Annotated in this window: 111 protein-coding genes, 5 tRNA genes and 2 riboswitches (1 of these 118 running past the window's edge); of the genes, 43 read left to right on the top strand and 73 right to left on the bottom strand. The window is 52.0% G+C overall.

What is annotated here, in order from left to right; genetic code table 11:
• Window positions 1–346: the 5' portion of a YbhB/YbcL family Raf kinase inhibitor-like protein gene (locus tag NOU37_00580; GenBank protein ID MCQ4573734.1), read on the bottom strand. The gene continues 212 nt to the left of window position 1, outside the view; 346 of the gene's 558 nt are visible here — the first part of the coding sequence; the start codon lies at window positions 344–346; the stop codon falls past the left edge of the window.
• A gap of 223 nt (window positions 347–569) precedes the next feature.
• Here NOU37_00580 and NOU37_00575 point away from each other — a divergent pair, with 223 nt between their 5' ends.
• The 7 genes from NOU37_00575 (at window position 570) to NOU37_00545 (ending at window position 5,153) form a co-directional block, all read left to right on the top strand.
• Window positions 570–1,718, top strand: coding sequence for an MlaE family lipid ABC transporter permease subunit (locus tag NOU37_00575; protein ID MCQ4573733.1), 1,149 nt, complete (start codon window positions 570–572; stop codon window positions 1,716–1,718).
• 4 nt (window positions 1,719–1,722) lie between these two features.
• Entirely contained in the window at window positions 1,723–2,490 is a 768-nt protein-coding gene (locus tag NOU37_00570; protein ID MCQ4573732.1) for an ATP-binding cassette domain-containing protein, read from the top strand.
• Between the two features lie 62 nt (window positions 2,491–2,552).
• Complete coding sequence (locus tag NOU37_00565; protein ID MCQ4573731.1) at window positions 2,553–3,464, top strand: MlaD family protein; 912 nt, start codon at window positions 2,553–2,555, stop codon at window positions 3,462–3,464.
• Window positions 3,465–3,466: 2 nt separating this feature from the next.
• Window positions 3,467–4,168 carry a PqiC family protein gene (locus NOU37_00560; protein MCQ4573730.1) on the top strand — a complete coding sequence of 234 codons (702 nt, stop codon included), beginning with the start codon at window positions 3,467–3,469 and terminating at the stop codon, window positions 4,166–4,168.
• A 56-nt stretch (window positions 4,169–4,224) separates the two neighbouring features.
• Entirely contained in the window at window positions 4,225–4,629 is a 405-nt protein-coding gene (locus NOU37_00555; protein ID MCQ4573729.1) for a DUF3313 domain-containing protein, read from the top strand.
• A 215-nt stretch (window positions 4,630–4,844) separates the two neighbouring features.
• Window positions 4,845–4,921: transfer RNA gene (locus NOU37_00550), tRNA-Pro, on the top strand.
• Between the two features lie 49 nt (window positions 4,922–4,970).
• The gene (locus NOU37_00545; GenBank protein MCQ4573728.1) at window positions 4,971–5,153 is read left to right on the top strand and encodes a hypothetical protein; all 183 of its coding nucleotides are present in this window, start codon (window positions 4,971–4,973) and stop codon (window positions 5,151–5,153) included.
• A gap of 364 nt (window positions 5,154–5,517) precedes the next feature.
• Here the strand turns inward: NOU37_00545 and dhaL are convergent, their stop codons facing one another.
• Together dhaL and dhaK are read right to left on the bottom strand one after the other, a co-directional pair.
• Window positions 5,518–6,159: a dihydroxyacetone kinase subunit DhaL gene (gene dhaL, locus NOU37_00540; protein ID MCQ4573727.1), complete on the bottom strand. Its 642-nt coding sequence runs from the start codon at window positions 6,157–6,159 to the stop codon at window positions 5,518–5,520.
• 18 nt (window positions 6,160–6,177) lie between these two features.
• On the bottom strand, window positions 6,178–7,176 hold the full coding sequence (dhaK, locus tag NOU37_00535; GenBank protein MCQ4573726.1) for a dihydroxyacetone kinase subunit DhaK: 999 nt from the start codon (window positions 7,174–7,176) through the stop codon (window positions 6,178–6,180).
• A 236-nt stretch (window positions 7,177–7,412) separates the two neighbouring features.
• Between dhaK and NOU37_00530 the strand changes: the two genes are divergently transcribed.
• A complete protein-coding gene (locus NOU37_00530; GenBank protein ID MCQ4573725.1) occupies window positions 7,413–7,754 on the top strand; it encodes a hypothetical protein in 342 nt (113 codons plus the stop codon).
• On the opposite strand, the gene NOU37_00525 is transcribed toward NOU37_00530, so the two are convergent.
• The 13 genes from NOU37_00525 to NOU37_00465 all read right to left on the bottom strand — a co-directional run bounded on the left by NOU37_00525 (window position 7,751) and on the right by NOU37_00465 (window position 19,525).
• Complete coding sequence (locus NOU37_00525) at window positions 7,751–8,302, bottom strand: hypothetical protein (protein MCQ4573724.1); 552 nt, start codon at window positions 8,300–8,302, stop codon at window positions 7,751–7,753. The two genes, NOU37_00530 and NOU37_00525, sit on opposite strands and share 4 nt — an antisense overlap.
• Before the next feature lie 104 nt (window positions 8,303–8,406).
• Window positions 8,407–9,036 (bottom strand): cyclodeaminase/cyclohydrolase family protein, encoded by a 630-nt coding sequence (locus tag NOU37_00520; protein MCQ4573723.1) that lies wholly within the window; start codon window positions 9,034–9,036, stop codon window positions 8,407–8,409.
• A gap of 63 nt (window positions 9,037–9,099) precedes the next feature.
• Window positions 9,100–10,203, bottom strand: a complete 1,104-nt coding sequence (locus NOU37_00515) for a L,D-transpeptidase family protein (GenBank protein ID MCQ4573722.1) — start codon at window positions 10,201–10,203, stop codon at window positions 9,100–9,102.
• Window positions 10,204–10,436: 233 nt separating this feature from the next.
• The gene (locus tag NOU37_00510) at window positions 10,437–11,093 is read right to left on the bottom strand and encodes a metal-dependent transcriptional regulator (protein ID MCQ4573721.1); all 657 of its coding nucleotides are present in this window, start codon (window positions 11,091–11,093) and stop codon (window positions 10,437–10,439) included.
• Between the two features lie 17 nt (window positions 11,094–11,110).
• Entirely contained in the window at window positions 11,111–13,390 is a 2,280-nt protein-coding gene (locus NOU37_00505; GenBank protein MCQ4573720.1) for a ferrous iron transporter B, read from the bottom strand.
• Between the two features lie 542 nt (window positions 13,391–13,932).
• Window positions 13,933–14,967: a hypothetical protein gene (locus NOU37_00500; GenBank protein ID MCQ4573719.1), complete on the bottom strand. Its 1,035-nt coding sequence runs from the start codon at window positions 14,965–14,967 to the stop codon at window positions 13,933–13,935.
• Window positions 14,968–15,022: 55 nt separating this feature from the next.
• On the bottom strand, window positions 15,023–15,364 hold the full coding sequence (locus tag NOU37_00495; protein ID MCQ4573718.1) for a hypothetical protein: 342 nt from the start codon (window positions 15,362–15,364) through the stop codon (window positions 15,023–15,025).
• 761 nt (window positions 15,365–16,125) lie between these two features.
• Window positions 16,126–16,542, bottom strand: coding sequence for a YkgJ family cysteine cluster protein (locus NOU37_00490; protein ID MCQ4573717.1), 417 nt, complete (start codon window positions 16,540–16,542; stop codon window positions 16,126–16,128).
• A 126-nt stretch (window positions 16,543–16,668) separates the two neighbouring features.
• Window positions 16,669–17,190, bottom strand: coding sequence for a glycine zipper domain-containing protein (locus NOU37_00485; protein MCQ4573716.1), 522 nt, complete (start codon window positions 17,188–17,190; stop codon window positions 16,669–16,671).
• A 223-nt stretch (window positions 17,191–17,413) separates the two neighbouring features.
• Complete coding sequence (locus NOU37_00480) at window positions 17,414–17,920, bottom strand: glycine zipper domain-containing protein (GenBank protein MCQ4573715.1); 507 nt, start codon at window positions 17,918–17,920, stop codon at window positions 17,414–17,416.
• 250 nt (window positions 17,921–18,170) lie between these two features.
• A complete protein-coding gene (locus NOU37_00475; protein ID MCQ4573714.1) occupies window positions 18,171–18,662 on the bottom strand; it encodes a glycine zipper domain-containing protein in 492 nt (163 codons plus the stop codon).
• Between the two features lie 80 nt (window positions 18,663–18,742).
• Window positions 18,743–19,033: a glycine zipper domain-containing protein gene (locus tag NOU37_00470; protein MCQ4573713.1), complete on the bottom strand. Its 291-nt coding sequence runs from the start codon at window positions 19,031–19,033 to the stop codon at window positions 18,743–18,745.
• A 204-nt stretch (window positions 19,034–19,237) separates the two neighbouring features.
• Entirely contained in the window at window positions 19,238–19,525 is a 288-nt protein-coding gene (locus NOU37_00465) for a hypothetical protein (protein ID MCQ4573712.1), read from the bottom strand.
• Window positions 19,526–20,423: 898 nt separating this feature from the next.
• On the opposite strand from NOU37_00465, the gene NOU37_00460 reads away from it, so the two are divergent.
• Both NOU37_00460 and NOU37_00455 read left to right on the top strand, forming a co-directional pair.
• Window positions 20,424–21,725 (top strand): MFS transporter, encoded by a 1,302-nt coding sequence (locus NOU37_00460; GenBank protein MCQ4573711.1) that lies wholly within the window; start codon window positions 20,424–20,426, stop codon window positions 21,723–21,725.
• A gap of 30 nt (window positions 21,726–21,755) precedes the next feature.
• On the top strand, window positions 21,756–22,937 hold the full coding sequence (locus NOU37_00455) for an MFS transporter (GenBank protein ID MCQ4573710.1): 1,182 nt from the start codon (window positions 21,756–21,758) through the stop codon (window positions 22,935–22,937).
• A gap of 56 nt (window positions 22,938–22,993) precedes the next feature.
• Here the strand turns inward: NOU37_00455 and NOU37_00450 are convergent, their stop codons facing one another.
• Window positions 22,994–23,470, bottom strand: coding sequence for a hypothetical protein (locus NOU37_00450; protein MCQ4573709.1), 477 nt, complete (start codon window positions 23,468–23,470; stop codon window positions 22,994–22,996).
• 205 nt (window positions 23,471–23,675) lie between these two features.
• On the opposite strand from NOU37_00450, the gene NOU37_00445 reads away from it, so the two are divergent.
• The 3 genes from NOU37_00445 to lpxB are packed head-to-tail and all read left to right on the top strand — an operon-like array spanning window position 23,676 to window position 26,589.
• A complete protein-coding gene (locus tag NOU37_00445) occupies window positions 23,676–25,070 on the top strand; it encodes a hypothetical protein (protein MCQ4573708.1) in 1,395 nt (464 codons plus the stop codon).
• 5 nt (window positions 25,071–25,075) lie between these two features.
• A complete protein-coding gene (locus NOU37_00440) occupies window positions 25,076–25,426 on the top strand; it encodes a hypothetical protein (protein MCQ4573707.1) in 351 nt (116 codons plus the stop codon).
• Window positions 25,427–25,446: 20 nt separating this feature from the next.
• A complete protein-coding gene (gene lpxB, locus NOU37_00435) occupies window positions 25,447–26,589 on the top strand; it encodes a lipid-A-disaccharide synthase (GenBank protein MCQ4573706.1) in 1,143 nt (380 codons plus the stop codon).
• Between the two features lie 337 nt (window positions 26,590–26,926).
• Here the strand turns inward: lpxB and NOU37_00430 are convergent, their stop codons facing one another.
• Window positions 26,927–27,094, bottom strand: coding sequence for a hypothetical protein (locus tag NOU37_00430; GenBank protein MCQ4573705.1), 168 nt, complete (start codon window positions 27,092–27,094; stop codon window positions 26,927–26,929).
• Between the two features lie 246 nt (window positions 27,095–27,340).
• On the opposite strand from NOU37_00430, the gene hisS reads away from it, so the two are divergent.
• Entirely contained in the window at window positions 27,341–28,654 is a 1,314-nt protein-coding gene (gene hisS / locus NOU37_00425) for a histidine--tRNA ligase (GenBank protein MCQ4573704.1), read from the top strand.
• A gap of 193 nt (window positions 28,655–28,847) precedes the next feature.
• Here hisS and NOU37_00420 read toward each other — a convergent pair whose 3' ends face one another.
• The 4 genes from NOU37_00420 to NOU37_00405 all read right to left on the bottom strand — a co-directional run bounded on the left by NOU37_00420 (window position 28,848) and on the right by NOU37_00405 (window position 32,840).
• Complete coding sequence (locus NOU37_00420; protein MCQ4573703.1) at window positions 28,848–30,209, bottom strand: hypothetical protein; 1,362 nt, start codon at window positions 30,207–30,209, stop codon at window positions 28,848–28,850.
• A gap of 28 nt (window positions 30,210–30,237) precedes the next feature.
• Window positions 30,238–30,882: a flavodoxin family protein gene (locus NOU37_00415; GenBank protein MCQ4573702.1), complete on the bottom strand. Its 645-nt coding sequence runs from the start codon at window positions 30,880–30,882 to the stop codon at window positions 30,238–30,240.
• A 468-nt stretch (window positions 30,883–31,350) separates the two neighbouring features.
• Window positions 31,351–31,713, bottom strand: a complete 363-nt coding sequence (locus tag NOU37_00410) for an SCP2 sterol-binding domain-containing protein (GenBank protein ID MCQ4573701.1) — start codon at window positions 31,711–31,713, stop codon at window positions 31,351–31,353.
• Complete coding sequence (locus tag NOU37_00405) at window positions 31,713–32,840, bottom strand: SDR family oxidoreductase (GenBank protein MCQ4573700.1); 1,128 nt, start codon at window positions 32,838–32,840, stop codon at window positions 31,713–31,715. The genes NOU37_00410 and NOU37_00405 overlap by 1 nt, the downstream gene beginning before the upstream one ends.
• Before the next feature lie 295 nt (window positions 32,841–33,135).
• Between NOU37_00405 and NOU37_00400 the strand changes: the two genes are divergently transcribed.
• Window positions 33,136–33,209: transfer RNA gene (locus NOU37_00400), tRNA-Arg, on the top strand.
• Between the two features lie 867 nt (window positions 33,210–34,076).
• Entirely contained in the window at window positions 34,077–35,300 is a 1,224-nt protein-coding gene (locus tag NOU37_00395; GenBank protein MCQ4573699.1) for a response regulator, read from the top strand.
• Window positions 35,301–35,554: 254 nt separating this feature from the next.
• On the opposite strand, the gene NOU37_00390 is transcribed toward NOU37_00395, so the two are convergent.
• From NOU37_00390 to NOU37_00345, 10 genes are all read right to left on the bottom strand, one after another.
• The gene (locus NOU37_00390) at window positions 35,555–36,298 is read right to left on the bottom strand and encodes a hypothetical protein (GenBank protein ID MCQ4573698.1); all 744 of its coding nucleotides are present in this window, start codon (window positions 36,296–36,298) and stop codon (window positions 35,555–35,557) included.
• A complete protein-coding gene (locus NOU37_00385; GenBank protein MCQ4573697.1) occupies window positions 36,295–37,143 on the bottom strand; it encodes a hypothetical protein in 849 nt (282 codons plus the stop codon). The genes NOU37_00390 and NOU37_00385 overlap by 4 nt, the downstream gene beginning before the upstream one ends.
• Window positions 37,144–37,797, bottom strand: a complete 654-nt coding sequence (locus NOU37_00380) for a hypothetical protein (protein ID MCQ4573696.1) — start codon at window positions 37,795–37,797, stop codon at window positions 37,144–37,146.
• 24 nt (window positions 37,798–37,821) lie between these two features.
• Window positions 37,822–39,057 (bottom strand): hypothetical protein, encoded by a 1,236-nt coding sequence (locus NOU37_00375; GenBank protein MCQ4573695.1) that lies wholly within the window; start codon window positions 39,055–39,057, stop codon window positions 37,822–37,824.
• A 24-nt stretch (window positions 39,058–39,081) separates the two neighbouring features.
• Complete coding sequence (locus NOU37_00370; GenBank protein ID MCQ4573694.1) at window positions 39,082–40,218, bottom strand: hypothetical protein; 1,137 nt, start codon at window positions 40,216–40,218, stop codon at window positions 39,082–39,084.
• A 181-nt stretch (window positions 40,219–40,399) separates the two neighbouring features.
• The gene (locus NOU37_00365) at window positions 40,400–42,265 is read right to left on the bottom strand and encodes a glutamate mutase L (GenBank protein MCQ4573693.1); all 1,866 of its coding nucleotides are present in this window, start codon (window positions 42,263–42,265) and stop codon (window positions 40,400–40,402) included.
• Window positions 42,243–42,608 (bottom strand): hypothetical protein, encoded by a 366-nt coding sequence (locus tag NOU37_00360; protein ID MCQ4573692.1) that lies wholly within the window; start codon window positions 42,606–42,608, stop codon window positions 42,243–42,245. Before NOU37_00360 ends, NOU37_00365 begins: the two co-directional genes overlap by 23 nt.
• Window positions 42,609–42,710: 102 nt before the next feature.
• Window positions 42,711–44,207 (bottom strand): anthranilate synthase component I, encoded by a 1,497-nt coding sequence (gene trpE, locus NOU37_00355; GenBank protein MCQ4573691.1) that lies wholly within the window; start codon window positions 44,205–44,207, stop codon window positions 42,711–42,713.
• 196 nt (window positions 44,208–44,403) lie between these two features.
• Window positions 44,404–44,895: an adenylyltransferase/cytidyltransferase family protein gene (locus tag NOU37_00350; GenBank protein MCQ4573690.1), complete on the bottom strand. Its 492-nt coding sequence runs from the start codon at window positions 44,893–44,895 to the stop codon at window positions 44,404–44,406.
• A complete protein-coding gene (locus NOU37_00345; GenBank protein MCQ4573689.1) occupies window positions 44,888–45,904 on the bottom strand; it encodes a bifunctional ADP-heptose synthase in 1,017 nt (338 codons plus the stop codon). Before NOU37_00345 ends, NOU37_00350 begins: the two co-directional genes overlap by 8 nt.
• A gap of 135 nt (window positions 45,905–46,039) precedes the next feature.
• Here NOU37_00345 and NOU37_00340 point away from each other — a divergent pair, with 135 nt between their 5' ends.
• Both NOU37_00340 and NOU37_00335 read left to right on the top strand, forming a co-directional pair.
• A complete protein-coding gene (locus tag NOU37_00340) occupies window positions 46,040–47,641 on the top strand; it encodes an LptF/LptG family permease (protein ID MCQ4573688.1) in 1,602 nt (533 codons plus the stop codon).
• Between the two features lie 12 nt (window positions 47,642–47,653).
• On the top strand, window positions 47,654–49,273 hold the full coding sequence (locus tag NOU37_00335; GenBank protein ID MCQ4573687.1) for a lipopolysaccharide kinase InaA family protein: 1,620 nt from the start codon (window positions 47,654–47,656) through the stop codon (window positions 49,271–49,273).
• On the opposite strand, the gene NOU37_00330 is transcribed toward NOU37_00335, so the two are convergent.
• Both NOU37_00330 and NOU37_00325 read right to left on the bottom strand, forming a co-directional pair.
• A complete protein-coding gene (locus NOU37_00330; protein ID MCQ4573686.1) occupies window positions 49,209–50,225 on the bottom strand; it encodes a radical SAM protein in 1,017 nt (338 codons plus the stop codon). The genes NOU37_00335 and NOU37_00330 overlap by 65 nt on opposite strands.
• Window positions 50,226–50,354: 129 nt before the next feature.
• On the bottom strand, window positions 50,355–50,765 hold the full coding sequence (locus tag NOU37_00325; protein ID MCQ4573685.1) for a RidA family protein: 411 nt from the start codon (window positions 50,763–50,765) through the stop codon (window positions 50,355–50,357).
• A 316-nt stretch (window positions 50,766–51,081) separates the two neighbouring features.
• On the opposite strand from NOU37_00325, the gene NOU37_00320 reads away from it, so the two are divergent.
• The 3 genes from NOU37_00320 (at window position 51,082) to NOU37_00310 (ending at window position 54,553) form a co-directional block, all read left to right on the top strand.
• Window positions 51,082–52,050 (top strand): ABC transporter ATP-binding protein, encoded by a 969-nt coding sequence (locus NOU37_00320; GenBank protein ID MCQ4573684.1) that lies wholly within the window; start codon window positions 51,082–51,084, stop codon window positions 52,048–52,050.
• Entirely contained in the window at window positions 52,043–53,068 is a 1,026-nt protein-coding gene (locus NOU37_00315) for a dipeptide ABC transporter ATP-binding protein (GenBank protein ID MCQ4573683.1), read from the top strand. Before NOU37_00320 ends, NOU37_00315 begins: the two co-directional genes overlap by 8 nt.
• 267 nt (window positions 53,069–53,335) lie before the next feature.
• Window positions 53,336–54,553: a prolyl oligopeptidase family serine peptidase gene (locus tag NOU37_00310; GenBank protein ID MCQ4573682.1), complete on the top strand. Its 1,218-nt coding sequence runs from the start codon at window positions 53,336–53,338 to the stop codon at window positions 54,551–54,553.
• Between the two features lie 73 nt (window positions 54,554–54,626).
• Here the strand turns inward: NOU37_00310 and NOU37_00305 are convergent.
• Together NOU37_00305 and purD are read right to left on the bottom strand one after the other, a co-directional pair.
• A tRNA-Met gene (locus tag NOU37_00305) sits at window positions 54,627–54,702 on the bottom strand.
• Window positions 54,703–54,737: 35 nt separating this feature from the next.
• Window positions 54,738–56,021 carry a phosphoribosylamine--glycine ligase gene (gene purD / locus NOU37_00300; GenBank protein ID MCQ4573681.1) on the bottom strand — a complete coding sequence of 428 codons (1,284 nt, stop codon included), beginning with the start codon at window positions 56,019–56,021 and terminating at the stop codon, window positions 54,738–54,740.
• 389 nt (window positions 56,022–56,410) lie between these two features.
• Here purD and NOU37_00295 point away from each other — a divergent pair, with 389 nt between their 5' ends.
• The 6 genes from NOU37_00295 to NOU37_00270 all read left to right on the top strand — a co-directional run bounded on the left by NOU37_00295 (window position 56,411) and on the right by NOU37_00270 (window position 61,394).
• The gene (locus tag NOU37_00295; protein ID MCQ4573680.1) at window positions 56,411–57,007 is read left to right on the top strand and encodes a peptidoglycan recognition protein family protein; all 597 of its coding nucleotides are present in this window, start codon (window positions 56,411–56,413) and stop codon (window positions 57,005–57,007) included.
• A gap of 18 nt (window positions 57,008–57,025) precedes the next feature.
• Entirely contained in the window at window positions 57,026–57,733 is a 708-nt protein-coding gene (nfi, locus tag NOU37_00290; GenBank protein ID MCQ4573679.1) for a deoxyribonuclease V, read from the top strand.
• 28 nt (window positions 57,734–57,761) lie between these two features.
• The gene (locus tag NOU37_00285; protein ID MCQ4573678.1) at window positions 57,762–58,382 is read left to right on the top strand and encodes an archaemetzincin family Zn-dependent metalloprotease; all 621 of its coding nucleotides are present in this window, start codon (window positions 57,762–57,764) and stop codon (window positions 58,380–58,382) included.
• Window positions 58,372–58,827 carry a DUF192 domain-containing protein gene (locus NOU37_00280; GenBank protein MCQ4573677.1) on the top strand — a complete coding sequence of 152 codons (456 nt, stop codon included), beginning with the start codon at window positions 58,372–58,374 and terminating at the stop codon, window positions 58,825–58,827. The genes NOU37_00285 and NOU37_00280 overlap by 11 nt, the downstream gene beginning before the upstream one ends.
• A 120-nt stretch (window positions 58,828–58,947) precedes the next feature.
• Entirely contained in the window at window positions 58,948–60,666 is a 1,719-nt protein-coding gene (gene yvcK, locus NOU37_00275) for a uridine diphosphate-N-acetylglucosamine-binding protein YvcK (GenBank protein MCQ4573676.1), read from the top strand.
• Between the two features lie 5 nt (window positions 60,667–60,671).
• Window positions 60,672–61,394: an HAD hydrolase-like protein gene (locus NOU37_00270; GenBank protein ID MCQ4573675.1), complete on the top strand. Its 723-nt coding sequence runs from the start codon at window positions 60,672–60,674 to the stop codon at window positions 61,392–61,394.
• Here the strand turns inward: NOU37_00270 and NOU37_00265 are convergent.
• The 5 genes from NOU37_00265 to aroC all read right to left on the bottom strand — a co-directional run bounded on the left by NOU37_00265 (window position 61,375) and on the right by aroC (window position 67,563).
• Window positions 61,375–61,848, bottom strand: a complete 474-nt coding sequence (locus NOU37_00265; GenBank protein ID MCQ4573674.1) for a beta-hydroxyacyl-ACP dehydratase — start codon at window positions 61,846–61,848, stop codon at window positions 61,375–61,377. The genes NOU37_00270 and NOU37_00265 overlap by 20 nt on opposite strands.
• Window positions 61,849–61,892: 44 nt before the next feature.
• The gene (alaS, locus tag NOU37_00260) at window positions 61,893–64,547 is read right to left on the bottom strand and encodes an alanine--tRNA ligase (protein ID MCQ4573673.1); all 2,655 of its coding nucleotides are present in this window, start codon (window positions 64,545–64,547) and stop codon (window positions 61,893–61,895) included.
• A gap of 59 nt (window positions 64,548–64,606) precedes the next feature.
• Window positions 64,607–65,677, bottom strand: coding sequence for a recombinase RecA (gene recA / locus NOU37_00255; GenBank protein ID MCQ4573672.1), 1,071 nt, complete (start codon window positions 65,675–65,677; stop codon window positions 64,607–64,609).
• Between the two features lie 27 nt (window positions 65,678–65,704).
• Complete coding sequence (thpR, locus tag NOU37_00250; protein MCQ4573671.1) at window positions 65,705–66,274, bottom strand: RNA 2',3'-cyclic phosphodiesterase; 570 nt, start codon at window positions 66,272–66,274, stop codon at window positions 65,705–65,707.
• Window positions 66,275–66,411: 137 nt separating this feature from the next.
• Complete coding sequence (gene aroC / locus NOU37_00245; GenBank protein MCQ4573670.1) at window positions 66,412–67,563, bottom strand: chorismate synthase; 1,152 nt, start codon at window positions 67,561–67,563, stop codon at window positions 66,412–66,414.
• Between the two features lie 159 nt (window positions 67,564–67,722).
• Between aroC and NOU37_00240 the strand changes: the two genes are divergently transcribed.
• On the top strand, window positions 67,723–68,979 hold the full coding sequence (locus NOU37_00240; protein MCQ4573669.1) for an ABC transporter permease: 1,257 nt from the start codon (window positions 67,723–67,725) through the stop codon (window positions 68,977–68,979).
• A 134-nt stretch (window positions 68,980–69,113) separates the two neighbouring features.
• Window positions 69,114–70,010: a hypothetical protein gene (locus tag NOU37_00235; protein ID MCQ4573668.1), complete on the top strand. Its 897-nt coding sequence runs from the start codon at window positions 69,114–69,116 to the stop codon at window positions 70,008–70,010.
• 87 nt (window positions 70,011–70,097) lie between these two features.
• On the opposite strand, the gene NOU37_00230 is transcribed toward NOU37_00235, so the two are convergent.
• Complete coding sequence (locus NOU37_00230) at window positions 70,098–70,532, bottom strand: Hsp20/alpha crystallin family protein (protein ID MCQ4573667.1); 435 nt, start codon at window positions 70,530–70,532, stop codon at window positions 70,098–70,100.
• Between the two features lie 158 nt (window positions 70,533–70,690).
• Here NOU37_00230 and trpS point away from each other — a divergent pair, with 158 nt between their 5' ends.
• Together trpS and argS are read left to right on the top strand one after the other, a co-directional pair.
• A complete protein-coding gene (trpS, locus tag NOU37_00225; GenBank protein MCQ4573666.1) occupies window positions 70,691–71,698 on the top strand; it encodes a tryptophan--tRNA ligase in 1,008 nt (335 codons plus the stop codon).
• A gap of 15 nt (window positions 71,699–71,713) precedes the next feature.
• Window positions 71,714–73,441 (top strand): arginine--tRNA ligase, encoded by a 1,728-nt coding sequence (gene argS / locus NOU37_00220; GenBank protein MCQ4573665.1) that lies wholly within the window; start codon window positions 71,714–71,716, stop codon window positions 73,439–73,441.
• A gap of 40 nt (window positions 73,442–73,481) precedes the next feature.
• Here argS and NOU37_00215 read toward each other — a convergent pair whose 3' ends face one another.
• From NOU37_00215 to NOU37_00155, 13 genes are all read right to left on the bottom strand, one after another.
• The gene (locus tag NOU37_00215) at window positions 73,482–74,465 is read right to left on the bottom strand and encodes a polyprenyl synthetase family protein (GenBank protein ID MCQ4573664.1); all 984 of its coding nucleotides are present in this window, start codon (window positions 74,463–74,465) and stop codon (window positions 73,482–73,484) included.
• A gap of 117 nt (window positions 74,466–74,582) precedes the next feature.
• Complete coding sequence (efp, locus tag NOU37_00210) at window positions 74,583–75,140, bottom strand: elongation factor P (protein MCQ4573663.1); 558 nt, start codon at window positions 75,138–75,140, stop codon at window positions 74,583–74,585.
• 73 nt (window positions 75,141–75,213) lie between these two features.
• The gene (gene hemW / locus NOU37_00205) at window positions 75,214–76,374 is read right to left on the bottom strand and encodes a radical SAM family heme chaperone HemW (GenBank protein MCQ4573662.1); all 1,161 of its coding nucleotides are present in this window, start codon (window positions 76,372–76,374) and stop codon (window positions 75,214–75,216) included.
• A 43-nt stretch (window positions 76,375–76,417) separates the two neighbouring features.
• Window positions 76,418–76,762, bottom strand: a complete 345-nt coding sequence (locus NOU37_00200; protein ID MCQ4573661.1) for an MTH938/NDUFAF3 family protein — start codon at window positions 76,760–76,762, stop codon at window positions 76,418–76,420.
• A 69-nt stretch (window positions 76,763–76,831) separates the two neighbouring features.
• Entirely contained in the window at window positions 76,832–77,491 is a 660-nt protein-coding gene (locus tag NOU37_00195; protein ID MCQ4573660.1) for a protein-L-isoaspartate(D-aspartate) O-methyltransferase, read from the bottom strand.
• Window positions 77,492–77,495: 4 nt separating this feature from the next.
• Window positions 77,496–77,852 carry a DUF488 family protein gene (locus NOU37_00190; protein MCQ4573659.1) on the bottom strand — a complete coding sequence of 119 codons (357 nt, stop codon included), beginning with the start codon at window positions 77,850–77,852 and terminating at the stop codon, window positions 77,496–77,498.
• Between the two features lie 159 nt (window positions 77,853–78,011).
• Window positions 78,012–79,505 carry a phosphomannomutase/phosphoglucomutase gene (locus tag NOU37_00185; GenBank protein MCQ4573658.1) on the bottom strand — a complete coding sequence of 498 codons (1,494 nt, stop codon included), beginning with the start codon at window positions 79,503–79,505 and terminating at the stop codon, window positions 78,012–78,014.
• A 132-nt stretch (window positions 79,506–79,637) separates the two neighbouring features.
• A complete protein-coding gene (locus NOU37_00180) occupies window positions 79,638–80,453 on the bottom strand; it encodes a S41 family peptidase (protein MCQ4573657.1) in 816 nt (271 codons plus the stop codon).
• 157 nt (window positions 80,454–80,610) lie between these two features.
• Window positions 80,611–81,366 (bottom strand): carboxypeptidase regulatory-like domain-containing protein, encoded by a 756-nt coding sequence (locus NOU37_00175; GenBank protein ID MCQ4573656.1) that lies wholly within the window; start codon window positions 81,364–81,366, stop codon window positions 80,611–80,613.
• A gap of 147 nt (window positions 81,367–81,513) precedes the next feature.
• A complete protein-coding gene (locus NOU37_00170) occupies window positions 81,514–82,701 on the bottom strand; it encodes a hypothetical protein (protein ID MCQ4573655.1) in 1,188 nt (395 codons plus the stop codon).
• A gap of 28 nt (window positions 82,702–82,729) precedes the next feature.
• A complete protein-coding gene (locus NOU37_00165; GenBank protein ID MCQ4573654.1) occupies window positions 82,730–84,226 on the bottom strand; it encodes a carbohydrate porin in 1,497 nt (498 codons plus the stop codon).
• Window positions 84,227–84,253: 27 nt separating this feature from the next.
• Window positions 84,254–84,438, bottom strand: a riboswitch (cobalamin riboswitch).
• Between the two features lie 120 nt (window positions 84,439–84,558).
• Window positions 84,559–84,760: riboswitch (cobalamin riboswitch) on the bottom strand.
• A 90-nt stretch (window positions 84,761–84,850) separates the two neighbouring features.
• Window positions 84,851–85,432 carry a flavodoxin family protein gene (locus NOU37_00160; GenBank protein ID MCQ4573653.1) on the bottom strand — a complete coding sequence of 194 codons (582 nt, stop codon included), beginning with the start codon at window positions 85,430–85,432 and terminating at the stop codon, window positions 84,851–84,853.
• Window positions 85,433–85,511: 79 nt separating this feature from the next.
• On the bottom strand, window positions 85,512–86,462 hold the full coding sequence (locus NOU37_00155) for an SDR family oxidoreductase (GenBank protein MCQ4573652.1): 951 nt from the start codon (window positions 86,460–86,462) through the stop codon (window positions 85,512–85,514).
• Window positions 86,463–86,637: 175 nt separating this feature from the next.
• On the opposite strand from NOU37_00155, the gene dapF reads away from it, so the two are divergent.
• Window positions 86,638–87,498, top strand: a complete 861-nt coding sequence (dapF, locus tag NOU37_00150; protein MCQ4573651.1) for a diaminopimelate epimerase — start codon at window positions 86,638–86,640, stop codon at window positions 87,496–87,498.
• A gap of 6 nt (window positions 87,499–87,504) precedes the next feature.
• Here dapF and NOU37_00145 read toward each other — a convergent pair whose 3' ends face one another.
• Complete coding sequence (locus NOU37_00145) at window positions 87,505–88,962, bottom strand: AMP-binding protein (protein MCQ4573650.1); 1,458 nt, start codon at window positions 88,960–88,962, stop codon at window positions 87,505–87,507.
• 5 nt (window positions 88,963–88,967) lie between these two features.
• The gene (locus NOU37_00140; protein ID MCQ4573649.1) at window positions 88,968–89,465 is read right to left on the bottom strand and encodes a TraR/DksA C4-type zinc finger protein; all 498 of its coding nucleotides are present in this window, start codon (window positions 89,463–89,465) and stop codon (window positions 88,968–88,970) included.
• 192 nt (window positions 89,466–89,657) lie between these two features.
• Between NOU37_00140 and NOU37_00135 the strand changes: the two genes are divergently transcribed.
• Window positions 89,658–89,744 (top strand) — tRNA-Leu (locus tag NOU37_00135).
• A 70-nt stretch (window positions 89,745–89,814) separates the two neighbouring features.
• Here the strand turns inward: NOU37_00135 and NOU37_00130 are convergent.
• A complete protein-coding gene (locus NOU37_00130; protein MCQ4573648.1) occupies window positions 89,815–89,964 on the bottom strand; it encodes a hypothetical protein in 150 nt (49 codons plus the stop codon).
• A gap of 611 nt (window positions 89,965–90,575) precedes the next feature.
• Here NOU37_00130 and NOU37_00125 point away from each other — a divergent pair.
• The 6 genes from NOU37_00125 (at window position 90,576) to NOU37_00100 (ending at window position 97,273) form a co-directional block, all read left to right on the top strand.
• Window positions 90,576–91,931 carry a glutamine synthetase family protein gene (locus tag NOU37_00125; GenBank protein ID MCQ4573647.1) on the top strand — a complete coding sequence of 452 codons (1,356 nt, stop codon included), beginning with the start codon at window positions 90,576–90,578 and terminating at the stop codon, window positions 91,929–91,931.
• Window positions 91,932–91,996: 65 nt separating this feature from the next.
• Window positions 91,997–93,121 (top strand): KamA family radical SAM protein, encoded by a 1,125-nt coding sequence (locus NOU37_00120; GenBank protein MCQ4573646.1) that lies wholly within the window; start codon window positions 91,997–91,999, stop codon window positions 93,119–93,121.
• 62 nt (window positions 93,122–93,183) lie between these two features.
• Complete coding sequence (locus NOU37_00115; GenBank protein ID MCQ4573645.1) at window positions 93,184–94,233, top strand: C45 family autoproteolytic acyltransferase/hydrolase; 1,050 nt, start codon at window positions 93,184–93,186, stop codon at window positions 94,231–94,233.
• 284 nt (window positions 94,234–94,517) lie between these two features.
• Window positions 94,518–94,844, top strand: coding sequence for a SemiSWEET family transporter (locus tag NOU37_00110; protein MCQ4573644.1), 327 nt, complete (start codon window positions 94,518–94,520; stop codon window positions 94,842–94,844).
• Window positions 94,845–94,861: 17 nt separating this feature from the next.
• Entirely contained in the window at window positions 94,862–95,404 is a 543-nt protein-coding gene (gene hpt / locus NOU37_00105) for a hypoxanthine phosphoribosyltransferase (protein ID MCQ4573643.1), read from the top strand.
• A gap of 33 nt (window positions 95,405–95,437) precedes the next feature.
• Entirely contained in the window at window positions 95,438–97,273 is a 1,836-nt protein-coding gene (locus NOU37_00100; GenBank protein MCQ4573642.1) for a tetratricopeptide repeat protein, read from the top strand.
• A 293-nt stretch (window positions 97,274–97,566) separates the two neighbouring features.
• On the opposite strand, the gene NOU37_00095 is transcribed toward NOU37_00100, so the two are convergent.
• The 6 genes from NOU37_00095 to NOU37_00070 form a co-directional block, all read right to left on the bottom strand.
• The gene (locus tag NOU37_00095; GenBank protein ID MCQ4573641.1) at window positions 97,567–98,796 is read right to left on the bottom strand and encodes a glycosyltransferase; all 1,230 of its coding nucleotides are present in this window, start codon (window positions 98,794–98,796) and stop codon (window positions 97,567–97,569) included.
• Window positions 98,780–99,475 carry a DUF5752 family protein gene (locus NOU37_00090; protein MCQ4573640.1) on the bottom strand — a complete coding sequence of 232 codons (696 nt, stop codon included), beginning with the start codon at window positions 99,473–99,475 and terminating at the stop codon, window positions 98,780–98,782. The genes NOU37_00095 and NOU37_00090 overlap by 17 nt, the downstream gene beginning before the upstream one ends.
• Before the next feature lie 33 nt (window positions 99,476–99,508).
• Window positions 99,509–100,297 carry a trehalose-phosphatase gene (gene otsB, locus NOU37_00085; protein ID MCQ4573639.1) on the bottom strand — a complete coding sequence of 263 codons (789 nt, stop codon included), beginning with the start codon at window positions 100,295–100,297 and terminating at the stop codon, window positions 99,509–99,511.
• A 21-nt stretch (window positions 100,298–100,318) separates the two neighbouring features.
• Window positions 100,319–101,791 carry a trehalose-6-phosphate synthase gene (locus NOU37_00080; GenBank protein ID MCQ4573638.1) on the bottom strand — a complete coding sequence of 491 codons (1,473 nt, stop codon included), beginning with the start codon at window positions 101,789–101,791 and terminating at the stop codon, window positions 100,319–100,321.
• A gap of 61 nt (window positions 101,792–101,852) precedes the next feature.
• Entirely contained in the window at window positions 101,853–102,980 is a 1,128-nt protein-coding gene (locus NOU37_00075) for a tetratricopeptide repeat protein (GenBank protein ID MCQ4573637.1), read from the bottom strand.
• Window positions 102,981–103,191: 211 nt separating this feature from the next.
• Window positions 103,192–103,563 carry a hypothetical protein gene (locus NOU37_00070; protein ID MCQ4573636.1) on the bottom strand — a complete coding sequence of 124 codons (372 nt, stop codon included), beginning with the start codon at window positions 103,561–103,563 and terminating at the stop codon, window positions 103,192–103,194.
• A gap of 165 nt (window positions 103,564–103,728) precedes the next feature.
• On the opposite strand from NOU37_00070, the gene NOU37_00065 reads away from it, so the two are divergent.
• Together NOU37_00065 and NOU37_00060 are read left to right on the top strand one after the other, a co-directional pair.
• Window positions 103,729–105,870, top strand: a complete 2,142-nt coding sequence (locus NOU37_00065; protein MCQ4573635.1) for a hypothetical protein — start codon at window positions 103,729–103,731, stop codon at window positions 105,868–105,870.
• Window positions 105,871–105,886: 16 nt separating this feature from the next.
• A complete protein-coding gene (locus NOU37_00060) occupies window positions 105,887–106,609 on the top strand; it encodes a tetratricopeptide repeat protein (protein MCQ4573634.1) in 723 nt (240 codons plus the stop codon).
• 66 nt (window positions 106,610–106,675) lie between these two features.
• Here NOU37_00060 and NOU37_00055 read toward each other — a convergent pair whose 3' ends face one another.
• From NOU37_00055 to NOU37_00040, 4 genes are all read right to left on the bottom strand, one after another.
• Entirely contained in the window at window positions 106,676–108,250 is a 1,575-nt protein-coding gene (locus NOU37_00055) for a hydroxylamine oxidoreductase (GenBank protein MCQ4573633.1), read from the bottom strand.
• A 194-nt stretch (window positions 108,251–108,444) separates the two neighbouring features.
• Window positions 108,445–108,921, bottom strand: a complete 477-nt coding sequence (gene moaC / locus NOU37_00050; GenBank protein ID MCQ4573632.1) for a cyclic pyranopterin monophosphate synthase MoaC — start codon at window positions 108,919–108,921, stop codon at window positions 108,445–108,447.
• A gap of 121 nt (window positions 108,922–109,042) precedes the next feature.
• Window positions 109,043–109,570, bottom strand: coding sequence for a shikimate kinase (locus NOU37_00045; protein MCQ4573631.1), 528 nt, complete (start codon window positions 109,568–109,570; stop codon window positions 109,043–109,045).
• Window positions 109,571–109,752: 182 nt separating this feature from the next.
• A complete protein-coding gene (locus tag NOU37_00040) occupies window positions 109,753–110,181 on the bottom strand; it encodes an EamA family transporter (protein MCQ4573630.1) in 429 nt (142 codons plus the stop codon).
• Between the two features lie 372 nt (window positions 110,182–110,553).
• On the opposite strand from NOU37_00040, the gene sixA reads away from it, so the two are divergent.
• Both sixA and NOU37_00030 read left to right on the top strand, forming a co-directional pair.
• A complete protein-coding gene (gene sixA / locus NOU37_00035; protein ID MCQ4573629.1) occupies window positions 110,554–111,024 on the top strand; it encodes a phosphohistidine phosphatase SixA in 471 nt (156 codons plus the stop codon).
• A gap of 68 nt (window positions 111,025–111,092) precedes the next feature.
• A tRNA-Arg gene (locus NOU37_00030) sits at window positions 111,093–111,169 on the top strand.
• 663 nt (window positions 111,170–111,832) lie between these two features.
• Here the strand turns inward: NOU37_00030 and NOU37_00025 are convergent.
• The 5 genes from NOU37_00025 to NOU37_00005 all read right to left on the bottom strand — a co-directional run.
• Window positions 111,833–112,036: a cold-shock protein gene (locus NOU37_00025; GenBank protein ID MCQ4573628.1), complete on the bottom strand. Its 204-nt coding sequence runs from the start codon at window positions 112,034–112,036 to the stop codon at window positions 111,833–111,835.
• A 233-nt stretch (window positions 112,037–112,269) separates the two neighbouring features.
• Window positions 112,270–113,034 carry a carboxypeptidase regulatory-like domain-containing protein gene (locus NOU37_00020; GenBank protein ID MCQ4573627.1) on the bottom strand — a complete coding sequence of 255 codons (765 nt, stop codon included), beginning with the start codon at window positions 113,032–113,034 and terminating at the stop codon, window positions 112,270–112,272.
• 163 nt (window positions 113,035–113,197) lie between these two features.
• Window positions 113,198–113,731 (bottom strand): methylated-DNA--[protein]-cysteine S-methyltransferase, encoded by a 534-nt coding sequence (locus NOU37_00015; protein MCQ4573626.1) that lies wholly within the window; start codon window positions 113,729–113,731, stop codon window positions 113,198–113,200.
• A gap of 8 nt (window positions 113,732–113,739) precedes the next feature.
• Window positions 113,740–114,432, bottom strand: coding sequence for a hypothetical protein (locus NOU37_00010; GenBank protein ID MCQ4573625.1), 693 nt, complete (start codon window positions 114,430–114,432; stop codon window positions 113,740–113,742).
• A gap of 453 nt (window positions 114,433–114,885) precedes the next feature.
• A partial coding sequence (locus NOU37_00005) for a DUF72 domain-containing protein (GenBank protein MCQ4573624.1) occupies window positions 114,886–115,343 on the bottom strand: 458 nt, incomplete at its 5' end.

Genomic DNA, 115,343 nt, shown 5'->3' with positions numbered 1-115,343 from the left:
TCTTGAGTCTCCTCTCTTTAGGCACGTCCTCGGGAAGGCCCCTTGTGCCGGAAGGAATATCGTATATAACCCAATGCGCCCAGGTGCCGGCGGGTGCGTCCGGGTCGTCACAGATGAGACAGAAAGTCTTTGTTCCATCAGGTTGGCCACCCCAGTTTAAAGGCGGGGAGACGTCTTGTCCGTCACACGTATATCTCTTGGGGATTGACGACTCGTCCTTGAAGGCGGAACTGCTTAGCTCAAATACCTGGACAGTATCCCCTCTCGCGAAGCCTATCGCAAAAGCGATAATGAACCAGCATATTATTAAAAACACATAAAATAAATTGTTACCTTTCAGCTTCATCCCTGTTACTGAAAGTTACTTAAAATGAACTGTAATTTCAAGATAAATTATCCAGTTACTTTAGGGATGAACTTCCATCTGTTGCCGGAACGGTCTTTAATACCCCCTGTAAACAAGGTTATCTTTTTCTTGACATCTTCTTGTAAATATAGTTATTGTATGCGTTTGAGAGAAACTCCCGATACCGGTTATAATACTCCCGTTCAAAAACGGCTCTTGGTGAATGAAGAAGACCAAAACAGCTCCTGATTACAATATTACCGTTGTGGAAGAGGGGCCTGAACTCATGCACCTAAAGCTCAGCGGTAATCTGTATACAGCAAACTCATCCTCGTTCTTAAGCGACTTAAACGCACATCTTTCCGGGAGACTCGCCAGAGAGATAAAATTAGACTTCAGCGGGATTGACTATTTCGACAGCACGGCTGCCGCCGTCATCACTCAGACAAAAGCGAATCTGGCTCAAAGGGGTTGCCGTGTAGTGTTGTCTAATCTCAAACCTGAGATCCAGAAACTATTTAACATACTTAACCTGGACTCGTTACTGCGCGAACGGGCGCATCTAAAAGAAAAGCGCCCCGGACTTTTTCTGCGCGCGGGCACCACCAGCATAAGCTTTGCAAAAGACGTGGTCTTTACCTGTGGATACCTGGGGGACGTCACACTGGGGCTGTGTTATGCCGTCAGGTACCCCCATAAGATCAGGTGGGGCGAGGTGTTTTTCTACATAGAAAGGACGGGTATAGAGGCCATACCCATTGTACTGTTGATTAACTTTCTCGTAGGTTTTATAATGGGATTTCAGGCCGCCGTTCAGCTGAAGCAATTTGGTGCCAACATCTATGTCGCCAACCTGGTAGGGCTTTCCGTTGTAAGGGAGTTGGGACCGCTGATGACAGCAATTATAGTCGCCGGCAGGTCAGGGTCCGCATTCGCCGCAGAGATAGGTACGATGAAGGTCTCTGAGGAAATAGACGCTATTAAGTCCATGGGGCTTGACACCACGCGGTTTCTAATCGTCCCAAAAGTCATCGCCACCGTTGTCGCGTTGCCAATCCTGACCCTTATGGCCGATCTGGTCGGCATCTTCGGCGGGTTGGTGGTAGGGGTTTTGTTCCTGGACCTGACGATATGGACCTATATATTACAGACTGAAAGGGCCCTTGATGTATTTGATATATTCACCGGCGTTTTCAAGAGCTTCGTGTTCGCCCTGTTAATATCTGGTATCGGATGTATGAGGGGCCTGCAGGTTGAGGGTGGTGCGCAGGGTGTAGGCCGTTTGACCACTTCTGCCGTGGTTTCGGGTATTTTTCTTATAATCATGTCCGACACACTGTTTACTCTTCTGTTCAACTATGTTAAATGGTAATATTATGGAAAACAACCCTGTAATACAGGTAAAGGATTTGACCATCGGATACGAGAATGAGGTGGTTCTAAACAATATAAGCTTCGATGTCCACCAGGGAGAGATATTTATAATCCTGGGCGGAAGCGGCTGCGGTAAGAGCACCCTACTCAGACACATGATTGGCCTCCAGGAGCCTTATCGAGGTGAGGTCCTTATAGACGGAAGGGATTTAGTCACTGCCAACAGCAGGGAGCACCATCAGATTATACGTAAATTTGGCGTACTCTTTCAATCCAGCGCCCTGTTAAGTTCAATGACGCTGGCCGAGAACGTTGCGCTGCCACTGGAGGAATATACGCATCTTCCAAGGAAAATGGTCGATTTTCTCGTCCGTGCAAAGCTAGGCATGGTAGGACTTCTCGGGTACGAAGGCTATTTGCCGGACCAACTCAGCGGGGGGATGAGAAAGAGGGCGGGGATAGCACGCGCAATGGCACTTGACCCGGAAATCCTCTTCTTCGACGAACCGTCAGCCGGTCTGGACCCAATCACCTCCGCGAGTCTGGACGACCTTATTATGCAGTTAAACGCCAGTCTTGGAACTACCATGGTGATAGTAACACACGAATTGCCCAGTATTTACGCCATTGCAAACCGTGTAATAATGCTTGATAAAAGGACCAAGAAGATTATCGCCGAGGGCAATCCCGCAGACTTGAGGGACAGGAGTGCCGACCCCTTTGTCAGGGACTTCTTTAACCGTCAGGTTGGAGAGGGAGTGTACAGCTAGATTAAAATAGTAGACTTGTTTATCTACAAAACTTTCTGCAATAGTCGTGGGAGGTCTTAGCCGTGGCCAGTAACGCTCTCAAGGTTAGGGTTGGGATATTTGTTATCGTGGGCATATGTCTGGTTGTCGGGATCTTGATTGTACTATTCTCATTGCTGAGCACGACAGAGAAAACTATCTACGTAACCTACGTCTCTGAATCCACCTCCGGTTTAGACAAAGACGCCGCGGTAAAATACAAAGGGGTAAAGATAGGACGCGTTGCCAAGATACGTATCGCTCCGGACGGGCAACTTATAGAGATTGTAATGGAGGTCAATTCATCATTCCATATGAAAGAGCAGTTTATCTCGCGCGTGAAATATGCAGGTATAACGGGACTACGGTATGTTGAAATCGAACCCAGGGATAAAGACATGAAACTGGATGTGGATTGGGAAGTGGCAGAGAAAGAGTTTCACCCAAAATATGAAGTTGTCTCCTCAGCCTTTTCCGACCTTGAGCAACTTGGCGATACGATTCAAAAGACAGTCAATAATATCAACCAGCTTGACATCAAGAAGATCTCCGACAAGCTTACAACCTTGTTGGATAACCTGGATACACTTGTTGCAGAGCTTAAAGACTCTAATGTTGTCACTAACATAAATAAAGCCGTTGCACAACTCAATAACCCAAAGATCGGTGAGACCATTGGCCACATGGAAGCCACCGCCAAAAAGCTTCACACGCTTGTAAGCAGGCTTGAGGAGGATGGAGCCGCTGATAAGTTGAACGCCCTTTTGGACAACGTGTCAATGTTGGCGGGCAATTTGAACGCGGTGACGTTTGAACTGCAAAACATGACGGCATTAAATGGCACCTTGATGGCCGCTCAAGAAACCGTCCGGGAATTAAACCAGACACTAAGGGAAGGGGCCTCAACATTGATTTTCAGTGAGCCCCCCAAACCAAGAAAAATCTCAGGGGACTAACTATGAACTCGCGTCTTATACTGTGCGCCTCTCTCCTGTTACTCGTTACCGGGTGTCTGAACCTGAAACAACCGGCAGTAAAAATCAACTACTACCAGATCGAATATGAACCCATGAATGTCCCCACGCCGAAACCGCTCGATGTAGTGCTGGGTGTGCGCGATTTCGACATCGCCACCACCTACAACAGCAATCGATTGGTATACAAAAAGGGCGCCTTCGAACGAGATACTTATTTTTATAACCGCTGGATTGCAAATCCGGCCGCGATGATAACTACTGCGACGCTCAGTGACTTTATACACTCCGGAACCTACCTTGCCGTTGTGCCCATCCCGGGAGCTACAAAATGGAACTATGAGATTCAAGGTTACGTCCGCGACATCTACGAAAACGACCTGGGTAATAACTGGCACGGAGTCGTCGACCTGGAGATAACACTCATCAAGGGCATGCCAACGGATCTGAAAAGGAGAGTCCTTTTCCAGAATAGTTACCACTCCTCAGTCCCCTGCGCTGGTAAAAACCCAAAGGCCGTTATCGCCGCAATGAGCGAGGCGATGCAGGCAATCTCCATCGAGTTGCAGGGGGATGTATATAAGGCCATTAAAGACAACCTCAAAGACACAGAGGGTGTCACCGAAGAATCAAAAGATACTGGAAATGCGACACGCTATCTGGCAAGAAACCATGTTCGCAACTGATAATTATTGGAAAAGACCATACTGCGAAGGATACAAGAAAATTTAATCTACCATTTGTGGCTGTATTGGTCCTGAGCCTCTGTTTCCTCATCTCATGCGCGGCAAAGCCCCACAAGGAGACGGGCTTCCTGGGCGACCATCCGGAAATGAAACAGACCGCAAACTTCCACCGTATATACATCAAGCCCGACGTAGATTTTACGATCTACGAGAACGTGGTCATAAGGCCCGTCAACACCGAGCATCTCCCCGAATTCAAGTGGTACGACAACACGTACAGTGAAGAAGAACTGGAGGAAATCACCGAGTGTATAAATGACGAATTTGCCGAGGAATTGAGAGAACATTACCTTATCGTTAAGGAACGCCCCGATTACGCGAGGAAGACCCTGATTCTTGAACTGGCGCTGGTAAAGCTGGCACCGGTAGATAAATACAGCAATGTAATATCCAGCGCCTGATATACATACCCATCTCAAAAGGGGAGGTCGCCATAGAGGGGAAGCTGCTGGACGACATCATGCAGATGGGTCAGGCCGAGAGGGAGGGTCATTTTGGCGGGATCTTCGAGGTCAAACCATGGAAATAAGTGTCACTTGACGTTCAGGTTTGGTATTATTATGATTCACCTTTTGACGTAAGGACTCAACATATTGACCCCCCGGTGAGTCCATCTCGGGGCGTGGCTCAGCCTGGTAGAGCGCGGCGTTCGGGACGCCGAGGTCGCTGGTTCAAATCCAGTCGCCCCGACCACTTCCTTAATAAGCACTTAGTTTCTTAACTAGGATAAACGGAAAGTAATATGGTTGAGGGTGGATCTAAATTAGGGGGCAAGTATTTTGAGGAACCAACGCCGAAAGGAATAACTGAGATAGACTGTCCTGATTGTGGCAAGACTGTAGAGTTTATGAGTGACGAGAAGAGCAGAAAATGCAACTGCGGGAAAACCATCGAAAGGCCGCTGGAAACACAGGGAGAATCGTAATGGCATCTAAGAAATTTCCGGACAGTTGCTCAACTTCTACAGAAATTGCAGAAGCGCCACGAAGACAATAGTATGTTGAAGCACTTCTCTATAAAGGCCTTTACCCTGTCACGAAATAAATATACCCTAAAATTATTATGGCAATAATAATTACAATCGATTTCCGGTCTAGCACGACATTCCCCCTTTCTTTTAGCGCACCTTGGCAAAGAACCAAATTCTTCGAATAAGTATGCTTCTCAGGTGAGGAATCTACTACCAGCGGGAAGGATTGTCAAGTCCCTAAGTTTGGTGTCCAATAGGTGTCTATTACAACTCAAAACAACCAACATTTCCAACTCCAACTAAAACTATTCAACAGGCCCTACGTGTTGATGAGGTATCTTTGTACGCTCTCAAGCGCCAGCGCGAATGCCCTGGCGCCGGGGTCTATGTGTCCCATGCTGCGCCCGCCAAGATAAGAGGCCCTGCCCCTCTGTGCTATCATGCCCGTCGTGGCCTCGGCACCCTGCCGGGCGGACTTTACGGCCTCACTCAGCGCCTTGTCGGCGGATGCCCCGTTATTTATACTGTCGCTGAAGGCCGCCACTGCGGGGACCAGGGCGTCCAGGAAGGTCTTGTCGCCCGTCCGGGCCTTGCCGCGCGTCTGTATGGCCTCAATGGCAGCGTTGCCCATCCTTACTACGTCTGCCGCCTTCTTAAAACCGGAACCCCCGCCCGCCTCCTTACCCGCTGCGTGGATTCCCACACCAAACAGCAGCCCGATTGTCCCACCCGAGGAGGTAATGAGATGCATGCCTAACTGTTCAACCAAACTGACTGCGTCTTCCGGAGGTTTTGCCTTGAGCCTGTCCGACGCGGTCCTGAACGCCTTACGCAGGTTGGTCCCGCACTCGCCGTCTCCCACCTTCGAGTCAAGTTCATTCAGAAAAGATTCCTCTTCCTCAAATGTCCCGGCAAGTGACTCGACCAGACCGATAAGCACTTCCGGCGTTATATCCTTCATAATTGCTCACCTATTGTATTAAATTTGGATAAAGGCGGGTGTGCGGGCCGGGGCGAATAACAGGGGCTTCAGCTCGCTGTTAAGCCGCAGCAGGGTCAAAGAACAGCCACTCATCTCCAGAGAGGTCATAAACTCCCCCACGTAGCTTGCAGAGAGCCTAAACCCCTTCGCCTTGAGTATGGCCGCCGCGGCGCGATGAACGATATAAAGCTCCATAACGGGTGTTGAGCCGAGTCCGTTCGTCATCAGGGCCACCTCATCCCCTTCATCAAGAGGGAGGTCTTCCATAATGCCCTCTAGAAGTGTCTCGGCCAACTTGTCGGCACTCATTATCTTTGTGCGCCTGACGCCCGGCTCACCGTGGATTCCCATACCAATCTCCATCTCGTCGTCCGCCAGCGTGAAGCTGGGTTTGCCGGTCGCCGGTACGGTGCACGGGGAGAGGGCCATTCCCATAGAACGCAGGTTTTTGAGGGCCGTCTCCGCAGAAGCCTTTACGTCATGCAGCGTGCCACCGGCCTCTGCCCTGGCGCCTGCTATCTTGTGGATGAATATAGTCCCTGCAATCCCCCTCCGGCCTGCCGTGCGCCCGGTCTCCTCCACCGAGACGTCATCATTAACGGTTATCTTGTCTATGGAGATGCCTTCATTCGCAGCCAGTTCCATGGCCATCTCAAAGTTCAGCACGTCGCCCGTATAATTCTTGATTATCAGAAGTACGCCGGAGCCGCCGTCTACGTGTCTTATGGCCCCGAGAATCTGTTCCACGTTGGGCGAGGTAAATACGTCCCCCGCGCAGGCCGCATCCAGCATACCCGCGCCCACATACCCGGCGTGGGCCGGCTCGTGCCCGCTCCCGCCGCCCGACACCAGCGCCACCTTGCCCTTTACGGGAGAATCCTTCCTGACCACTACGTTCAGGTCTTCAAGCAGCCGTACATGCCCGTGGTGCGCGGTGGCAAACCCCTCCAGCATCTCCCGTACTACATTATTTGGATCGTTTATCAGTTTTTTCATGTCTAGTAATTATAATACCTTAACGGTTAATCTGACGGACAATATATTATGTGAATTCCGGCTATTGTAAAGAATAAATAAGGTACACAAGTGGAGTCTGGTAATCTGCAGGCATTTTCAAGAGACTGACAGGAAAGGCTTGGAACTGTGGGTTTAAAAGGGTATAATCTTTAGCTCGACATTTTGGTGCCGTGTTTTGTACACAAGAGGCTGAATGCATGATGGAGGCTTGAGAGATGGCTTTTAAGGCAAAAAACCCGGAGAAGGTGGTTAGCTGCTGCCCGGTTGGAATACGTAAATCGCAGTGTCCCAGTATCGGCGTGACAAGGATGCTCCGCAAAGAGATATTATGGCTGGCAAGGATGACTGACACGCCGCTTGAAAAACTCGACGAAATCAGGAAAAAACTCCGTGATAAAAAGAAGGCCGGCATAACGGCCGACTGTCCCACCTGTCCCCATAACACGGGTCAGGTGCGTAAGGCAGAACCCGTAAAACCGGTAAAGACAACAAAGACGGCAAAGACAGCGAAGAAAACAGAGAAGGCGGAACCAGCAGAACCGGCAGCCACGGCCTAGGCAGGGGCGGCGGGGTCCTTTGTCAGCTCGAATACGATGCTCTGGCCGGCCGTGGAGGGGTCAAAGAGTTTCATAATCTCGTCATTAAGCCTCATCACCTCTTCCTCACTGAGTTTGGGGGTGTGCATCTTAAAAAGTTTATCTTCCTCCACACTGTAGAGTTCCATAAACTCCCCCAGGTCGTCGCTACCCTGTTTTTCGAGTTTTAGCAGCTTTTTCCGCATGAGGAAGAGCGCCAGCACGTAACGCATGTTCTTTGCCCACGGCTCGTCGTGATACTTCTCGTTCTCCCCCAGCCTCAGAAAGAGGTTCAGCATGGCGGCGTTGTCTATCAACTTCTGCCTGGGAATATTTTTCTGTGGTACGTTAGTCTTCCAGAAGGAGAAGAAAGGGGCGTCTGAAGTGTTTTCCCAGCAGTTTTCACAAAAATCCGTCCTTGAGAAGGCGTTGGTCTCAAGAAGGAGGCAGGAATAGATTACTTCTTCTTCCTGAAGTGTTTTCCTGCACTTGCCGCATTCACCCGTATTCTTAACGATGTTCCATTCCATAAATCAACGCCGTCTTTATCTGAGCTTTGCTGTAATTTGTATAACGTTTCCTGTCATTCTTTGCTTCGCTCAGAATGACAGCCGTGCCGGGTTTTTTAGAGACCTTATTTAGTAAACGCACCTTCAACTTTAGTCATAACGTTATTAAAGAGGATTTCCGCCCTGTCAACCACCTGGGCCAACTCGGTACGAGTGGTTTTATTCAGCTCGTCGTCCTTGATGTACACCAGGTTGGCCAGCACGTTTATCTTCCCGCCCAGGAGTCCCGCCCGCGCAAGGATGGCGGAGACGGCGACGTCGCCTATCAGGTTGGGGTTGACCTTGTCTACTATCTCGGCCAGGTCTTCAAGCATGGCCAGTGAACACCTGAGGAGCCTGAGAGGGACGTCCATGGCCCCTTTCATGGCGCTCTGTATGGCGTCTGTCCGCCTCTTTTTTTCCTCCGTGCCTTCCTTCGGAAGTTTATAGGCGTCCATCACACCTTGATACGCCTCCATGTCCTTATGCATGAGGCCCAGGAGTTCCACCCTGGCGTCTTCAAATTTCTTACCTTTGTCCTTAAGCAGTTCCTCAACGGCCTGGAATTTAGGTCTTCCCACGGTCATGTTTATAGACATGTTGGCCATGGTCGTACCCAGTGCACCGGCCAGGGCGGATACGCTTCCGCCTCCGGGGGTGGACGTTCCCGCAGCGGCATCATTCAGGTATCTTTCCAGCGGCTCCTTGCAGTACATGTGCGTGCAATCCTCTTAAGCCAGCGGTTGAACGTTTCCTAGGAGCCGGTATGGCCTACGGCACTAACTCTTGATTGTTACCTTCGTGTTGGGGGTAACAAAATCATAGAGCTCTTCAACGTCCTCGTTCCGCATCCTTATGCAGCCGTTGGAGGACTCGGTACCAATGGTCTCGGGTTTCGTGGTGCCGTGGACACCGTAACCTACCGTGCCGGGTTTGTTCTTAAATCCAAGCCAGCGAGTCCCGAGGATGTTCTTTGGGTGTCCGTAGGGGTATACTCCCTCAGGTGAATACCAGACAGGGTTCTTGAGTCTGGATTCGACAAAAAAAGTCCCTTCGGGCGTACTGTCGTCTTTTCCCGTCCCGATAGGGAACTCCTTCACGTAGTAACCGTCAATAAGCAGTGTCAGGGTAAAGTTTTTCTTGTCCACCAGTACGCTGGTTGTGCCGGTCAGGACTTTCAGGGGCTCATTGACGCGGAGCCGGGTGTCTTTCTTCCTGTTTATCCTCATAAGGAGTCCCGGTGTGGTGTTAAACTTCTTTGCAATCTTTGTGAGGTTGTCTCCGGATTTTACCTCGTAGGTAACGGATCCGGGTCCTGTCTTGGGTGAAAAGACAAGTTCTTTGTTGAGCACCTCGAGATGCTTCTTTATTATCTCCCGTCTCTCCCTTGATGTCTCAATAAACAGGGCCTTTGAATAAAGATTGCGCGCCTCCTCCTTCTTACCCCTTAACAGATATTCGTACGCGTTATCGATGGTTTCCTGCAGGGACTCCCTTCCCGCCGCGTGTTTTAAGCTCCGGGAGCCGGTTTTCCTTTTTGCGGCGTGGGCAAAAGACTGTTCCCCGAGCGGTTGGCGTCTGGGTCTGGAAACAACGGTACCCGTTGTGGTGGGAAGTGCTCTGGGTCTTATGGTCTGTCGCCTGGGATGAAGTCTTTCAGAAGGACGAGAACGCTCTCTTACTGCCTCGGGAGACTTTGTCCTGAAGATTATGTCTTCACGCCTTATCTCTTCTACCTGGCCACCGGCCATGCTCCCGCTGCTGATACTCCGGCTTGATTCGGCATAAAGGAGGTTGTCGCTACGCTGGCTTTGTTGGAGAAGGAATAAAAACATGCAGACGATGGCCCCGGATAGGTGGACGAAAATTCTGTAGTTTTTCATCGTGAAATGATTCCATCCTAATGGTAGGCCACCCCGTCCGGGGGAGAATTTAGCATATTCGGCAAGACTTGTCAAGGAAGAAGGTGGAAAGGAAAAGCTATAACGACCGGGGTTCTACCTCAAGCCATTTTAATTTGTCGTTCAATTATCGTAAGGCCATTACTCGTACAACCTTACAGCAACCTGGGCATTGGGGGGACAGGGAGTCATAATGCAGGTATCCCCGTGAATCGTTACGAGCGTCTTATGTAGACGTCTCTGGCGGTATCATAATCGAGGGCCAGTTGTGTTTCACCCATGAATACCACCAGTGCGGGTTGTTTCTGGTGTACCCTCAGGGTTGTTCCCGGCAGGAGTCCAAGGGAAGACAACTTGTCCAGTCTCTCGTGGTGCCTTGTAGTGATGTACGCCACCTTTCCCTCTTCACCGGGAGCCAGGTCGGTAAGTGGCTGTACCAGCGGGCGCAGCGCTTTTCTTTCTTTCCGGCGACAACATTCCCCCGGCGGGATTATCTTCCCGTGCGGGCAACGGACGGGATGGCCAAGCAGGGTGCAGATGCTGGTCGTCACCTCTTCCGAGAGATAGTGTTCAAATATACAGGCCGCTGAGTCCATCTCGTCGTGCCCGACAGCCAGCACGTCTTTGAGCAGCCTCTCAGCCAGGCGGTGCCGCCTGATAATCAGCTCTGCCGCTTCTCTGCCGGGGGCACTCAGCGTGACGGAGGATTTTTTTATGCGGACGAGACCCCTTTGTTCCATTTCGGCAAGGACCGTTTCCACAGTCCCAGGGTCTATCCACCGGACAACCATGCCCTTATCCACACGGCCATGAGACTCTTCCTCATGTATCCATACGTGCTCCAGTACCTCGTCTATACTCTGTTCATTCATCTGTGGAAGGTATCCCGTCAAATGGCACGCAGTATCAGGTTGAGCACACCGCCAACCAGAAACGCGTACGGTATTATAAAGGCAATAATTAGCATCGTACGGACGATGCCTATTTCTTTTATCATAACAAAAACACTGGCTATACAGGGAACAAAAAGTGTGATGACCACAAGGGCCACAAGAAGCTGTATCGGGTCGATACCCGAGGGGCCCTGGCTACCCTCCAACGTCTTAAAGATGCTTACGGCGCCGTAATCCCTTCTCAGGAAGCCCAGCAGGAATCCCTCAGAGGTCTCCTTGGGCAGGTCTAAAAGGCCCACGATATGGCCGCCGCCGGCCTCGATGTATTTCAGTATCCCTACTTCCATCGCAATAAACAGCGCAATTGTGCCCAGGAGAAAAAGCGGAACGGCTTCCTTCAGGAACCACTTCACCCTGTAGAGTGTCTTTACGATTATGTTTAATATCTTCGGGAAGCGGAAAGGCGGTATCTCAATGATAAAGTCCGAGCGCCCGCCGGGCAGTATCTTGGAGGCGACGAAACCAACTAAAAGGAGCTGAGACATGATAACGAAGGCGTAAACTGCAAAATACACCCCCGAAACGCTTCCCAGAATGAAGGCGATGACGCCAAGCTGCGCTGAGCAGGGTATCGCGAACGCCAGCAACAGGATGCATATCAACCTCTCCTTCCTTTTCTCCATTATCCGGGTCGTAAGTGTTGCCATGGTTACACAACCAAGGCCGATAACCATGGGCAGCACGGCCTTGCCCGTCAAACCGATCTTCTTGAACAACCTGTCCAGCATTACCGCAAGACGAGGCAGGTAGCCGCTGTCTTCCATCAGGCCAAACGCCAGAAAGAAAAACGAAACTATAGGCAGGATGATTGCAATGGAGTACGTGAGTCCCATCTGAATGACACCTGCCTTAGAACCGAGGAAGAACCTGTAAACGATGTTGTCCGGGCTCATTACCGTCTGCGCCAGGACTCCCAGATAATAATTGATGCCCTGGAAGGGGACGTGGGCCATGGTGTATTGGATGCTCGTAAACGGTACTCCCACCCAGAGGTCAAACCCCCCGGAGGGCGTTCCCGCCTGGCCGAATATCTTATTCTCAAGGAAATCCACGCTAATTCCCGCGCCGAATTCCGCAACAATCTTATACACGAGCCACAGGACGATAATAAGTATCGGATACGCGGCTACCGGATGCATGGTAAGGTTCCCCAGGACCTCGGAAATGGTCCTTCTCGTCCACAGTTCCTTCCTGAAGAGATGTATGGTTATAAGTATGCATGCGGCGGCGCCGCCTGCAAGTTTAAGGGTAAGGGCCAAAAAGAAAGGAGACGGAAATTCCTTGAAAAAAGGGAAAAGTATCAGGCCCATCACCTTATATCCCATCCCAAAAGAGAATAAAGGCATCAGGAAGAAAAAAAACAGCGGGCGTAAGAAGGCGTTTGATTCTGCCTTCTTTGAGGGGGGGTTCAGTACTTCTCGCAAGATGTTGTCAACAAAGGCGCCTCGTTTCTTGCTTATTATATAACTTAAGGAGTCGGCATATCTGCCCTGAAGCGTGTCCCTCGTCCCGTTTATTTCTTCCATAGACTCCTTGCCAATTAGATTCTTAAATCTCTTCTCCAGGCTGATATCACCTGAGAGAAGCATTAATGATATCGCCCTTTTGGGCTGTCCCTCGGGCAGGAGCCTTTCTATCTTGCTGATTGCATCCTCTATTTGCTTTCCATAGTCGACTCTCAGGTTAAGCCTTTTCGCATCGGGTACCGCGCTTATCAGGTCCCCTATTCCCCGCCTCTCCGTGGCCACCGTCTTTACCACCTGTATGCCAAGCAGGCTCTGGAGTCTTCGGGTATTTATGTCTATGCCACGTTCAAGGCACTCGTCCCACATGTTCAGGTCCAGCACAACGGGGAGTTCCATCTCCGCCAGTTGTGTAGTGAGAATAAGCCCCCTTCGAAGGTTCTTCGAATCCACTACCTGTATAACCTTCTTTTCTCCCTCGAGGAGAATGTCCCTTGCCACCCGCTCGTCCTCTGACTGAGGCACAAGGCTGTTCGCACCCGGCGTGTCCACCACCTCCACGCCCCCGCCCAGCTGCCTGCATTTACCCCTCGACACTGTAACCGTGGTACCCGGGTAGTTTGACACTATCACGTATTTACCCGTCAACAGACCAAACAGCACACTCTTACCCACGTTAGGGTTGCCTACCAGGGCTATTGAGGGACCACTCAATTTGGACCTGCGTTCTTTTTTATTCTTTAGTCGAAGCATTACGGAAGGATTCCTGCAAATGAGTCTCAATTACGATACCAGTGTATGTATTTGCCGCTCGTGTGTCAATTCCTTTTTGGGGGCCAAAATTTATTATTAGGATGAATTACCGGTTGGGATTAATCGCCGCGGAGGTTCCACTGGTATCTTCCCAGGTGTGCCCTAAAATTCCACAACCTACGTCCGGCGGGGATTTTCTTTGAGGTATTTAACGAAGGGTTGGATCAACACTGGAAGGTTCAACCCGCCAGAGGCTGAAAGTTCGCCGGAGGTGAATCTCCGCCAGAGGCGGATCCGCCTCCGGCATGACTATCAAGCGTGCCTCAGGCAGCTTGCCTCTGGCACGGTCCGCCGGTTTATTTGGAGGGCCAATCTCGTCAGAGGTCTCTAAAGAGGCGACCTCCGACACGAATCGCACGCCGCATAAATATTATAAGGGACAGGCCTGCAGGCCTGTCTCTTATTAATTGTGGCTCTTATCCTTTTCGCAGGTACGAGAACTGTGTCGAGAAAAACCACGTCTACCTGCGCAATTTTGCTGCTTAGTCTTCCTCACCGTGGGCCCTTGCGGCCACCAGGGCGCCCTTTGCCACGGACTTCAGAGGCTCCCTTGCCATCCTCACACTGCTTACCGGGAACGGGAGTTTTATCTGCTTCATCAACCTTGTAAACCTGGTCGCGAAGCCCTGGGGTTTGGTCGTACCTCCCGCCAGCACTATGGGTATCGGATTGTTCAGGTTGGGTCTATCCTTTGAGTTTTCAAACACCTCTTTTATGTTCTCCAGCACGTACTCAATGAGGTAATTATAATATATGGAAAGGGCGTCCTCGGTATTGTCCTTCGCAATGTCCGTGCTCAGGTTCAGGGAAGACTCCTTTACGGCGCATATCTGGCTGGTGGTTTCGTTTGTGGCCATTGCCACCTGCTGGTCAATCCAGTCACCCGCCTTTGTCACACTGAAGCTGAAGCAGGGGACAGACATGTAGCTAAGGCATGCGTTTACCATTCCACCACCGAAGGAAAGCCCCAGGCCGGAGAAACCTTCATCATGCAACTCGCTTAATACGACCGCCTGGCCTTCGTTTATGGGGAAGGCGTCGTAGCCGAGCTTGCCGAGAAACTTTTGAAGCACCTTCTCGTGATAAATGGAGTTAAAATCCGCGTCTATCGGCGCTCCCGGTACGGAGAAATAAGCCACCTCGCCGGTTACCCTCGGTTTGCCGACAATGCCGGCAATGAGGACCTCTATCATCGGCAGTGATTCTTTTTCTGCCGGGTTTATCACCCCACGACTGAGAGGGCGTCTGGTATCCTTATGGAACAGGTTCGCAAATTCAAGGGCGGAGTTGCCTACCACATAGAGATGGTCCCCCCTCTTAATATATCTCACTCCGGCCTTGTTCAGCATATTCTTTGTAAACTTGGTGTATTGTACCTCAAAAAACGCGTCCCTCTCATTTCTGAACATCACCTTGTCACCGTTCTGTTCCGCACAGGAAATAAACGCCGTGCCTATGTCAACACCCTTCCCTAAGGAATTTCCCCTTAAATCTGTTTTTCTGTTTATGCTTGTCATACCAATAACCTCTCGCTAAAAATAATTCGGATATGTGCCACAATACTAATATATTCTAGCTTTTCTTCTGATTCTTCCCGCCCATCTCTTTGAGTGCTTTCAGGCTGGAGTCAACGTCACCGCTTTGCTCCTCCATGGCCTTAATCTCTCCCAGATTGGTCTGAATATCTTCCCCATCCGTTTCCAAATCCAGAATCTCCGGCACGTAACCCGTTTTTATCTTTAAGGTCTTCTTGGGGCATTGCTTGACGGGTTCTATACCTATCTCTTCTCTTGAGGACAAGTTGCCAACCTGGCGCGCAATCTCTTTGGCAACTCTTTCTGATATCTCCTTATCTAGGGCGGCTTCTCTTTTCTCTTCTCTCTGGGGAGCCTCCCCAAAGATCCACAATAACACCGAACTAAGTTGCCCTCTAAGCCAAACTATTAGCTCTCTTATCATTTTCCCTGCACGTCTATCGCATTTTTCAGCAGTTCAGTCTCAGGCACAAGCGGAAAGCCCGCCAGCCTTGACCCCTGCCTCAAGCCTTTTCTCCGGCTTTAGCTGTACTGGCCCCTATGTCTCTTAACACTATATAATAGACATATTTTGCCTTTTTTCAAATGAGTTTAAAATATTTTTTTCTTTCTGACACTTCCCTAAATAGTCTGATGATAGAAAAAAATGCCGCGTTCGAGACTAGCATCTTACACGGAAGCTTCACCAGTCACCGGTGAAGTACCCTGTTTTGAGGATATTGGCATCCCAGTTGCCACCAATCCGGCTCCCCCCTCATACTATTTTGTAGGAAAAAGCCCCCGTATGTCTTGCGCTGTTCAGGTTCTACGCCGCACTTTTTGCTCTCTGCCGCACAGGTAAAGTTTGTTGTTTGACTTCCCGGGATCTTTGCTTTTGGCACATATTCTCCAACCACTTCAGCTTTTCCTGTAGTTTCCAGAGTTGGTTTTTGTGTAACCCCTGTACTGAATACAGGTTAGGCTGTTTTCCGGTGGGATTCGCAACTGTATATGTCTTTCACGGGGAGTACCGCCTCCACAGTTCGTATGTATCTTTCCCCGTTGAGGTTATGATATGTTGCCCCTGGGCCGGTTTCGATGTAGATGGGTATGGTTTCTCTGGCGGCAATTTCTGCGGGAAATAACCAAAAAGGCTGGGGGTTATTCCCCAAGACGCTGCTGTTCGATTTCATGCAGTGTGTGGAGACGCCCCCTGTCCACTCCAGGGCAGGACTCCTTCAGCTCCTCCCAGGTATTTCTGCCCTTAAGATTCGAGGACCAGAATGGGAAGGTACGGCACTGCTTTGGTCTGGCCTTGTAGACACGGCATCCGTTTGAGTACATAATGCAATCACCATTTTGGAATTCAAGGAGGCTCGTCCTTCGGCCCACCTTCCGCAGGTACTTTCTGGCAAATCCGTCCAGGGACTCCTTCATGTAACTGGATATGGACCCAATCTCTTTAGTGGTAACCCAGACGTCTCCAGGCTCTCCACGGCAACAGTTGCCGCATCTCTGGCACTCAAAACGAAGGCCCTTGCCATACCATGGCCTGCGTTGTGCGTCTTGTTTCTTCACTTTCTCTATCCCCGGTAAACCGCCGTAAAACAAAAAACAAAAGGAATGCCAGGAGAAAATATGCGCAAAAAGCTTCCCCTAACATTCCTTAAACTTTAAGACAATTTATGTCGTCAACAAAAACAACTATTCGTAGTGGTCAGGAACCCAGACCTTCTCTTGATATTCCTGCCAGTAACCGCTTGGGACAGGTTTTTCCTCGTAATGACCCTCTATTACGCGGTCACCTTGCGTATGTTCAGGTACCCACACACGCTCTGTGGTAGTAGTGTCCACCCACTGTTTCTTCGCAATGGTTTCGTAGTGTCCCTCAACAAACGTCTTGCCTTCCTGGGCCCCACTCCGCTGAGTAGCCTCCAGCTGTCTATCCTTCTCTTCCAACTGCTGCCTTAACTCTTCTTTTTCCTTTGCCTGTTTCTTCTTCTCCATCTGGTCGCCAATCAGCGCGCCGCCAAGTGCGCCGCCTCCAGCGCCAATAGCTGCGCCGAGACCGGGGACACCAAATGCCGCGCCGATACCGGCCCCTACTGCCGCTCCTCCTAACGCACCGACAGCCGTACCCTTCTGGGTACCCGTCGCCTCACAGCCAGCGACTGCCAGCGCTACCACAACGACAAATGTCAGACATAAAAGTGGCTTGTTACCCATGTCGGTCACTCACCCCCTTTCACCATAAATTCTAGACAATCCGGGCTCAGAAATCAATAAAAAGGCTCTCAAAAAGAGAAACGGCTCTTCATAAGAATCCGGGCCACAGTCACAAGTTTTATTCCAATGTAGCCATCAAATCAAAAAAAGGAATACTAGCAGAATTTTGCCTGTATATATCTCTACAATAGCATTCCTTTTTGAAATCGATATGTCTATATACTCAGTACCCGCCCCGCTGTGGAGTCTGAATCTGCCCCTGGTTTTCTTCCCAGTTTCCGCTTGGGACAGTCCTGTCCTCATAATGACCCGGTACTACGCGGCCGTTTACCGTATGTTCGGATACCCACACACTCTCAGTCCTGCTGGTATCTACCCACCTTCTTCTGGTGTACCTCTGGGAGCCGCCGGCAGGTTCTGCACTGGCCCTTCCCTGCGCATACGCCAGTTCCTGATCCTTCTGCTGTAACTGTTGCTGTAACTCCGCCTTCTGTTTCTTCTCTTTTTTCCTTCCCAGGTGGTCACCAATCAGCGCGCCACCCAGTGCGCCACCTCCAGCCCCGATAGCCGCACCAAGACCGGGTACACCAAACGCCGCACCTATAGCGGCACCCGCTCCACCTCCAACTAATGCGCCAATACCCGTACCCTTCTGGGTCTCTGTACATCCAGAGCACAACAGGGCTGCAACAACGACAAATACCAGACATAAAAAGGGTTTACCACCCATATTCACCTCTCGCCTCCTTTCTTTCTTTATATACTTTCGCAGGGGAATTTTAGACCATACCGCCTAAGAAATCAATAAAAAGATTGGCGGATAAAAATACGTCTTTTTAAACGCGCAAGCAACAGCCGCCGACATACACCGAAACCAGGGAACAAAAAAAGGAACACCCGCGGGAGACATGAGCGCGTAAGTCCCGCTGGCATTCCTTTTTTAAAGTGAATTACTGTACTCATTAAAGACGCAGTTATTCTTAGCTGTTGGGCACCCAGACCTTTTCCTGGTATTCCTCCCACCTCCCGCTTGGGACGGGCCTGTCTTCGTAATGGCCTTCTATTAAGACGCCGTCCTTCGTATGTGCAGGCACCCACACACGCTCGATATTGGAGGTATCTATCCACCGCCTTTTGGTAACGGTGTCGTAGTGGCCGGCATCGCCGGCTCTGGCAGCCGCCAGCTCCTGGTCTTTCTGCTGCAACTGCTGTTCTAATTCTTCCTTTTGCTTTTTCTGTTTCTTCCTTCCGAACATGTCGCCAATAAGCGCACCGCCCAGGGCGCCGCCTCCGGCACCAATCGCCGCACCAAGCCCCGGTACACCAAATGCCGCCCCAATACCTGTGCCGACTACTGCGCCGGTGACCGCTCCGATACCCGTCCCCTTCTGCGTATCTGACATCTGACAGCCGGAGCATACCAGCACTATCGCCAGGGCAAATACCAGACACAAAGATGATTTTTCACCCATGTCCGCTCACCACCACCTTTCTCCATAGATTAAAACGCGTCTACCCGGGAAAACGAAGGGTATTTCCAACAAAGAGGCCGCTACTTATTCTTCGCCTTCTCCTCTTCCAACTGCTTTTTGACCTCCTCCTTCTCCTTTTCCTCATCCTTCTTTTCCAGGTGCTTACCAACAAGTGCACCACCCAGTGCACCTACGCCCCCGCCAATTAACGCACCTGTACCGGGGGCTCCTACTGCCGCACCGATAGCGGCACCTCCCGCCGCTCCGCCTACAGCGCCAATACCTGCACCCTTCTGGGTCTTTGTCATCTCACAACCTGTAAACGCAAGTACACTTACGAGAAGACACATAATAAAAATCTTATTATTCATGGTACACACCCTCCCCTCTTTTGTGCCTCCCGCACTTCAGATCTGAACCGCTGCAGGCCTCACTGCTCCATCGATACAAATCAAGCAATCAATATAGAGGTCCGATGCGAAACGCCTTGTTAAAAGGGTAACTCACCGACCATGCAGCGAGACCGCATGTTAATCAACCTGGTGCTGGAAGGCTGACGGCTTGTGCTGTTAATACTATTTCGCCCGCTCCTCGTCCAACTGTTTCTGAAGCTCCTCTTTCTCCTCCTCTTCCTTTTTCTTTTCCTTATGCTCACCATACAGTGCGCCGCCTACCGCACCGACGCCTAAACCTATGCCGGCACCTATTCCCGCACCGACCGGACCGGCCACACCAGCACCCACGGCGGCACCTGTTGCCATACCGGCTCCCGCACCAACGGCAGTACTCTTTTCCGTAGTTGTGCAGCCTGGAAGTGCCAGTGCCGCCACGAACAAGCAGATAACCAAGGTCCTGTTGTTCATCTCTTTTTCTCCTCTAAAAAACTTTTGTTCTACACATTAAAATACACACAAATTTTACCGCTAAATAAGGCTCTATCAAGAGATTAATTAGTCTAATCAATGGGGCTTCGGATATCAATGCGCACCATTTTCCACCGCAGGCGGTACAGGCATAAAGGCCCCAGGCGACGGCAACGGACGCAATTGGCGTCAATCACACTTTCATTACCCGTCAAAGGTATGAGGCCGTAGGCTTCCCGGAAGAATTATACCAGACGGCCGTACCTTTTGCCAACACGCAGTGGCTGTTAGACTGGCCGGTCTCACAGACTGTTTCCGAATAAAGCACGTACACCCAGGTACACAAAGGTGTATGTATGGTGGTACACACCTAAGTCTCCAAAACAGAACGGTTTACGCACCATCCCGCCTCTATTGTAAATTACATGCAACACACTATGCGTGTCGCTTCCGTCAATGTTCAACACATGGGTTCTACTAATGTTCATATAATTGTTGTATTGTCAACATGATATGTAACCTCTGCACCTTTACAGGCGGGGAAACAGGCGCGAAACAAATGGTATGGCAATTGCGTGTAAAGTCCGTGAGGTATTGACTTCTAAAAAAATAGAGGCAGGGAATTGCAGTTAAACCAACAAATCAAACAGATTTTGCGGGCCATAAATAATTGTGAATAGTCTTCCCGGCCGATCGTTGCAGTCCTTAGCAGTTCCTTTAGGGATTTTACTCTAGTCCCACCGTGGTCTTACTCCTGTAATTAAGGGTTTACACTGGATTTCTAAAGGCATCCTGAGGTATAGGTCCAATGGCTGACACTACCGAAAAGCCAACTGCCGGAGTAACACCAGGCAGTAGTACGCAAGCACCTCTCCCGGCAGAACCGCCTGGAAATCCTGTGGTACTTTACCTCGCCACAATCGCATTTTTCTTTTGCTTTGCCATCTGGGCCTTATATGCCCCGCTTGGACCCTACTTCAGGGAGTGGTACGGACTCTCGGCCGGGCAGGCACTGATACTGGTAGCCATTCCGGCCCTGTTAGGTTCCATAATCCGCATACCCATCGGTATATTGGCAGATAAATACGGCGGCAGGAAAGTATTCACCTTACTGCTGTTCTTCGTCATCCTTCCGTTGGTTGGTGCCATATTTGCCGACAGTTATATCATGTTTCTTATCTGCGGCCTGTTCTTCGGCGTGGCGGGCACGTCGTTCATCGTAGGTATTACCCACGTATCGGTCTGGTACCCGCAGTCGAAGCAGGGTACCGCGCTGGGGATATACGGTGTTGGTAACGTAGGTACTATACTGGCCACCATATTTGTGCCCATCTTGATTGTAAATGTCTTCGGCGGCAATGTCATTGATTCCGGGACCGGTGGGGCCGCCGCAAACACCCCGGTGGAACACACGCTTCAGGATGTCGATAGTTTCTCTCCTGAGGACATGGATAAGGGCACATCGCATCAGGAACTGCCCCCTAAATTTATGCTGGGTTCCCTGCCCGGCTGGCACCTTATTTTCGGCATCTATGCCATCCCCGCCCTGATTATGGGCATAATATACTGGATAGTGACCTCTGAGCCGCCAAGGCGTCATAAGCCCAAGACGTTCGGGCAGATCTTTAGTGTTTATAGGTCGAGCGGGCTGGCCTGGATATTCTCATATCTTTACTGGATGACCTTTGGCGGTTTTGTGGCCTTCGCACTCTTTTCACCCACCTACTTCAATGACCGCTGGGACATAGACAAACAAACGGCCTCTGTGGTATACACCACTATATTCGTCCTTATAACGGCCCTTATAAGGTCGTTTGGCGGTTGGCTTTCAGACAAGATAAACGCAAGAAAGATACTGATTGTCACCTTCGGGGTCTCCCTCGGGGTACTGGTTGCGATGACTGCCGAGATATCGTTTCCCATACAGGTTGCATGCCTGTACGTCCTTGGGGCCTGCTGCGGTATAGGGAACGCCTGCGTGTTCAAACTCATCCCCTCCTATTTTACCGCTGTGGGTGCGGTGGGTGGTCTTGCCGGGGCTATTGGTGGGACCGGCGGCTTCTTTATGCCCATTGTAATGGGCCTGATCAAGGATGCGACCGGCAGCTACAAGTACGGATTTGCGATATGGGTGGCCATATGCCTGGGGACTCTTATCGTTGTTCTAACGCCAAGACTGTTTCATAAGCAAAAGATATAGTGAGAGAAACCGTTACGGGAGCCTTAACAGATGACCAATGACGCGGCCGCCTTCAAACCACAGGGCAATACAACAGTACTCTCTTTTGCCACGGCGGCCTTTGGGGTGTGCTTTGCCGTGTGGGCCCTTTATGCCCCTTTAGGTCCGTACTTCAGGGAAGAACTACACATCAGCGAGACCCAGCTCGCCCTGCTTATATCCATACCGGCATTTCTGGGCGCCGTCATGCGCATCCCCATGGGCATTCTCACCGATATGTACGGCGGCCGAAAGGTCTTCAGCGCCCTGCTGTTATTCTGTTTCCTGCCCACCATTGCGGCTATGTACGCCAACACATACGGCTTCCTGTTCGTATGCGGTTTCCTCTTCGGCATGTCGGGGACGTCCTTTGCCGTAGGTATTCCCCACGTATCAAGGTGGTACCCTCAACACAGGCAGGGACTCGTGCTCGGTATATACGGTATCGGGAACGTCGGAGCCGCCCTGTCTACGCTGTTTGTACCACGCCTTATCATGTATTTCGGCGGGGACTGGCACAGCATCTTTCCCCTCTATGCCATCCCCTGCCTTATAATGGCCGTTCTTTACTGGCAGTTCACCACTGACGCGCCAACGGGCGCAAGCACGAAGTCACTCGGTGAGATAATGGGCGTGTTCAGGCGGACCCCTCTTGCCTGGACATTTTGCGCATTTTACTGGGTAACGTTTGGCGGTTTCGTTTGTTTCTCGTTATTCCTGCCGGCGTACTTCAAAAAGGTCTACAACATCACACCCGTACAGGCCGGTGACCTGACAACCGTCTTTATACTTGTCACGTCATTCATAAGGCCCATTGGAGGTTATCTTGCCGACAGGATGGACGGGAGGAAGATGCTCATCGTGCTGTATATCCTGATAGCAGCCCTTCTCATTCTGGAAGGGTTAAGGCCCAATCTCACCATGGCATCTGTGGCTTTTGTCCTGCTCGGCGCCCTTTTGGGTATCGGCAACGGTGTCGTTTATAAGCTGGTACCTACTTACTTCGCCGCGGAGACAGGAGCGATCGGAGGTCTGGTGGGCGCGGCCGGCGGCCTGGGGGGATTCTTTATGCCCATTGTTTTGGGTGCCTCCAGAGATATGACCGGCAGTTACTTCACCGGTTTTGGTATTGCCGCGGCCATATGCTTGTTGTGCGTGTATCTGGCGCGCAAGGAATTCAAGAGGGTAGAGTAAAAGGGTTGCCGCATCTCCCCGGCAACCGTCCGCATATTTATAAAGTGCAGACACAATTAGTGACCATCGGTCTGCGCAACCTGCTTTTTCGCAAACACTGGTGCAAACTTGCTGCCTCTAACAAGGAAAAAAGAATTAAAGTTGTGGAGCGCCCTGTACGTAATAAAGTAGGCGAAAGGCCTCTTGGGGCCGTTAAATATCTGGTCTAGTGTCAGGTGGCACGTGTAACCCAGAGCCGCGTAGACTGCCCACTGGGGAAGACCGTACAGGAGGTAGACCGCTAAAAGACAAATCACATATTCCCACGCATGAAATACCACATAAAAACGACGAAGCCTGCTTCTTGAAAAATTGTTGAGTACACGCGTATACTGCAGTGTAGGCCCGAAACTCATCCACCAGTCTAAGAAGTGGTCCACATCAATGAGCCACCCGCTCAAAAAACATGCTGCGGCGGGCACAAACTCACCCGTGTAGGCATAAACGCCCAGGCCCAGGACACCGGACGTCTTTATGTGGTTGGAAACTCTCATAGTGTCTGTAGAACGTTTACTAACTAATCACATGCCTTCATATAGATAGAAGCCGCTACGTTGAGCAGATACGACGCTGTCAAAGCGTTACTATATTTTAGTACCAAGTTTAATCATCATTGACAAACCTGTCTACATAATTAAACTTATAACCAATAGTGTTAACGAAGGGGCCTCTGGTGTGCAATATACAACAAGATAAATTATGTTTGCAAGGATTGTAGAGACCAAGAGCGGCGGGAAAATACACCGTTACCTGCGGATAGTCGAGAACTACAGGCACAACGGAAAGATAAAGCAACGGGTGCTGTGGAACCTCGGCAACGTGGAGAAGGTAAGGCATAAGCTGCCGGGGCTCACGAAATCTCTGGGTAATTATTCCGGTGAGAGGTTCATTCCGCTTAAAGAGCTGAAGTCCGAATCGGTGAAGGAGTATGGAAACATGCTCCTTTTGAAGACTGTATGGAACAGACTTAAAATCGAGAACGTTCTTGGTAACGACAAGCTCTCCGAAAGGATGAGGCCCTGTCTCATGGCCCTTACGTTTCACCATCTGCTGTACCCCGGTGGTCAACCCTCACTTGATGAATGGCTGGGCAGGGTTTATCTACCAGAACTGGCCGGTCCCCTGCGTTCAGGCAGGGTTCGCCTCAAAAAGACGGTCCTGGGGCTTTTAACGCACCTGGGGAGAGACGGCGGCAGCAGCGGACTGCGCGTCATATCGAAGGCCGTTCAGAAAAGGTCCGCGTCCTTTTGCTATATTATCAGGTTCAGGATGAATACCCCTGGTGCGCGCAAAAGCCCACTAAAAGAGAAGGGTTCACTACTGGTAATCCTCGTTGCCGGTGGTGTTGCCTGGGCATACGGCATATATGAGGGGAAAAGCCCCCGGTCCTTTATGCAGGACCTGCTCGCACACGACGGCATCGGACGGTACCTGAAAGGGCGTAAGACAACGTTCGTAACCAACAGGCAGACCGTAGGCAACGGCACTATTAACCTCTTCCACAAAGAGGACTTACCCTATGTGGCCTTCATAAACAGGTGGAATAAAAAGGCCGTTAACAGGGTCGCCTGCGGGGCAGGCAGGGCATGGGTGGCACATAGAATAAAGACCGGCAATAATAAAAAGACCCGTACTTACGTAATTTCCAGGAAGACCGCCCGTTCCCGGGATAAGAGTGGCGTTAAGTTTGTGCTGAAGACAAACGTCACGGGCCGTGCGTTTCTGACCAAAACCGTAAGGGCCCACCGAGAACACCTTAAACTGCAAGAATTTCTCGGCAGTATAACGGCCCCTCCCGGGACATTGTCCAGAGTTGGATACAAAAGGGGATATGTCTTGATATGTCTGCTTGCGTATCTTCTTAAGAACGACCTGGACAAAGGGGTCTCCCGGTTGCAGATGGGAAGCGGATTCACGTCTCTTAAGCTGCTGGACAGGTTGAAGGATATTAAGCTGGTAACGAACACGGTATCGGGGAGGAAGTTAAACTACATGACGAAGATACCTCGTCAGACGAACGTACTACTGAGGGCTTTTGGCGTAAAGAAACCCGGAACTTCACTACAGTTTTCCAGTGACGTCAGGAAACCATAACTGACATGCAACCAATGATAATCGCTCTTCTGGTCCTGGTGTTCGCCGGCACTCTGTACTCCAGGTGCTGGGTCAGGCTCAGCCTCCTGACACTCATAGTATTTTTCCTGATAGAAGTTAATGTCTGTCATGAAATCCTCGTCCCCGAGCACCGTGTGTTGTTCTGGTTAATCATCAGCATCAACGTTTTCCTGCCGGCATTTCTCATAACGCTGTTCTGGCTGGACGTGATGTACGGGTGGTTTTGCTTCGACATGTCATACTCCTGGGCGTTCGTATGGGGAGGCGCGTTTGTGTTGTTTACCATTAATCTGTTGAGCACCGTCCTGGATTTTCTTCTGACAACAAACACATAGCTACCTGATGAGGCGAGACGTTGACTGAGAAAAAGATATTCATAAGTGCAGGCGACCCTTCGGGTGACATCCACGGCGCCAACCTCATGAAGGAGGTACTCAAGAGAAACCCCGGCGTGACGTTCTATGGATTGGGGATAGACAGGATGCACGACGCCGGACTCCATTGTATGCACGCGATGGACGACCACGCAATCATGTGGGCAAGCACCCTCATCAAGATACCCACCCTCTGGCAGGTGTACAACGACTGCAAACGCTTCTTCGATGAAGAAAAGCCGGACCTTGCCGTATTGATAGATTACGCCGGCCTCAATATCTACCTCGCACGCGCGGCGGCCAAACGCGGGGTGCCGGTCATCTACTACATATGCCCCCAGCTCTGGGCCCACGGCAGCTGGAGGATAAAAAAGCTGAAAAAAGTAGTTAAACAGCTGCTCCTTGTTTATCCCTTCGAAGAGGAATTTTATGCCCCTACAGGTATGTCCTTCAAGTACGTAGGCCACCCGCTCTTTGACGAACTCAGCAAACGGGCGCAAGACGACGCCCTGGTAGACCGCCTTAAGGCTGAGAAGGGAGAGTGCCTGGTCTCAATCCTGCCGGGAAGCAGAGAGCAGGAGATAAACAAGCTCCTGCCCATATTCCTGAGGGCGGCAGACGTCGTGCGGAAGAAACTACCGCAGACAAATTTCATCATATCCTGCCACCATCCGCGGAACGTAGACCTGGTAAATAGTATCGTAAGCAGGTTCGATTTCCCGGGTGAGATAGTCATCGGCAACCTGCCGGAGGTCATTGAGGCATCCACCGTCTGCCTGGGCAGCTCCGGAACGGTAACTCTGGAGGTGGCCGCTCATCTTACCCCGATGGTGGTCGTTTACCGTATTACACCGTTTGCATACTTCGTGGCAAAGCCGTACATAGAAACCCCCTTCCTGTGCCTCGTCAACATGGTTGCCGGGGAGCATCTTGTCCCCGAAGCACTCATGTGGAGAGACAACCATCAATGGATAGCCGACCGGGTTCTGGAACTGCTGCAGGACACAGACAAGAGGAAGTACATCATAGAGGGATTAAAACGGGTCAAGGCAGCCGTAGGCGGGACCGGTGCGTCAGTGCACGCGGCGGAAGAGGTCTTACGTATGATAAACAGCAGCGTTTAGCAGACCAGGTTCAGTTAACACTTGCACCCGTTTGCGATGAAAATTATAATCTTTTATTGGCAGGGTCTTACTTAAACGGCAGGAAATGGTTTAACTCCAGCCAAAAGGAATGTGGACGTGAATCAAGCTCTTCAGGCAATCACAGCAGCCGCCGCGATCACCTTTCTCGTGGGCATATTTTTTGCCATCCAAATACTCTTTCGCAGATATTTGATGCGGGACAACAGAAAGGACCCCAGGACACAAAAAACCCTGGAGGAACAGGCTAAAGGTCGTCGCAGGGAAACACGGCCAGGGAAAAGGACCGGCAGGCCTCGATTATAGACCGGGCCTTGTTTCATTGTGGCGCCCTTGCCTCAATCATCCTCCCCAGATAAAAGACCACAACACCTATAAATAATAAAATCATCTCCTTCTTCATCGACCCCAGCATTATACCACAGTATAAGGCATCGAGTACAAGCAGCAGACCTGCCAGCATAAACAGCCATCCAGTAAATTTCATGCTTCCTCCCTGAATACACAAACACCAGCCCCTGATAATAACCTCTCACATCGAGGGGAAAGGCACATCCTGACAACCGGACACCGTCCGTCATCCGCCACCTTCGCCAACTGTCATTCAACAGAAAATACAACAAATCCCCGGGAATTCCAAGCCTGTTTCCAAAGAGCTTGAATCCACGGCTACAACCGTTATAATGGCTCTATATTTATAAGTCTATGCATAGAAAAGATTAACCGACACGCTATGGCCAGCGAAGAGAAACCAAAGAAAAACCTGGAGTTACGGGCACCACGGGGCATGGAAGACATACTGCCTCATCAGTGGCGCCTGTGGCGGAGGCTCGAGGAGGTAGCCAGGGAGATATTCGAGCTCTCCGGCTACCACGAGGTCCGCACCCCCGTCTTTGAAAACACCGGGCTCTTCGTCAGGGGCATCGGTAATACCACAGACATCGTAGAAAAAGAGATGTATACTTTTTCTGACAGCGAAGGCTCATCCATCACGCTCCGGCCGGAAAACACCGCCGGGGTGATGCGCGCATACGTCGAGTACGAACTGTACAAGACGCAGAAATTTCAAAAATTCTACTATGTCGGACCCCAGTTCCGAAAGGAAAGACCCCAGGCGGGCCGTCTCCGGCAATTCCACCAGATGGGCATAGAGGCAGTGGGCACGATGGACCCACTTGTAGACGTGGAGACGATAAGCGTGGCCACCCAGGTATATGACCGCCTCGGCCTGGTCGATTATGAAGTAAAACTAAACACCATCGGGTGCGAGGAGTGCAGGCCGTCGTATCGCAAGACATTAAAAGAGCAACTGTCACAACACAAAAAGGACCTCTGCAAGCTATGCCTGGCACGTATGGAGAGAAACGTCTTCCGCGTCCTCGACTGCAAGGAAGACAGATGCAAAGAAATAGCCCGCAAGATGCCCGTGATATACCACTATCTTTGCAAGGCGTGTAAAGACCACTTTGAGGTGGTCAAAGAGGCATTAACAGACATAAACATAAAGTACGACCTGGACGCCTTCCTGGTAAGGGGACTCGATTACTACACCAAGACCGTATACGAGGTAGTCCTCCCGATGCTCGGCGCCAGGAGTGCCATCTGCGCCGGCGGGCGTTACGATAACCTCATCGCCGAGATAGGCGGTCCGCCAACCGGCGCCGTCGGCTTCGCCATGGGCATGGAGAGCAGCATGCTCGCCCTTGAAAAGGCATATCAGAATAAAGTGCCGGTAGACGAGGGTGAACCCGTAACACAGGTATATCTGGTCTCCATCGGCGACGGCACGCACAGGGAGTGCTTCAAGATCGCCCAGAGGCTGAGGGCGCAGGGCCTCTCCTGCGACCTGGACTATGAAGGCCGGAGCCCGAAGGCACAGATGCGGTCGGCAAACAAGCGGGGGGCGAAGAGGGTCATTGTAATCGGACCCGACGAGCTGGCCCAGGGACTGGTGAAATTGAAGGATATGGAGACCGGCAAAGAAAAGCTCCTCACCGAAGACCAGTTAGCGGTATACTCGCAGGTAGACGCCGAGAACTGGGACTAGTTCCTGCCGGCGCAATATGTCCTGTAGCGGATAGCGCGGTGCTTCTCGCCCCGCGATAAGGGCACGCCAAGAAAACCTGTCCCTGCAAACTCATCGTAACAGATATAGCATAGGTGCTCTGCCACCCATGTTTGATGATACGCCATGCATTTAACATCTGACCGGGGACAGAGCCCCAGTCCTATGTTAGAGTTTACCGCCTGGGGTCGGTGGCCCGGATGACGGCGCTGATGGATTTCTGGTTAAACCCCTTAAAACCCTCCCTCCTCTGCAAATTCTCCAGATGGCTTCCCCTTACACCTTTTTCGGTAAATCTACGGCTCTCCCCCTCTGTTATATACCCATCCTCTAAAAGCCTCTTTGCCCGCTCCTGTTTCACCCGCCAGACCTCACCCTCGGTAAATGACTGCTTAAGGAAGTCAAAATTGGAGAAAGGCTTCATGCTCTCAACACCTTCTTTCGCCAGGTCTTTACGGAGCCGCTCGAAATCGAACCTGCCTGCCATGTGGTGTAGCCCGGCCTGGAAGAAGCTCTCGCCGTGGAGGCCCACCCAGAGTCCGACCGCGCCCAGTTTATTCACCGGCGGCAGGGGCCGGTGCGCGAAATCTATCCCTGTCTCCTCCGGCGTCAGGTCCAGGTCGACAAAGACGGTTATCCGTAAAACCATATGCCTCAGCACCTGCGCCCCCCAGCCGGCCTCTTTACCGGCGTAAAACCGCTCCCGGCACACGAATCCAAGCCTTTCCAGTATGCCTATCAGGTCTGACATATGCCTGCGAGAGCACCTGAAGGCATGATGGTCATGATTGCCCCAGCCAAGGCCGAGCGTATCTTGACGTCCCTTCTGGATACGTGCCGCACGGTTCCGGAAGACCCAGTACTCGCGCTCCGCCTTAAAGATAAGATAAGCCGCAAGGTCCCTGCCCACACGGGAAATCATGTCGTCAATCGTCTCTTTGGCCTCTCTGAACCCGTCCTTCTCGTCCGCATACCAGCGGCACCTTGACCGCCAGAGCCCCTCTGTGTCTGCGTATTTGGTATAATACCTGGCTTTCGGTTTTTCTGGAACGTACCCTCGATACCCGCGGCGTTCCACGGCCAGAAGTCTCGTGTTATTCTCTTCGCTCACGACCAGCCTGCGATAACGGGTGAGGGGCTCACCCTCCACGGCGTGCGTCATGCTGTGGACGGCCGCAAACGCCGCCAGCGCTTCGGGCTTCAGCGCCACCTCCAGAACTGATTCTTCTGTACCTTCGCTTATAAGTATGTCTGGGAATATGGCTCCGGGATGCGAGTAGGCGGATATACCCGGAGGGGTCTCAGCCAGAGGATTTTTGCTGAAGCCGAGATTCTCCAGTGTGGCCCTGATGTTTCCAGAATCGGGCATTACTATGTGGTCTATCCAGTCAAAAAACAGAGTACCGGTTTTTTCTACGAGAGAAGTTGCGAAGTTAGCGGCCCATTGGTTTGTCTTCAGAAAGGTGTTTACGTGTCCCTTTATAAAGCGCTCGGCGTCCGGACAACGCTTCCAGTCAAACACATCGGTCTTTGCCATAATGCCCTCTGTTACTAAGGCCCCCTATTTAATTATTCAAACGCCTTTTTATCTCTCTACCCAGGCGCGCAGCCTGTTCAATCACCCCGGGCTGGTCTTCCACCCGCTTGAACATATCATCAGTAATGGTGTCTACCTTGCCGAATATCCACGGGACAGCGCTGATCTCGCACTCCGTGCCGTAGCCGCATGAGAGGCATGGCACGTTCCCCGACGCGGTCACCTGTCCAAGCACCTCCATCCGCTCCATCTGCATAAACTGCACTATTTGCTCCGCCGCGCGTTCTGCACCGGGAATATCGTTCTCGTTGATGCCCACCGCAACCGCCACGCCCAGCTTGCCCGTGCTGAGCGCTTTCTGGTGGCGGAAACAGTACATTCGCTCCATAAACGCCTTGGTCCGGGCGTCAAGGCTCCCGTACGGCGCGTAGCCCCCTATTACCAGCGCCTGGGCGTCAAGCACCTTGCCTGCTATACCCTGCCAGTCGTCTTCCTGCTTGCACACGTTGTCGCTCACACAACCCTTACACGCGTTGCACGGATGTATATCGAGTTCCGAGAGCTTTATAAATTCCCAATCCAGACCCGTCTCATCAAGTATCATCTTTATCAGGCGGTCTGTGTTACTGTTTTCTATCGGACTCCCGCTTATTCCGAGTACCGGAGGGTTCATATCTCTAAAAAACCTCTACAAATACCTGCTCGACTGTCATACTGAGGGCATGCTCATCCACCCCGGATGACAGAGTCTATCAAATCTGCCTTGACTAGTAAATGGCTATTGGTTGTCCGAGGATACAAACCGGTTAAGCGCTGTTGAAGCTCCCCGGGCCGTTTGCACGTACCTCTAAAGAGCACCCTAACCAGGTAGGTACTACAAGCCCGACCAATACTTGGGGGCCTCAGCCAAAGAGATAAAGTGAGGGCCGAGGCTAGCTCGGCCCCCGTGGTGAAGACACCGATAAGTATGCCATTGCTTGAGGGCCTATGCAAGTGACATAATACCGGGCTCCACCTTTGAATGTCCTGCGGTGAACGTCCTGCCGATGTACAAAAAGTCTGTCTAAACCACATCCGCTATTTAAAGGACTTGATTTTGCTCTACGTTTCACGACAAAACGGGCACGTTCCCTTATTATTCCTAAAGGTATGGGGCAAGTGCGGCTATCCTTATGGCCGCCGTGGTATCACCACTTACCTTTATCTTTCCTTCGAAGAAGGCGTTTAGCGGGTTTATTTCCTGCCTTACTATGCCCATAAAGACGTCTCCACTCAAGCCCAGGGTGCAGTCGGGTATAATGGCATCTCCCTCGACTACTTCCTTTGCCTTGCCGTCCTCGACCACAAGTGTCCATTTGCCCGCGTCCCTGCCGGTAATTTCAAACTGCAACTTGATGTTCAGCCCTTCGATGCGGGTCATTGGTGAGTTGTTTATCCGGGGTATCACCAGGTTGCCGAAGTATTCTCTGTGTGTGGTCTCGTCCGGGATATCGGGTCTCTGCATCAGTTAAGCCCTCCAAGCACCGGCTTTTTTTGTTCCGTGTCATTGCCCCAGTTGTTTCTTATGGCAAAGTCTGTTAGGAGCGATACAAGCCGGCGGTCTATCCTGGGACAGATAATGTCCTTTTCCATAAGGAGTTCCCGGGTATTGCTGGAATAAAACTTGTATTTATTGTGAACGTAAGGGAGGTATGGCCTTGTATAGGACAGATATAACCTTTCCAGCGAATTAAGTGTAGTCTGGTCAGTGAGTGGCACTATCTCCGGGTCTCTTATGCCCATGGTACGGACCAGCAGCACTTTTAGTTGTTGCAGGCTTGGCGGGTTGGGGTTTATTACGTTGAAAGTCTTTCCGATGCTTCTCTCATCGTCATCGTCACCGGAAATTGCCATGATGCTGTCGGCTACGTAGTCCATCGGGACAAGGTTTATACCGGCATCTATGAGCCCGAACATCCTGAAAGATTCACCGCGCGCGTACTCGGAAGTCTTAGAGATTAAGTACAATGCCTTTGCAAAGAAGTACATACCCTTAAAACACTTTGTGTAACCGTTCTTTGAACTTCCTATTATCATCGAGGGCCGATAAATGGTAGCAGGTAGTCGATACAAAGAGGTATACTTCCTAACTAATACCTCGCCAACGAGCTTTGACTCCTCATAGGCGTTGTTATATCTTCCTTTGCGTGTCGCGTTATTCCACTGAGGATTACTTTTGCCACTCACAAATGCGCTGCTAATATGGTGATAGCGCTTCGGCCTTTGCGCCACAGCAAAGTCCAGCACCTCCTTTGTGCCGACAAAGTTTGTGCGCAGCAGGGTGTCCCTGTCGTCAAAATCCGTGAGTGCCGCACAATGGAATACCGTGTCTACCTCGTCAGCCAGCCTCAGAAACACTTTACTCTCAAGGCCGAGAAGGGGCCGGGTGACGTCACCCTCCAAGAGTTCAATTCTAGCCGAGTGTGCGGGTACTTTACCGTCTTCCTCGGCAAGCAGTCTTCCAAGACCGCCGCCGCCTAGTTTACCTTTATTTCTTACCAGCAGGATGAGCCGATAATCTTTCCTGGCCAATCTCCTGACAAGGCTACCGCCCAGGAACCCCGTACCGCCCGTTATGAGGATCGTTTTCATAAAATGGACAAAAACATAATCCCGGTATATAAACCTCGAGCTACTTATGGCCCTCAAAGACGGTCAATGCAGGAAAAGGAAACCATTATTAAAGAAAAGGCGAAAGACATAAGCAAGCAATCCCCTTTTCCCTGAATCTGGCTTCTTTCCTAAAACTAAATCGTTATTTGTATACGAATTTCCCGGCGCTTGCAAGTGTCTAGTTTTCCATTACAACAGATTTGACGAAAATATCAAGAAATGTTGATTGCATGGGCGGTTTTGCTACAATACGTAAAAGTACGGTAGAGAATGTGCGCCGGTAGCTCAGTTGGATAGAGCATCGGATTTCTAATCCGACGGTCGGGGGTTCGAGTCCTCCCCGGCGCGCTTGCTTATTTTATGATATGCTCAATTAATGGATGCTTGCCGCGCCCACACCTTTATAGACCTGCGTTTAACCGAACTGCCTTTTTGACCGATTATCTTATGGTGTCGTAGATTGCGATATGGCGACACTTCGTTGAGAACGGTCTCAATAACCGCAGGCCCATTTTAAGGTTTTCGCAACCAGAGATAAGCCTTTGATTTCTGTACAGATAGCTAACCTGGCGCAGCGTAAGATACCGGCCACATCCCCCCTGCAAAAATCCATGGGCTTGGCATCAAAATTGTATTCTTATAGAATACTGCCTTCAATCAATCTATCCTTCTTCCTTAGACAGTAAATGGCAGGAAGAATGTCTTTGCAGGAAGGAGGCCAGGCCGGGGGCAACTGGCCTCCTTCCTCCTTCCTTTTAAAGTCATTGACTTCCTCTTACCAAAAGGAATGTCTCTTTATCTGCACAACAGACTCGACCTGTATGGATGAAATTTTGTCCTGCCTCGTGGAGAATCACGTTGCACCCTCTATTAAACGGCCACTGTCCGGATAACCGGAATAACCTCAAACAAACAGTTGTAATGGAGAAGGTTGTTCCCCCGTAACCCCTAGTAAAATAAACGGTTGACACCTGAGACAAAAACCGATACCTTTGCGTCTAACCTGGAGGTGGTCCAAGCGTGTCCGGACGCAACCTCTAATATTATATACGGGGGCCCTCTCACCTACGTTTTTTGCAAAAGCGGGTGGCTCAGGTCCACATACGAGAGGCTTGATATTTTGTTGTTAATGTATGCGCACATTGACTGCCTCAGAATGACACCGGGCATTGAGGTGACTTTTGCAGGGGCTTCGTGATACAGGACAGGGATTATATGGGTAGACCGCTTAAGGTGTTGATCGTTGAGGATTCTGAAGACGACACTGCGCTTCTGGTGCGTGAGCTGCGGAAGGGCGGCTACGACGTGGTGGGCACGGCGTCCTCGGGGACGGAGGCCGTGAAGCTAGCCCGGGAGCTGAAACCCAGCCTGATCCTGATGGACATCGTCATGCCGGGAGAGTTAGACGGTATAGAGGCCGCCGAGACAATAAAGGCCGAACTGGGTATTCCGGTCACTTTTCTGACCGCCTACGCGGATGACAGGTTCATCAAGAGGGCGAAGAAGGTGGAACCCTTCGGGTATATCCTGAAACCGTTTAATGAAGACCAGATAAGGGCGACCATTGAGATAACCTTTCATAAAAAAGACGTTGAGGAGAGTCTGCGTAAATCGTCAAAAGAATACCGCGCCTTGATAGAGAAGCTCATTGCCGTTGTGGGCGATATTGCGGAGGAAACGCGGTCGGGGAAGAGCCTCCCGCAAGCGGAAAAATTAAGGGCCCTGAGCGCGGTGGTTGCGGGGCTTTCCCACGAGTTTAACAGTCTCTTTGCAGTCATCCAGAGTAACCCGCAGCTGCTGGAGGGCGGCCATGAGGAACATAAAGAGATAACGGAAGGTCTTAACGCCCTCCGTAAGGTGACCCGGGACGGCGCCGAGATTATCCACAAGATGTATGAGTCCACCAGGCCAAAGGCTGATTCATCCAGGTTTGTTCCGGTAAACATGCGCGGGTTGATACAAGATGAGGTTGATTTTTCAAGGCCCATGTGGAAAGAGATGGCGCAGGCCAGGGGAATAACCTTCGACATAGACCTGGGCGGTCTTAAAAAAATACCGACCATAGAGGCCGACCCTTCCGAATTAAGGAGCGCGCTGGAAAATATAATCAATAACGCCCTGGACGCAATGCCTGAGGGGGGACGTCTCTCCTTTCGTTCGTGGAGGGACGGCGACTACATCTGTGTTAGTATATCTGACACCGGCGTGGGCATGTCGAAAAAAGCGCGGGAGAGTATCTTTGAACCGTTTTTCTCCACAAAGACCCCTGCGGACAGCGGGCTGGGCATGAGTATCGTCTACGGCATAATAACAAGACACGGCGGCAAGATAGACGTGGAAAGTGAGGAAGGAAAGGGCAGCACAATTACCCTGAGACTCCCGATAATCAGAAAGCCCGCCGCCGCACAGCCAGCGTACGAACCGTCCCAGAAGCCGTAGTGGCAATTTTTGCCTGAGCGAATCCGCCTCTGGCGTGACATGAATTGTCCCGTTTATGTGGCACCCGCCGTGGTCAACGGCCAGACCGAAGACTCGTTACGTAGTTAAGCAAGAAGGCCGTCATCTGCCAGAAACATTTCCATACCTGAGGCAGACAATGAAGTTTACTTCGTTGAAACCCAGAAAAGGTGTGTCCGCGTGAGCTATGTAATCAAATTCGACAAATCGAGCAACTACAATCTAATTATGCGTCCTCAGTGGAGCACGCCCAGCCAGTCCTTGAGCATAAATATCATGCGGCCTATCAGGAGGCTCATACGGCCCATCACCGTGTAGCCGAAAGAGGCGCCGAAACTTACCATTAGGAAATAGATTCCTATCTTTGAGGCCACACCCACCGGCCCCTTGTGCTCTATCGAAAAGAAGAAGTATAAAAGGACAGTGACGACCCCTACGAGCACAAAGACGCCGTTTATGCTGATGAGCAGCGACTCGTTACCGTAGAACAGGGGACGCATGGAGGGTTCAAGCTGTCTCAGGATAAACGTGTGTATGTAGTTGGGGATGGTGATACCGGCCCCAAGCCCCACCACAAACGCGAATGACCACCGGCTTAGCCAGGACAGCTGTGTCGATATCCTCAGCAACATAAATATCCCCAGGATCATGGGCACGATCACTATATACGCCGGTCTGGCGGCCCCTGTGACTAAGGGTACAAACAGGGGGTCGTAGATGTCCGGCTTAAGGGCGCTGAACCAGGTTATTATAATGGTGTAACCCAGTGCCACGCCTACGTACAGGTTCTCTGCAATCTTGAAGACGGGGTTGTCCTTGTAAAGGAAGCTGTACATGGCCAGGGTCAGCCCGGCGGCGATGATAATGCCGAAACTGTCCCAGTTTATCTTAAAACTGCCCGCGGCGAAGAAGAAGGCGTTTACCGCCGTAAAGACGATGAGCGTCCCTGCCAGTATCCAGAAGTCCACACCCCTGTTCATCTGCGCGACCTCCCAGATCCCCCGCGCCGCATAGTGCGCCATCCGCCGCTCGCGAAGAAGACCACGTTGCTGAAGATAATGAAGACGACGACCAGCGCGTGCGTCACGCTCTGCGGTCTCATACCCTCAACCGCGCGCGCCGGATAATTGACCAGCACCTCATACTCCGCGGCGCCCTTCAATCCCGCCATAAGCCCGTTTATCTGCTTCGAGTCGAGGAAAGGGTACATGTCAGGGCCGATGACGGCCGTGCAGCCGACGGCCATGTCAAACTTGTACTTTTCCTTTCCAAACGCTATCCAGACCTCAGCGCTTGCGCCCGCGGCAAGGTCTATGACGTAGTTAAAATCACTCAGTGATTCCACACCCTTCAGGGCGGGGATGGTCGCCGTATCGTTCCCGTAAAAGTCTTTGGGGAACGCGGAGTGAAGGTTCTCACCCATATTGATAATGAGGGAGGCTACCCCCGGTTTATAGCCCAGAAAGACATAGTCCTCACCGGGCTTTTTGCCGTACTTCTTGGCCACCGTCACCAGGGCCTTTTCCGCCAGCCCCGTCCCGCCGGGCCACAGCGTCATGCCAATCACCTTCTGGTCTTTACCGTATAGATGATGCAGGAGGGCCACGGCCATGGGCTGGAGTTCCTCCATGGCGGAGGGGTCATAGTCGAACGCAATCAGCACGTGCGAGCCCGGCGGCAGATCTTCTATCGTGTCATAGATGCCAAGCACAGGAGGCGTGGCGGGCACGGGCAGACGAAAACTCATGAGCAGCGAGACGATGACCGCAATCGCGACCAGGGCGAATATTATGCGCCTGTCCATGTTTACCAGTTTCTGCAGCAACTAGTCACCTCCCCCCAGGTATTGTCTCTCGATGCCGAATATTATCTTTATGGACGTGACAATCGCGCCCAGGCTCACGCCGAGGAGTATGCCCCTCTTCGCGGCCAGGTTGGGCACGCTCATTATCCAGTCGGCGGCTGTCGGGAGGTGTTCGGATATAAGCGCCCCCAGCGGCACCCTGCCCAGCATCACAATAATCGCGGCCACCAGCAGCAGGGCGGATTCAACCGTCCTGGCCCTGAACGTGCGATAGGCGGCCGAGGCCATGAAGAAGGCGAGGATGGAAAATATGGTGGCACCGGCGGGCACCTGGACGTAGATGTACAACCAGTCAAACATGGTGCCCTCGTTCTTGTCCACCCAGAACCCGTCACTGCCGTTATATAGTCCGAAGCCCAGCATTGTACCGGCGCCGATGAAGACAAAGATGCTGTAACCCCAGCCGGCGGTCTTGAACTTTATCCTGCCGTAGTGAAGATGAAAAAGGCTGTATGCGCCGATAAATACCGCGAAGCCCGCAATTATCTTGTCCCACCGTGTCATCAGTTCAAGAAAATCGCGGGAAAGCTGACTGGGCACGTAATATTGAAAGACCATCAAAATGCCCATCAGGAAGCATATGGCCAGCGGTATCGTCCTTCGCAGGAAGGGCACGTTTATCTCCTCCAGTAAATGGAATCAGAAGCCCATAAATAGATGCGTAACAAAATTTATCCCAAAGCTTGACAGTATGGTCCCGAAAAATAGCGCCGCCATGATAACCGCCTTGCCGATATCCTGCGCGCGGAGGGCCCCGAGGAGCATGGGCTCCCTCGAGAGGTATGCGCTTGCGGCATAAAGTTCCTCACCCATCAGCGTATAGTCGCAGGTGGTTATAAAGAACGGCAGCTGGGTGTAAGAGTCTGTCATGGCCACCTGGATGGCGCCCGTGGAGGCACCTGTCTCGGCCAGGAGCAGCGACTCGGCGTAGAAGAATCCGACAAAGAAATTGGCAGCTGTTTTCTCTCTGGTCATTATCCCGCATACAGCAACCACGTAGGGAAACTGCTCCGAGGCGACCATGACCACGTTGTCCTGGTTGTAGGCGTCGGGCCTGCCAGCCTCCAGATACGACTCCTTCACCACCTCCTGGCTGACGGTGAGGACTATGGGGTCGTTGTTCACGACCTTTAGCACCGTATCGTATTCCGCGACCCTGGTGGCAATCCGGCTCAATATGTTTATAGCGGCCAGGGTTGATATGCTCCCTATCGGGGTCAGGCCGTGGACGAAGAGCACGGGCCTGCCCATCTCCGTGGCCCTCCCCAGGGCCTCATCCACCGCATCAAGTCCGCTTATCTTCCTGAGGAACATCCCGGGATGCCGCCGGGCGTGGGAGATATAGAAGAGCACCAGCGCTGAAAACACTATCATAATAATGAAATTGTTGAGCTTTGACAGGTCGAACCAGTTGCCTTTGGCCCGCGCGGAAACCACCTCGTCAAATTCTACAACGTCTTTTCCTTTCACCATGGCCAGTTTGAAATAATAAGGCTTTTTGACGTTGGACTCTGTCAGGATTTCGCGCGGCTCAATCTCCACGAAGTGATAATTTTTTTGCTTCTTGCGGAAACCGAAGAGAGCGGGCACATCGCTCTTGTGGCCGGTCGTGGAGGTTATCCTCACGGCCTCCCGCCAGGGACCGTTCTCCGACGTGGAGACGTAGATTATGTAGTCCACGTCGGGCGAATCGCTCGGTGAGACCTTCCAGCTCATGCCGATACTCCCGCCGGCGTCGTTGGGGAGGTCAAACGCCCTCAGTTCCTCGGGCAGAGTCGATTCCGCAAATTCCTGCTCCAGATACTGTGCCGCGGCGCCTGTACCGAAAAAAACGGTCGTTATGAATACACACAGTAAAAAGACGATTAATCTCATTTTCTCCCAGTGCCAAAAAGTCCTTTAAAACTGAAGTACCTCCACGTTTGCCCGCGGGATGATAACGCTTGGACCGTCGGGAAGTTTTATCTTTACCACCCTGACCTCGGCCTCTGTCTCTATCTTCTGAGGCTGGACAGGCAGGTCTTCCACCTCTCCTATCGTCCCGAAATAGGGTTCTCTTATTATCCGCACCATGTCGCCGGGTTTCATGCCTTCTTCCCCCTCAACCTCTTCAGGCCCGGAGGCGGCCTCTTTACCTCCTTTGCCGATATGTGGGATTATTATCTCAGGCCTTAAGACACCCGCGCGTATCTGGGTGGCACCGTTTATGGCCGCCCTGGCGCCGGCATTGTCCCTGAGGAGTTCAAAGGTCTTTTGGGCCATGTTTATACCCGAAAAACCCTCCGTAACCACAAGCGTCAGCCCGACGTGCTCAGACCCTGTGATAGCTACCCCCAGGTCGTACCCCAGAAGTTCCTTCAGGTCCTCGTCGAATATGCCTCCTACTACGATGCCTCTAACGCCGAGCTTTATCGCCTTCTCCAGGGCGTCCCTGCGCGCCAGCGAGCCACCGACCACTATCTTGCCGCTGTGTTCTTTATTGATACTGTTCGGGGTTAATTGTTCATCTGGAGACTTTACGGCCATCTCCAGCGGCCCTATCGTCTCACCGCCGATACCGAAGATACCCTGAATGAAGGTGGCAACGCTTTCAACCACCACCTCCTCGCCTTCCTTTACCTCGACCACCTTCCCATCGATATACGCGAGCACTTCCAGGGGCTTGGGGGGTTCCCTCAACAGGACCTGACCCGTAATGGTGGATATGCTCTCTATGGTACCGGTTATCGGGGAAAAACAGGACGCCTTCAGCCATGATATGAACGACTTTGATTCCGCGATTATCCCGTCTTTCTCGACGGAATCGCCTTCGTTCTTGAGCATGTACTTTTTCACGTCACCGGGGGGTACGCTGAGGCGGCCGGCCACGTTGACGGAAAAGACCTTGCCCGGCATCTCCGTCCTGGCCACTATTGTCTCCGCCTCCACCCTGTCTCCCACGTTTACAAGGGTCTTGCCCGGCAGGGGCAGGACACGGTTCTTCCGTACCGTTATCCCTTCAGCGACTCTTAGTCCCGGTGTGTATGCATGAGCCATAAGGTCTCTTCGCTAAAAAAGTGAAACTCCCTAAAAACATCTTTTACGGCGTCCAGTCCGCCTGGGGCGGACCCGCCATTATTTGGGCGGGCCTGTCCCTGCGCTATCTTATGTAGCGTGGCAGCTTGCTGCCACGTCCAAGCGTTGGAGCAAGCTCCAACGCTACACAAAAACAAAAAGCTCATTCCGGGTATGCGTCGAGGGCCCTGGCCCAGCTGGTAAGCTGGCTGACCCCTTTATCCCTTGCGGCAGCCGTATCAAGGGGCCTGCCTCTAGCGTCAATAACAAGGCCTACAACACCTCCCCGTACCTTTTCCTTGATTGCCGAGCCCTTCCCCTTGCCGAGGTCAAAATGTCTCGTTGGGTCTGCCTCTACCTCGGCCTCCTCATCGGCCGCCAGCGGGTACAGCCTCAACTCCCCGAACGTAAGGGACTCCTCCATAACCTTCCCGCCGGGCATGGTGATTTTTACCTTGAGGCACTTCTCACCGATTTTCCTGGTATTGTTAACGGAGACACAGGTGCCCAGGTGCACCAGACAGTCCTTAATGAAGACCTCCTGGGCGGCCTCTGGACTGATGGTGGAGAGTACTCCGAGGTGCGGCATCATGAATATGCTGTCAACGGCGATGCGCGTAACGCCCTGTGTCCCGAAGGCGTCTATTAGCATCATCATTGCCTGAGAGCGTCTTGGGGCATGTGACAGGACACCGCCGCTTCCTATGAGCAGGTCCAGCGAGAACATGTCCACCAGCGACTCCTCTTCTTCGGCTCGAAACGCTTCTGATATGTCTCTGGCCTTCCGCACCCCTTTTAATTTTACCGCCAGGGTTTTGTGCTGCTCAAAGGCCAGCCTCAACGCCTCTCTGGAGATGGCCTGTTCTATCTTCAGTTCTTCCAGCAGCTGCGGTATCGTAGTGGGGCGTATCATCTTGTTCTTAATCCTGTTGCGGAGGTCTGACTCGTCTATGCTGAAGGGTACCCACCTCATTATGTTTTCAACCCCCGCCTCGGCCAGTACGTTTGAGATGCTGTAGCTCATGCCCAGGTTGGCGCTTACCGTCCGGGTGAAGACGCCGTCAAAGACGGAGAAGACGTCGGTGGTCGCCCCGCCAATGTCCACACCTACCACGTTGATATTTTCCGTCCTGGCTGCGTTTTCGATTATAACACCGACCGCGGCGGGGGTGGGCATAATCGGGGCAGAGGTGTACGACATCAGTTCCTTGTAGCCGGGGGCGTGGGCCATCACGTGTTCTAAGAAGAGCTGCTGTATGGCCTGACGCGCAGGCATCAGGTTTTCCGTGTCCAGTGTGGGGCGGATGTTGTCGGTAACGTGTAAACTGGTTTTGTCCTCCAACGTCTCACGGACCTTTTCTATGGCGTCCTTGTTTCCGGCGTAGACCACGGGCAGCTTGAACGTGGTGCCGAGTCTGGCCCTCGGGTTTGCGGCAGCTATGTATTCGGCCAGTTCCACGACATGGCTGACCGTACCGCCGTCAGTGCCGCCGGAGAGCAGTATCATGTCCGGTCGGATCTGGCGTATGAGTTCAATCCTCTCATGCGGCATCCTCTTGTCGTTGGAGGCGATGACGTCTATAACTATGGCGCCCGCGCCCAGTGCCGCCCTCTGGGCACTCTGTGCGCTCATACTCTTGACGGCCCCCGCGACCATCATCTGCAGGCCGCCGCCCGCGCTACTGGTAGAGACGTAGATGTCCACCCCGTCGTTGCCCTCCGAGGGCATCATAATTTTCTCCCCGTCCAGGATCTTTCTGCCCGATAATTCTTCAAGTTCCGTCATGGAGTTGAGTACGCCCCTGGTCACGTCTTCAAAAGGGGCCTCGACGGTGGTGGGGGCCTCGCCGCGATAGGTCTGGCGGTACTCATTGCCCTTTTTTTCGATTAAGATGGCCTTGGTGGTGGTGCTGCCACAATCCGTGGCAAGGATTACGTCAAGTTTATCGGGCTTGTGTGCAGGTGTTTCCGCGGGCGTCTGTTGAGACGATTCCCGTCCTTTATCTTTATTGTTGGCCATGCGTCTCATCTTCGGCCCTTTCAATCTCACGTATCAATATCTCAAAACTCGAGCGTCTTTCCATGATATTGGCCAGCCTGTCGTACTCTGCCGCAGAGAAGATGAAGGTCATGAAGGGGCGGAGGAAAAACATTGCCTGGCTCCCGATAAAATTAAGCGGCTGGAACGTTTCTAGGAAAAGTGCCGCGGGTGAAGACATCCTCCTGCGCACGACGGCTTTCGCCAGCTTCCTGATGAGGGCCATTTCGTCATCCGTGAGGCCCCTGTCACCCCCTTTTCCCTGCCCCTCTATGGCGAACGCGTGCCGCAGACGGCCGCGGAGCTCGTCAATTTTTTCGTATATTGTGTCCATTGGGCAAGATGTTATCACGAAGGACTTTACAAGTCAAAAGCTATTAATTCACCGTATAAAGGCGGGTTATGGCAGAGGGCGTAATTAAGTGGAATTTTTGGATTAACCGCTATTGTGTAACGTCTCGGCCGTCTCGATTGCCACCATCAGCCCCCTTGCCTTGTTAAGGGTCTCTTTGTATTCCAGTTCCGGGACGGAATCGGCCACGATACCGGCTCCTGCCTGGACGTAGGCCGTGTCGCCAATTAATACGATGGTGCGAATGGTGATGCAGGTGTCCATGTTGCCTGAGAAATCTATATATCCAACGGCCCCGCCATAGGGGCCGCGGCGCGTGGGCTCAAGCTCCTCGATTATCTCCATCGCCCTGACCTTCGGGGCGCCCGAAAGCGTGCCCGCCGGGAGGCAGGACCTCAGCGTGTCAAAGAGGGTTTTGTCCGGCCTGAGCCTGCCCGTTACGGAGGAGGTGATGTGCATGACGTGGGAGTACCGCTCGACTATCATCCTGTCCTCCAGGTGAACGCTCCCATACTCGGCGACCCTCCCGACGTCGTTCCTCCCCAGGTCTACGAGCATTACGTGCTCCGCCTGCTCTTTGGGGTCATTCACCAGTTCGTCTTCCATCCGTTTGTCTTCTTCCTCTGTGCGACCCCTCCTCCTTGTCCCCGCTATCGGTCTCACGGTAACCTTGCCCCTGTCTACCTTCACCATCACCTCCGGGGAGGAACCTATGAGCTTCAGCTCTCCCAGGTCAAGGTAAAACATATAAGGGGAAGGGTTGATGACCCGCAGAGCGCGGTATATGTCAAGGGGTTTCGCCTTCGTCTTAAGCCCCAGTCTCTGGGAAATTACCACCTGAAAGACGTCGCCCGCCCTGATGTACTCCTTGCACCTTTCTACCGCGCGCAGGAAATCTTCCTTGTCGAAGTTGGATGAGAAGTCTTTGCCGGCACGCCCGTTCGTGGTTATATCCGCGCTGACCGACTCGACCGGTGTGCGCAGCATGTCTACAAGGTCGTCTATCCTGCGGACTGCGTCCTTGTATGCACTCTCCGCGCCGGTTCCATCCAGAAAGGCGTTGGCTATCACCTTTATCACCTTATCCTGGTGGTCGAATACTATCACGGAATCGAAGAACATGAATAATACATCCGGTAACTTCAGGTCGTCCACGGTGTCCACGGGCAGTTCCTCCGTGTACCGCACCGCATCATAACTGAAGTAGCCTACCGCGCCTCCCGTGAAATACGGGAGTTCGTCTACATTTACGGGCGTGAATTTTTCTATCTCTTTCCTGAGGGTATCGATGGGGTCCCGGGACTCCGAACGTTCTTTTTTCCCGTTTCTGGTTATCTCCGTCTGGTTGCCGCGGCAACTGAGTTCCATGAAGGGTTTTGCCCCTATAAATGAATATCTGGCCATCTTCTCGCCACCTGAGGCGCTTTCAAGGAGAAAGGCATGTCCCGCGGTGGAAATCTTTTTAAAGGCGGAGACTGGGGTAAGCGTATCCGCCAGCAGTTGACGATATACGGGCACCATATTGCCCTTTCCCGACAACTCTTTAAATTTCTCGTAAGATGGATAATAGGTCGGTTTCATTTTAATACCGCAAGGGTTTATATTTATCTCTGCAAGATATTCTCTCTAAAGAAGTTGTAATTGTAGTCCACCTCACCGGTTATGTCAACACTAAGCGGGGGTGATTAAAGGGGTTGAAGTTGTCCCATTTATGCGGTTTTGGCAAGCGGCACTTGTGTAGTGGCATGTCGCAACGTGCCCCTAGTTGATGGACGAGTCAGGAGTCTTTTTCTGAAGCCCGTTCTATAAGCTGTTCCTTGAGGTGGGTGCTGGAGTGGTCCTTCGGGTCGCCTACTATGGCTATCTCTCCCCCATAAGATAAAACGGTCTCTCTCTCCGGTACGTTCTCGTACGTGTAGTCGGTGCCCTTGGCGTGGACGTCGGGTCTGAGCCTTAGGATGATTGAGTCCGCGCTGGGTTCCGGGAAGCAGGTAACGTAATCCACACCCCTTATGGCTGCTACTATCTCCATCCGCTCTTCCTCCGGCATTAACGGGTATTTGGGCCCCTTTATCTCCTTAACGGAGCTGTCGCTGTTAACGCCCACCACCAGCACGTCGCCGCGGGCCTTCGCCCCGCTGAGGCACCTTACGTGGCCTACGTGCAGGACGTCGAAGCAGCCGTTGCAGAACACGACACGTTTACCGTTTGCCCTGAGTCTCTCCAGTATGGAGGCGAGTTTGTCATGGTCTCTTATGACCTCACCCATTGCCTTCACCCCGCAGGTCTCTTGTAATAACATCCACCAGTTCAGAGCGGCTTACGGTGGCGGTGCCGTTTTTCATCACTACGACGCCGGCGGCGTAGTTTGAGAGCCGCGCGGCCTGTGCGTAACTGGCCCCTGCGGCCCTGGCCACCGCGAGCATGACGGTGACGGTATCGCCCGCCCCGGTAACGTCCGTGACCTCGTTGGGGCCGGATATCGGTATCTTCTCTACATTGCCGGTCTTTTCAAACAGCACCATCCCGTAGTTCCCACGGGTAATGATTACGGCCTCAGAGCCCATCTTCTTGAGCAGTTTCTTGCCCGCTTTTATCACGTCGTCTTCACCACTAATGGTTATGCCCGTGGCCGCCTCCGTTTCTGACTCATTGGGGGCTATAATCGTCACGCCGGCAAAATCGCATATCCTCCTGCGGGAGTCCGCCACTACCGTCTTTTCTCCGGCGATCCTCTTCATCCTGTCCAGCACCCCGAGCGTTACTATGTCGTAGCCGTAGTCGGAGACTATCCAGACGTCTACCTTCTTGTTTACCTCGTCAATATAGTCGAGTATCTTTTTCTCCATGGAGTCGGGCATGTTCCAGCTGACTTCTTTGTCTATTCGGACGACCTGTCGTTTTGAGGCGTGGGTATCACCGGCGAGAAGCCGGGTCTTCGATATGGTACCGCGCTCTTTGGACACAAACAGTCCAGCGGTGTCAACTCCATCCTCCGAGAAATGGTTCTTCAGGAAGCCGCCCTCCCTGTCATCACCCACTATCCCCACAGGGAAGACCTTCGCTCCCAGTTTGGAGAGGTTGTTGACCGTGTTGCCTGCACTTCCCGGGACTATGGTCTCGCCCTCGTACTTTACGACGATGACGGGAGCCTCTCTGGAGAGTTTGAACGGCCTGCCGTACACATAAATATCGGCCACCATATCCCCTATTACCGCCACACTTACTCCGGGGATATTGTTGATTATCTCAATATATTTACCGAGGTCATCTTTCACCCTTGATACCTCCTTTAAGATGGTGTTATTATATGGTTTATAGACGTGGTGTCAAGAAATGTGCTCAGCGGCGGGATTTACGTTGACCACGAGAATAGTATTAATGATATAATTCGGGGGGTTTAGGGGCGGTAAATGCAGGTAATTTTACAAAAATACATCCTCAAGGAATTTTTCCGTATTTTCATCCCGACCATCGTGGTATTTGAGTTCCTGCTCATGCTGGGGCTTATACTGCAGGCGATGCACAAGGGTGCCGCCTTTATGGCCATCATTGTCGCGATGCTTCCTTACTTTATGATGTACGCCCTACCCTATGCGCTGCCTACGGCACTGCTGGCTGCTACCATAATAACTTACGGGCGTATGAGCGGTGACAACGAGGTATGGGCAATCCTCACCAGCGGTATCCATCTCAGGACGATCATCGTGCCCGTGGCGCTAGTGGGTCTTTTCTTCAGTTTTTTCTCTGTTGTAATTAACGCGGAGGTCCTGCCCCGCTCCTATCAAATGATTACGACCTTAAGGGACAGGGCCACCCACCAGCTTGTCCAGCACATAATGGCTGCGGGCGGCAAGGTCAAGCTGGACCCTTATTACATAACTATCCAGGATATCGAGGGTGACGTGTTCAAGAACATAACCATACTTAAGTCGGACGGTGAGCACATAAACAACATAATTATGGCAAAAGAGGCACGGCTGGGCATAGAGATGGACAAAAACATCGTTGTGTGCGCCCTGAAGGACGGGGAGTTTATTAACATAAGCCAGGCCAAAGTGGGTTCCACGCCGACCGTCATACCTTTCGGGGAAACAACTTTTATAATGCCCCTGGGGTTGAGGAAACGTAAGACAATGAGGAAGTACATGCCCTTTCTCAAACTCCTGGAGTATAAGAAGCAGGTTAACAGGGAAATCACAAAACAAGGGATTGAATTGGACGAACTTGAGGCCGGAAAGAGAGCACTCAGGAGGAAATTGGGTCAAGTTGAGGGGGAATTATCTTCCGTAGACAGTAAGGTCCGGGTGGCAAATGAACAGGCCGCAAAGGCCAGAGATACCATCTCCGAGCAGAGGACCAATCTGGTAAATATCAAAAACGAGATTCGGGTTTCTCAGGACTATCTACGCATAGCGGAAGAGTCGATACAGGAACTTCTTCTTGCAAAGGAAATGGCACAGGCCGGGAAGAGGCGCAAGTCGGAAGAGGCGACGAATATCGAGCGCAAGGTGGCAGAGGTTAATGAAACGATAGAGGATGAAACAGTGCGGTTACTGGAGGCCGAAGAGGCAAAACGCCTGGCTCTAGAAAGTATAGATAGAGAGGAAAAGAGGTTAGCGAACCTGGCTGAGGAAACTGAGAAATTGTCTAAAGAAAAACGCGCTATGGCCGAGGGGGTCCATAAGGCCAGGAAGATGTATAGCCTGGCCGAGCATCATGAAATAACCCGCGACATAAGTGTCGCCATACACAGGAGATTGGCTCCGGGTCTTTCGTGCCTGGCATTTGTCCTTATAGGCATCCCCATCGGTATAATGACGAGGATGGGTAACATGATTATCGGCTTCTTTATAAGCTTCGGTATAGCCCTGGTAGTATATTACCCCTTACTTATAATGGGCGAGTCACTAGCCAGAAAACAGGGGTTTCCACCGGGACCTACTATGTGGGGAGCTAACATAATCCTGGGGATTATCGCGCTCATTCTCCTCATCAAGCTTTTCAGGAAATAGGACATCTCGGCAATGCAGAAAATCCTCCGAAAGAACACCGGAAGTATAACCTGGTACGTCCCGGAGAGTGAGGCGCATACCCTTGGGGGTAAACTGCTGGAGCTTAACAACCCTACCTGGGAAGAAGCCGTCAGTATCCATAAGAAGGGGCGACGTAAGGTATTTGCCTCTCTGGGTACGACTGCCGGCGGTGAAGAGATATATCTAAAGGCGTTCCGCCTGACCAGTCTGCCTCTCAAACTGAAATGTCTTTTTTCCAGCTCTAAGGCGGTGAGGGAACTTGTAACGGGGCTGACGGCCCTTGAGAGGGGAGTGCCCGCAGTTGTGCCCGTGGCCGCGGGGGAAAAGAGGCGTATGGGCCTCGTGGTAGAGTGCTATGTCCTGCTGAAGAAGATAGACAGCGCCGTTAATCTGAGGGACTATCTGAACAGGGAGGATCTCCCGCGGTGTCAGAGGTCAAGAGTAATCGAGACCCTGGGCAGGCTCGCCAGAAAAAGCCACGAGAGCGGCATCTTTCAGACAGATTTTTCCCTGAACAATTTTCTCCTTAAAGACCCTGACGACCCGGTACCGGTCATATGCTTAATTGATTTTGAAAGGACGTACGTTCGTGACCGGCTTTCAGATGATATGAGAAACTGGACCCTCGCCAAACTCAACCGTGTCAGAGCAGACTTCACTGCAACTGACAGACTGCGGTTTATAAAGGCGTATCTGGCAGATGATGATATGGATAAACAGCCACTTCTCCAGTGGATGAGGGAGTTAGACAGAAGTACCTGCTGGATACTGCGGAAGGACGCCCTGAGGATACATAACGCCTGCGTGCGGGGGGGCAGAGGCTACGAGCGCTACACAAACGGCTCGCTGAGTGCCTACTTCCTTGAAAACAATTGCGGCATAGAGGAACTGATACGTTTGATGAAAAACGCAGATAAAAACCTGGAAAACGTGGGAGCAACACAGACTCTGGGACCGTTCCTGTCCTACAAGACCTGCCGTAAAATACGTTCAGGAGATATGGAGGTAGACGTTTATAAATTCCTGCCCGCCGGTTCAGGCTCCGCAGGCACCGGGCTGGCAGCAGGAGCCTGGCAGGCCGCTAACGCCCTGACAAAGGCCAACCTCCCGGTAAGTCCGGTTATCGGTGCTGTAGAAACCGGCGAAGGGACGTCTTACCGGGGTTACCTTTTTATAAGGCATATCGCCGCACTTAAAGACCTGCGTACGGCCGTTGAGGAATCCCTTTCGTGTCCAGGGAAAAAACGGGCGCTTCTCTGGCATGCCGCCAGGTTTTTGGCCAAACTACACAACCATGGTGTTTTATCGGCAAACTTATCCACAGGGGACATAGGTATACTGGAACCGCCTTCGGGAAGGATAAACGTGTACCTTATGAGCCCCTTTAAATTCAAGATGGCGCTGACAATGACGATGGACGGCACCGGTACGGAGGACAGGGAATCGGACCTGAATAGACTTGAGGAATTTCTCGGTGATTTGCTGCAGGAAAATGACGTGGAACTCTTGAGAAAGTTTTACAGGCTACATTCTTCAAACATACCTGTTACTCATGGAGAAACCCCGTACTCTTACACACCCGGCAGATGGTCCATATTCCGTTCCCCTTAGACAGGACCTCCCTGCGGGCCGCTTGATAAGACTCTCCATTCCATATCTCCCGGAATGACGTGCCCTCCCGGATATTTCCGAAGGCGTATTTCTCACTGTATATGGAGCAGCAAGGCAGTATGGAACCGTCCCAGTTTACAACCGTCTCCGTCCAGAGCAGGTTGCACGAATAACGCCTCCTGGGTGTTTTTTTCTCCATGTCAAAAATATTGTACTTCGGGTTCCTGGGAAGCCATTTACCGTCCCTCTCAATGGCCTCCTCCGCCGTTTCAAATATCTCTTTACCCATATCCGGCTTCATCTTGCTTATCTGTAGTCTTACGCCAAGCTTTGTTGCCATCTCCCCGGCCTTCTCTATCTCATGTTCGTTATGGCTGAAGACATGAAACAGCCAGACAACGTCGGTAAAAGAACGGCACTCGGAACGCATATCGGCCAGCAGTTTCATGTTGTCCATCACTCTCTTAAAATTACCCCCCACGTGATAAATAGAGTAGGTATCCTCCGAAGCGCCGTTACAGGAGACGTAAATCTTATGAACGCCCGAGCGCAACAGAGCCTTTATCTGTTCGGCATCCATATCCATGTCAAGGTTGGTGCTTATCTTGACAATTATACCTTTGGAGACGGCGTACTTTATCATCGGTACAAGCTCAAGATTAAGCAGGGGCTCACCCCAGTTGTAGAGCTTCATCAGGTACAGGTACTCACCCAGCTCATCAACCACCTTTTTGTATGTCTCAAACGGCATCAGGCCCTTTCTTGCCGAGGGATCGTTCCGGCCGGTCGGGCAGAGGGGGCAACGCATGTTGCATATATTCCCCGATTCAATGGTAATCTTCGAGGGATAGGCATAAAGCCTCGAGGCGCCCAGCCTGAACTGGAGAGCGCCCACAAGGCGGTTCAGCAACCTCTTCGGGCTCAAGGCCCTCCACTGTGTACTGAGATTCATTAAAGACATTTGTCTGTGAACTTTACATCAAAGCAAGGGGACGCGTCAAGTCGCAAGATTCAACCCGGATATGTCGCGAGAGAGGAAAAGACATCCTTCGCCAGACTGCTGTGGAACGCAACCTTGCTGTTACTTGGCTGGCACCCAGGCGTCGGCTATGATCTCAACCTGGTACCCGTTGTTAAGGGAGTCTATGCCGATGCAGGCCCTGGAAGGCGCCGACTTGATGTACTGGAGATATATCTTGTTCATGGTCTCCCAGTTCCTCATATCGGTCAGATAGATAATCACCCTTATCAGATTTTCCTGTGAGGTCCCGGCCGCCTTGAGCACGCCCAGCATGTTCTCAAAGGTGGTGTGGCACTGGTCTTCAAAGCTGAGGGGTACCTGCCAGTTGTTATCCGGATCCTTGGGTATGGAACCGCCACAGAAGAGAAAAGAACCCTTTTGCATGGCCTCGGCCGGGATAATCGTCCCGTCGGACATAAGACCCTCATGATAGGATATTCTCTTCTTGCAATTTACTCGCTGGATGGCCATCTTTTGAAACCTCCACAATGAACTCTTTATAGATTTAGACCGTGCCCGATTATGTACCCAACTGCGCCCACTGTCAACAAGGAAGCCCCGTCACGGACGAACAACCTGAAAGGGCGTAATGGCGAAAACCCGGCATTAACCAACCTTCCCCTTGTACCGTCTGTCTTTTGTGATAAAATCATTGATGTATTTTTCACCAAATTAGATTAATGCGATTAATGCAAGGTACGTCTCGACGCACCAGACATGTTTCCATCCCCCTTGACGGGGTAGGGGGGAAAGGAAACGATTCTAAAGGTGGGGAAAAAGAGACTGCATGACGGAAACTCTCATAAGGGTTAAAGACCTCAGGACCTATTTCTTCGTCCGCCCCGAGATTGTCCGGGCGGTGGACGGTACCAGCTTCGATATACATAGCGGACACACGCTTGCCGTAGTCGGTGAGAGCGGGTGCGGAAAGAGCGCCATGGGCCTGTCTCTACTCCGCCTCGTCCCCAAGCCGGGGAGGATAGTGCATGGTGAAATCCGCTTTAAAGACAAAAAAAACCTGAGTGTCCTGTCTGAAAAAAAGATGCGCCGCATACGGGGCGGCGACATATCTATGATATTTCAGGACCCTATGAGCTCGCTTAATCCCCTCATGACCATCGGCGAGCAGGTGATGGAGACACTCCTCCTGCACACCCCCAGGCGCCGGAAGGAGGCCCGTAAGGAAGTTATCGAGATGTTCGCCCGTGTGGGCCTGCCGGACCCCGAGGAAAAGTTCTCAAGCTACCCGTTCGAGCTTTCAGGCGGCATGAAGCAGAGGGTGATGATTGCCATGGCGCTTGTCTGCAACCCATCACTGCTCATAGCGGACGAACCCACTACCGCTCTCGACGTCACCACCCAGGCGCAGATACTAGCGCTACTGCGGAAACTGCAGCGGGAATCAGGCATGGCCGTTCTGCTCATCACACACGACCTGGGCATCGTGGCAGAGACGGCAGATTTTGTGGCGGTCATGTACGCCGGAAGGATTCTTGAATACGCCGAGGTGCACGAATTTTTCGGGAAGAAATTACATCCCTATACCCGGGGGCTCTTTAAATCGCTGCCGCAATTATCCTCCAGGGGCAAAAAACTCTACAGTATCGAGGGTTTTGTGCCCGATATGGCCAGGCTCCCGAGGGGTTGCAGGTTCCAGCCCAGATGTCCCGACGTCCTGGACCGCTGCCGCGAGAGGGAACCTGAGTTGACGAGCGTAAACGGCGGACACAAGGTAGCCTGCTGGTTGTATGAATAAAAAGAAAGTAAAGATTTCCAAGCAGATTCCCGTACCGCGCGAGGTCAAAGACGGCCTCCTGATAAAGGTCAAAGACCTCAAGAAATATTTCCCCGTCCACACGGAAAAACTCTTCCACAGAGATACCCGGTATGTGAAGGCCGTTGACGGCGTCAGTTTTGAACTGGGCCGTGCCAGAACGCTCGGGCTTGTGGGCGAGAGCGGCTGCGGCAAGACCACAACGGGCAGGACACTCCTCAGACTCGAAGAGCCTACCCGCGGCAGCTTCATGTTTAACGGAAAATCCGTGTTCGACCTGAAGAAGGAGGAGTTGCGCAGGCTGAGGCGCCGTATGCAGATAATCTTTCAGGACCCGTACAGTTCACTTAACCCGAGGCAGTCGGTGGGCAGCATAATCAGCGAGGCCATGAAGATACACGGCGTAGGCAGCCGCAGCGAGAGGAGGGAGGCGGTCGAATGGATACTCGGCAGGGTCGGCCTGCTCCCCACGGACGTCAACCGCTACCCGCACGAGTTCAGCGGCGGCGGCAGGCAGAGGGTCGCCATTGCCCGTGCCATCATCCTCAGACCCGACTTTATCGTCTGCGATGAGCCGGTCTCCGCGCTCGACGTCTCCATACAGGCGCAGATAATAAACCTTCTGGAAGAACTGCAGGAGGAGTTCCGGCTGTCGTACCTATTTGTCGCGCACGACCTCCACGTGGTGAGGCACATCAGCGACGAGGTCGCGGTAATGTATCTGGGCAAGATAGTGGAGAGGGCCGGCACTGACGAACTCTTCAGTGAGCCGCTGCACCCGTACACCCGGTCCCTGCTCGCCGCCGTCCCCAGGACCAAACCCGGGGCCGGCAACGGCGGCAGGGTGATACTGGGCGGCGACATACCGTCACCGCTCAACCCGCCCAGGGGGTGCGCGTTCCATACCCGGTGTCCGGAGATGATACGCGACTGCAAACGGCTGATACCCAAACTCAGAGAGACATCAGAAGGTCATCTGGTGAGCTGTATCAGGGTGTGAAAGCTCTAAGTGTTTTATCGTATATACTTAGCAACTCCTTGACAGTGGGGGGGGACAAAGACATAGCAAAGTAACTAGTAAGTATTTACATCATAAAAAAGAGGTGCCTCCAGTCTCTTAACAAAGCATCCACGACGTTGCGATGTGTTAGTGCAACTAACCAAAGCTGGATAATCCTCTTTTCGTCAGAAATCACTTATTAACTTTATCATCAAGATTCTATCGTGAAACCTCTGCCGCTTTCAAGTTTCATCAAGGAGATAAAACATGGCATCTAAGATTACGCGTTCATCTACTCGTGTAAGGGGTTTTTCGGACGCGGAGATGGACTTCCAGCTTATGCGGAGTCTGGGCGTTGTGTGTTACGGTGGCGGGGCCCTGGGAGAGGTACTATCGCTTGTCGGCAGTATTAAAGAGGGTGACCCGGTCTCATGGACCCGGGAGTTCTCTGCGCTCGGCGAACGGGTCGCTGCCATGGGTGAAGAGGCGCTAGCTAAGAACCATACAGTCAGTGCACATAACCACTTCTTGCGTTCCTCCATGTATTACCGGGCGGCAGAATACTACGAAGACCCCTTTAAGCTAACCCACAGGAAACTAGGACTAAAGTCGCGAGATACCTTTATAAAGGCTGCGGAGTTCTTTGACCCACCTGTCGAGGTCTTGAAGATTCCTTATGAAGACACATGGATGCCCGGCTACTTCCTGAGGCCTTCAACCGACGGTGCGCGACGAAAGACTGTTATCATAGTGAGCGGGTTTGACGGTAGCGACGAGGAGCTTTACTTCCAATGCGGGACCGCTGCGCTTGAGCGCGGTTACAACGTTATGATCTTCGCGGGTCCCGGTCAGACTGGAATGCTGCGCTTTCATCCGGACCTGAAGTTCCGGCCTGATTACGAAGTGCCGATCAGTGCGGCTGTTGACTATGCGCTTTCAATTAAAGAGGTTGACCCTGACCGTTTGGCCCTCTACGGCATTAGCTTCGGCGGGTATTTTTCCGCCCGTGGGGCGGCCTTTGAGCCCCGGTTAAAGGCGGTTATCCCCAACTCGCCAATAGTCGATCTTCACGCCTATATGGTGGCGTTTCTGGGACCAGAGGCCCTAGAAGACCCTAACGATATTACGCTGGAGGAGGCGAACGCTCTTACCGGCGAAGAGTTACCACCCGCCGACAAATGGGCAATTAAGATCATCTGCTGGCGGTACGGTGTACTTTCATTTAAGGCCTGGCTCAAAAGACTGGAGGAGTTCAGACTGGGGGACGCAGTAAGTAACATTACGTGTCCTAGTCTGGCCCTTGTAGGTGAAGGGGAGGGTAGCGAAGCCGTGACTCAGACCGATACATACTGCTCCGGTGTAAGCGGTCCGGTGACACGGCATGTCTTCACAGTCGCACAGGGAGCGGATTCACATTGTCAGCTCAACAACCTTGCACTGTCCTGCGCGGTCGTCTACGATTGGCTAGACGAGCTTTTCGGCTGAACCAGGAGAGTTGCCGGGAAGAACGAGACTGCGGTGTAGTGACCTACCCCAAGTCGTAAGTCCTTGTGAGATATGGTAGCGGCGACTGGACTTGAACCAGTGACCTGCGGCTTATGAGTCCGCTGCTCTACCGACTGAGCTACGCCGCCACCTGAGGGTATGTTAACTAAAGACTCATCTCTTTTCAAGCGATTCCTGCGTGGTGGAGGGCCTTCGCGCCTATGTCCTTACGGTAGTAGGCGCCGCTAAAGCTTATCTTCGCCACCGCGTCGTAGGCCCTTTTCTGCGCTTCCCGGATGTCCGCGCCAACGGCGGTGACTCCCAGCACCCTTCCTCCGTTCGTCACTATCTTGCCCTGTCTGACCACCGTTCCCGCGTGGAAGACAACCACGTCATCCACCCCTGCCACATCGTCCAGACCGTTTATCTCCTCCCCCGTCCCGTACTTCCCGGGGTAGCCGCCGGAGGCCATCACCACACAGACGGACGGCCTGGGGTCCCACCCAAAATCAACCGTCTCCAGCTTCCCCCTGGCAACGGCAAATAGCGTCGGAAGGAGGTCGCCCCTGAGGCGCATCAACAGGGTTTGAGTCTCCGGGTCGCCAAACCTCACGTTATACTCCAGTACCTTCGGGCCTGCCGAGGTCAGCATCAGCCCCACGTAGATTATGCCCCTGTACGGACTGCCCTCCTTTTTCATGGCATGGACGGTGGGGACAAGTATGTCCTTCTCTATCGTGCGGTAAAGCTCATCTGTAACGGCTGGTACGGGAGAGTACGCCCCCATCCCTCCGGTGTTTGGGCCCGTGTCACCGTCGTGGAGGGCCTTATGGTCCTGAACCGCCTCGAGGGGAACAATCGTGCTCCCGTCCGTGAAGGCCAGGACGGATACCTCTTCTCCTTCAAGAAACTCCTCTACCACTATCCTGCGGCCGGCCTCGCCGAAGAGTTTTCCCTCGATAATGTTCTCTGCCGCTTCCAGGGCCTCTTCCTGGGTGTTGCAGACTATAGCGCCCTTGCCGGCCGCGAGACCGTCGGCCTTGATAACGGGCGGGCGGTTTTGAGAGCCAATATATCTCCGGGCATCGTCGAGTTCCTTAAAACTCCTGAACTCCGCGGTGGGGATGGCGTATTTCCTCATCAAGGTCTTTGAAAATACCTTACTGCCTTCCAGGGCGGCGGCCTTCCTTGAGGGACCGAAGACGCTAAGGCCGTTAGCCTGGAACCGGTCAACAATCCCCTTTACCAGCGGTTTTTCCGGCCCCACCACGGTTAGGTCGATCCTCTCCTTACGCGCGAAATTGCTCAGCGAATCTATGTCATCCGCATCTATGTTAATGCAATCGGCCAGCCGGGCTATACCCGCATTACCAGGTGCGCAGTAGAGCTTTTTCAATTCCGGGGACTGCGCGATTTTCCAGGCAAGGGCGTGCTCCCTGCCTCCTCCTCCTACGATTAGTACCTTCATATACCGGACCTCAGCAGCACAATGTCTTTTGTCGATGTTAAACAGTGAAGAACAGCATTCTATCTGTTTTGTCTTTTACGGTAAAGCCTATTTACCTTGAGCACCTTTTCCGTTAACGGTACACGCCCCATTTCCACCCCGTCTTCCCGTATCTTTTCCTTTTGACAAAGGTCTTTTGCATGCCATATAATGTCCTGTGATTGATAATGTCTTTGAGGTGTGGCTGCAATCAGGGGCATGTAGCAGTAAAATTGACATTGATATTAACAAGGAATCTCTACATACGTTCCTTCCGGACATTCTTTCGGCGCCGCCTCTGGCGTCCGTTACGGCGTTTCTTCCACAAACCCTTCCGGTGGCGCCGGCTCTTATCTCCCCGGGTGGGACCTGTGCCGGTCTTCTACATCATCATCATCGTGGTTACGGTGGGTATCGCTGCGGGACTTCCGCTGGCGCTGCTCTGGAAGAAACCTCCCGACATCCCGGCCCTCTGCCGGACAGACGCCCATGACAATGACTGGAGGTACATAGTCATCCACCACAGTGCCACACGCGGGGGCTCCGCCGGGGTATTTGACGATTACCACAGGAATGAGAGGGGATGGAAGAACGGTCTCGGTTATCACTTTGTTATAGGCAACGGCACGCAGTCAGGAGACGGGGAAATAGAAGTCGGTCAGCGGTGGAAGAGGCAACTTTACGGGGCACACGCAGGCGACGGCTATTTCAACCGTAAGGGTATCGGCATCTGTCTTGTAGGTAACTTCGAAGAAGACGAAGGTCCCTCCAGGAAACAGCTCGAATCCCTGGAGAAAATTATCCGTTACCTGTCCAAACAATACGACATACCCCTTTCGAGGATAATCACGCACAAAGACGTCCGGGAGAATCACACGGTCTGTCCGGGGAAAAACTTCCCGCTTGAGGAACTAAGGCATCGCTTAAGGAATATCGCCTCAAAGGATACCGTAAACACGGAGGTGTAGGATTATCGCCTGGCTGTCATGAAACACAAAGAACTTCATCCATGGGACGTAAGCTACAAGGATGCGGTTTCACTGCAGGAAGAACTCAGGAGCAAGCTCATTATAAAAGGTATGTCCGGGCGGCCCGGGGTTATAGCCGGGGCGGATGTGGCTTACAGTAAGCTTGCGAACAGGGTTTATGCCGGTGTTATCATCATGGATTTCAGGAGTATGGACATTATAGAGGAGGCCACTGCGGCTGCCGAGGCGACATTCCCCTACATACCCGGTCTTTTGAGCTTCAGGGAGGCACCGGTGCTCCTCAAGGCATTTTCAGCAATTGAGAGGACACCTGACGTCATATTGTTCGACGGGCAGGGTATCGCCCATCCCAGGGGTATGGGGCTTGCCTCCCACATGGGCCTGGTTCTGGATAAACCCTCTATCGGGTGCGCGAAGAAACTGCTCATCGGGGAACATAAGCCCGTGAGAGACAAAGTGGGCGCGTTTTCGTATATTATTCATAAGAGGAGGCGCATAGGGGCCGCGCTCAGGACAAGGGCAGGGGTGAAGCCGGTCTTTGTATCTCCCGGCCATAAGACGGACATCGCCTCGTCAATAAGGGTGCTTCTCGACAGTTGCAGGGGGTACAGGCTTCCTGAACCGGTCAGAAGGGCCCACAACCTTGTCACCCTTCTCAGGGTACAGACGGAAAGGGGCATAAGGACAACTGGTTACGCGAACTGATTTATGCCGGAATCCGGCGGTTGTGATAATGTGGACAACGCTCAATATAATGTTCGTCTGTCTTGTCGTTCTCTCTGCTGCCGCCACCACGTCTTATGGTGCTGAGGTCCCCAGGGTGGTGCGCTTGATACCGGTAGGCGAAATCCAGGAGGGGCTGCTCAGGGAACTGGCAGGCTCCTTAAAGAAAAACCTGGGTGTGGTCGCCCAGGTGGGCCCCGGCATAGAGGTCCCGGCGGACGCCTACAACACGAAGAGAAAACAGTATTTTTCTACGGACATCCTGCGGGAACTAAGTGGGATGAGACCCGGCGGCAAGCTCTACCTCCTGGGAGTGACCGAGCTTGACCTGTACGTGCCGACACTAAACTTCGTCTTCGGAGAGGCACTGCCGTTCAGGAACGTGGCCATTATCTCTCTGCATAGACTCCGGGAAGAGTTTTACGGCAGAGATGCCGACAACATAATCTTATCTGAAAGGATGACAAAAGAGGCGGTGCATGAGCTCGGTCATATATGGAGGTTGAGGCACTGCCCCAACCCGCGCTGTGTGATGTATTTCTCAAACAGCCTTGCAGATACCGACAAAAAGCCCGCGAGCTTCTGTAAGAACTGCCAGCCCCTCCTTAAACTTAAGAGACATGATAAATAATCGATACAAGGTATTATTGATAATAGTACTGGCAGGTGTTATCTCATACGGCTACCTGGGTTCCGGAAGCAACCCCGTAAAGATCTCGGTGGGCGGTAAGGAGGTCCATGTCGAGCTGGCGGTGGAGCCGGAGGTGCGCAGCCGGGGGCTGCAGTTCCGTACGTCTCTGGCAGAAAACCACGGAATGCTCTTTGTATTTCCTGTGGAAGGCCGACACGCCTTCTGGATGAAAGATACACATATACCGCTTTCCATTGCGTTTATCAATAAAGGCGGGCTTATCACACAGATTGAGGACATGAACCCCGACAGCCTCGAACGCCATACTCCCAGTGAGAAGGTGAAGTACGCCCTGGAGATGAACGGTGGATGGTTTAGACGCAACAACGTACGCGCGGGGGACCGGGTTACAATACCCCCTGACATCAAAACCATTACTGAATAAGTTAAACAGTCTCATGTACTTGTACTAAAGCCTATTGACATATACTTGCTATGTTTCTACATTACTGACACAAAAAGTACGGGGCAATAACATCAAGGAGATTACGTACGAGTAAGCATTATGAGGATTAAGGCGGTAATCTTTGACCTGGATGACACTCTTTACGACTGTTCGGGCCTGTTAGTCGGGGCGGCCAGAAGGCGCGCGGCCAAGGCCATGGTGGACGCCGGTCTCCCCATAAGTATTGGAGAGGCCTACAAGCTCCAGCTAACCGTGGCAGAAAAGTACGGCCCGTCATCCCTGGTGTTTAATGAAATAGCCAAGATGCATGGAATGGACCACACCCTGGTCGAATGTGCCTTGAAGACGTATAACAGCGACGAGGTCTCTGAGATCGAACCCTTCCCGGACGTTATCCCCACCCTGAAGCAGCTCAGACAGGAAAAATATAAACTGTTCCTGGTAACGATGGGGGTTCACAGGAGACAGGAAATGAAGCTGGAGACACTGGGCATATCCTCCTGCTTCGACGATATTGTGGTGAATGACCAGGAGGTAGGGCTGCTACTGGAAGATTGTTTCACGGGACTTCTCCAGAAGTACAATCTCCTGCCCAGCGAAGTGGCCGTAGTAGGTGACAGGGTCGGCTTGGAGCTAAGGGTGGCAAAAACCATGGGCATGTACGCGATTCAGATGCTGCATGGAAGATTCAAGGTAGAGGCACCCCTGCGCAACTCTGAGAAACCGGACTATAAGATAAAACACATATATCAGCTTTCCACGATACTTGAACTTATAAACAAGGGCAAACTCCCCGACAGGCTCAGAATACTCACGATAGGCGGGGGAACGGGCCTGCCTATAGTGCTCCAAGGTCTTAAGACCTACAGCAACAGCCTCACGGCAGTCGTTACGGTGACTGATTCCGGGCGTAGCTCAGGTATACTCAGAAAGCAGTATGGGATTCCACCCCCTGGAGACGCCAGGAATTGTCTAGTGGCGCTGTCGGAGACCGACGAACAGCAGGAGGATCTCTACAAACTATTTCAATACAGATTTGACAGGGGCTCGTTAGAAGGGATGAGTCTTGGCAACCTGCTCATGACCGCCCTTACGGACATAACAGGCTCCTTTGAACAGGCAATTAAGAAGGCGAGTAAAATCCTGGCAATAAAGGGAAAGGTACTGCCGTCCACCCTTCAAGACACACACATATGCGCCGAGCTTGAAGACGGAACAAGGTTGGAAGGTGAGTTTAACATCCGCCAGCCCGGAAAGGCCCCGATAAAGGAAGTACTGCTTAAACCGGATAACGCAGACGCCCTGCCGGAAACACTCGAAGAGATTAAAAACGCGGACATAATCGTATTAGGCCCCGGAAGCCTTTATACCAGCATCATCACCAACATACTGGTAAAGGGGCTCAGAGAGGCCATTGGAAGTTCTTCTGCCACAAAGATATATGTATGCAATATTGTCACACAGCCGGGCCAGACAGACGGCTACGTGGCTTCCGACCACATCAAGGCTGTAACCCGCTATCTTGGAGAAGGGGTGCTGGACTACGTACTGGTAAACGACAATCTGCCACGGAAGGACATACTGGAAAAATATGAAGAAGAAGACGCATTTGTCGTGAGAGTTGACCCCGGCGTAAGCAGTCTATCCGTAAAGGCCGTGGAGGCCGACCTGGTAGAAGACCTGGATAAGGCCAGGGTCTTATGGGAAAAGCAGGACCTTCTACGCCACAACCCGGACAAACTGGCTGACGCCATCTGCAGGGTATACGCCCGCCTGCCGATACGTAGTCTGGCGGCAGAGACAGAGAAAGTAAGTTAGGAATCATGTCACACACCCCGGGGGCCGTAAAGGCCGTAATCTTTGACCTCGATGACACCCTCTACGACTGCTCTGGGACTCTTGTACGCTCTCAGAGACTTATGGCGGCAAAGGTCATCGCCCGCGCCATCGGGTGTCCGGAGAAAGAGGCCTATGAACTACAGCTTGAACTCGACAGGAAAAAGACCCCCGACAGCGACCTGTATGAGGCCATAGCCCGTCAATACTCCCTGCCCCACAGCTTTCTTGAAGACGTCAAGGAGGCACTTTCTGAGGTAAGTATCAGTGGGAGTGGAATAAAGCCTTTTCCAGGGGCGGTGGAAACTCTCACGGAACTGAAAGACAGGGGATTTGTGTTATTTCTTGTCACTATGGGCAAGCGTGAGGAGCAGGAAGAGAAGGTGCACGTGCTGGGCTTGGATGGACTATTTGGCGAAATAGCCATCCTGGATACAAGTAAGGCCAGCCCGGATGCCAAGAAGGCAAGTTTTAAGGACATCCTGGACAGGCACGGTCTGAAACCGGAACAGGTCCTCTGCGTGGGTGACAGAATGGACCGGGAACTCAAGGTGGCGAAGGAGTTGGGGATTACTACGATAATGATAAAGCACGGAAGGCACTACCAGCGCTTCATCTCAGACCCCACTAACAGCGAGAAACCCGATATATATATAGAAAACATGGCCGACCTGCCTGGTATCGTCCCCGTTAAACAGCCATCCCAATAATCCTTGCCCCAAAGACTATCCTGTCGTCCACCACTCCCTGCGTGTCAAAGATGGCCCTTCTGGGTCTTAATTCAAGGTTTTTTGCTATCAGTATAAGTTTGTCTCCGGGAACCACCGTGCCGCGGAACTTTACCTTGTCTACGCCGCCAAAACCCAGAAACCTCTCGTCAGCCATAGCCCTCTTGTAATAATAGGTACACAGCTGCGCGGCCGCCTCTACCATAAGAACGCCGGGCATCAGCGGTCTTCCAGGTATATGGCCACGCACCCAGAATTCATCCGCCGTCACGTCCTTGTAGCCCACAATAAGTTTGTTGTCCGGGTCATATCTCAATATCGCCGTAAGCTGCTCCATCTCGTAGCGGTGGGGGTTAACGTCCCTTATTTCCTCAATGCTTACCTCCGGCTTATCGAGGTCAAACCCCTTGAGGTCAACTAGAAATTTTGGTGGCATCTATGCTGCCCTCCGGTTAAAGAACACGTCCATTCGGTACATTCCTATCCTCCACCAAGCACCTTTTCCTTTATCAGCTTGTACGAATACTCTAACGCCTCGTCAATCTTGTCCACTCGATTTCCACCGGCCTGCGCCATATCCGCCCTGCCACCGCCTCCACCGCCAATCAACTTTGCGACACCCCTGGCTATCTCAGCGGCATGCAGCCCGCGTTGCACAAGGTCCTTGCTCAACGAAGTTATCACCACCACCGCACCGTCCTCCGCGGAGGCTAGCACTATGGCAATAGAAGTCGCCTGGGCCTTGAGTGTATCGGCAGCCCTGCGAAGGTCGTCCACCCTGGCCCCTTCCAACATCTCCGTCACAATCTTTACGCCGGATACCTCCCTGGCACGGGTGAGAAGGTCACCCGTCGCCTTGCCCATGTCCCCCGTTTTCAGTCTCTTTATCTCCTTTTCAAGCTTTTTTATTTCTTCCAGCAGCCCTTCCACCCTGTCTGTAAGATCACTCTCCTGCACCTTTAACATGCGAGCCAGTCTCCCGACGGCATATTCCCTCTCCCTGACACTGGTAACGGCGGCGGGACCCGTGAGGGCCTCTATGCGGCGGATGCCCGCGGCAACAGAACCCTCTCCCACAATCTTGAACAGGCCCACCTCGCCGGTCCGTCTCAAGTGGATGCCGCCGCAGAGTTCCAGGCTGTAGTCTCCTATGTCTACCAGGCGCACCTTCTCACCATATTTTTCACCAAACAGCGCCACAGCACCCCTTTTTTTGGCCTCATCCTGGGACATCTCCTCCGTCTCCACAGGAGAGTCCTCTGTAACCTTCTCATTTACCAGGTCTTCTATCCTGGAGAGTTCTTCGTTGCTGAGGGCCTGAAAGTGGTTAAAGTCAAAGCGCAGCCTCTCGGGGGCCACCAGGGAACCTGCCTGCTCCGCATGTTCACCCACCACCTGTCTGAGCACGTGGTGTAATATGTGTGTTGCCGTATGGTTGCGGCTTATCGCGGCCCTTCTTTCGAGGTCGACCTCGCACGTGAGCTTGTCGCCGACAGACACTTTACCCTTTGTCACTTTTGAGTCGTGCAGGATGAAATCGTCCGCCCTCCTCGTGTCCGTAACATCCAAAGAGAAATCCTTACCCTTGAGGCAGCCTGTATCTCCTACCTGTCCACCCGCCTCGCCATAGAAGGGCGTACGGTCTAAAACCACCACAACCGATTGACCCTTCTCTGCACTCCCGGCCAATTGGTCTCCCGCAATAATGGCCAGCACCTTCGCGTCCACCCTGCCCCCAAGGTAACCCTGGAATTCCGTTCCCTCGCAGGACTCCTTAAGCTGCGCGACCGGTCCTGAGTCAAAGACCGTCCCGCTTATATTCGAGGTGACCCTGGACAGCCGCGCGCGTTCTTCCATGTGTTTCTCAAACCCACTCTCGTCAAAACCAAAACCTTCCTCTTTACAGAAGGCGGCGGTGCCTTCTATGGGAAAACCGTAGGTGTCGTACAGCCTGAAGGCCTCTTCCGGGGGAAAGACCTTCTCCCCCTCCTTCTTTAGCGACGTGCCAATCTCTTCGAGCCGGCGCATGCCCTGATAATAGGTCTGCAGGAACCTCTTCTCCTCGTTCTCTATTATCCGCGCTATATTTTCGCGACGCGCCCTGACCTCGGGGTAAGGTCTTTCCATTACATCGGCTATCACCGGCACCAGCTTGTACAGTGACACCTTCTCATGGCCCATCTGCATCGCGTCCCTCACCGCACGTCTGATAAGGCGCCGCTCCACGTAGCCCCTCCCCTCGTTTGACGGCAGGACACCGTCCGAGATACAGAAAACCACCGCACGGATGTGGTCGGCAATCCTGCGAAAGAGTACCGTGTTGTCACCCGCACATTTTACACCCAGGATGTCTTCCAACTCATTGATTATCGGTACAAATATGTCTACTATTTCAAAATTGTTCAGCACACCCTGCGTAATCCTTGCCATCCTTTCAAGGCCCATCCCGGTATCAATACCCTTATGGGCCAGCGGATCCAGCACCCCCCGGCCCTTACGGTCATACTGCACAAAGACCAGATTCCATATCTCCACGAAGCGTTCACAGTGGTTACAGTTGGGATTACAATCATCCCTGCCGCATCCGACAGCCTCTCCCTGGTCATAGAATATCTCGGCGCAGGGCCCGCAAGGGCCGTTTGGCCCCTGCGACGGCGCGTTGGCCGGCCAGAAGTTCGCATCCTCTCCGTACTGGAATATCCTTGAACCCGGCAGGCCGACCTTCTTCTCCCATGCACCATAGGCCTCATCATCGTCAACGTACACGCTGGCGTACAGGCGGTCGGCCGGGAGTTTTAAATCTTCAAGCAGAAACTCCCATGCCAGTTCGATGGCCTCTTCCTTGAAGTAATCACCAAAGGAGAAATTCCCCAGCATTTCAAAGAAGGTGTGGTGGGAGGCGGTTTTCCCGACGTTGTCTATGTCACCGGTACGTAGACACTTCTGGGACGATGCGGCCCTGGTGTACGTAATCTTGCCCCTGCCCAGAAGCTGGTCCTTGAACTGGTTCATGCCCGCCCCGGTAAACAGCAGGGTAGGGTCATGCGTGGGTACCAGAGAGTCACTGGGAACTATCTTATGCCCCTTCTTCTCAAAGAATCTTAGGAACCGCTCCCTGAGGTCATTCGTCTTCATGTCATAGGGCTTTTTGAGAGTTTATGTACTTGAGGCAAGAGATTGTTTTCAGGGAGAAATCAGTCCTTTTGGGCATCCTTCCTCTTACCCGCCGTTGCCTGTTCCGCCGATGCAAGCTTCTGCAATACCACCTGCTTTATTTCTTCCATAAGCTTGGGGTTTTCTTCAAGAAAAGTCTTGGTGTTTTCCCTGCCCTGCCCCAGGCGTATCTTTCCGTATGAGAACCACGCGCCACTCTTATCAACTATGTTATGCGCAAGCGCCAAATCAACCACGTCACCTGAAAAGGAGATGCCGCCCTTATACATGAGGTCAAACTCCGTCTTACGGAAAGGGGGTGCGACCTTGTTTTTTACCACCATCGCCCTGACCCTGTTGCCTATTGCACGGTCACCGTCTTTGATTATTCCAATCCTCCGCACCTCTATACGGACAGAGGCGTAGAACTTAAGCGCCCTGCCGCCCGGCGTCGTCTCCGGGTTGCCGAACATAACGCCAATCTTTTCCCTTATCTGGTTGATAAATACAAGGCAGGTATTTGATTTGGAGATTACGCCCGATAGCTTGCGCATGGCCTGGGACATCAGTCTTGCCTGAAGTCCAATCTGCATATCACCCATATTGCCCTCTATCTCCGCCTTTGGAGTCAGGGCCGCAACGGAGTCCACCACTATAATGTCCACCGCGCTGGACCTGACAAGCGTCTCCACTATGTCCAGGGCCTGCTCTCCCGTGTCGGGCTGGTTTATCAGGAGTTCATCCAGGTCTACACCCAGTTTTTTTGCATATTCCGGGTCAATGGCGTGTTCGGCGTCAATAAAGGCGGCCACACCACCCTGCTTCTGTGCGTTGGCCACTATTTGGAGGGCAAGCGTCGTCTTCCCGGAGGCCTCGGGACCAAATATCTCTATCACCCTGCCCCTGGGTACACCGTTTATGCCCAGGGCCAGGTCAAGAGACAATGAACCCGTAGAGATCGCCGGCACGCTGAGCCTTTCATGAGAGCCCATCCGCATTACGATACCCTTGTAATACTGTTTCTCCAGCTGAGAGAGGGCCCTCTCAAGGGCCTCACCCTTTTTATCCTTGTTCTTGTCCCTGTCCTTATCCGCAACTACCTGTTTTGCCATTCCTTTACTCCCTATTTCTAACAAGGGTTATTCTAAACGAAAACTCTCAAGCCTTGTATAGGCCGGACCCTTGGGGGATAACTGGCTGTGCATGAGCACAACACTTTTTATCCACTCCTGGCCAAAGTCATCTGTACAATGCCGCGCAACAAGTCGAACCAGAGTGTCCATGCCCTTTGTAGATTTTACGCGGCCCAGGGTAAGGTGAGGTGAATACCTGCGCCCTTCTTTTCTTATACCCAACTTCTCAAGAAACCCCTGTTCGAGCCTGGAGTTTATCTTGGCGAGGCTGCCGGAGGTGTCCTGAATCTCAACGATTAGCACCCGAGGCCTGTCGGGTCTGGGAAAGGCCCCAACACCCCTGAACCTGACACAAAAGGGCTCCAGACCGGCGACCGCCTCCTGCATTACTTCCTGTACCAGGGAAAGGTCAGTGTATTCTATAGAGCCGAGGAATTTTAGTGTGATGTGAATGTTCCCGGCTTCCACCCACTTAACGTCGCCCCCGGCTTCCTTCAGCCTCTCCTGTAAGACCCCGAATCTTTTCCTTATCGCCTCGTCTATCTCTACAGCAACAAAGGTCCTGAGTTTTTCCATTTATCAGGTTTTAATTAGGACCATCGACAAACCCTGCACAACCGTCATTTTGGGGGCACATGAAGACCGCATGGACCTCTGAATACAAAGTTTTACTATACCTTAGGGGAAAAATTTATTCAAGGGAAAACGGTTTGTCAGAGACCGCGCACCTGTTTCAGGTAGCCCTTCAGGTTCCTCCCGGTTTCCTGAATCGAATCGCCACCGAATTTCTCCATAAAAGCCTTTGCAATCTCAAAACTTACGACAGCTTCCACCACTACCGACGCCGCAGGCGCCGCACACACGTCGGAACGCTCGGCGGCCGCCGGAGAGGTCTTTTTTGTACTCAGGTCCACCGACTCCAGCGACTTGCGCAGGGTAGGTATTGGCTTCATCGCCGCCCTGACGACCACGGGCTCTCCGTTTGTCACTCCGCCTTCAAGCCCGCCGGCCCGGTTAGTCTTCCGGTAAAAGCCCCCGGTCAGGCTCTCACCACGGGACTTTTCGTCGTAGTATATGCAGTCATGCACCTCCGAACCCGGTCTCTCAGCTACCTGAAAGCCAAGCCCTATCTCGACACCCTTCATGGCCTGGACCGACATAACCGCAGAGGCGAGCCTGCCGTCAAGCCTCTGGTCCCACTGCGCACTGCTGCCCAGTCCCGGCGGGACACCGTACACCGTCACCTCTATCAACCCGCCCACTGAGTCACCGGCATCCGCTGCCTCTTTAATCCTCTTCGTCATCCGTTCCTCCGCCCCTTTGTCAAGGCAGTAGGTACCGCTTGAGTCCCTGAGCCTCCGGATATCTTCCGGGTCTAAATCCTGCGCCGGGGTATCGTCCATGACGCCGCCAATCCCCCTGACGTAACCAATGGCCTTGATTCCAAACTCGTTGAGCAGGGTCCCGGCCAGGGCCCCTGCCGCCACCCGTGCCGCCGTCTCTCTGGCGCTCGACCGCTCAAGCACGTTTCGCATGTCGTGGAACCCGTATTTCATGGCCCCCGCCAGGTCGGCGTGGCCCGGCCTTGCGCTGGTAAGCTCCGGCAGCTGGTCAATACTGGAGTCCTTATTCTCTATTCTCATACATATCGGGCTCCCCAGGGTAACGCCTTTTCTGATGCCGGAGAGGATTTCCACCTCATCCTTTTCGATGCCCATTCTAGGGCCCCTGCCAACGCCTCCCTGGCGGCGCCTGAGTTCGTTATTTATCGCCTCAAGGTCAATGCACACCCCCGCCGGAAATCCCTCCACCACGGCCAGCATGCACTTGCCGTGAGACTCCCCTGCTGTTATGTATCTAAGCATAATAGTAATCTCCTTAGAACCGTATTATTTCGACATTAACGGCTTTGTCAAGGATTCTTACGCATGCATTAGCATATTTTGTTTGCTCTATCGGAGGAACCCCTGCTAAAATAGCCCGATTACATCTTAAGCCCTTTCCGTCAATTACTTAGGAGAAACATGTACCCGGTCTTTATAAGCCTGCGCTACCTCAAGAGAAGAAAGAGTTGCTATATCGCCATCGCGGCGGTGGCAATTAGCGTTATGACGTACATAGTGGTCCTGTCCGTGATGAGCGGCTTTGACAAGGAGCTGCGGATGCGTATCCGGGGGACCCTGACGAATGTAATAATCCTGAGGGGCGGAATTTACGGCTTTACCGACTACCAGGATGTTATGGAGAGGGTAAAAAAGGTAAAACACGTAAAGGCCTGCGCACCGTTTGTGGAGGGTCCCGCGCTTATGAGGATACGGGGCTCCAAGGAGTTTGCGTATTTCAGGGGAATAGACCCCAAGCTGGAGGCGGAGGTCGGAAAATTCGGCACTTACCTGAAGGAGTTCGGCGGCAAACCGGAGTATCTCAACCTGCGCCACGGGGAGAACAATATCTACAGCGCGTTCGTGGGTGTGGAACGCCTGCGGCTCGCGCCGGGTGACCCTGTCAAAGACCCGGACAGCTTCGTGCCCAACGGGGAGAAGATAGTGCTCGTCACCGTTAAGGGCTGGGACAAGATAAGCGTAAAGCCCTTTATCGTGGAAGGCAGGTTCCAGTCCGGCATGTACGACTACGACAAAACCTACGTGTACATCCCGCTGAAGGCTGCGCAGGAATTGACCGGAAGCCTTGACTCTGTGACGGGTATAAGCGTCGGACTGGACGACTACCGCCGTTCCTCGGAAATAAGGGACGAACTGCAGAAGATGCTGGGTTCGCAGTATTTCGTGCAGACATGGGAGGATGCGAGAAAGACCTTCCTGAGGGCGGTACAACTGGAGAGGCGGGTGATGGCCATAATCCTCTTATTTTTACTCCTGATAGCCGGTTTTTGCATCATGGCAATCCTCAGGATGATAGTCTTCGTCGTAGCAAAGGACATCGGGATACTTAAGTCTATCGGCGCCACGCAGACCGGCATAATGAGCGTTTTCCTGTTCAACGGGTTTATCGTAGGAGTTATCGGCTCGGCCATAGGTGTGGCACTCGGTGCCGGGATAGCACTGAGGGTCAACTGGATGGAGCAGCAACTTTACGGCATTACGGGATGGAGGCCATTCCCTCCGGAGGTCTATTATTTTAACGAGATTCCGGTGTTACTGAACCTCTGGGACATATTAATTATTACCGGCGTGGCCATAGTCCTCAGTGTCCTTGCCAGTGTCTACCCCGCGATGAAGGCCGCCAGGCTCAACCCCGTGGAAGTCTTGCGTTACGAGTAGCCGCGAACTCCCTGCCGCTATTCCCCGCCCGGCTCCTCAGGTGTTGACAGACCGCACACCAAAGATGTAATGTGTAATTGTGACATCCGCAAGGCCAGAAACTGAATCCATATACAAGTTATCACCAACAAGACATGACAGAGATAACCGAAAAAGACAGAGACCGTAAGGTTGTGGAAATAGTCAAGCAGTTCCTCCGCTCGGCCATTTTCTATCGCAAGCTCTTTTCAGACTACCACATGGGCAACCTGAGATTTGATGCCGTACAGGAACTGGTAGACGACAAAGGGCATTCAATGCTCTTTAACGTGAAGAAGAACTGCCAGACGTTATTCCGCAACAACGACCATTCCACGGAACAGGAAATGTTATTTGACCTGGCCATAGGTTCAATCTTTCACGAGGCCATGATCATAAGAGAAAACTGTTATCAGCTGGAGGTATACATGCCCAAGCTCTACAAGCTGAAGCAAAAGGCCTCTAAGACGTCTCTCGAGAAGAAATTCCTTAGAGAAGAAAACCATATCCTTATGAGGGCAAAAAAGAGGCTGGCCGAGGAGTTGAAAGAGACCAACACCCTGATAATCAACACATTGGAACAGCTGAAGGATTTGATTACAGGCTATCGTGAAAACGGCCTTCTGGTCCGGTTCCTGCTGGAGGAGGAGGAACTGGTAGAGGAGGCGTTCGGCAAGAAGAGTCGGGACGAAATCCTGTCCTCCATGTATAAGGACGGCAGGCGGGAAGCATTCCTTGTGGCCGCAAAGAGCTATCACAAGAGCGGATACAACAAGAAGGCAAAGGAGATGTCGGGCAAGGCGCTGGCTATACGCTCAGACGACAACATACAGTTCTTGCATCTCTTCTATTCCGGTATGAATGATTACTATGAAAGAGACTTCTCCGGTGCGCTTGAAAACTTTAAGCAAGCGAAGGCGTTGGCAGAGCATCTGTATGATTGTGAGGAGAACATCGAGAAGATAGAATCCATCACACCGAGAATATTGGAACTTCAGCACGAAAGTTATTGAAAAACTTTTGATTGCGTCCGGCGCAATTAAAAAAAGAGAGCGTCTTAAACCCTCTCTTTTAAACTCCTGTCTCTTTATATCCCTTTTTTAATCGGTCTTTATTGGGATTCTTTTCGCTTTGGCCTTGTCAGACTTTGGAAGCGTTACCTGAAGTACGCCTTCCTTATAATCCGCTTTTGCCTTGTCCGCCTCTACAGCGGCCGGCAGGGGTATGGTGCGGCAGAAATTCCCGTACGATCTCTCAACTCTATAGAAGTTCTTGCCCTTCTCTTCCTTTTCTTCCTTCTTCTCACCCTTTATTGTCAGGTTTTCACCTGAAACAGCTATGTCCACGCTCTTCGGGTCTACACCAGGCAACTCGACCTTAACTATGACGCTGTCGGACGTTTCCAAAACGTCTACCGCCGGGCCCCACCGTGCCGGCAGCCCACTCCTGCGGAAGAAGTCTTCAAACAGCCGGTCCATCTCCCTCTGCAGGGAACCAAAACCAGGCACTTCCGGCCATCTCATAATATCCGCCATAACGGCCCCCTCTCATATAGAAAAGACACTCAAATCTCTCTTATATAATAAATTATATTGCACCTAAAAACCTTGTCAACACAAAACCAGGGGCCTAAAAGTACTTGAAAGGGCCCATTGTTCTGATAAAATTTGATGAAAAAGGCAAAAACTCCCCTATGAAAAAGAGACTCTTCAGCGGTATCCAACCCACGGGTGAAGTACATATAGGTAACTACCTGGGGGCAATAAAGAACTGGGTCAAACTGCTCGACAAATACGACTGTATCTTCTCCATCGTCGACTACCACGCTATAACCGTGGAGCACAACCCCGATGACATGTCGAAGAAGATACTCCAGGTGGCGACTGCGGACATAGCCGCAGGACTTGACCCTGAACGCTGCACCATGTTTGTCCAGTCCCACGTGCCCGAACATGTCGAGCTGGCATGGATACTTAACACCGTCACACCCATAGGCCATCTCGAGCGCATGACCCAGTTCAAGGACAAGGCGCAGCAACAAAGGGAAAACGTAAACGCGGGACTGTTCGTTTACCCTATACTCCAGGCGGCCGACATACTCCTCTACAAGGCGGAGGTCGTGCCCGTGGGAGAAGACCAGCTCCAGCACCTTGAACTCTCAAGGGAAATAGTCCGGAAATTTAACAGACGCTACGGCAATATATTCCCTGAACCCAAGGAACTCCTTTCAGACGCACCAAGGATTATGGGCCTCGACGCCGCGAACAAGATGAGTAAGAGCATGAACAATTATATCGGCATCACTGAATCACCTGAGGCCATATGGAAAAAACTCTCGGTGGCGGTAACCGACCCGGCAAGGATAAAGCGTTCCGATCCCGGCACTCCAGAGATCTGCAACATCTACCACCTTCACAAATATTTCTCCTCGGACGAAGAGATTGACTGGGCCGCGGACGGCTGCAGGACGGCCGGAATCGGGTGCCTGGAATGCAAAAAAGTCCTGTCCGACAACATAATCCGGGAACTTGCGCCGATGAGACAAAAGGCAAAGGAACTGGACAACGACCCCGGCTACGTGCTGAACGTCCTGAAACGTGGCGCGGAGAGGTGTAGAGAGCTCGCCCACACAACTATGAAGGAGGTACGTTCGAGCATGGGACTAAACCTCAGCGTTTACCCAAAACAGTCCAAGACGTGAGACTATGGATTTAAAGTGGTAGAAAACCCCCATACCCATTCCCACGAAAACCCGTTCATAAGCGAGATAACCCGCCGGCTCAGGGAACATGCGGGCCTTGAGGAAGGCGCCGTAAAATCGCTCATCACCATCCCGCCAAGACCTGAGATGGGTGATTACGCACTGCCCTGTTTTACCTTCAAGGATAAACTCCAGAAGGCCCCGGCACTGATAGCAAAGGAACTCGCGGGTTCTCCGCTCGCGGGGGGAGAAATAATCCGGGTGGAGGCGCACGGGCCTTACCTGAACTTCTTTGTCGAGAGAAACAGGCTTGCGCAATGGGTGCTGGAAGAGGTCTTTGCCGAAAAAAACTCTTACGGCCAGCCCGGTATCGGCCACGGTAAGACGGTGGTCATTGACTTCTCATCCCCGAACATCGCAAAACACCTGGGCGTCCACCACCTCCGCTCCGCCGTTATCGGAAACGCCCTCTACAAGCTCCATAAGGCGCTCGGTTACCGGGTTATCGGGATAAACCACCTCGGGGACTGGGGCACACAGTTCGGCCAGCTCATAACGGCCTTCAGGCACTGGGGCAGTGAAGAGGCCCTGCAAGACAACCCCATAGGCGCGTTGAACGGCCTGTACGTAAAATTCCACGAAGAGGCCAGGGAAAACCCCTCACTCGAAGAAGAGGCCAGGGCGGCCTTCAAGGACCTCGAGGGCGGCAACCCCGACACAAGGAAACTCTGGGAACACTTCAGAGAAATGAGCCTGAAGGAATTTAATAAGGTCTACGACGCACTGGGGATAAAGTTTGACCACTACACCGGCGAGAGTTTTTACAACGAGATGCTTGATGATACCGTAGAGAGGCTCAAGTCCGCAGGACTCACGACGATAAGCGACGAGGCGCTTATAGTTGACCTGGATGAGTACGACATGCCACCCTGCCTGCTTAAGAAGCGTGACGAGGCAAGCCTCTACGCCACGCGCGACATCTGTGCCGCGGAATACCGTCACAAGGAGTACGGCTTCAGCAAGATGTTATACGTGGTGGGTTCCGAACAGAAACTGCATTTCAGACAGGTATTCAAGGTGCTTGAACTCCTGGGTGACGACTGGGTAAAGGACTGCGCCCACGTGGACTTCGGCCTCATAAAATTCAAACACGGCAGGATGTCCACCCGGAAGGGCGAGATAATCCTGCTTGAGGAGGTCCTCAACGAGGCGGTGACACGAGCAAGTGAGATAATAGACGAAAAGAATCCGGGGCTTGAAAACAAGGAACGGATAGCCCGTCAGGTGGGAATCGGCGCGGTCGTCTTCACCGACCTGTCAACGAGGCGGGCGAAGGACGTTGTCTTCGACTGGGACGTGGTCCTGAACTTCGACGGGGAGACCGGCCCCTACGTACAGTACACACACGCGCGTCTCTGCAGCGTGATAAGGAAATACGGGAAACCGGTGGGTACGGATGTGGACTACGGACTGCTCAAGGAGGAGGATGAGTACCTGCTGGTCAGGAAGCTGGAACAATTTACCCAGGCCACGGAAGGCGCCGTGCGTTCCTGCGAACCTATGATAGTGTGCAACTATTTACTGGAACTCTGCGGTACATTCAACCGCTACTACAACCACCACCGGATTCTCGGCCCGGATGAAACGTTGACAAAGGCGAGGATACTGCTCTCGGATTCGGTAAGACAGGCCATCAGAAACGGCCTTACTCTCCTTGGCCTCCAGACCCCTGAGGAGATGTAGGTTTATATCCAGGGTATTATGTTCTCAAACCTTAACATTATCACACCGTTCTTTCGGTCATGAACCGGGCGATGTCGCGGAAGGCGGACTTGTCCTCTACGGGTATCTCTTCAATGATCTTAAAGGACTTCTCAACAAGCTCGTCGGCAAATTTCTGCGAGTAATTTATTGTGTCGTATTTGTTGTAAAGCGATATAACCTCATCAACCACGCGTGACGACGTATCATTCCTGGGCTTGAGCATTATCTCAATAAGCCTTTCCCTGTCGCCCGCGCCCGCCTGGCTCATCGTATAGGCGTAGAGGAAGCTGGGCTTGCCTTCCTTTATATCCGAGCCGATTACGCCGCCCCGGCCCTTGCCGTGCGTGAGGTCTATGAGGTCGTCGCGTATCTGGAAGGCGGGTCCTATACTCCTGCCGAGCTCCCATATCTTCTCAACCACGTCGTCTGATTTTCCCGCCACCACGGCGCCGCCCACCATGCCGCAGGTCAGGTAATACGCCGTCTTCAGCTCCACTATCTGGAGGTAGTGCTCTATGGTAAAATCCGTGGAACCCCTCCAGTTTATGTCCAGGGCCTGCCCCTCCACGGTCTTTTCATACGTGATGGTAAAGATGTGCAGCAGCTTGAGTTTTTTTTCCAGTGGCAGGTCACACTCCAGTATGACGCGGTAGGCGCGGCCCAGCAGGTAGTCACCGACGTTTATGGCGTTTGCCGTGCCGTATTTGACCCAGACGGTGGGTTTGTCGCGCCGCATGGTGTCGCCGTCTTCTATGTCGTCGTGGACGAGAAACATGTTATGCAGTATCTCGACGGCGGCGGCAAACGGCATGGCCTCATCCGGATTGCCGCCCAGGCCCTCACATATAATAAGGCAAAGCGCCGGGCGCATACGCTTGCCGCCCGATTCCATGTGATACCAGATAGCGTCGCTCAGATAATCATCTTTGACGGGGATAAGTCCTTTGAGGTAAGCGTCAATACGCGTGCCGTACGACTTCAGGGATTCTTCTATGTTTTTCACGATGCGTTCCCGTTAATGGATATTACGATAACGGCCCACCCCCACGTTTCACATTATAACCATCTGGCCGTTTAAGGCCAGGCCTAACGCATAAATATACCACTTACTTTTCCAGGGTTACGCCCGGCTCAGGAACTCGCCGCTGCGGGTGTCTACCTTTAGAACGTCTCCTTCGTTTATAAACATAGGCACCTTTATCTCAAGGCCGGTCTCCAGCTTGGCCGGCTTGAATGCGTTAGTGACGGTGTCGCCCTTCGTGCCCGGCGAGGTCTCCGTTACCTTTAACTCAACGGCGGCGGGCAGTTCAACCGACACCGGCCTGCCCTCATAGAAACCAACCCTGACCTTGGAATTGAGAGACATGTACAGGGCATAATCGTCCAATACGCTCCCCGGCAGAAACTCCTGCTCCAGCGTCTCGGTATCCATCATACAGTAGTTGCTTCCGTCGTGGTAAAGATATTCCATGGTGCGGTAATCCATGAAGACCTTGTCTATCTTATCCGTGACGCGGAAGCGGCTCTGTATTACGTTGCCCTGTTTCAGGTTCTTAAGCCTTGCCTGTATCAGCCCGCGTTTATTGCCGGGGGTAAGGTGGTGAAATCCCACAACCACGTACAGGTCCCCGTCATGCTTTATCATCATCCCGTTTCTTATCTCTGTAGCGTTTATCAACCCTTATGACCCCTTTAGTACAAACCCTTACTTGTATCGCCGATTCTTAAAAAATCGCATTATAACAAAATCTCTACATGAATTCCATAATAACGGAGTCCGCCACGAAAAGGCCCTTACGTGTAAGGCGGAGCCTGCCCCGTTTCATACTAATCATGCCCAGCTCACATAGCCTGTCTATCGGGTCTCCGTAGAGTTCACTCAGGGAGAAACCCGTCCGGGCGGCAAAGTCTTCTTCCTTAATGCCGGAGGTCATTCTTAGCGCCATCATAAGGGTCTCGGCGGCGCGTTTTCTGGGAGACAGACGCTCCCTGAACGTGGTGGCGTCCTTTCCGGTGCCATCGTCTCCCATCTCAATCCGCCTGATATAGCGATCGACGTCCCTTACGTTGGAGGTGCGCCTGCCGTCCAGGTACGATACGGCACCGGCCCCGATACCCATATACGGAAGGTTCTCCCAGTAATTGATGTTATGGAGACACCGGCGGCCCTTCTTCGCGAAGTTCGATATCTCATAATGTCTGTAGCCGTTATTCGCCGATGTATTATTGGCCGATGCGAAGAAGGATATGGTCCTTTTCAGCATATCGAGCTGCGCGGCCTCATCCGGCGGCGCTGTTCCGCCCGACCTTATCTCCCTCGCCAGGGGCGTACCCCTCTCGACGCTGAGGCAGTAGGCCGAGACATGCTCCGGGTCAAGTGTCATGGCCTCAGAGAGGTCTTCCTCCCAGTCCTTAAGGGACTGCCCCGGCCAGCCGAATATCAGGTCAATGTTCAGGTTGTTAAACCCGCCGTCCCGGAGCGCGGCGAAGGCGTTAAGTGAATCCATCCGCGAATGTACGCGCCCCAGCAACCTCAGGCCCCTCGCGTTAAAGGACTGGACGCCCAGGCTGACGCGGTTTACACCGCCGTCCTTTAAAAGGGCGACCTTCCCGGCGTTAAGCGTCCCCGGGTTCGCCTCCACCGTATATTCCTTTACCTGGCTTATGTCCAGCGAACCGTTTATGGCAGAAAGAAGCTGGTTGAGCTGCTCGTCCTTCATGGCCGTGGGCGTGCCGCCGCCGATATAAACCGTCCTGTAGGGATAGTCTGTTACGCCCCCAAGCTCCTTCTCCAGCGCCGCTATGTACCTGGAAGCGACGCCGGCCTGATAGACGGACGAGTTAAAGTCGCAGTAGCTGCACCTCTTCACGCAGAACGGTATGTGGACGTAAAGGGCGGCGGGTTGTGTCATCTGTCTCTGCATGGTCGATCGTAGTCGTAATATATCGTGGCAACTAGCATGTCAGGTGAAGGGCGGTGACGACGGTCTTATCGCCTCCCGCAAAGTCATTATGCCGCCTGCAGGCCTCCGGCGTTACGGCGACATGGAGCTCTATGCCTCTCTCCTCAAGCAGTATCTTTAACTCGTGAGCAACCTTCATGCGGTCATCCTGACCTGTCCCCACTATTAATATCCGTGGCGCGGCCTGGAGTATCTCACCGACGTCCTCCTCCTGCAGCCTGTGCCCGTCCTTCCGCCACCAGCCGGCGTTCACCCTGTCCGGGTATATTATCACGTCGCTCGAATAGTCGCACCCGTCAATCCTGATATTGCCGAAGCTTGAGGAGTCGATGTGCATGATATACCGTATCAAAATCTCACAGATGGTCAGCTGTGTGTGACCCCTGTGGAGAATTATCTAACGTCTCTACCCGTAACGGTCGACCTCGTCCTTGTCGACCATGGGAACGAAGATACAGCTAAGGAGCTGCTCCTGTTTGGTAAACGCTCCCGACCGGGTAATCCTGTGAAGGATCTGGTGTTCGGGGTATCCCACGGGGATTACCAGGCGCCCGCCGTCGGCGAGCTGTGTTACCAGCGCCGGGGGGATGTTGTCTGCGGCGGCGGTTACGATTATGGCGTCGTAAGGGGCCTCTTCTTTGTATCCGGTATGACCGTCACTCACACGGAAGGTTATCCGGTGACCGTAGCCCAGCTCCTCAAGCGTATCCCTGGCCCGCTCAAGCAGCACAGGTCTTATCTCCACGGTGTAGACGTTGTCCACCATTTCAGCCAGTATGGCCGTCTGGTAGCCTGAGCCCGTGCCTATCTCAAGCACCCTGTCCGACCTCCTCAGTTGCAAGGCCTGGGTCATACAGGCCACCATGTATGGCTGGGATATGGTCTGCGCCTCTCCGATGGGCGCGGGCATGTCATCGTACGCCCTGCTCCACACATCCACGGGCATGAAGAGGTGGCGCGGCACCTTCCCCATGGCCTTGAGGACACGCTCGTCAACTATATCCCTCCCCCTGAGCTGCGTCCTTACCATCTCCATACGTCTGGTCTCGAAGTCCATGATTTTCATGACTTTACCTGCATTTATCTATAAGCTCTTTAAGCATCTTACGGTGGCAGTAGGTGTCTTCTTCCTCGTGGCAGAACAGCGTGATGGTCTCTTTTTTGGCCCTCCCGGCAAGGACCTTTACCTTGTCCTTTTGAGTCCTCATCTCACTGAGGTATTTCCTTCTGAATTCTTTAAACGGGATTTTCTTTTTTATCCAGTCGTTGAGGAGTCCGGGGCTTGGTGCCAGGTCTTTATCCCACTCGTCTATCCGTTTTTTGGAGACACCCCTGGGCCACCGCCTCATTATGAGCAGTTTTAGCCCTTCCCCCGGGGTTTCTTTATCATAGATGGATTTCGTCCCTATTCCTCTCCCCACGGCCATATTAAATTATAGACCTGAAACGGGCCAAAGGCAAGCCAAAGACGGGGGGATTAGAACCTGTTTACTTACACGGGCAACCCATGGTTTTAGCCCCGGGCATTTACATATTACACACGCCCCATAAATGGGGCAGCTACACAAGAATAGACGTAGTACTTCTTATCCCTCAATAATCCCCGATATGCGTTTGATTGCCCTCTCCATGACGTCGCGGCTTTTGGCCTCGACGTTCAGGCGGAGACGGGGCTCGGTGTTGGACTTCCTGACGTTGAACCACCAGTCCCTGTACTCGGCGGTGACGCCGTCGAGACGGTCGACCTTGCCGTCTCTGAAACTCTCGGCGAGCTCGTCTATCTTCGCGTCCTTGTCCTCCACGGTGAAGTTTATCTCGCCGCTTGAGTAGTATTTCTTGAGCGGTGCCACAAGGTTTGACATGCTCACCCTCTTCCGGCCAAGGATGTTCAGCATCTCAATGAAGGCAATCATGCCCGAATCCGCGTAATAGTTGTCGCGGAAATAGTAGTGCCCGGAGAGTTCGCCGCCGAATATGGCGTTTTTCTCCCTCATGGTGGCCTTTATGAAGGCGTGGCCCACCTTTTCACGGTACGGCACCCCGCCGTTTCTCTCTATCTCTTCTTTCACTACCCAGCTTGAGCGGAGGTCGTAAATAATAGTAGCCCCTTTGTCCTCGCTCAGGAATTCCCTTGAGATGAGGGCCGTGATAATGTCGCTGCCGATGGCCTCGCCCTTCTCGTCCACAAAGCACACGCGGTCGGCGTCACCGTCGAAGGCCACGCCAAGCTGGGCCTTCTCTTCCCGCACGCGTTCCTGGAGGTCTTTGAGGTTCTTGAGCTTCAAGGGGTCCGCCTCGTGGTTGGGAAAATTGCCGTCGAGTTCAAAATATAGCGGCACTATCTCGCAGGGAAGCCCTTCAAATACGAGGGGCACCATCTTCCCGGCCATGCCGTTCCCCGCGTCCACCACTATGCGCATGGCGCGTATGTTGCGGATGAAGGAGTGAACGTGCGCCTTATACTCTTCCAGTACGTCCTTCTCTATCACCTTGCCGGGGTGCTGAACGTCTTGCCGGGCGGGCGGGTGTATCGTCATGTCCCTTATCTTCGCCAGACCGCTCTCAAGCCCTACCGGCACCGCCTGTTCCCGGCATATCTTGAACCCGTTATATTCCGCCGGGTTGTGGGAGGCCGTGACCGACACGCTCCCGTCATAACCGTATTTCGCCACCGCGAAATACGTGACGTCCGTAGCGACAACGCCGATATCTATGGCGTTTACGCCGGTGGAGACGATGCCTTCAATAAGCGCCCGGGCCAGCGGCGTGGAGGAGTCCCGCATGTCCCTGCCCACCACGACGTCTTTTATGCTGCCCTTCTGCTGTCTGAGAAAGTGGACCATCGCGGTGCCGATACGCCTTGCCACGTCCTCATTGACCTCTTCAGGATAGAGGCCCCTGACATCATAACCCTTGAAGATTCCGGGTGTTACGTTGCTTCGCTGTTGCGGCATTACCGATGACCCCTTCGTCTCGCTGTATTCACACGTCTTACACTTTACGTAGTATCTCTTCTGTCTGGCGCGGCATATAGTAACGCTTATGGTAAATCTTTCTCCGGGACAGCGCCTTTCCTCCATTGCCAAAGCTTACCTCCCTTATCCATGTAATAGTAATACAATCTGCGGCCAAGAGGCAAAATAATTGATTTGGTAATATTTGTCAAACTGAAACGGAAATATATAAGGACGTCCACAGACACGGCAGGAATACTAACGATCCTTCAAGATGGACACGGCGGTCTCAAACTGCTCCCTTTCGCCCTCGACCAGACGGTCGGGCACGATGCCTGAGTCCCTGAATGAGGAGCCGTCGGCAAGTATATACTCCCCGGTGGTGAGTATAAGCGTTTTTTTCGCGCTCAGGGGTATCACATCCTGTATGGTGCCCTTGCCGTGGCTCTTCTGCCCGACAATGACGGCGTCCCTGTAGTGCCTGAGGGTCGCGGCGACTATCTCGGCGCTGCTCGCGGTGGAGGCGTTTATTAGAACGACTATCGGGATGTCTTCGGTCAGTGTGGGCAGGGCCCTTGTATGAGCAAAGTGCTGTTCGCTTCCTTTCCTGCGTACCTCTGTGAGCAGCAGTTTGCCGCCGGAGATGAAATTACCCAGCACGTCGAGCGCGCTCTGCAAAAAGCCTCCGGGGTTGTCACGCAGGTCCAGTATAAAACCATCCATGTCCCCCAGGTTGCCCATGGCGTTTTTGAAATCCCTGTTCGTCCTCCTGCTGAAGTATTTCAGCCTCATGTAACCGATGTAATTAAAGTCCCGCTCAAGGAGTTCAGCCCTTGCGATGGTGCCCTCTTCTTCAAGGCCGCGAACGAACCCCAGGGAGGACGGTTTGCGGTCAATAATCCTGCTCTCTTCATCTAGAGAACCGACTACGTCTTCAAGCGACCCGGCCTTCAGGACCGTAACGTCAAACTCCTTGCCTTTCCCCGTATAGTAAGACTCCTCAATAGCCCGTACGGCCTTCTCCATCTCCACGGCGCGTTGTTCATTCTTACCATTATCATTGCCGGAACGCACCTGTGCCAAAACTGTCTCTACGGAAGCAGTCAATAATATAAAAACAGAAATGGTGAGCAGAAGAGATGGCAATCTTATTCTCATAAAGGGATTATGGGAGTCGCGCAAGGGTTTATTGAAATACAATGACCTTGAGAAAGACAACAGTCTACATGTGTCATTCTGAATGTATACGAGAAAGATAAAAATCTACCTCAAATTCACTGCCGGGTTCAACGTCTATGTCTGTATACACGGCGGTGAGTTCTTTCCTGTCAAAATCCTCGTGCCAGACGGCCAGCTTGTACGTGCCGGGAGGGATATTTTCAATATTAAAGCCGCCGTCTCCGCTCGTCAAACAATAATAGGGGTTATCTCTGGTCACTATCCAGGCGGACATCTCCTGGTGGAGATTGCACCCGATTCGCACCGTCTCCACAAAATCGAATTTTTTCAGGACGGGTTTGCCTGCCGATGGAATGGCCTCGTTAAATGACGCGTTCTTGCCGGAATAGGAGTGCACATTGTGCATCTCAGGGTCCGCGTTTCTAAGCTCTACCGTGCCGCCCACGGGGATAACTGTAACATGCGGGACGAAGACAAAATCCTTCTGGTCTATAAAGGGGGTTCCCTCACCTGAAAATCTCGTGAAGGGTTTGCCCCGCCGTATGCCCTTTATGTAGACGACGGCGTCTTTGACGTCGATTACGGCCTTACCGGAAAAAAATCTGATTACACCGGAGACGCTGCTGCCGTTTTCCACACGGATCGCATTATACTTAAGGGGTGTCTCCCTGACAGGGGCGGCTGCGGACCCCCCCGCTGGGACTTCAACACCGTCCTGCCAATTATGGTGTGCCGCGGCCACGGAACTCAGTAATAAGATGGCAGCAAACGCCAGCGGCGGAAGATAACAATTGGTTAGGGTCGGCACTTTTCGCATCATAATATTTCGAGTATTTTTACATATACATGATCTGATGATAACCAGCCGCCATAGCGGGGCCGGCAAGAAAGGCCCCGCCATATCCGTGGCTTAACTCGAACAGAGACACGCAATCCGTCAGCACGCGCTCCCGGATTAATGACAGTAGTTGGCACCGCCCAGTATGGTCACTGCCCACGGGCCACTGCCAACGTTGGGAATAACCGAGACACTGTCGGTCGCTCCGTCTATCACATAGACGGAGTTGGTGGTGGAGCATACCAGATACACCTTTTCCCCCGCGGGGTCGGTAGAGGCAGTTTCCAGCGCCATCCGGCGGCCCAGCTTCAGCCGCTTAACGTCCACCATCTTATCCATGTCGTACACGGCAACGGCACCTTCATTGCTGAAGATGGCATAGGCCTTCTTACCGCCATCCACAAAGTTAATGCCGGTCATTCCCGAGCCGCCTTTCATAGTGGCAACGACCTCGTTTGTATCCGTGCTTATGACACTGATGGTCTCATCACCGTTATTGGGAACCAGCATGTACCTGCCGTCGGGTGAAGAATACGCACGCCACGGCTCCATTCCCACCATAACGTCGGCTACGACGCTGTCGGTGGCGGTGTCGATTACCGTCACGGTTCCGGAATCACCATCAGCGGCGTAGGCGTATCTGCCGTCGGGAGTAAGGGTTACGTTAGCTACACCCTTTATCTCCGTAACGTGCCCGCCGGAGTTGAGCGCGGCCACCTTAAGATGGCTCCCCACGGCAATCCGCTTAATAAGACTATGGGTCTTTGTGTCTACCACTCCTACCTCATGGGCGCCGAAGTTGGCGATATAGGCCTTTGAGCCGTCGGGTAAGAAGGTCACCCCGTGCGGCTCGGCAAAGCCCTCTATCCGGGCCACCTCTTTATATGTGGTAAGGTCCACGGCGGATACCGTACCCTCGTCAAAATTGCCTACGTAGGCAAACCTGGAATCGGGTGAGACACTAAAATGTTCAGGGCTGGCTCCCACCGCCACCCGGGCCAACATCTTGCCGGAGGCGACGTCAAAGACCGTCAGGTCGTTCCTGGCAGTACCCGGCACTACCAGTTTCTTCCCGTCGTACGAGAGCATAGCCATGTGAGGCGCACACGACGGGCCCATTTCAAAACGGCTTACCGGCACGTTGGTCGCGGTATCAATTGCAACGACGTCGTTACTGTCCCTGTTGGTAACAAATACGAGAGAACCCATGTCCCGCCCTGAGAGTGACGCGGCATTCGCGTCAGCGCAGAGAGAGGACATCACCACTGCCGCCGTAAGGGCGGCCACTGCAAAAAATCTTGGCATAGTCATACCTCCTTTTTATGTCTTCGTGTTAGAAATCCATCTGAACCCTAAACCCAAATGCGGATAGGAGATCTTCATCAACAGTCTTATCCTCCCCGTTGCCGACAGAGTTAAGAAATACCTGGGAGTCAAGTGAAAGCGCCATGCGGTCTGTTATAAAAAAATTGTAGTACACCTCCATAAACTCCTCTTTTTCCCCACCGGGCAACTTAAGTTGAGAGAATGCCAGTCCGGTGTGGTCATTTTTCCTGGATGGAAACGGTGACTCGAGCCCAAGGCCCAGGCTCCACGTCCACTCCACCTCTCCCGGGGCCGTATTGCCGGTAATGCCATATCTGCTGAATGCAGTCAGCCTGTCGGCGAACTTCTGGTCGAAACTCAATCCAAAAGCACGGCCACGGTCTTCACCATTGTACCTGCCCCAAAACCTGTAATTCCCCTCGCGTCCAAAGAGGAATTCCGGGGCATAGTAGTCTAACTCCGCTATCCCGTAGAGCCTGTCAGTGACAGCTTCGCCTGAGTTGTCGTTACTCTGAAGTCCGAGACCGAGGCTGAAACCCTTTTTTGTGTCAAAATAGCCGACAAGTCCGGGGGCGTTATCAGGAAGGGAAAGGGCCAGGTCGTTGACAAAGGTGCTGCCGAGGAACTGTGTGGTCTCGTCGTTGGCTACCGCATTCATGTCGAAGTAGTTGGACAGGTCTATCTTGCCCGCCACTAGTCGCAGCCTTTCTTCCATAAACGTAGACTGCAGCCAGACCTCTCTGACGCTCACCCTGTCCAGCCCGTCCTCGTCCTGATGGGAACCCCTGGAGACGTCGTCGTTCATGTTATTGGGGGTCCTGGAAAAGATGTTCGGGCCGCTTCCCCCGATGGACTCCAGGTTTACAAAGAGTATTGAGCCTGTCATGGGTCTGTGCAGGAAGAATAGGTCAAAAGACCCCTCGGCGGATGTTTCGTCATTTTTGTGGCTGTTCACTGACTGCTGTACAACACCCGTCGTGCTCAGGCCCACGGACACCCGCTTCTTAAGCTCCTCCTCCATCATTGTCCCTATCAGGCCGGAGACGGTCTGCTTGCGGGCGTACTTGTGCCTCCTGTAGGTAAACCTCTCTCTCTGGGGCTTGTCACAGATGTAACACCTGTAGTCGGGGCTTGGGTGGTCATAGATGTGCCCGTCGGGACAGACCCATTCCCTGACCCTTCTTATCTCTCCGATCGGCTCCAGGGCAAAGGTCTTCTCCGCCACGTCCTCAAGCCTCTTGACGCGTTCTTCAAGCCGCTCCTTCTTTTGAGGATGGAGAGGTTCCTCCGCCACCTCAAAACTCTCTGATACGGGCACAGGGCCGCGAAACTCTTTCAGTTCTGACTCCAATATCGCTATCTTTTCTTCGTTCTCGACCATCCGGGCCTTCAAGTACTCCACCTGATTCATCATGTCTCTGAGCTGCTTCTCATCACTATTTATTGCCAATGCCGCCTCGGCAAAAACAAGGGAGCAAATTGCGCAGCAGAATACGTAGCTCAATACTATCCTCCTCTCCCCTCGGAAACGGGATAACGTTACGCGCAAGACAGGTTTCCTGGCTATCGGTTCGTCCTACTCCCTGCGCCTTCCCGTCCACATAACATAAAAGAACGGACAGTGGCCTACGTGCAGGTTTCGTCCCCGTTACAGTTGCGGGGCAGCGGCAGATTATTGATACTGCCTTCCCTTACATCTTGCACAGATTTAGTTTTTAATTAATAAGCGTTCGCTGGCCTGCCTCCCAATAAAAAAACCCGCATCTTTTCCCTGCGTGCAGGAAAGAATGCGGGTTAATCGTCATGTAACACTTCACGCCTCCTGACCACGAGGTATACTATGAAGCATCTACAGGCAGGTTTTCTGACTATCGGGTCTTCCTACTGGCTGCGCCTTCCCATCCACACAATATAAAAAACGGACAGTGGCCTGTTGCAGCGTTCGTCGCCGAATACAGCGGCGGGTCTCCGCGATGGACTCACACCATCTTCCCTCTTAGCCCACACAAACGTGGACACCTGTAGAATGATTTTTGGGATTCTACTCCCCATGTCCATCCACTGTCAAGGGTAACTTTTGGCACCTGAAAATCCAGGAAAGGAGGCATCGGGTGGTTTTGCGGGATCCTTATTCCTTCACAAGCTCTCTGGCGGCCTGATAAACCTGTTTTAGAAACTCAGGGTGTGATTTGACGGTGTCGCGTTTCTCAAGACCCTTGAAGAACAGCTCGCCCGCGCATTCTATCTCAAGCGTACTGAACACGGCCCTTACGGTCTGTCCGGAACCGGCAAATATCTTGTCATCCGCCTGGCTGATGGCCGCTGTCGAGATAAAAAGCCCCTTCGGCCGCTTATCGCCGCTTCTTAAGGGTTTTTTGAGTATAAACCTCCGCGCCCACAGGGCCTGACAGCGGTCTATCAGGGCCTTGAGCTGCGCGCTAACGCCCAGAAAATACAGCGGCGAGGCCACGACCACATAGTCCGCGTCAAGGAGCTTCCTGTAGACCTCTTGCATCTTATCTTCAATGACACAGTCCCCCGTCTCCCAGCAGTTGCCGTATGACATACAGGGCGATATGCCGAGTTCACTCACTACCAGCTTCTCCGTCTTAAGCCCTGCATCGCCTGCCGCCCTGATTACTTCGTCGAGAAGGAGCTCGGAGTTGCCCCCACGTCTAGGGCTTCCTGCAATGGCCAACAACTTTTTCATTGCTCCTGGTTTCTGGGTCACGATGTCGGGCGTGGACTGTGGCCGGCATACCTGCCACAATCGCCATCAGGTAGTGAAATTACGCGGTCTGTCCCTGTATCTTCTGGGTAAAGTACTCCATGGTCTTTACCAGTCCCTCTCGCCTGTCTACCTTCGGCTCCCAGCCCAGAATCCTCTTCGCCTTCGATATGTCCGGCCTTCTGACCTTGGGGTCATCCTGCGGAAGGGGTCTAAAGACTACCTTACTCTTGGTGGACGTTAATTTTATAACCTCCTCGGCCAATTGTGATACTGTAATTTCGGCAGGGTTCCCCAGGTTTACGGGCCCATGTTCATCTGACTCAAGGAGTTTGTACAGTCCCTCGACCATGTCGGATATATAACAAAAGCTGCGTGTCTGTGTACCGTCGCCGAAGACAGTAAGGTCTTCTCCCTTGAGGGCCTGCGACATGAACGCGGGCAGCGCGCGGCCGTCGTCCAGGCGCATCCTCGGGCCGTAGGTGTTAAACAGGCGGGCTATCCTTGTATCTATTTTCTCATCACTATGGTAGGCCATCGTAAGGGCCTCCGCAAAGCGTTTTGCCTCGTCATACATACCCCTGGGTCCCACGGGGTTTACGTTTCCATAGTAACTTTCCTTTTGTGGATGATGTTCGGGGTCAGGATCACCGTACACCTCAGACGTAGAGGTCAAGAGGAACCTGGCCCTCTTTGCTTTGGCAAGGCCCAGGGCATTCAGCGTGCCAAGCGAGCCGACCTTTAGCGTTGGTATGGCATTCTCCATATAATCCTTGGGACTCGCAGGAGATGCCAGATGCATGACCGCATCCACCTCACCTTCAACGACTATGTATTCTGAAACATTATGCCTTATGTATGTAAACTTCTCATTATCCGCCAGGTGAGCAATATTTTCTTTAGTACCCGTTATAAGATTGTCAATACATATAACGGTGTGCCCCTTTCCCAGCAGATAATCACAGACATGAGAACCTACAAAACCTGCACCACCGGTGACTACTATACGCATTGTTTGCCATGGCTCCTTTTATACATAGAGAGTTAATTCTATAATGAACTTTCCCCTCGATTGCAAGCCAAAAACCTTTTACACCGTTTATAGTCCTTTGACAATAGTGTCTTTTGCCGATAAACTGGGCATCTTAATCCACATATTATATACAGACGGTCTCAAAGGGTAGCAAATGAAATTTACCAAGATGCAGGGCACAGGCAACGATTATATATACGTCAACTGTTTTGAGGAGAAGGTCGCCAGCCCGGGCAGGCTTGCCCGGCGTATGAGTTCAAGGCACTTCGGGGTGGGAGCAGACGGCCTCATACTCATAACACCCTCTAAAAAGGCGGACGTCGGGATGCGGATATTCAATGCCGACGGCAGTGAGGCCGAGATGTGCGGCAACGGCATCCGGTGTGTGGCGAAGTATGCCTATGAACACGGTCTTGCGCCGAAAAAGAGGATGAAGGTAGAGACGCGCGCGGGAATAAAGACCCTTGAGTTAAAGGTCAAGGGCCCAAGGGTCCGGGCGGTAAGGGTGAATATGGGCCGCCCCGGCCTGCTGAGAAGACAGATACCCATGAAGGCAAAAAAGGTCATGAAGGGAGGCACGGCAGGGGTTAACACACGTGTCATAGGCGAGTCCTTCAATGTGGCTGACAGGACCTTCGACATTACCTGCGTGTCCATGGGCAATCCGCATTGCGTCATATTTCTCGACCGGCTGAAGGGGTTTCCGGTGGAAAGATACGGCCCCCTTATAGAGCGCCACAGGGCCTTCCCCGATAGGACCAACGTCCATTTCGTTGAGATACTGGCGAAAGGAGAGGTCCGGGTAAAGACCTGGGAGAGGGGATCGGGCCGGACCATGGCCTGCGGTACGGGAGCGGCGGCGGTATGCGTTGCGGGTGTGCTGAACAAGAAGACCTCGCGGAAGGTTCTGACACGCCTGCCCGGGGGTGACCTGACGCTTGAGTGGTCAAAGGGCGGAGACGTCTTTATGACCGGCCCTGCGGAGGAGGTGTTTGAGGGGGTATGGGGGGGTTAGAAAATCTCAGGAGGTTGGCAGCGCGCGTTTTAGTATCTTGCCCGTGGGGCCGTGGGGGAGTTCCTTGTGGAACTCGAAATACTTGGGTATCTTGTAGTGCTGGAGCTTGTCGTGGCAGAACTGCTTGAGTTCGTCTTCCGTCACCTGCTGGCCGTCATGCAGCACTATGAACGCCCTGGGCACCTCGCCGCGCATCTTATCCGGCACACCAACCACCGCTACCTCAAAGACCTTGGGGTGATGACTTAAGACGTCCTCAATCTCCACCGGTGAGATGTTCTCGCCGCTTATGATTATGAGTTCCTTCTTCCTGCCCGTTATCTTCAGGAAACCGTCCTCATCGAACCTGCCATAGTCGCCCGTCTTGAACCAGCCGTCAGGGGTAATCGTCTCTCCCGTAAGCTCCGGCTGGTTAAGGTATCCCTTCATGATGTTCGGTCCCTTGACCCAAATCTCACCGTCCTGGTTCGTGGGCAGTGAGGAACCGCTGTCGTCCACTATCTTTACTTCCAGATTGGGCAGGGGCTTTCCGGCAGTGCCATATTTGTGTTCTTCGGGGCTGTTTACAGAGACCATAGGGGAACATTCCGTCAGGCCGTAGCCTTCAATAAGTGGTAGTTTGAAGGTCGATTCAAACGAATTTATTATGTCCATAGGCACGGGTTCACCGCCGGTCACAGCAAGCCTCAAGCTGCTGGTATCGTGACTTGACGTCTGGGCCGACCTCAAGAGCGCCCTGTACATCGACGCCACTGCCATAAGGACGGTCACCCGGTGGTTTTCGATGTTTTTCAGCACCTTCGGTCCTGAGAAACGGGCTACGTAGATAACCTGTGCACCGAACATCACAGGCAGTGCCATCGTAACAGTGAACGCGAAGGCATGGAAGAGCGGCAGCGTGCCCATGAATACGTCCTTCTCACTAAAGCCGAAAGGTTTGACACAACCCTCCAGGTTGCTAATGATATTCCTGTGGCTGAGGACGACACCCTTGGGGTTGGCGCTGGTCCCGGAGGTATAGAATATGGCCGCCGTGTCTTCCGGGTCTCCTGTCTGGAACGAGACAGGTGCCGAGGGTTTTGCCGCGGCAGACTGCATCTGGTCCAGATAAATACAGTTCTTTACCATCGGCTCGAGAAGTTGCTTAAAGTGGCTGACGGTAACTACCGTGTCAAGGGAGGCGTCCTTGACTATATAGCCGACCTGCTGCGGGGACAGGAGGGGGTTTATGAAGACAGGAATCTGTCTGTTAAGGAGCAAGGCGAAGTAGCTGGCGACACACTCCTTGGAGCTGGGCATGCATATGCCTACGTTATTGCCCGGCCCGAACGTCTTAAAAAGGCCGGCCATGCCGTGCGAAGCGGCTAAGAGCATACCGTAAGTAAAAGAGCCTCTTTCGTCACTGACAGCGGTCTTATCGGAAAAACTCTCACATCCCCAGAGGAATTTTTCTGTAAGCGTCATTTACCTCAGTTGTGTGAATACTTTCTGGCTTTGGTCTTCTTGACCTTGCCCCGCTTCTTTTTGTCGATGCCCTCGCTGTCTACATCGAGAATGTCTGCGTACACTACCTCTCCGTAGTCTTGCTCATAGCTCTGACTTTCCAGCCCGTACCCCTCTTCTTCTAACTCCTTACACTTCACACAGAGTGTGGCGTATGGGAGGACCTCCAGCCTGTCCTTACGTATGGTACCATCGCACACCTTACAGACACCGTAGCTGCCCGAATTGATGCGGGCAAGGGCGTCCTCAATCTCCTTCAGCTCGCGGAGCTCCGCCTTAGCCACAAGTGCGGCAAGCTGTTCCGTTGACGCAAGAGAAGCTACATCTATGACGTCAGGAAGCCTGTAACCCCCTGAATCGTTACAGTCCTGGCTGCGGCGCTGTATGGCCTCAGCCAGATACTCTCTTCTGTCGTAAAGTCTGGCTTGAAGCTCTCTTATGACCTTTTTCTGTATTTTATGCATTGCACTGTCTTCTCGTAACCTTTATATATTACTTATAATCAATTTCGTTCATTTTGTAAACAAATTTTTAAGAACACAGCGTCAGATCGGTAGTGACTTATGTATAAACCACTTAAGAACATAAGACGGGCAGGAACGAAAAACATTGACATTCAATGAGGGCAAACTAGAATGGCGTTTTAGGATGAATGGGCGGAAGTGGCGGAACTGGCAGACGCGCTAGCTTGAGGGGCTAGTGGCCGTAAGGCTGTGGGGGTTCGACTCCCCCCTTCCGCACCAAATACTGTTGCAGGTTTTTTGTGTAAGTATCAATATTAAAGGCTGCAAGGGTACTTATCCCAAGGCCGGCCTACATCTTCTCTATTAGTAAAACCAGTATAAAAATTAAGGTAAACATACAGAAACCCATAACGGCACTGACACCTGCTTTCTTGAGTTTATTCCACCCGTCTCCCGTCCTGTGGGACTCCCCTACCGGAGGTATTGCCAGGGTCTTCATCTGCCATCCCTCTCTTTCTGGTATCCTGTAACCTGTCTTTTTAAGGCTGCGTACTTAATACGCAAGAAAGCAATCTCTGTGCCATGGATTGGGTCTATGAGCTACATCTTCCGGCATGACTCCCTAAGTCCTTATTTTTACAGAGGCTACCGTTAATCATTCCATTTCCTCTCCCTGCGGTCCTCTGCCTCATAAGACTGCAAAACCTACAAATTTTGTAGTATCGGCTACAAACGACGTAAGCACGGCATATATTTTGCGTTTGATTCAGCATGACAGACCGGCTCAGACGGGAAATTGAGACTTCCCCGCCCGAGGATTCCTGTTTACATTCACAATCGCACATATATAATCAAGCTTTTATCACGCTGAGGGAACACCTTGACCCGTTTAAGATAAGGCGCGTGGATGGATAGCAGGATGTGGGAACTGCTCGGGATAGTGGCTGCGGCATATACCACCGGCCTGATACCCGAAGAAACGATAGGCGTCTCTATCACAGACCGTTGCTTAAAATGTTAACTTTGGAGGGCACTATAATAATCTTAAATTCCCCAAATTATGTTTTTAGTCTATACTGGTATTGCTAACTCTTCCGGGAGAAACATGACATGAAAATCGAGAAACAAAATACTATAGACATAGAACATATAAATGAAATGCTGAAAGATGCAGATTCAACAAACCTTTTCTTCACCGATCTGCTTGGCAGACCAATGACCTTAACCGTAAACCCAGATGATATTTCAGACATAATTCAGAATGGGATTGGGTTTGACGGCAGCTCTATTGCCGGTTTTGCTTCAATTGAAGGCAGTGATAGGATTTTAAAACCAGTTATGGAAACTTTTCATGTACTAAATTTTGGGGAAGAAAAGGTCGGATTCTTTATGTGTAAAATATTCGACCAGCAAAATAAGAGATATTTAGCGGACCCCAGGTTAATGCTGGAACAGGTCTTAGCAAAAGCAAAAAAAACTTTCAGTGCCGCCTTTCTAGCAGGAGCAGAACACGAATTCTTTTTAATAAATCAAGACACTCTTGAAGAATATGTTAAATCCGATCTTGAAGAACGTGTTAAATCTGATCATGCAGGATATTTTCATATCGATCCTTATGATAAAGGAGACCCGGTTCGGAGAGAGATTATTAGTGTCTTAAAGAAAACTGGAATAAAATTTGAAAAGGCACATCATGAAGTATCCGAATCCCAACATGAAATTAATATTGTATGCACAGACCCTCTTCAAGTGGCAGATGAGACTATATTATTTCACTATGTAACACGAAAAGTTGCAGCACAATTCGGGTACCATGCTATTTTTATTCCTAAACCATTTAACGGACAAAACAGAAATGCATTCCATATTCATCTAAGTATGCTGGACCAGAATATGAAGAATCTATTCTATGACTCTGATTCTCAACATTCTTTAAGTTCAACGATGAAACACTTTATCGGAGGTCTCTTGCAATACGCAAGAGAAACTTCGATTATTATGGCTGCATCATTTAACTCATATAAGGCGTACGTTGTTGAAAGAGAAGCTCCAATTGTAAGAAGCTGGGGGCTTACAAATCGAAGTTGCATGGTTCGAATTCCATGGGCGAAAAACCCACAGGCTACAAGACTTGAATTGAGATCACCTGACCCTTCTGGAAACGTTTATCTCCAATTAGCCACTCTTATAGAAATGGGATTAAAAGGAATTCATGATAAACTGGACTGCGGGGAACCGGAATCTCAGAGTATATACGAGAAAGTTAAGCATTCAAAAGTATGGGATGATAGATTTCTACCCAAATGTATGTTTGAAGCTTTAGTTGAAGCAGAGAGAAGTCAATTCTTGAGAAGTATTATGGGAGAATTACTTTATGATAAATACATGGGATTAAAAATAAAGGACTGGGAGGAACACCGAACACATATTACTTTGAGAGAAAGAAGTAAATATATTGATATTTAATTAATTCTTTTCTATTTTATTGTGTGCTATTTCGTTGGGATCTGTTTGAAATTTGAGGAAGACAAATGTACCAATTAAAAGTTGAGCCCTGGCAAGAAGAGGGGCAATGGCAAGAACAGATTAAGAGCCAGGTCAATACACTGGAAAAGCTGAGCCAATATATTACCGTCACTCCCGACGAAGAGAAGGCAATAAAAACATTAAATGTGAGATGGGGCACAACACCGTATTATGCATCTCTTATGGACAAAAACGACCCTGATTGTCCAATAAGAAAAATGGTCATCCCTTTAATGAAAGAAAATGAAAACAAATATGGAATTCCAAATTATTTAGTGTTCAAAGAAAACCGGGAGGAAACCGATAGATTTGGGGAAGAAGGGAAAAGGCCTGACAGTGTTGCAAGACAGTATGATGACCGGGTTGCGTTCACAGTAACCGACGTATGTGCAAGTTATTGCAGATATTGTTTTAGAAGAGAAGTTGTAATTGATCAAGAACTAGATTTACGGCTCGATGCCAATGAAGGGTTAGAATGGATTCAAAAACACGAAGAAATTCGCGATGTAGTAATGACCGGTGGAGATCCATTAATGTTGTCAGATGAAAACATTAAATATTTAATTGATAGCCTTCGAAGTATTACACATCTTGAAATAATTCGAATTCATACAAAGATGCCAAATACATGCCCTCATCGAATAACAAAAAATCTTCTTGAGATATTAGGAGGAGAGCACGATATTCCAATTTGGCTGAATGTTCATATTAACCATCCAAAAGAGATTACGGATAAAACAAAAAAAGTGGTCTGGGATCTGCTCCATGCGGGTATCAACGTTGGAAATCAAGGTGTAGTGCTGAAGGGCATCAATGATGACGTCAATACCTTCCAAAAACTTCATCAAAAGCTTTTATCTGTTCGTATAAGACCGTATTACATGTTTTATTGCCAGCAAGCACCTGGAGTAGATCACTTTCGAGCGCCTATAGAAAAAGGCGCAGAATTAATTAGAGATGGACTTCGCGGCCATACGAGTGGGCTTGCACAACCAATGTACGTTGTCGCTTCAAATTTTGGCAAGATTCCGTTAATGCCAGACTACTATATTTTAGAAAAAGGTGAAAAGGCATATAAACTTCAAAGTTATAAAAAAGATATAACTTATTCTCCAAATGTTCCTGAGTAATTTGTTTACTTTTTTAAGATTTCTCTTCAGTTTCTTCAATCACTGGAATATGGTTTTACTCTATGGTTTCAGATAACTTTTTACCCACAATCCATGTCTCTGGAAGTAATTACGATATTGGTTTTCAAACTGGAAAAACTTTTCAAGACCGTATTAACTCCGTTTTTACTTCGAGTACAATTTTAAAATTAAATAAAGCCAAGGACCAGAAACATCCAGAATGGCTAGACCAATTATATAACCGGTCCAATGAAATATTTCCTCAATATATTCAAGAAATAAAAGGAATTGCAGACGGGGCCGGAATAAACTTCAGGGATGTTTTAATACATAATTTCCGGCACTGCTTATCGTCAGTTGACGGATGTGCAACTATTGTATTTAAATCCCCACAGAAAATAATAATCGGTCACAACGAAGATTACGAGCCTGTTATTGGCAAGAATTCTTATATAACTATTGCTCATTTAGAAAATAATACACAATTCCTGGCACTTACAAATGCTGGAAGTATTCCCGGTAATGCCTGGGGTTTTAACTCGCATGGATTAGTATTTGCCTTAGATTCTCTCCCACCCCTTCCAGATATAAATCCAAATTTAGGTTTTCCGAGGATATTGTTAGATCGGTATATTTTGGAATCACAAACGTTAAAAGAAGCCGTCCTGCGGACCCAAATGCATTCTCCACGCTCAGGAACAATGTCGTATACTATTATATCAATGAAAGAATTTCGAGGAATAAACATTGAAACAACATCGACCGAGACATCATTGACTGAAATTACCGATATCTTTTACCATGTTAATCATTACACTTCAGAAACATTTGAACATCTATCCTTAAATATCCCGGTGGGAACGTCTCGGTCAAGATATAAGAGAGGCAAGGAATTACTAAAGAGTGCGCCCTTTTCTAAAGAAGGATTTATCAAGATTTTGTCTGATAAGATTCTTCATTTTGACAATCGAATGGACGCGGTGGAAGGGTTTTTAACTACATTTTGCACTCCGATGTTTGAAATTTCAGCAGACTCAATTAATCTTGAATTATATCCACATGATTTTAGCGAAAAGGGGAAAATGTTATTTTCTCTTAATTCTCTCAATTAGAAAAGATCTCCAATTCTACACTGCTCAAAACGGAATACACCAGGGAGACAAGATAATAATAGAGGCCAACACCCTGTCGTTTCTAATTGCCATCGCCATATTTTACCTGGGCATCAAGCGTCAGGCAGAGAGAGACGAGCGAATATCAGCCATCAAAGAGGCCGTAGAACACGCTGAGACTTACCCGCCTGAGGATTCCTGTTTACATTCACAATCGCACATATATAATCAAGGTTTTACCACGCCGGGGGAATACCCTGGCCCGTTTAAGATAAGGCGCGCGGATGGATAACAGGATGTGGGAACTGCTCGGGATAGTGGCTGCGGCATGTACCACCGGCGGACTGGTTCCGCAGCTCCTCCGGGGCATCAAAACAAAGAGCCTCAATGACGTATCGCCCTGGCTCCTGGGGCTGGTGCTCATCGGCACCTTCCTGTGGTTTCTGTACGGGTTCCACCTCAAGGACAAGATTATAATAGGCGCAAATGCCATATCGTTTCTCCTGGCCGCCACCATATTTTACCTGCGCATCAAGTATCAGGCGGCGAGGGAGGAGCGGATATCAGCCATCAAGGAGGCCGTAGAACACGCTGAGACTCCCGCTAAATAATAGAGACAAAGGACACCATGAAAGACGACATTGAAAAGGTAGTAATCACCGAAGAAGAGATAAACAAGAAGGTCAAGGAGATCTCCCGAACGCTTGCCGAAGAGTACAGGGACAAGGACCTCACGCTTATCGGCATACTGAACGGCAGCCTTGTGTTTCTATCGGACCTTATCCGGCTTCTCCCGTTTTCCCTGCGGCTTGATACGATAGGCGCGTCAACCTACTGCAGTTCCACGTCCCCCAAGGCTGAGACCCTCCTGCTCACCAAGCTCCGCGTAGACGTCGAGGGCAGGGACGTGCTGCTGGTGGATGACATCATAGACACGGGCAGGACACTTCGCAGGGTGGTGGATGACATAAAGAACTGCAATCCCAGGTCGCTAAAGACATGTGTGCTTCTTGACAGAAAGAGCCGCAGGAGTGAGGATATCAGTCCCAACTACACCGGCTTTGAGATAGGTGACGACTTCGTAGTAGGCTACGGGCTTGACTATAATAACCGCTACAGGAACCTTCCCTGCATAGCCGTCCTCAAACCCGAATGCTACACCAGAGGGTAGACCGCTCCTGTTTCCCTATAATAATTAAGACAAATGGACAAGACACCTGAAAAAACCAATATTCCTTCCGCCCCGGTGAATGAGATTCACAAGCTCTGCAACTGGCTTACGGGAAGTCTCGATATGGCGGACAGGTTCCGGAGCGCGTCCGCGGTCACACCCGAATACGCCTGCATCACAAAATACCATCCCTATTATCTAGAAAACCTTAGAGAACCCGGAAGACTCGACGAGGCCCTCTCAAAACTTGACGACAAAGGGGCTGACCGCAAAGTAGTAAAAAAACTTATCTTCAAAGGAGCCCCAAAAATAGGCAAGACCCGGGCCGTCTATGAAAAAGTCTTTAAAAGGCTGGGCGACTTCATCGTATTCGCCCCGTCCCCCGCAGAGCTTGGCAGACTCGAGAGCCTTAATATCCGCCCCATGTCCACGGTTAAGGGCCTGAAGGTGGCACTCTTCCTGGACGACCTGGACGAGTACGTCATTAATTCGTGTTTGGATTTACGGGGCCTCGTTTCACGTCTTGAAGGTGCCTGCGACAGATTACTGGTAGTAGCCGCCCTGCGGACGGGTGAAGAGACCGATAAGATAATGGAAGACCGGGAGGCGAGAAGGCTGCTTAGCAACTTTCAGGAAATAGGATTCAGAGAAATAAGCGAGGCTGAGGCCGGGCAGTTAGCCCGGGAGGTTGGGATTCAAGACTTTGAGTTCGATAACGCCACGCCGGGCTCCGTGGTCCTGGACCTTAAAGAGATGAGGCGCAGATTACAGGCACTGGGCAAGGATGAGCGCGCGGTCTGCACCGCGCTTAAGCTCCTGTCGCGTATTTTCATGCCTGAACCGGAGAAAAATCTCGTCAAGGTCGTATCCGACGTCATCTTCAGAACAAGTTTTTCAAAGGGATTATCGAAATGGAATCTCTGTATCAACAAACTAAAGGGCAATGACCTTATAATAGAGGTTAACAACTCTATCAAGGCCCCGCACCGTGACTTTTGTGAGAATGTGTATAATCCGGATTACGGCCCTGAAAGACACACCCTTGATGCGCTGGAAAAGATATTTGTCAATAATAAATACGCAAAAGGACTCCTGCGTCTGGGCGATTCCTACGCCATCCTATGGCAGGATTATGACAGCCCCGTAAGATGCTACCAAAAGGCGTCTAAGATTCAACCAGATAGAATCGAGGCCTGGATCAAAAAGGGAGACTGCCTCGTCAAACTGGGTCAGTACGAACCTGCGATGAAGAGCTACAAAAAGGCAATAGACATTGACGCAAACAACGCTGCAGTCTGGTACAAACGGGGCAACTGCCTTATCGAGGACCGCCGGTCCGAGGACGCCGTTAACAGCTTCGACAGGGTGCTTGAGATTGACCCGAACGATGCTGACGCCTGGTTCAACAGGGGCGTCAGCCTCGTACAACAGGGCAACTACAGAGACGCGATTAACAGCTACGACAGGGCCCTTGAGATCGAGCCCAGAAAGTTTAAGGCCTGGGTCAACAAGGGCATCGGCCTGACCGAGTTGGGCAGGCACGAAGACGCCATTAAGTGCTACACCAGATCGCTTGATATCAACCCGCGAAATATACTGGCCTGGAATAGCCTGGGCTCCAGGCTTGACCATCTGGGCAGGCACGAAGACGCCATAAAGAGCTACAACAGGGCCCTTGAGATAGACCCCGTGTTCGCCCCCGCACTATACAATAAGGGCCTCTGCCTGGAGAAAATGGGCAAGACCGCAGAGGCAAACAGATATAAAGAAAAGGCTCTGCAGCTAGACTCCCACCTGACCGACGCGCCGCCAGCGCTGGAAAACAATATAACGTGGCACCTGACCATAAAACCAGACAGGTTCCACTAAAATTTATCGACCTTAATGCCTGACACCCCCTCCCAAGCGCAAATCAATTTGCGGTCAAAGCGTGGCCTTGACCTACCCCTACAGAAATTGATTTTGTAGGGACAGCCCTTGTGGCTGTCCGCGGACAGGGACGAGCCTTGTCCCTACATTTTTTGTGTAGCGTGGTAGCTTGCTGCCACGTTTGAACGTCGGAGCAAGCTCCGACGCTACATTCCATGTGCCCCATAAATGGGGCAACTACGGGTTAAGTATCGCAGGGCTAAAGCCCTGCGGCACCCTCAAGGGGAAAAATCCTACAGATGAACAACATCCTCTTCGTGGTAGAGGGAGTGGAACAGTAATAAATATTCGCGGATGTGGCGGGTGATGAGGAAATTGTTTCTGATGTGTTCCCGGCCGTTACGGCCCAATTTCTCGCCTAACTCGGGGTTCTGCAATATCTGCTTGACCCAGAAGGCGGTGCCCTCAATGGTATATGACAAGAGGCCGCTGTATTCGTGGGCTATCTGAAGCGGGATACCGCCCACAGCGCTGGCTACCACTGGCCGGGACTTCCAGAGGGCCTCGGCCACGGTGAGCCCAAACCCCTCTCTGAGCGATTTCTGAAGCACAACGGCAGACGCCCTCTGCAGGGCGTTTATCTCAATGTCCGACGCGGGGGGCAGGAGCAGCACGTGTATATGGGGGTCATCGCCCGCCGCCTCCCTGACCTGGGCCAGCACCGCCTCGCCTTCCGGGTCGTCCGTCGCGCCTCCGCCGGCAAGGATGAGCTGGCAGTCGACGTTCTTTTTCACTATGCGGTAGACCTCTACCACCCCCACCGGGTCTTTCAGGTAATCAAAGCGCGATATCTGCGTTATTATGGGGAGTTCCGGGTCTATATTAAACCTCTCCAGTACACCGCTTATCTCTGAATCTTTGAGTTCCCTGTTCTTGGGGCTCAACGGGTCGATAGACGGAGATATGAGTGCCTGCCTTGTCTTCAGCGGTTTTGAGAACTGGGGCGCGGAGAACACGGAGGCGTCATACTTCTCTATAAATTTCTTCAAGAACTTCCATACCACGGGGTCGGGCGAGGAAAAATCCACGTGGCAACGCCATACCCATCTACTACCGTTATCATTTTCCCGCCGCTTTTTTATGAGACCGATGGGCTGGGAGTCATGGATGAACACAACGTCGCCGGTGATATCCATTGTCTCGACGTTGGCCTCTGTGGTCTCGGCAAACACGTCCCAGTCTTCAGGGGTAAACTCGACCTGACAGGCGTGGAGGGCATTGTGCATCTTCTTGGTTACCTCAAAGAAACGCTCACCTCCCTTTATCACGTCCCAGGTGGTGGAAACGCCCAGTTCATTGAGGAGCGGCACCATGCGGTTAAGTATCTCCGCCACACCGCCGCCCACCGCGGTAGAGTTCACGTTCTGAACCGTGCGGTCCCCGAACCGCTCGGCAAGGATGAAGAGCTCCTCTATTACGCTTTCACCAACGATGTCAGTGTATTTTCTAATAATCCCTGCCAACCGTCACGTCCTCCTCCTTAAGGCGTTTAGATATCATGACGACAATCCTGTTCTTTAGTCCCGCCAGCGTGTGGGTGTAGGGGTCTAACCTGCATATCTTTTCCGCGAGTTCAGCCTCGCCCAGGCTGGTTTCCAGCCAGAACGAGAAGTCATTCGTGCTGCGCCCCAGCCTCAGGCGCGCCTCAAACAGGTGGAAATACAGTGAGTCAATACTTACTTCCTGCAGGTATGTCAAGAATTCTTCAAGCGTCCGGGCCTCGTACGGCGTGTGGAAGATGAACGGACGCGATTTCAGGAAATAAAACTCCCCGCCTTCGGGCGCTGTCTTGAGAGACGACTTCCTGGCGGAAGCGAGGTGGTTCCTGATGGTGTCCGCGATTTTTTTTCGCAGCGCAGAGATGCTGTCGTAGTCACAGACGTTTATTGACTGGAGGAGTTCGCCGAGGACGGGGTCGTCCAGTATCTCCCTTACCCAGTAGGCGAAGTCGTTGGGCGGTTCCGGCGAGAGGTACTGGTACTGCTGCAGGAAGCGGTGGGTGTGATGATAGATTACCGCATCCTCAACCTCCTCTATCTGTTTAAGAAGTTCCGCGGTGTTCTTCGCCCGTCTCCCCGTGAGTTCCACCAGGTTCAAACGGGTGTAGAACCTGAAGGGTTGGGATGCCGTCTTGAGCGTCATAATGCCTGCCGCAAGCCTCCATATGTACAGCCGTTAAGGTACGTTTAAGACATTCTCCAACTCATACAGAAACCGCCTGATTCCACTGCTGTCTTTTGTGTAATATCTTGCAGAGAAATGGTTTGGCCGTGGTCCCACGTAAATGGAGACGTCGCCTTCATCGAGTATAGCGAAGGCGTCTTCATCGGTCAGGTCGTCGCCCGCAAAGATCACAATGGGTCTCTCCTCGGGAAACAGATTATCCAGAAGCCATTTAACGGTCATACCCTTATTGAAGGGTATGTCAGGGGTTATTTCTACCACCATCTTGCCCTGCCTCATGGCCAGACCGGGGTTTTTAGAGACGAGACCTCGCACCGCCTTTAAAACTACCTCATCCGTATCCCCGCGTGCCATGCGATAATGTATGGCCATAATGGGCCCTTTATTTTCAATCAGCACGCCTTTAATGTCACCCAGTTGTTCTTTCAGTTCTTTCTGTACATTCCGTATAAATTGAAGGGTCTCCTCGTCATAAAGTCTTTCTACGGGTTTTCCAGGGAGCAATATCTCCAGGCCGTGGTTGCCCGTGTAGATTAACCCATTCAGCCCGACCATGGAAGCTATGTCGCTTATGGAGCGGCCGGAGATTATACCCAGCGTGACCTTTGGGTGGCCGGACAACTTGCGGAGCAGTTGACGTGTCTCTTCGTCCAGCCGCGCCTTCTCAGGGGCCCTTTGAATGGGGACGGTGGTACCGTCGTAATCGAGCAGCAGGAGTATGTGGGGAGACGTCCCGGCTGCCGCGGCTATTTTGTCCCAGTCGTCGAAGAGGTATTTCAAAGTAATAGTATTTCTATCTAACTATCTACCCAGGTTTGAGGTTTCTTCAATAATGCTCCCGATCCAGTTATAGATGTTGTTCTCTTTAACGGTCTGCCTCATCTTCCGCATCCTCCTGCCCTGTTCTTTCTCCGACATCTCCAGCGCCCTTTTAATGGTATCGGCCACGTCGTCAATGGCAAATGGATTTATCAGGAGCGCGTCCCGCAGCTCCACGGCGGCGCCGGTGAAGCGGCTCAGAATCAGCACGCCCTTGTTATCCTTACGGGTGGCCACAAACTCCTTGGCAACGAGGTTCATCCCGTCGTGAAGCGAGCTGACAAGACAGAAATCGGCAAGCCGGAAAAGCGCCACAATGGTCTGGCGTACGGTGTGTTCTTTTAGATATATTATCGGTTTCCACGTGTCTTTCTGGTATTTCCAGTTTATCTCCGCCACCGTATCTTCGATGTTGGCCGCCAAGCGCTTGTACGCCTCTATGTGGATACGGCTCGGCGCGCCAATCTGTATAAATACAAACCGCTTATGATACTTGGGATTGCGCTCGAGAAACTTATCCAGGGCTTGCAGTCTCTCGATTATGCCCTTGGTGTAATCTATACGGTCAACCCCTACACCGATGAGCTTTTCCTTCAGTCTCAACCTTCGTGACAGGGTCTCCATCTCCGTCTCAACCCCCTGGCTCCGGGCATACTGGCTGTATTCTTCGAAATCGAGGCTTATGGGGAAAGGTTGCACCAGTGTCTGCTCGCCGCCGCTGAAGACCGCAAAGCGTTCCCTGTCCACTCTGGCCTCCAGTTCCCTGTCAATGGTATCTAAAAAGTTATTACAGTGGCCCTGTACCTGAAACCCGATGAGGTCGTTTCCCAGCAGCCCCTTGAGGATCTCCTGCCTCCAGGGACATATACTGAAGGCCTCGGGGTTCGGCCACGGGATGTGCCAGAACTGGATTATAACCATGTTCTCCGGCCTCTTTTTTCTCAGCATCCGTGGCAGCAGCGCGAAATGGTAGTCCTGTATAAATATCTGCGCGGGCCTGTCGCCGATTTCGTCCAGTATGGTATCGGCGAATTTCAGGTTGACCTTCTTATAGTACTCCCAATCCTCCCTGTCGAAAGTCGGCCGCACGTATGCTGTGTGGCAGAGGGGCCAGAGACCCTTATTACAAAACCCGTAGTAGTATCCATATTCTTCCTTCTTCGAGAGCCATACCCTTCTGAGGGTGAAACTTGGGTTTTCCTGCGGTACCCTTAACCTGCCTTTTCTGTCCACGACTTCCCTGTCCGCCGTGCCACTGCCGTGGGCTACCCACGTCCCGCCGCACGCCTTAATCACGGGTCTCAATGCTATGGTCACACCGCCCAGGGTCTCTATACAGCGTATCTCGTCCCCGTCAAAGACGTGGGTGTACGGCTCCCGGTTCGAGACTACTATGTGGATGGAATCTTCGAGCTCGGAGGATACAAACGCGCGCAGTTCTTCTTCCGTTTTCATAACGGCCTCTATCCGTGGAATCCGGGATGTGTCCCTCTCAGACTCTGAAGGGAACGGTGACCTAGCGCAGCTTCATATACGCTTCGTATATATCGTATTCCTTGTCGGCCTCCTCTACCATACCTTTGAGTTCATAGGTATAGGCAAGGCCTTTATGGGCGTCCGGGTTGTGCGGGTCGAGCCTTGCAGCCTCTTTAAAATCGGACAAGGCCTCATCAAGCATACCCGCCGAGTTATACAAGTTGGCAATACCCAGGTGGGCGTCAGCAAGGTCAGGATCGGACTTTATCGCTTCCTCATACTCGGAGAGGGCTTCGTTAAATCTCTTTTCCTTTACGTACAGGTCTCCCAGCGCAATGTGGGCGACCGCCAGGCCGGGGTGCATGTCGAGGGCCTTTTGTATCTCCTGGACGGCCTCCTTCGTCAACCCCTTCCTTCCGTAAATGACACCCAGGTTCGCGTGGGCCAAGGCGTCTTGAGGGTTCGACTCAAGGAGTTTCATGCACTCATCTTCCGCCTTTTTGAGGACGTTCTGGGAGATGTAGGCCCTGACCAGCAGGTGGCGGGCGGGAGTAAGGTCTGGCGCTATTTGAGTGGCCTTTTCAAGCTCGGAGATGGCCTTAAAATACATCTTTTTCTTGAGGCACAACCTCCCGAGGTTCCAGTGTGGTTCGGCCAGTTGGGGGGCGAGGGCTGTGGCATGCATCGCCACCATCGCGGCATCCTCTGTCATCCCCTTCTTCTCCAGGGCCAGCGCAAGGTTGTTGTGAAACCCCGCGCCCTTTGGGACCAGCTCTACCGCCTTCTTATGCATTTCAATTGCCTCGTCTATCGTGCCGCTGTCCAGATAGATTGTCCCCAGGTTGGAATAGGCCGGGGCAAACCCCGGGTCGGCTTCCATGGCCTTCTTGAAGTATGATGTGGCCTCTTCAAGGTGCCCCAGTCTCTTGTGGATTATGCCAAGGTAGTTAAAGGCCCTGGGGGAATCAGGCTCCAGTTCAAGGGCCTTTTTCGCGGCATCCAGAGCCGTCTCATACGAACCCGTCTCACAGTCTTGCAATGCCTGGTTAAAGTAACGTTCTGCGTCTGTCTCACCCCAGGCCCTTGTGTCTGTTACGGGAGAGGATGCGGCAAGCAGGAACGTCCACGTTAGAATCAAAAGCGCGCGTTTCATAGATAGTGTATTCATATCACGAATTCTAGCAACAGCCCGGAGTTTAGACAAGGTTTTTTGCGGATTTAGCCCCAGAAAGCGATACACCGGGCATTCTGGGCGCGGCTTGATGAAGACATGAAGTGCTAAAGACTACAGACACCGGTTCGCCTGAAACCCATGAAATCCCGGATTATTGACATTCTGAGGCACCGAAGGGGGTAATGTTACGGTCACTTTTGGCAGGTTACTCTCCGAAAAACCACAACAAAAAATCCTTACTTAGAACCCTGGCACGCTGAAGGCGTTTTTCCAAACCCGCAATCCGGTCTGCCAGGAACTGTTCCAATGTAAGGAACCATTCTGATTCACCAAATTGCTTCCTAATCAGCCCCACAGCCTGTCGCACGCCCTCTTTACCGCTCAGGGCAAAACCCGCAAGGAACGGTATCCAGGTAAGGAACCATATCACCAAGCTGAGGTTTCTCAGCCCGGTCTTGCCTGTTCCCGCCGCCCCTCCAAGCACCGCCAGGGACGCATAACCGCAAATCAAGCTGCCCGCAATCAATGCTATTCCCAGCTTGAACTGAGGGGAAAATATCCGTCTTTTTTTATCCAATCCCGCACCCACCTCCATGGCCCGCACGATTCTGCAAGCAAACAAACAGGTATAGGTCTATTGTTACACTACTTACACATCGACACAAATAATACCATAAACGTTCATAACAGCGGAAGGGTTTTTCTTTATGCAGGCGTGCTCTTCTGATAAAATGTCGCTATAATGTCTTTTTTTGTTATTAATATATCTTCGCTGCTCCTCGTGGTCGTCCTCTTATCGACATGCCCCCAGGCCGAAGGTGGCTGCCGGATACTCGGGCATGACATCGCGGTGGATTTGGACCTGGAGTCGCACAGCCTCCGTGCCACCGACACGCTGAGTCTCCGGTTGGACAAGGGTGACGGCGAAGATGGCCCACGGAATGAGACACTTATCTTTCTTTTGAATAGACACCTCCATGTAGACTCCGTAAATATGGGTTCTAAGGCGCTTAAGTGGAAACGGTTAACTCGCGACAAGACAGTAGGGGAGAACGGACCGGCCGGTTCAGGCCAGTTAGAGATTTATCTTCCGGTTTCGCCAAACGGTAATGACATATCTCTCAAAATTTCATATCACGGCGTTTTATATACGCCTCTGGATTCGGACAGCGTCGTCTACGCCACCATTACGCCTGAGTTTGTATATCTGACCCCCGTGGCACATTGGTATCCGGACCTCCCGGGCGTTAGTCTGGCTACCTTCAGGGTAGAGGCAAGGGTTCCCTCCGGGTATGAGGTCATAACTCACGGGCGGCTGCTTGACATGAGAGAAGAGAACAGTACAACACTGTTCGTGTGGGAAGCCAATTACATCTCTGATAGCTGCTTCCTGCTGGCGGCCAAATATGAGACCACTCATGACGTCTATAACGATATAGACATATACACGTACTTTTTCCCCGAGGAACAGGAGTTATCTGAAAGTTATATTGAGGCCACAAAACGTTATCTGAGAATATATGAGGAGATGTTTGGTCCCTACCCGTTCAGCAGGTTTACGGTGGTGGAAAACCTGTTTCCGACGGGTTACGGTATGCCCTCTTACACCCTTTTGGGAAGGGCCGCCCTGAAACTGCCGTTTATAGTGCACATTTCGCTGGGGCATGAGGTCGCGCATAACTGGTGGGGAAATTCCGTGTTTACGGACCCTGACCATGGGAACTGGTGCGAGGGCCTGACAACCTACGTGGCAGACTATCATTACAAGAAATTGATAAGCCCCGCCTCCGCCATGGAGTACCGCAGGGACATATTAAGGACGTACGCCAACCACATGTACGATGACATGGATTTTTCCCTGGAGGGCTTCACCGAGGGCGGCGTTCCGCGTACGGAAAAGGCCGTCAGGTCCGTACTCTACGGCAAGTGCGCCATGGTATTCCACCTGCTCAATGAATTATTGGGCCAGGAGACCTTTTCCAAGGCCCTTAAGACCGTATATAAAGAGAGGAAGTGGAAGCAGACCTCGTGGGAGGACTTCCAAAACGTCTTTGAAGAGGTTTCCGGCAAGGACTTAGGCTGGTTTTTCAGGCAGTGGGTATACGAGAAGGGCGCGCCCCTGCTGGAAGTGAAAAGTGCGGCGGTGGAGGAAACGGGTAAGGAGGGCCCGTACACCGTGGACATTGTACTATCCCAAAAGCCACCTGCATACCGGCTGCTCGTGCCAATTGTTCTGGTTACCGAAGACGGCGAAGAGCATGCGCGTCAGCTTGAGATGCACTCGCCCCGGCAGAGCTACAAACTATCATCCAGGTCAAGACCCAGGGCCATATACATAGACCCGGACTTCGACATATTCCGTCGTCTGCTTCCGGAAGAAACGCCCCCTACCATTGACAAGGTGCTTGGAGACAGGAGAATGCTGGTCGTTTACCCGACAAAGGGTGGCAGCCGCCTTATCGAGGAGTACAAGGCCATGTCGCAACACCTCAAGCACCACGCGGAAATCAAGCCGGATACAGAAATAAGCGAAGAGGACCTCTCCAGAAAACTTTTTTTGCTGGGTAGCCCTGACAACAACCTTGTGGTAAAAAGATTGCAGGAGGGCGTTTCGCCCGCATTGAAGTTCGAGAATGGGTCCTTCGTCCTGAATGGGACAAGATATGACAAAGAAGATGCCTCGCTGTCTTACTGTTTTCCCAATCCCAACAAGAAGGGTTCTGCGATATGCCTCTTTTTCGGCCTTAGCCCGGAGGCCGTCCGCACGGCCGGGCACAAGTTGAGCCACTATGGCAGATACAGTTACGTTTTATTTGATGACGGCAAAAGTATAGACAAGGGTGTCTTCCCCAAGCCTGTGGACCCCCTGTCTATTGTCTTTTAAATGATTGGAGATACCGATGCGAATGGTTCTTACGTGTGTAACAGTACTCGTGGTCATTTCATCCGGGACGTTCCTTGTCGCGGACGACAAGCAGAACGTGCCAGCCAGGAACATGTCTTCTGTCGAAATCCAGACACATTTTACACAGGCCCATAACTTTGCAGAATACGGCGCGTACCGGGACGCCATCCGCGAATACAAGATAGTCATCGCGGCGGCACCCAACCTTGCCGAGGCCCACTTCGAACTCGGCCTTGTCTACGTAAACACAGGCAGGCTTGACGATGCGATACGCGAATTCGAGAAGACTCTGGAGCTGAACCCTAACCACACAAGGACACCCTACGAACTTGCGCTGGCCTACTACGATAAGGACATGTCAGACGAGGGTATAGCATTATGTCAAAAATACCTGACGGGCCACGAAGACAGAGGGAATCTCTACTCCCTCCTGGGCGTGTTCTACATAAAAAAAGGTGACACGGACAAGGCCATCATTGAGTTCAAGAATCAGATAAAGGCCGGCCATCACCCTGAAATGGGCTATCTGAACCTGGGAATGGCCCTCGTCAAAAAAGGCAACTATGACGAAGCCATCGAGGCCTTCAAGGAGTCTATCACCCTGAACGCCCGTAATCCCAGGGTCCATTACCAGTTGGCGAACGCGTACGAACAGAAGGGGATGAAAGACGAGGCAGAGAAGGAAATGACTGAACAGAAAAAACTTATGCGCCGGTAGGCATGCGATAAACCCGGAAGGGCGGCACAAAGGCCTTTGTGCCGCCCTTCCGCTCTCTTGCCGGAACTACTGTTTAGTTGGTGTGGCTTTGCCCGCCTCTTTCTGCTTTATCTTCCAGCCCAGAAGCAGGTCGGTATACTCCCCGTGTTTCCAAAAATTTTCCGCCTGGTGTTCTATACCCAGTTCCTTCTCTATGGCCGCAAACCTCCTCAACCGGCTTGCCTCCGCCTTTATCTGGGTCAGCAAGCGGTCCTGCTTAAAGGCCCCGAGCCCGTAGGTGGCATTGTACCAGGCAAAGTGGGCCATCGCCTTGTACACGGCGTTGGTAACATATACGAGGAGCTCAAAGTTCATCCTCTCTATGTCCGAGGTGTTGTGCATGCGGAGTTCTCCCCCAGGATAGTAACTGAAGGTGAAGTGTCCCGTCCAGTCAGGGGCCAGGTCGGCCGGCATGGGGTCTAAAAGCCCCTGCTCATACAGGCTGGCCACTATACCCACGGCCTCACGATACTTGGTAAAGCTGACCTTAACGGCCTCATCCACTGCCTCCATCTGGTCTCGTGCAAACCTCGGGGAGTGACATCCCGCGCACAGCTTGATCCATCCGTCACGTTTGGCCGTGTACTGAGGGGCACCCCTGTCAACCAGCGCTGTACCCATGTTGGAATGTATGGTGGACGCCTTCATCACGTTGTGGTCTCCCCCCTGCATGTGGCAGTAGGCACAGCTCGGCGACTGGTAGTTCTCGGGTTTCATGGGCTTACTCCAGTCCCACTTGGAGCCGTTCGCCTGGTACAGCATTCCATGATACGACTGGTTGTACATCTCGTACTCATAGTGGTCGAGCCCAGTGTGGCATACACCGCAGTTGTTCGGCTTTCGCGCCTCGGCCGCCGAGAATTCGTGCCTGGTGTGACAACCGTCACACCTGTTCTCTACGATGGCGTGACAGGTGGCACACGCGGAGACCTCCTCTGCCGGTTTCTCTATCTGCCAGGAGGCCTCAAGCACGCCCACGCTGTATGCATGCGCGTGTGAGCCTACCTCGCCCGCCCTGTGCCCCACCATCTGATCATTGTGACACTTGCCGCAGGTGTTATAGTCGGGCATCGTGAGCTTCTGGTGGTCGTTACCGTGACATTTATCACAGCCCACCTCCGCTTTTCCAAATCCAGGGAAGGCATGCTTGCTGCGCTTCCACAGGGCTACTACGCCGGGCGTCTGTATGGTGTGGCACACGATACATTCGTCGTTCTTAAACTGCCCCTTGACAGGACTGCCGGGGTGATACTCCTCACTATTATAGTAATGGGCCGGGTCGTACCACCGTATAAGCGGTAAGAAGTTGAATAGTTTTCCGTATTTCCCGTATGCCGGGAACAATTTCTCCGGGCCGGTATACGTGGCCGTAAGACCGCCCATGGGGAATACCCTGCCGCAGTCGTCTGGCCCGAGCGCCTCTTCTCTAAGCTTGGCAAAGAATTCTTGAGTATTCACGCTGGACTCACCCGCAGCCGCTTTCTCATCCTTGCCCCAGAACGCAAGCGCGGTGTCTTCACTCGCCGCCACGTAGAGGCACAACCCTAAAAACATCAAAACGGCGAGGCTTAAGAAATACCTTGGCTCTCTCAACCTGTGCATACCTGTTACCTCCTTAAATTTACCCCGTTAGCATGTCATTCATTAACATAGAATACCCATGCAAATAACATACCTCGGTAGAAAAACCATTGTATATAACATCCGGTCTCTTCCAGAGTTATCGTCCGCGGAAATCCCGCCTCCAGGTAAAGACGGCCAAGCCGGCGCTTGTTTCAGGGAAGACACGTTCCACCTCAGGCGTGAAAGGTAAAATCTCCACTCTTGCCACCTGATTTTTTCACGAGATGAACGTCGCCTATGACCATGGCCCTGTCCGCGGACTTGCACATGTCGTATATGGTAAGGGCCGAGACGCTGGCGGCAACCAGGGCCTCCATCTCAACGCCCGTGCGCGCCCTCACCCGCACCTCTGAATGTATCTCAACCGTGTCAGCTCCATTATTCGTGTAGTCTATCTTAACGGAGTTAAGCTCCAGCGGGTGGCACATGGGTATGAGTTCACCCGTCCGCTTTGCCGCCATTATGCCCGCCACCCTCGCCACCTCAAGCACGTCTCCCTTGGCCGCCTTTTTGTCCAGTATCAGCCTGAGGGTTTCGGGACGCATGGTAACGCTGGCGTGGGCGGTGGCCACACGGTCCGTGACCTCCTTTTTCGACACGTCTACCATCCTGGACGCCCCCGATTCGTCAAAATGGGTGAGTTCGGACATAACATCTCCAACCGCGAATTTTTTCTCCGTCAGCACGTCCTCGTGCCTTAAAGACAATCCAAGACCTAACTAATCTATCATTTGTGTATTTTGGGGTCAAGAAAAAGCGTGGTGGGACAGGTTACTCATGAAGTTCCTCTTCAAAGGCGGTTACTATCTCTCCTGCCAATTCTTCCAGGGTCTTCCGTGAGGTGTCTACCTTGTGGTCGGCGGCCTTGCCGTAATATTTCCTGCGGTACTTGAGCAGATGGACGATTTCATCATGGAGGTCCCTGTCGGTGAGCCGCGGGCGCTGGCTGCGGGTCTTAACGTCTGACTTGAGGCGTTCGTATATGGTGTCGGCATCGGCCTCAAGGAGGATTACCATACCGCCCGTCTTCATATTCTTTACATTCTTCTTGCTGAGAACCGCGCCGCCGCCTGCGGCGATGACCTTGTGCTCCATCCCGCACAACTCGGCGATTACCGATTCTTCTATCCGCCTGAACCCCTTCTCTCCGTCCTCGTCAAATATACTAAATATGCCCCTGCCCGTCTTCTCCTCAAGATAGTCATCGGCGTCTATGAACTCCCAGCCCAGTTGCCCCGCGGCCAGTTTCCCCAGGACTGTCTTGCCCGTGCCTCTAAAACCGATAAGTATCAGGTTCATCTCTCCACCCTATTAAACCGCCCGGATAAGCCCGGAAGATAGCACCATCCATTTAAATTGTAAGACCGCAGCAAGCACAAAGACAAAGAAAAAAGAGAAAAATATTATACGACAGGGATACGTCATCCGCCCCGTGTTGAAGACCCCCCGCATATCTGGGGCGGGCGAATGCCCCTGCGGCCCTACGGTGAGTACCTCGCAAGGATAAACGCCGCCACAACGGCCATAGATATCCCAACGCCCTGCATCAGGTTCACCCTGGCCTCAAAAAAGAGCCACATCCACAATACCGTAAGGGCCGGGCTGAGGGCGATAAGCGGCACTATGATCTCAGGTCTCCCTCCCTCCTTAAACGCGTAGATTATGGCCAGCGTACCCAGCGCTGCAAATAACCCGGCACCGAAGGCGACCACATCCGCCCTGGTGGAAGGGGTCGTGGTCCCGTAGGCCATTATCAACGGTAGGGGCAAGAGTATTACCAGAAACCCCGCCGCCTCAAAGAGCAAGACACGCAGAGGGTTGCCCAGGGCCTGTGTGGAGTAGTTTATCATTGGCGACCACGCACTCCAGAACACAAGCGTCAGTACTGAATAAATGAACCAAGTTTTCATGATTGTCCGCCCGCAACAAGGTTAGATTTACTTACCAGCCGACGTCGGCCACGCCTGCTATGAGATTTTTTTCCGCATACACAATAATCCACACTTCGTATGCGAAAATCAAGCTATATTAATATCCTTTTATCCTTGACTGGCAGCCGTCTTTTCGTAGAAAATCAGAAACACCAGGAGGCTGTAGTGGCCGGGCCTTCGGCCTTGAGGGCCTCAGCCCGAAGGCTTGCTCAACATTCGTAGGGGCGACTCTTGCGGTCGCCCAAACAGGGCAAGTGCAAGACCTGCCCCTACTCTGCCGCTACGTTATGTATCCGCAGTGGTTATTTCATCTCGGGCAGATGAACGGCCATACTATTAGGGAACGAAGACATGGAAGTATATCTAGTCAGACACGCTGAGGCCAAAAGGCCGGAGGAAGACCCCGGACAGCCCTTGTCCGAACGCGGCAGGGAGGCTGCCTCGAAGGTGGCCGGTCTTCTGAAAGGTCTCGACATCAAGGTCAAGGTCATCAAACACAGCGGCAAGCTGCGGGCAGAAGAGACGGCGCGGGAACTGTCAAAGGCGGTTACGTCTTCCGACGGGTTGGAGAAGACCGAAGGTCTCGCGCCCAATGACGACATCGTTCCGATGAAGACGCTGCTTGAGAAGACGGGCGGGAACGTTATGATAGTCGGCCACCTGCCCTATTTAAGCAGGCTGGCGTCAAGCCTCCTGGGCACAGACCCGGACAAAAATATTGTGAATTTCCAGACAGCCAGCATTATACGGCTCGACCGTGACCACTCCCCGGGCAGCTGGCGCATCAGATGGATGCTCACCCCGGATATCACTGAGACTTAATGACAGGATCTGTACTATGCGCTTGACCGGAAATGGCGCGGGCTGTATAAAAGGATATCATCTCGGATGCGCCCGTAGCTCAGTAGGATAGAGCGACAGTTTCCTAAACTGTAGGCCACAGGTTCGAATCCTGTCGGGCGTACCATTTTACGCACTCTCCACCTCGGAATAGATTTTGGAGGGGTATCCAACGGCTGCGGAGATTAAATTCCATTTCCCCCCGGCCCTCGCATCACACACCGTAGCCCTACCTGCCGGCGGACGGGTTTAGTGTTTCCCCGCTGTATTATCCCACTACTTTATAAGACTCAACCACCCTTGCATATCGGACACAGCCCCAAAAACTTCAGCGCCACCACTCCTAAAATTATTACAACAAGAACAATTGCAGCTTTCTTCCACACGATGTCTCTCCTTTCTTTTAGCCCGTCTTGCTAAAGAACTGAATTCCTTAAATAAGTGTGCTTCTCAGGTGGGGAATCTACTACCAGCCGGTGAGATTGTCAAGCCCGATAACATAATGAGGTTTTAAATACAGAACGCCCCGGGATACCATTAAAAAAGGGCCATGGAGAGTGCTCCTCTCCATAACCCCTCTGCAGAATCAAACGTACGAGACCAAAAGGCGGCCCGGCTTTAAAGAAACTGTATAAACAACTTCAGACCCCTTATCGCCCCCCTCGCTGTATTTCCTTTGCGGCGAAGTCTCCCGCCCTGTCAGTATAAACTCACGTCCGGTCCATACATTATAATTATTCGTCTGAGCGAAGAAGAATATTATAATTTACGTATTACCGTACAGTACAGGCTATACCTTGACTACCTTTGTGGCCTTGGGCCCTTTATCACCTTCGTCTGATTCAAATTCCACCTTGTCACCCTCGGACAGGGACCTGAACCCCTCTACCTGAATAACGCTCTGGTGAACAAACACGTCCTTGCCGCCGTCGTCCGGGGCTATAAAACCAAATCCCTTAGTGTCATTAAACCATTTTACTGTTCCTGTAGCCAAATCATCATCTCCTTTACTATTTCCAAAAACATCTAAGTCAAAAAAAAACCATAAAAGCCAGAGTACTGTCCGGCCTTTATGGTAACTCACACGACAATACTGCGACGTCGAAAGACTATATCAGAAATATTAGATTATACAACAAAATATTTAACTGTTTTTTTCTGTTTTTAAACGCGCCCCGGTTGTGGATAAAACCCCGCGTTTCCCCAACACGGGCCCGTGCCGCACCCTCAAGATGTTCCGTTAAGCGAGAGTTTAAAGTCCAGCTTGACCTGCAGGTTGGGCTTCAACTTTACGTCTTCCGTCTCAACTACCGCCCCTTCCTCATTATCAAAGGCCTCATGCCATACACACACCCTGTAGTCCCCCGGCGGGATACCGGAGATTTCAAACGTCCCATCTTCACCTGTAAGGCAGTAATACGGGCTGTCCATCACAACAATCCAAGCGCTCATCCACCCGTGTCTGTCACAGCGCATCTTTATCCTCTCTTCACGGCCGAAGGTCTTGACGGGAGGCACACCCCGGCTCGGGATGCTTACATTAAAGGTCGAATTCCTCACGGGATACGCGTGGACATTATGCGCCATCGGGTCCCTGTTCCTTATCTCCAGGGTGCTGTTGACCGGTATCATCTGAATGTGGGGTATGAATTCGCAGGCCTCCTGGTTCAGAACAAAGTGCCACTTGTCATTAAATTTCTTGCCCCTAGTTACATTTTCTATATACACTACGACATTCTTTATACCCCTGGTCTTCTCATCAATAATGAGCCTGTTAGAGGGCCTTGAATTTGTTCCGCATACGTGCAGGTCCTTATCCAGCACAAGCATCTCCCGCTTCGGTATATCTCCGGTAAATTTCACGCTGCCTGTAATGCTGCACCCGTCGCCGACCTCTATTACCTCATATTCGGCCAGTGCGCCGGACGTAAGGCTGAGAACCAAAAACGCCTGGACCAGCACCACCAGAAACATACTAAACCTGTTAGCCATATCACACCTCCCCCTTTTACTATAACCGACACTAGTTCCTCTAGACCTCTATTGTTATCTAGATTATATTTTTATTCCCGGACAAAGTCGATATGAATTTGTGTGGTGCCGGCGGTGCGGGGGGGGTGGAGGAACCGGGTCTTTTTGTGTATGTGGGCGGGAGTCAGCCTGTTTTTTTCTTCTTTAAAACACCGGCCTCCATATCAAGGAGCCTCTTTTTCAGGGATACACCTCCCCTGCCTGAGTATCCCACAAGCTTGCCTGTTGAGCCAACGACTCTGTGGCAGGGTATAACGGGTGGAACCGGGTTGCTGCCACAGGCCCTGCCAACGGCCCTGGCTGCGCCCGGCCTGCCTATCGACCGGGCCAGTTGCCCGTAGGAACGCGTCCGTCCATAGGGTATCCTGCGTATACCACTCCAGACCGCCCGCTCAAAGGCTGTGGCTGCGCTCAGGTCAAGGCGTACACCCGCAAATGCTTCCCTCTTGCCGTCAAAGTATCGCCGCAGGACGGCTTTAACCGCCGCGTGGGGGCCGTCATCTCTCACCGCCTCGGCACGGAAACGGCATTTCAAATCCTTCAAGAATGATTTTTCACTGACCCCGGGGAAATCTATTCTCAGGAGACCCTTCGGGCCCCAGGCAAGGTGTACGACACCCCCGGTGGTGGGAAAACTCGTATAGAAAAGGCCTTTCACCTGAACCGTTATCCTCCGGGTCTCTTCTTGTTGACAGTCAGCTTCACTGCCTGGTAGGCCCCGATACCGATGGCGGAAAGGAAGAGGAACGTCAGGAGCATGCAGGCGGCCAGGTTCACTATCCCCCAGAACACCTCAATCCTGCCATTGAACCACCGGGTGCCCCAAAAGCCCAGGTACTTGCCGATGAAAAAAGACGTCACCGCCAGAACTATAATCCCCGGGATAAGATACTTCAGGTCGCCCCTCTGGGGTGCCATAGATACGGTAAATATAATGGTAGCTATCATGAAACCTATCCAGCGCGGGTCCTCGAAATCGGCGCCGTTCCACAGTCCAAACAGGGTTATCTTAATCGCGTCAATGGTATCCTTGGAAAACGCAAAGAACCCGTCCGCCGTGAATTTTATGTCCTTCGGCAACGCGGTCTTTACCTCCACCGGGTCGTTGAGCAGGTAGGAGATGGCTATAAGTACGGCGGCGCAGCCCGCGATGGGGGCAAAAACGATAAGGAAATCACCAATGACAGGTATCTTGGGGCGGTCGTACTTTATGTCCGTATCCTCCAGTCTGAGGATGTTGAACTCTGTTATCGTAGCGCCCGTTGCAAGGCACATGACGGCGTGACTGCACTGGTGGACGATTGTGCCGGGATAGAGGAATACGTTGAGGACCCGTTCTTTGGCGTATTTGGACCACAAGACTTTTATGCCAAAGCTGAGAAAGATAATCAATATAAGCCAGATGGCCAGGGCAATGTAGATAGCTCTTGCCTCCTGAAAAAGGATCTACATACCCCTCACCTCGGCCCTAGATTATCCAAAGATAACCCGTGTTGTCAAGCCGTTTTGCCTATATATATATTTAGGCACGTAAGACGCGTCCAGACGCACCGTTTCTCCCGTAGCCATATTATTGTAGCGGTCGAGCTTGCTCGACATTAAATCCGCCTGATGTTGGGAAGGAATTGTAGCGTGGTAGCTTGCTGTCACGTTCAACGTCGGAGCAAGCTCCGACGCTACATCTTACTATTAGATTCTTCGCTCAAAAAACTCAGAATGACAAAATTACTTTTGACCTCACAAAGTGTACTAACCCCTGTACGGTGCGTCCAAACGCACCATATCTCCAACTCCTTTAAGAATTACCACAAATCAAAACGGCAGTTCCCGCTGACCGCCGGGGGCGGGTTCTTCCGAAAGGCCCAGCATCTCTCTCAACCTCAAGGCGTTACGCACGGCGGAGCCTGCGTGGCAGTTGTTGAAAAAAACGAAGGTGGTCCGGGTTAGGGACTCAACCTCATGGATGGGCCCCAAAAACTCCTGGAGTTCGGCCTCGCCGTACAGATAGTCATATCTCACCGAGGTGGGGACGTTGAACCACCGCGGGTTTCTGCCGTGCAGGCGAAAATACCCCACCGCAGAGGTCGCCCTGGGGTTAAAGGGCATCAGACTCGGCAGCCTGGGTTCGTCCACCACACAGTAGCCAAGCCCGTTTTCCCTGAGAAGGTCAAGGGTGGCGTCATTATGCCACGCGCGGTTCCTGAACTCCACCACCACGGGCATACCCCCAAGCCTCTTACTAAAGGTCTTCAGGTAGTCGTGCGTAACCC

The organism is Candidatus Bathyanammoxibius amoris, from assembly GCA_024451685.1.
Classification (GTDB): Bacteria; Planctomycetota; Brocadiia; order Brocadiales; family Bathyanammoxibiaceae; genus Bathyanammoxibius; species Bathyanammoxibius amoris.
This window is presented reverse-complemented; position numbering and strand designations above follow the sequence as displayed.

Bases quoted from the DNA above. Each gene is read 5' to 3' on its own strand.
- NOU37_00575 (MCQ4573733.1), top strand. From the start codon at position 570: ATGAAGAAGACCAAAACAGCTCCTGATTACAATATTACCGTTGTGGAA.
- NOU37_00570 (MCQ4573732.1), top strand. From the start codon at position 1,723: ATGGAAAACAACCCTGTAATACAGGTAAAGGATTTGACCATCGGATAC.
- NOU37_00560 (MCQ4573730.1), top strand. From the start codon at position 3,467: ATGAACTCGCGTCTTATACTGTGCGCCTCTCTCCTGTTACTCGTTACC.
- NOU37_00545 (MCQ4573728.1), top strand. From the start codon at position 4,971: ATGGTTGAGGGTGGATCTAAATTAGGGGGCAAGTATTTTGAGGAACCA.
- dhaL (MCQ4573727.1), bottom strand. From the start codon at position 6,159: ATGAAGGATATAACGCCGGAAGTGCTTATCGGTCTGGTCGAGTCACTT.
- dhaK (MCQ4573726.1), bottom strand. From the start codon at position 7,176: ATGAAAAAACTGATAAACGATCCAAATAATGTAGTACGGGAGATGCTG.
- NOU37_00530 (MCQ4573725.1), top strand. From the start codon at position 7,413: ATGGCTTTTAAGGCAAAAAACCCGGAGAAGGTGGTTAGCTGCTGCCCG.
- NOU37_00525 (MCQ4573724.1), bottom strand. From the start codon at position 8,302: ATGGAATGGAACATCGTTAAGAATACGGGTGAATGCGGCAAGTGCAGG.
- NOU37_00520 (MCQ4573723.1), bottom strand. From the start codon at position 9,036: ATGTACTGCAAGGAGCCGCTGGAAAGATACCTGAATGATGCCGCTGCG.
- NOU37_00515 (MCQ4573722.1), bottom strand. From the start codon at position 10,203: ATGAAAAACTACAGAATTTTCGTCCACCTATCCGGGGCCATCGTCTGC.
- NOU37_00510 (MCQ4573721.1), bottom strand. From the start codon at position 11,093: ATGAATGAACAGAGTATAGACGAGGTACTGGAGCACGTATGGATACAT.
- NOU37_00505 (MCQ4573720.1), bottom strand. From the start codon at position 13,390: ATGCTTCGACTAAAGAATAAAAAAGAACGCAGGTCCAAATTGAGTGGT.
- NOU37_00500 (MCQ4573719.1), bottom strand. From the start codon at position 14,967: ATGACAAGCATAAACAGAAAAACAGATTTAAGGGGAAATTCCTTAGGG.
- NOU37_00485 (MCQ4573716.1), bottom strand. From the start codon at position 17,190: ATGGGTAACAAGCCACTTTTATGTCTGACATTTGTCGTTGTGGTAGCG.
- NOU37_00480 (MCQ4573715.1), bottom strand. From the start codon at position 17,920: ATGGGTGGTAAACCCTTTTTATGTCTGGTATTTGTCGTTGTTGCAGCC.
- NOU37_00475 (MCQ4573714.1), bottom strand. From the start codon at position 18,662: ATGGGTGAAAAATCATCTTTGTGTCTGGTATTTGCCCTGGCGATAGTG.
- NOU37_00470 (MCQ4573713.1), bottom strand. From the start codon at position 19,033: ATGAATAATAAGATTTTTATTATGTGTCTTCTCGTAAGTGTACTTGCG.
- NOU37_00465 (MCQ4573712.1), bottom strand. From the start codon at position 19,525: ATGAACAACAGGACCTTGGTTATCTGCTTGTTCGTGGCGGCACTGGCA.
- NOU37_00455 (MCQ4573710.1), top strand. From the start codon at position 21,756: ATGACCAATGACGCGGCCGCCTTCAAACCACAGGGCAATACAACAGTA.
- NOU37_00450 (MCQ4573709.1), bottom strand. From the start codon at position 23,470: ATGAGAGTTTCCAACCACATAAAGACGTCCGGTGTCCTGGGCCTGGGC.
- NOU37_00445 (MCQ4573708.1), top strand. From the start codon at position 23,676: ATGTTTGCAAGGATTGTAGAGACCAAGAGCGGCGGGAAAATACACCGT.
- NOU37_00440 (MCQ4573707.1), top strand. From the start codon at position 25,076: ATGCAACCAATGATAATCGCTCTTCTGGTCCTGGTGTTCGCCGGCACT.
- NOU37_00430 (MCQ4573705.1), bottom strand. From the start codon at position 27,094: ATGAAATTTACTGGATGGCTGTTTATGCTGGCAGGTCTGCTGCTTGTA.
- hisS (MCQ4573704.1), top strand. From the start codon at position 27,341: ATGGCCAGCGAAGAGAAACCAAAGAAAAACCTGGAGTTACGGGCACCA.
- NOU37_00420 (MCQ4573703.1), bottom strand. From the start codon at position 30,209: ATGGCAAAGACCGATGTGTTTGACTGGAAGCGTTGTCCGGACGCCGAG.
- NOU37_00415 (MCQ4573702.1), bottom strand. From the start codon at position 30,882: ATGAACCCTCCGGTACTCGGAATAAGCGGGAGTCCGATAGAAAACAGT.
- NOU37_00410 (MCQ4573701.1), bottom strand. From the start codon at position 31,713: ATGCAGAGACCCGATATCCCGGACGAGACCACACACAGAGAATACTTC.
- NOU37_00405 (MCQ4573700.1), bottom strand. From the start codon at position 32,840: ATGAAAACGATCCTCATAACGGGCGGTACGGGGTTCCTGGGCGGTAGC.
- NOU37_00395 (MCQ4573699.1), top strand. From the start codon at position 34,077: ATGGGTAGACCGCTTAAGGTGTTGATCGTTGAGGATTCTGAAGACGAC.
- NOU37_00390 (MCQ4573698.1), bottom strand. From the start codon at position 36,298: ATGAACAGGGGTGTGGACTTCTGGATACTGGCAGGGACGCTCATCGTC.
- NOU37_00375 (MCQ4573695.1), bottom strand. From the start codon at position 39,057: ATGAGATTAATCGTCTTTTTACTGTGTGTATTCATAACGACCGTTTTT.
- NOU37_00370 (MCQ4573694.1), bottom strand. From the start codon at position 40,218: ATGGCTCATGCATACACACCGGGACTAAGAGTCGCTGAAGGGATAACG.
- NOU37_00365 (MCQ4573693.1), bottom strand. From the start codon at position 42,265: ATGAGACGCATGGCCAACAATAAAGATAAAGGACGGGAATCGTCTCAA.
- NOU37_00360 (MCQ4573692.1), bottom strand. From the start codon at position 42,608: ATGGACACAATATACGAAAAAATTGACGAGCTCCGCGGCCGTCTGCGG.
- trpE (MCQ4573691.1), bottom strand. From the start codon at position 44,207: ATGAAACCGACCTATTATCCATCTTACGAGAAATTTAAAGAGTTGTCG.
- NOU37_00350 (MCQ4573690.1), bottom strand. From the start codon at position 44,895: ATGGGTGAGGTCATAAGAGACCATGACAAACTCGCCTCCATACTGGAG.
- NOU37_00340 (MCQ4573688.1), top strand. From the start codon at position 46,040: ATGCAGGTAATTTTACAAAAATACATCCTCAAGGAATTTTTCCGTATT.
- NOU37_00335 (MCQ4573687.1), top strand. From the start codon at position 47,654: ATGCAGAAAATCCTCCGAAAGAACACCGGAAGTATAACCTGGTACGTC.
- NOU37_00330 (MCQ4573686.1), bottom strand. From the start codon at position 50,225: ATGAATCTCAGTACACAGTGGAGGGCCTTGAGCCCGAAGAGGTTGCTG.
- NOU37_00325 (MCQ4573685.1), bottom strand. From the start codon at position 50,765: ATGGCCATCCAGCGAGTAAATTGCAAGAAGAGAATATCCTATCATGAG.
- NOU37_00320 (MCQ4573684.1), top strand. From the start codon at position 51,082: ATGACGGAAACTCTCATAAGGGTTAAAGACCTCAGGACCTATTTCTTC.
- NOU37_00315 (MCQ4573683.1), top strand. From the start codon at position 52,043: ATGAATAAAAAGAAAGTAAAGATTTCCAAGCAGATTCCCGTACCGCGC.
- NOU37_00310 (MCQ4573682.1), top strand. From the start codon at position 53,336: ATGGCATCTAAGATTACGCGTTCATCTACTCGTGTAAGGGGTTTTTCG.
- purD (MCQ4573681.1), bottom strand. From the start codon at position 56,021: ATGAAGGTACTAATCGTAGGAGGAGGAGGCAGGGAGCACGCCCTTGCC.
- nfi (MCQ4573679.1), top strand. From the start codon at position 57,026: ATGAAACACAAAGAACTTCATCCATGGGACGTAAGCTACAAGGATGCG.
- NOU37_00285 (MCQ4573678.1), top strand. From the start codon at position 57,762: ATGTGGACAACGCTCAATATAATGTTCGTCTGTCTTGTCGTTCTCTCT.
- NOU37_00280 (MCQ4573677.1), top strand. From the start codon at position 58,372: ATGATAAATAATCGATACAAGGTATTATTGATAATAGTACTGGCAGGT.
- yvcK (MCQ4573676.1), top strand. From the start codon at position 58,948: ATGAGGATTAAGGCGGTAATCTTTGACCTGGATGACACTCTTTACGAC.
- NOU37_00270 (MCQ4573675.1), top strand. From the start codon at position 60,672: ATGTCACACACCCCGGGGGCCGTAAAGGCCGTAATCTTTGACCTCGAT.
- NOU37_00265 (MCQ4573674.1), bottom strand. From the start codon at position 61,848: ATGCCACCAAAATTTCTAGTTGACCTCAAGGGGTTTGACCTCGATAAG.
- alaS (MCQ4573673.1), bottom strand. From the start codon at position 64,547: ATGAAGACGAATGACCTCAGGGAGCGGTTCCTAAGATTCTTTGAGAAG.
- recA (MCQ4573672.1), bottom strand. From the start codon at position 65,677: ATGGCAAAACAGGTAGTTGCGGATAAGGACAGGGACAAGAACAAGGAT.
- thpR (MCQ4573671.1), bottom strand. From the start codon at position 66,274: ATGGAAAAACTCAGGACCTTTGTTGCTGTAGAGATAGACGAGGCGATA.
- aroC (MCQ4573670.1), bottom strand. From the start codon at position 67,563: ATGCTTAGATACATAACAGCAGGGGAGTCTCACGGCAAGTGCATGCTG.
- NOU37_00240 (MCQ4573669.1), top strand. From the start codon at position 67,723: ATGTACCCGGTCTTTATAAGCCTGCGCTACCTCAAGAGAAGAAAGAGT.
- NOU37_00235 (MCQ4573668.1), top strand. From the start codon at position 69,114: ATGACAGAGATAACCGAAAAAGACAGAGACCGTAAGGTTGTGGAAATA.
- NOU37_00230 (MCQ4573667.1), bottom strand. From the start codon at position 70,532: ATGGCGGATATTATGAGATGGCCGGAAGTGCCTGGTTTTGGTTCCCTG.
- trpS (MCQ4573666.1), top strand. From the start codon at position 70,691: ATGAAAAAGAGACTCTTCAGCGGTATCCAACCCACGGGTGAAGTACAT.
- hemW (MCQ4573662.1), bottom strand. From the start codon at position 76,374: ATGACACAACCCGCCGCCCTTTACGTCCACATACCGTTCTGCGTGAAG.
- NOU37_00200 (MCQ4573661.1), bottom strand. From the start codon at position 76,762: ATGCACATCGACTCCTCAAGCTTCGGCAATATCAGGATTGACGGGTGC.
- NOU37_00195 (MCQ4573660.1), bottom strand. From the start codon at position 77,491: ATGAAAATCATGGACTTCGAGACCAGACGTATGGAGATGGTAAGGACG.
- NOU37_00190 (MCQ4573659.1), bottom strand. From the start codon at position 77,852: ATGGCCGTGGGGAGAGGAATAGGGACGAAATCCATCTATGATAAAGAA.
- NOU37_00185 (MCQ4573658.1), bottom strand. From the start codon at position 79,505: ATGGAGGAAAGGCGCTGTCCCGGAGAAAGATTTACCATAAGCGTTACT.
- NOU37_00170 (MCQ4573655.1), bottom strand. From the start codon at position 82,701: ATGCCAAGATTTTTTGCAGTGGCCGCCCTTACGGCGGCAGTGGTGATG.
- NOU37_00160 (MCQ4573653.1), bottom strand. From the start codon at position 85,432: ATGAAAAAGTTGTTGGCCATTGCAGGAAGCCCTAGACGTGGGGGCAAC.
- NOU37_00155 (MCQ4573652.1), bottom strand. From the start codon at position 86,462: ATGCGTATAGTAGTCACCGGTGGTGCAGGTTTTGTAGGTTCTCATGTC.
- dapF (MCQ4573651.1), top strand. From the start codon at position 86,638: ATGAAATTTACCAAGATGCAGGGCACAGGCAACGATTATATATACGTC.
- NOU37_00145 (MCQ4573650.1), bottom strand. From the start codon at position 88,962: ATGACGCTTACAGAAAAATTCCTCTGGGGATGTGAGAGTTTTTCCGAT.
- NOU37_00140 (MCQ4573649.1), bottom strand. From the start codon at position 89,465: ATGCATAAAATACAGAAAAAGGTCATAAGAGAGCTTCAAGCCAGACTT.
- NOU37_00130 (MCQ4573648.1), bottom strand. From the start codon at position 89,964: ATGAAGACCCTGGCAATACCTCCGGTAGGGGAGTCCCACAGGACGGGA.
- NOU37_00125 (MCQ4573647.1), top strand. From the start codon at position 90,576: ATGAAAATCGAGAAACAAAATACTATAGACATAGAACATATAAATGAA.
- NOU37_00120 (MCQ4573646.1), top strand. From the start codon at position 91,997: ATGTACCAATTAAAAGTTGAGCCCTGGCAAGAAGAGGGGCAATGGCAA.
- NOU37_00115 (MCQ4573645.1), top strand. From the start codon at position 93,184: ATGGTTTCAGATAACTTTTTACCCACAATCCATGTCTCTGGAAGTAAT.
- NOU37_00110 (MCQ4573644.1), top strand. From the start codon at position 94,518: ATGGATAACAGGATGTGGGAACTGCTCGGGATAGTGGCTGCGGCATGT.
- hpt (MCQ4573643.1), top strand. From the start codon at position 94,862: ATGAAAGACGACATTGAAAAGGTAGTAATCACCGAAGAAGAGATAAAC.
- NOU37_00100 (MCQ4573642.1), top strand. From the start codon at position 95,438: ATGGACAAGACACCTGAAAAAACCAATATTCCTTCCGCCCCGGTGAAT.
- NOU37_00090 (MCQ4573640.1), bottom strand. From the start codon at position 99,475: ATGACGCTCAAGACGGCATCCCAACCCTTCAGGTTCTACACCCGTTTG.
- NOU37_00080 (MCQ4573638.1), bottom strand. From the start codon at position 101,791: ATGAAAACGGAAGAAGAACTGCGCGCGTTTGTATCCTCCGAGCTCGAA.
- NOU37_00075 (MCQ4573637.1), bottom strand. From the start codon at position 102,980: ATGAATACACTATCTATGAAACGCGCGCTTTTGATTCTAACGTGGACG.
- NOU37_00065 (MCQ4573635.1), top strand. From the start codon at position 103,729: ATGTCTTTTTTTGTTATTAATATATCTTCGCTGCTCCTCGTGGTCGTC.
- NOU37_00060 (MCQ4573634.1), top strand. From the start codon at position 105,887: ATGCGAATGGTTCTTACGTGTGTAACAGTACTCGTGGTCATTTCATCC.
- NOU37_00055 (MCQ4573633.1), bottom strand. From the start codon at position 108,250: ATGCACAGGTTGAGAGAGCCAAGGTATTTCTTAAGCCTCGCCGTTTTG.
- moaC (MCQ4573632.1), bottom strand. From the start codon at position 108,921: ATGTCCGAACTCACCCATTTTGACGAATCGGGGGCGTCCAGGATGGTA.
- NOU37_00045 (MCQ4573631.1), bottom strand. From the start codon at position 109,570: ATGAACCTGATACTTATCGGTTTTAGAGGCACGGGCAAGACAGTCCTG.
- NOU37_00040 (MCQ4573630.1), bottom strand. From the start codon at position 110,181: ATGAAAACTTGGTTCATTTATTCAGTACTGACGCTTGTGTTCTGGAGT.
- sixA (MCQ4573629.1), top strand. From the start codon at position 110,554: ATGGAAGTATATCTAGTCAGACACGCTGAGGCCAAAAGGCCGGAGGAA.
- NOU37_00020 (MCQ4573627.1), bottom strand. From the start codon at position 113,034: ATGGCTAACAGGTTTAGTATGTTTCTGGTGGTGCTGGTCCAGGCGTTT.